Origin of the sequence: Methylobacterium sp. J-070, from assembly GCF_022829385.1 — a bacterium.
Taxonomy (GTDB): Bacteria; Pseudomonadota; Alphaproteobacteria; order Rhizobiales; family Beijerinckiaceae; genus Methylobacterium.
Window position 1 is genome coordinate 1 of the sequence record NZ_JAKSXX010000144.1, and the last position, 81,807, is coordinate 81,807.

An 81,807-nucleotide genomic window follows, 5' to 3' on the forward strand; every position below is an offset into this window, starting at 1 on the left:
ATCCTGATCGGCCTCGTGGTCGAGAACCTGATCTTCCAGACCATCGAGCGCCGCACCGTCCAGCGCTGGGGCATGCAGGCCTGAGCCGCACCCGGCCGACACCCCGAACGCCCAAGCACCCGGCGTCGGGGGCGGCCGCGCCTCCAGGTCATGTATATGACACATGAATGTTGACAGCCTGTCCCCGGGGCGTATCCTCGACGCGACGCCGACGGACCCGCAAGGGCCCGCAAGATCGGCGCGCGGACAGGTGAGGAACCCATGACGGCACGGAGCATCATCCGGCTCGTCGGGACGGTCGCGGCCCTGTGCGGGGCGCTGAGCGCCGCCCGGGCGGAAGTCTCGACCGTGCGGCTCGCGAAGCAGTTCGGGGTCTCCTACCTGCCGCTGACCGTGATGGAGGAGGAGGGCCTCCTCGAGAAGCAGGCCAAGCAGCGCGGCCTCGCCGTCAAGGCCGAGTGGCTGCGCTTCACCGGCGGCTCGGGGATGAACGAGGCTCTGCTCTCCGGCAACCTCGATCTCGCCTCCGGCGGCGTCGGCCCGTTCCTGACGATCTGGGGCCGGACGCAGGGCAACATCAAGGTCAAGGGCGTGGCGGCGCTGAACGCGATGCCGCTCTGGCTGGTGACCACCAATCCCGCGGTCAATTCGATCAGGGATTTCGGCCCGCAGGACAAGATCGCGCTGCCCACCGCCAAGACCTCGATCCAGGCGATCACCCTGCAGATGGCCGCCGAGCAGGCGTTCGGACCCGGCCAGCAGGGGAAGCTCGACGCGCTCACCGTCTCCATGGGGCATCCGGACGCGCAGACCGCCCTGATGGGCGGCCGCTCCGAGATCACCGCGCATTTCGGCTCGCCGCCCTTCCAAGAGATGGAACTGAAGGACCCCCGGGCCCGCAAGGTGCTCGACAGCTACGACGTGATGGGCGGCCCCCACACCTTCAACCTCGTCTGGGCGTCCAGCCGCTTCGTCACCGCCAACCCGACGGTCGTGGCGGCCTTCCGGGCGGCGCTGGAGGAGAGCCTGACGCTGATCCGCGACGACCCGGCCCGGGCCGCCTCGCTCTGGATCAAGGCGGAGGGGTCGAAGATCTCGCAGGACGAGGCCGTCGCCCTCATCCGCGCGCCGCAGAACGCCTGGACGACCAAGCCCCAGCGCATGCTCGCCTACCTCGCCTACATGAACCGCGCCGGGCTGGTCTCCGCCACCGCCGCCAGCGAGGACGAGCTGTTCTTCCCGGCGCCCGCCGACGCCGGCGGCCCGAAGGAGGCCACCCGGTGACGGCCGCCGTGGAGCCGGGGGCGACCGCGGCGCTGCAGGTCCGGATCCGGCGGGGCGAGGCGGTCGCGGCGTTCACGGTGCCGCGCCGGGCCAACCAGACGGTGCTCGACGTCGTCACCGAGATCCAGCGCGACCAGGATCCGACGCTGGCCTACCGCTTCGCCTGCCGGGTCGGCATGTGCGGCTCCTGCGGCATGACGGTGAACGGGCGCCCGCGCTGGACCTGCCGCACCCGCGTGGCCGCCGTGGCGCCGGACGGGGACCTCCTGCTGGAGCCCCTGCGCAACCTGCCGGTGGTGAAGGATCTCGCCGTCGACATGGAGCCCTTCTTCGAGAAGTGGCGCCGCGCCCACGGCTATTTCGAACCCGGCGAGAACCCGCCCGACGACTTCGCGGTCGTGCAGCCGGATTCGGCCGAGCGCCGGGAGGTCGATGCCGGCATCGAGTGCATCAATTGCGGCGTCTGCTACGCGGCCTGCGACCTCGTCACCTGGAATCCCGACTATCTCGGGCCGGCGGCCCTCAACCGGGCCTGGACGCTGGTCAACGACGTCCGCGACCGGGACCGGGACGGGCGGCTCGCCGCGGTGGCGGGGGATGCCGGCTGCCATTCCTGCCACAGCCACATGAGCTGCACCGAGCATTGCCCGAAGGGCCTGAGCCCGACCTTCGCCATCGCGGGCCTCAAGCGCGAGACCGGCAAGGCGGCGCTGCGCCGGCTGTGGAAGCGCGGATGAGCCCGCTCCTGTACCTCGCCCAGCGCGGCACCGCGGCGATCCTGGCCGTCACCGTCGCGGTCCATCTCGGCACGATCCTCTACGCGGTGCGCGGCGGGCTCACCGCGGGCGAGATCCTCGGGCGGACGCAGGGCAATCCGGCGTTCCTGCTGTTCTACGCGGTCTTCGTGCTGGCGGCCGCGATCCACGCGCCGATCGGCCTGCGCAGCGTCCTGCGCGAATGGACCGGCTGGCGCGGGCGCTCCCTCGATCTCGCCATGATCGGGCTCTCGGCGCTGCTCGCCGGGCTCGGCCTGCGGGCGGCGCTGGCGGTGTACTGGGCATGAGGGCGCCTGCGAGGAGACCCAGCCGGACCGGCATGACCCGCGCGTCCCTCCGCCGGCCGGGCTTCGCCGCCGCGCTGATCCACCGGCTCTCGGGGATAGCCCTGGCGCTGTTCCTGCCGATGCACTTCATCGCGCTCGGCACCGCGCTCCAGGGCGCCGACCGGCTCGAGAGCTTCCTCGGCCTCACCCAGAACGGCTTCGTCCGCACCGCCGAATGGGGCCTCGTCTGCGCGCTCGCCGTCCACATGGCGCTCGGCCTGCGCGTGCTCGCCATCGAGTGGCTGCGCTACCGCGAGCGCACCGCCCTCGTCGTCTCCGGCTGCCTCGCGACCGCCTTCGCGATCGGCCTCCTGTTCCTCCTCGGCGGGGCCTGACCCCCCGCCCCTCGTCAGCGGAGACCCGCCATGGATCTCGACATCCGCGAATTCGAGGAGGTCTGCCGCGACCTCTATGTCCGCGCCCTGAAGATCCTGCCCCCCGACATCAAGGCGGGCTTCGCCGACCTCCAGCGCACCGAGACCGACGCCACCGGCCGGGCCATCCTCGACACGATGGTGGAGAACGTCGCGGTCGCGGAGCGCACCAACAACATCCTCTGCCAGGACACCGGCATCCCGATCTACAACGTCGTCATCGGCGCCGACGTGCGCTTCGACGGCGCCGCCCTGAAGGCCGCGATCCGGCGCGGCTGCGCGCGGGCGACGACGGAGTTCTCCTTACGCTCCTCCGTGGTCCATCCGATCAGCCGCACGAACGAGCAGACCTCCTGCGGCATCCGGGTGCCGATCATCCATGTCGACTTCGACGACCGGCCCGAGACGGTGGCGGTGGAGATGATCCCGAAGGGGTCCGGCTCGGAGAACGGCTCGTTCCTGCAGATGCTGCTGCCCTCGGACGGGATCGGCGCCGCCAAGCGCTTCGTCATCGACCGGGTGATCGAGCTCGGCGGCCGGGTCTGCCCGCCGACCATCGTGGGCGTCGGGCTCGGGGGCACCTCGGACCTGTGCATGCACCTCGCCAAGGTGGCGGCGACCCGGCCGCTGCGCTCGGTCTGCGCCGACCCGGAGGGCGCGCGGATCGAGGCCGAGCTGTCGCGGGCGGTCAACGAGCTCGGCATCGGCCCGCAGGGGCTCGGGGGACGGTCGACGAGCTTCGCCGTCCATGTCGAACTCGCCGCGACCCACATCACCCAGAACCCGGTCGCCGTGAACATCCAGTGCCACTCGGCCCGCCGCGCCCGCGCGACGATCACGCCGGGCGGCATCACGTTCGCCTGAGGAGCAGCCCGTGGCCCACCACGTCCTCGACATGCCGGCCGGCGAGGCCGAGATCCGGGCGCTCCGGATCGGCGACACCGTCACCCTGCGGCGCTGGCTGTTCGGCATCCGCGACGCGACCCTGATCCACATGTTCGACCGGGGCCGCCGCACCCGGCTCGATCTCGCCGGCCACGCGGTGATCCACACGGCGCCCAACGTCCACCGGGTGGCCCCCTCCCCCGAGGCGCCGGTGGGCTACGCGCCGTTCTGCATCGGCACCACCACGTCGATGCGCATGGAGCGCTTCACCGACGCCCTGATGGAGCGCGAGGGCGTGCGCCTCGTCGTCGGCAAGGGCGGCATGGGCCCGGCGACCCTCGACGCCTTCGCCCGGCGCGGCGGCGCCTACCTGGCGATCGTCGGCGGCGCGGCGGCGCTGGAGACCACCTGGATCGAGCGGATCGTCGACGTCGATCTCGACGACCTCCACCCCGAGAGCCTGTGGCAGTTCGCGATCCGCGATTTCGGCCCGCTGCTGGTCGGCATGGATTCGCACGGCGGCTCGCTCTTCGCCGACGTCCAGCGCGACGTAGCGGCCCGGCGCGACGCCGTCATCGCCTCCATCGAGGACGCCCGATGAGCCCGGCCCAGGTCGAGACCGACATCCTGATCCTCGGCTCCGGCGGGGCCGGGCTGTTCGCGGCGCTCCACGCCAAGAAGGCTGCGCCCGACCTCGACGTCACCATCGCCGTGAAGGGGCTGCTGGGCAAATGCGGCTGCACCCGCATGGTCCAGGGCGGCTACAACGTGGCGCTGGCGCCGGGGGACTCGGTCGAGCGGCACTTCATGGACACGATCGAGGGCGGCAAGTGGCTGAACGACCAGGCGCTCGCCTGGACGCTGGTCACCGAGGCGCAGGTGCGGATCCGCGAGCTGGAGACCGAGCTCGGCTGCTTCTTCGACCGCAACCCGGACGGCAGCGTCCACCAGAAGGCGTTTGCCGGCCAGACCTTCGACCGGACGGTGCACAAGGGCGACCTCACCGGCATCGAGATCATCAACCGCCTGTCCGAGCAGGTCTGGCGCCGGGACGTGCGCCGGCTGGAGGACCACCGGGCCCTGGAGCTGATCCCGGCCCGGGACGGCTCGGGGCTCGCCGGCGTGCTGATGCTCGACATGCGCACGGGGGAGCCGAAGCTGGTGCGGGCGAAGGCGGTGCTGCTCGCCACCGGCGGCGGACCGACCATGTACAAATACCACACGCCCTCGGGCGACAAGTCCTGCGACGGCCTCGCCATGGCTTTGCGCGCCGGGCTCCCGTTGCGCGACATGGAGATGGTGCAGTTCCACCCGACCGGGCTGCTCGCCGGCGCCGGCACCCGCATGACCGGGACGGTGCTGGAGGAGGGCCTGCGCGGCGCCGGCGGCTGGCTCCTCGATTCCACCGGCGAGCGCTTCATGGAGGCCTACGATCCGCGGGGCGAGCGGGCGACCCGGGACGTGGTCAGCCGCTCGATCATGCGCCGGCTGCGCGAGGGCTTCGCCACGCCGAGCGGGGGCGTCCACATCCAGATGAGCCATCTCGGCCCCGAGGACGTGCGCCGCCGGTTCAAGGGCATGGTCGAGCGCTGCGCCGATTGCGGCTTCGACCTCGCCGGCGGCCGCGTCGAGGTCATCCCCACCGCCCACTACATGATGGGCGGCCTCCAGTTCGCGGTCGACTGCACCACCGCGCTGCCGCGCCTCTTTGCGGCCGGCGAGGACACCGGCGGCGTCCACGGGGCGAACCGGCTGGGCGGCAACGGGGTGGCGAATTCCACGGTGTTCGGCGGCCTCGCCGGCCAGTCCATGGCCCGGGCCGTGCGGCGCGAGGGCCGCCTCGCCGAGCCCGATCCCGCCGCCGTCGAGGCCGGCCTCGCCCGGGCCTACGGCCCCCTCGGCCGGCCCTCGGCCGCGCTCCCCGAGATCCGCGAGGCGCTCTACGAGACCATGTGGGCGGATGTCGGCATCCTGCGGGACGAAGCCGGCCTCAACCGGGCGCTCGCCACCCTCGACGGCCTCGCCCAGGCGGTCGCCCGGGCCGGCGCCCCGGACGGCGACCGCCGCTACGCGCTCACCTGGATGGACCGGCTGAACCTCGAGAACCTCGTGCTGGTCTCGCAGACGGTCGCCCGGGCGGCGCTCGCCCGGACCGACAGCCGCGGCGCGCATTTCCGCGAGGATTTTCCGGAAGCCTCGGATCTCGCGACCTCGCACTACACCGTGGTGCGCCAGCGGGACGGCGCCCTCGACCTCGCGCTGGAGCCGGTCCGCTTCACCCACGTGCGGCCGGGGGGCTCGCTCCTCGACGCCGCCGCCTGAAGAAAGCCCGTCCATGCAGACCCTGCGCGGTGCCGACATCGTCGCCCGGACCCTGGAGGCGCTCGGCGTCACCCGGATCTTCACCCTGTCGGGCAACCACATCATGCCGGTCTTCGACGCCCTGCTGGAGACCGGGATCGCCCTCGTCCACACCCGCCACGAGGCGGCCTGCGTCCACATGGCCGACGCCTGGGCCCGCCTCACCGGGGAGGTCGGCGTCGCCCTGGTCACCGGCGGCCAGGGCCACACCAACGGCGCGGCGGCGCTCACCACCGCGCAGGCGGCGGAGTCGCCCGTGCTGCTGCTCTCCGGCCATGCCGGCCTGTCCGAACTCGGGCGCGGCGCCTTCCAGGAGCTGGCCCAGGCCGACATCGCCCGGCCGATGACCAAGGCCGCCTGGACCGCCGGCTCGGTGGCGGCCCTCGCCCCCGACCTCGCCCGGGCGTTCCGGATCGCCCGGGAGGGGCGGCCCGGCCCGGTCCATCTCAGCCTGCCGGTGGACCTGCTGGAGAAGGCCGTCCCCGCCGCCGCCGTGCGGATCCCGGACCGGGCGGCGGCCGAGATCCGCTCCGCGGCCCCCGCGCCGGAGTTGATCGCCGACCTCCTCGCCGCCCTCGACGGGGCGGAGCGCCCCCTCGTCGTGTGCGGCCCGGCCCTGTGCGACGCCGCCGGCCGGGCCGCCATGGCGGCCCTGGAAGAGACCCTCGGCCTGCCGGTCGTCAGCATGGAGAGCCCGCGGGGGATCGCCGATCCGGCGCTCGGCGCCTTCGCGGAGATCCTGGCCCGCACCGACCTCCTCGTCCTGCTGGGCAAGCCCCTCGACTTCACCCTGCGCTTCGGTGCGGCGCCCGCCCTCGCGCCGGACGCCCGCTTCGCGGTGATCGATCCGGATCCGGCGCTCCTCGCCCGCGCCCCGGCCGACCGCCTCGCCGTCTCGGGCCTCGCCGATCCGCGGCCGGTCCTGGCGGCGCTGACGGCCCGGGGCGCCGGCCGTCCCCGTCGGGACGCCTGGCACCGGGAGGCGCGGGCAGCGCTCGCCCACCGGCCCCCCGGCTGGGCCGCGCTGCGCGGCGGCGCGGGGCGCCTGCATCCGGTGGAGCTGTGCCGCGCGGTCGACGCCTTCCTGGAGAACCACCCGGACGGCACGCTGATCTGCGACGGCGGCGAGATCGGCCAGTGGCCGCAGGCCCTGGTCCGCACCGGCCGCCGGCTGATCAACGGCGTCTCGGGCACGATCGGCGCGTCGATCCCCTTCGCGATCGCCGCCGCCCTGGAGCGCCCCGGCGCCCCCGTGGTCGCGGTGCTGGGGGACGGCACCTTCGGCTTCCACATGGCCGAGTTCGACACGGCGGTGCGCTACGGCATCCCGTTCATCGCGGTGGTGGGCAACGACGCGCGCTGGAACGCCGAGCACCAGATCCAGCTGCGCAGCTACGGCCCCGACCGGACCCGCCACTGCGACCTGCTGCCGACCCGCTACGACGCGGTGGTCCAGGCGCTCGGCGGCTTCGGGGCTCTGGTGACCGAGGCCGCCGACCTCCCGGCCGCCCTGGAGGCGGCCCATGCCAGCGGCCTGCCCGCCTGCCTCAACGTGATGATCGCGAGCGTGCCGGCGCCGGTGATCCGGCGACCCGGCTGAAGGGGTGGTTCAGGGCACGGCATGACCGTGGCGCCGCCTTTGCCGCACGGGAGCGGGGGCGGGTCGCGCGCCCCAAACCCGCCGGCGCGACAGGCGCGGACCGTGTTTTCAGGGAGGGGGATCATGCGCAGACGCGACGTTCTGGCGGGGGCCGCGGCCCTCGCGATGAGCCCCGGTCCGGTCCGGGCGGAGGTCGGCGCGGTGGCCATTGCCCGCCAGCCGAGCCTCGGGCACCTGCCGCTGATGCTGATGGAGGAGCAGGGCCTGCTCCAGAAGGCGGCGGCCGCCCGCGGCGTGGCGGGGCTCCAGGCGCGCTATCTCACCCTCGCGGGCGGGGCCGCGATGAACGACGCCCTGCTGTCCGGGCAGATCCAGTTCGCGGCGGGCGGCGTGCCGCCCCTCGTGCTGCTCTGGTCGAAGACGGAGGGCACCGCGATGGCCGTGAAGGGCGTGGCGGCGATGAACAGCATGCCGCTCCTGTTGAACACCAGCAATCCGAAGGTGCGCAGGCTCGCCGACTTCACCGACCGGGACAGGATCGCGCTCCCCGCCGTCAAGGTCTCGGTCCAGGCGATGGTCCTGCAGATGGCGGCCGAGACGGAACTCGGCGCCGGCCACCGCAACGACCTCGACCGGCTCACCGTCACCCTGTCGCATCCCGACGGGATGGCGGCGCTCCTCGGGGGCAGCGAAGTCACGGGGCATTTCACCGCCGCGCCGATCCAGGAGCTGGAGCTGCGCCGGCCCGGCATCCGCACGGTGCTCAACAGCTTCGACGTGCTGGGGGAACCCTCGACCTTCAACGTGGTCTGGGCCTTTGCGGCCTTCGCGACGGCCAACCCCGCGATCTTCGCGGCCTTCACGGCCGCCCTGGACGAGGCGCTCTCGGCGATTGCGGCCGATCCGGCGGAGGCGGCGCGCACCTACGTGCGGCTTGCCCGCGACGGAAGCGATAGCGGCCTCATCACCGAGATCCTGAACGACCCGCAGGTCTCCTTCACGGCGACGCCCCGGGCGGTCGGCACGGTCGCGGACTTCATGGCCCGCACCGGCACGATCCGCCGCCGGCCGGAGAGCTGGAAGGACCTGTTCTTCCCGGGCGTCCATGTCCGGGACGGCAGCTGAGCCGAAAGGCCGGCCGGGCTCAGCCCTGCATTAGGCCGGGCAGCGCCAGCGCGGTGGTGGTCAGCCCGATCGCGGCGAGCAGCGCCAGGACGAGGGTGCGGAAGCGGCGCTGGTCGATCCGGGCGAACAGCGCGAGCCCGGCCAGCACGCTCACCAGCACCACCGGCAGCGCCAGGGCGAGATCGCCGACGAGTTCGGGCGGGACCGGGTCGAGGCAGACGAGGATCGCCAGGGCCCAGACCTGCATCACCAGGGTGAAGGACTGGTAGACCGCCCTCTGGGTGCGCGGCTCCCAGCCGCGCACGAGGCTCCAGGCCGTCGGCAGGGCTCCGGACAGGCCCGCGATGCCGCCCAGCACGCCGCCGAGGAAGCCGATCGCGCCGTCGCTCCAGCGATTGCCGAACCCCACACGGTAATCGGCGCGCAGCAGGGCGATCCCGCCGCTGTAGAGGACCAGGAAGGCCCCGATGGCGACCTTGATGAAGCGCGGATCGAGGTCGTGCAGCAGGTGGATGCCGATCGGCGCGCCGACGAGGCCCGGCAGGATCATCGCGAAGGCGGTGCCCCGCGGCGGCCAGGTCCGCAGCCGCAGGATCGAGATCGCCTGCGAGAGGATGCTGCAGACGAGCACCAGGGCGGTCGCCTCGACGGGCGTGCGGATCGACAGCAGCGTGCCGGAGGCGATCAGCGCGAAGGCGAAGCCCGTCAGCCCCGAGACCAGACCGGCGCAGCCGACGCAGAGGATGAGGAGGAGCGTGTCGTTCACCGCGGGCGCCCGCCCCGGCCCGTGCCATACCCGTGCGCGCCCGCCATCCCCATCCCCCCGGCCAGTGCCCCACCGGGGACGGGCTTTGTTTTGAATGTATCTTATATAAGACCCGGTCCGTAGGGCAAGGCGTAGGACGGCCCCGTGGGCATCGCATGAGCCTTTTCGGGCCTGCTCGGACGGACGTTCGCCGGCTGCTTCGGTCGTTTGATGTGATTGGTCGTCCGGATCGAGCACGCGCCCTCCCCCCTTCTGCGGGGGAGGGTGAGGCGCGGGTGGGATCGCGCCGTGAACCAAGGAATTCACCCCCGCGCCATCCGATCCGCCGTTGACGCCCGGAGCCTTATTGATCTTATATAAGACCAGTCGCCGCCCAGAAGCCGACGACCACCGTCAGGAGGACCGCATGAGCAGCCACGCCGCGTCCGGCGAGGGGCACCGCAAGCCGCATCTTCTCGCCCATTCCCCCCAGGACAACGTCGCCGTCGCGGTGATCGAGGGCCTGAGCGCGAACACCGACGCCTTCGGGGTGATCACCGAGAACGACACCACCTTCGCGGTCCATGTCCGCCACGACATCCCGATCGGCCACAAGGTCGCGCTCACCGACCTGAAGGCCGGCGACACGGCGATCAAGTACGGCCAGGACATCGGCAAGGTCATCAAGGACGTCGCCAAGGGCGAGCACGTCCACGTCCACAACGTCAAGACGAAGCGCTGGTGAGGTGACGATGTTCAAGGAAGCCGCTCCGCTCGAGCACGAGATCGCCACCCCCTTCGTGGGCGGGGCCCCCGACCAGTTCGCCACCCGGGCGCTCGCGACCAAGCGCGCCTCGGAAAACCACACCGCCGCCACCTTCATGGGCTGGCGCCGGGAGAACGGCCGGGTCGGCGTGCGCAACCACGTCGTGCTCCTGCCGCTGGACGATCTCTCCAACGCCGCCTGCGAGGCGGTGGCCAACAATGTGAAGGGCACGATGGCGCTGCCCCACGCCTACGGCCGGCTGCAGTTCGGCGAGGATCTGGACCTCCACTTCCGCACCCTGATCGGCATCGGCTCGAACCCGAACGTCGCCGCCGTCGTGGTGATCGGCATCGAGGACCAGTGGACCAACCGCGTGGTCGAGGGCATCGCCAAGACCGGCAAGCCGGTCGTCGGCTTCGGCATCGAGGGCCACGGCGACATCGCGATCGTCGCCAAGGCGAGCTACCAGGCCAAGCGCTTCGTGCAGTGGGCCACCGAGCTCCAGCGCGAGGAATGCCCGATCGCCGACCTGTGGGTCTCGACCAAGTGCGGCGAGTCGGACACCACCACCGGCCTCGCCTCCTGCCCCACCGTCGGCAACATGTACGACAAGCTGATCCCGCACGGGATCTACGGCGTGTTCGGCGAGACCTCGGAGATCACCGGCGCCGAGCACCTCTGCCGCGAGCGGGCGATCAGCCCGGACATCGCCGACAAGTGGTACACCATGTGGAAGGCCTACCAGGACGACGTGATCGAGGCCCACAAGACCGACGATCTCTCGGACTCGCAGCCGACCAAGGGCAACATCGCGGGCGGCCTCACCACCATCGAGGAGAAGGCCCTCGGCAACCTCGAGAAGATCGGCCACGAATGCCGGTTCATCGACGCGCTGCAGCCCGCCGAGGCCCCCGCCAAGGGGCCGGGCCTCTACTTCATGGACACGTCCTCGGCGGCGGCCGAGTGCGTGACCCTGATGGCGGCGGCGGGCTACGTGGTCCACACCTTCCCCACCGGCCAGGGCAACGTCATCGGCAACCCGATCCTGCCGGTGATCAAGATCACCGGCAATCCCCGGACCGTGCGCACCATGGGCGAGCATATCGACGTGGACGTCTCGGGGGTGCTCAGCCGCGAGATGACGATCCCGCAGGCCGGCGACGCGCTGATCGACATGGTGGTGCGCACCGCCAACGGCCGGCTCACGGCGGCCGAGTCCCTCGGCCACCGGGAATTCGTCATGACGAAGCTCTACCGCAGCGCCTGACGCACAGGTCCGGCGCCCGCATGACGGGCGCCGGACCGCCGGGGAACGAGGACAGGCCATGCCCAAGGTCGTCATCAGCGAGTTCATGGACGAGGCCGCGATCGCCGCGCACCTGTCCGGCTTCGACGTGCTGTACGATCCCGACCTCGTCGACCGGCCCGAGGCGCTGGCCGCCGCGGTGGCGCAGGCCGACGCCCTGATCGTGCGCAACCGGACGCAGGTCCGCGGCCCCCTGCTCGCCGGCGCGCCGGATCTGCGGGTGGTCGGCCGCCTCGGCGTCGGCCTCGACAACATCGACGTGGCGGCCTGCCGGGACCGGGGCATCGCGGTCTGCCCGGCGACCGGCGCCAACGACGTTGCGGTGGCCGAGTACGTCGTGGCCACCGCGCTGCTGCTGCTGCGCGGCGCCTACGGGGCGACGGCCGGCGTCGCCGCCGGCACCTGGCCGCGCAACGCCATGATGGGCCGCGAGATCGGCGGCAAGCGCCTCGGCCTCGTAGGGTTCGGGTCCATCGCCCGAGAGACCGCCCGCCGCGCCGCCGCGCTGGGCATGACGATCGCCGCCCACGACCCGTTCGTCGCCCCCGGGGATCCCGCCTGGACCCAGCCGTTCGGCCCGGTGCAGCGCCTGGACCTGGACGCGCTGCTGGCCGCGAGCGACGTGCTCTCGCTGCACGTGCCGCTGACCGAGGCGACGCGCGGCCTGATCGACGCGGGCGCCCTCGCCCGGATGCCCCGCGGCGCGATCCTGATCAACGCCGCCCGGGGCGGGATCGTGGACGAGGCGGCGGTCGCGGACGCCCTGCGCGCGGGCCATCTCGGCGGCGCGGCGCTCGACGTGTTCGACCGCGAGCCCCTCGACGCGCAGGCCGGCGCCCGGTTCGCGGACGTGCCGAACCTGATCCTGACGCCGCACATCGCCGGCGTGACCCAGGAGTCGAACGTGCGCGTCTCGGCCGTCACCGCGCAGGCCGTGCGCCGCCACCTCACGGAGCGCTGAGCCGATGCCGAACCTCACCCTCTCGGAGGCGGAAGCCCTCGTCGCGGCGGCCCTGATCCGCTGCGGCACCGCCGCGGCCGCGGCGGGCAGCGTCGCCCGCGCCCTGGTCGGCGCCGAGGCGGACGGCCTGACGGGCCACGGCCTGTCGCGGGTCGCGCCCTACGGGGCGCAGGTGCGCGCCGGCAAGGTCGCGGGCGACGCCGTCCCCCGGGCGGAGCAGCCGCGGCCGGGGCTGCTCGCGATCGATGCCGCCCACGGCTTCGCCTACCCGGCCCTCGACCTCGCCCTGGAGGCGCTGCCCGGGCTCGCCCGCCGGCAGGGCGTCGCGGCCGCCGGCATCCGCCGCTCGCACCATTGCGGCGCCGCGGGACGGCCGGTGGAGGCGCTCGCCGAGCAGGGCTGCGTCGCGCTGCTCTTCGCCAACACGCCCGCCGCCATGGCGCCCTGGGGCGGGCGGCAGGCGGTGTTCGGCACCAACCCGCTGGCCTTCGCCTGCCCGCTGCCGGGCCGCCCGCCGATCGTGGTCGACCTCGCCCTGTCGAAGGTGGCCCGCGCCAACATCGTCGGGGCGGCCAAGCGGGGCGAGCCGATCCCGGAGGGCTGGGCCCTCGACGCGGACGGGCGCCCGACCACGGACGCCAGGGCCGCCCTCGACGGCACGATGGTTCCGCTGGGCGACGCCAAGGGCACGGCGCTGGCGCTGATGGTCGAGCTGCTCGCCGCCGGGCTCGTCGGCGCGCGCTTCGCCGGAGAGGCCTCGTCCTTCCTCGACGCCGCGGGCGACCCGCCGGGCACGGGTCAGCTGATCCTCGCCCTCGACGCGACGGCGCTCAGCCCGGACGCGCCGGAGCGCTTCGCCGGCCTCGCCGAAGCGATCGAGTCTCAGGACGGCGCCCGGCTGCCGGGCAGCCGCCGGCTGGCCCTGCGCCGCCGCGCCGTCGAGGCGGGGCTCGATCTGGCCGACGCCCGCGTCGCCGAGATCCGGGCGCTGTGAGGCGGATCGCCTGTGCAGCGGTTGAACCCCCGATTGCCCCGCCCGGCGGGCCGACGTAAGCCAGAGGAGGGAGAGGTGCTGGACACAACCTTCGACGTCCTGCCCACCGATGGGGCTCTGCGTCGTCACGCGATGGAACGGTCAGGCGAAGGGCAGGCAGGTTCGGGACGCGCCGGCACGGTCGGCTTCCGTCCCCTCTACCGGCAGGTCTACGACACGCTGCTGAAGCGCCTGGCCGACGCGGTCTGGCAGCCCGGCCAGATCCTGCCGAGCGAGGGGCAGCTCGCCGTGGAGCTGGGGGTCAGCCAGGGAACGGTGCGCAAGGCCCTCGACGCGCTCACCGCCGACAGCCTGCTGGTGCGCCGCCAGGGCCGCGGCACCTTTGTGGCCGACCACGACGACAAGCAGAGCGTCTTCCGCTTCCTGAAGCTGCGGCCGGACGGCGAGGGCAGCGGCATGCCCACGAGCCGGGTGACGGCGATCGCGGAGGCGGCCGCCAGCGCCGACGAGCGCGGGCGGCTCGACCTCGTGCGGTCCGCCCGGGTGGTCCGGATCGAGCGCGTGCGCGCCGTCGACGCGAAGCTGTGCGTGGCCGAGACGATCAGCGTGCCCGCCGGCCTGTTCCCGGGCATCGCCGGGATCGAGCTGCCCAACACCCTCTACAGCCTCTACGCCACCCGCTACGGCATCACGATCGCCACCGCCAACGAGCGCCTGAAGGCCGTGGCGATCGGGGTCCGCGAGGCGGACCTGCTCCGGGTGCCCGTCGGGACCCCGGCCCTCGAGATCGACCGGGTCGCCATCGATCTCGAGGAGCGGCCGGTCGAGTGGCGCCTCTCGACCTGCCTGACGCAGGACATCCACTACCTCTCGGTCCTGCGCTGACCGGGATCCTCTCCGGCGCGGGGTCCGCGCCGGAGCCGACATCCGCCGCGAGAGCCAAACGGGGAGCGCGATGACCGATCGCGGAAAACGGGACTTCATGCGGCTGACCGCGCTCGGCGCGTTCGCCGCCCTGGGCGGCGTGCCGCGCGCCCGGGCGGGCGACATCGCGCGGCTCCCCTTCGGCAACGGCGAGCGGCCGCTGGTGGCCTATCCGGGCAAGCGCCCGCTGCTGCAGATGACCGCGCGCCCGCCGCAGCTGGAGACGCCCTTTGCGGTGTTCGATGAAGGCGCCATCACCCCCAACGACGCGTTCTTCGTCCGCTACCACCTCGCCGACATCCCCCTGGAGATCGACCCCGGGGCGTTCCGGCTGAGCGTCGCCGGCCATGTGGAGCATCCGGTGGCGCTGTCGCTCGCGGAGCTGAAGGCGATGCCGCAGACCGAGATCGTCGCGGTCAACCAGTGCTCGGGCAATTCCCGCGGCTTCTTCGAGCCCCGCATCGCCGGCGGCCAGCTCGCCAACGGCGCCATGGGCTGCGCGCGCTTCACCGGCGTGCCGCTCAGGACCGTCCTCGACAAGGCCGGCGTGAAGGCCGGGGCCGTGCAGGTGGCCTTCGAGGGCCTCGACGGGCCGGTCCTGCCGGAGACGCCCGACTTCGCCAAGGCGCTCACCCTCGATCACGCGGCCGACGGGCAGGTGATGCTGGCCTGGGGCATGAACGGGCAGGACCTGCCCTGGCTCAACGGCTTCCCCCTGCGCTTGGTCGTGCCCGGCTATTACGGCACCTACTGGGTGAAGCACCTCGACGCGGTCACCGTCCTCGACAAGCCCTTCCCGGGCTTCTGGATGACGAGCGCCTACCGCATCCCCGACAATGCCTGCGCCTGCACCGAGCCCGGCCAGGCGCCGGACAAGACCGTGCCGATCGGCCGGCTCAACGTCCGCTCCTTCGTGACCAACCTGACCGACGGCGCAGAGGTGAAGGCCGGCCGCGTCGCCCTGCGCGGCATCGCCTTCGACGGCGGCTCGGGCATCCGGGCGGTGGAGGTCTCGGCCGACGACGGCCGGACCTGGAGCGGGGCCGCGCTCGGCCCGGATCTCGGCCGCTTCGCCTTCCGCACGTGGACCGCCGCGGTCGATCTGGCGCCCGGGGCGCACGCACTCCGGGTCCGGGCGACGGGCAACGACGGCGGCACGCAGCCGATGGAGCCGCGCTGGAACCCGGCCGGGTACATGCGCAACGTCGTCGAGACCACCCGCGTGCGGGCGGCCTGAGGAGGATCGACATGCCCCGCTCACGTCACGCCGCGCCCCTCGCGCTCGCCGCCGTGCTGGCCGCCGGCCTCGCCGCGCCGGCCGCGCGCGCCGCCCCCGACACCTACGCGCTGCCGGAGCCGACGGCCCAGTTCCGTCCCGCGCCGGATGCGGGCCACGCGGCCGGATTCCAGGCCGCGCAGGAGTCTTGCATGACCTGTCACGCGGCCGATTACGTCGCCATGCAGCCGCCGAAGAAGGGGCAGGCGTTCTGGGAGACCGAGGTCGCCAAGATGATCAAGGTCTACCGCGCGCCGATCGACGGGCAGCAGGCCGCGGCCATCGCCGCCTATCTGGGCGCGGCCTACTGAGCGCCGGAACCGGGCAGGAGGAGCCCCACGATGACCGCCAGGACCGTCGGCCGCATCGGGACCGAGGCCGCACCCGCCGGTCGCGGCTGGGCCGGAACGGCCAGCTCGCTCCTGCCGGGCCTGCTCCTGTGCCTGGCGATCACCGTCGTGGCGCAGGGTCTGCAGGCGGGCGAGGAGCACCTGACCGGCCATCCCTACGTCGAGGCCCTGGTGCTGGCGATCCTGCTCGGCACGGCCCTGCGCACCGTCTGGATGCCGGGGGCGCGCTTCAAGGCCGGCATCGCCTTCTCGGCCAAGCAGGTGCTGGAGGTCGCCGTCACCCTGCTCGGCGCCGCGGTGAGCCTGGGCGCCATCGTCGCCTCGGGGCCGGCGCTGCTCACCGGCATCGTCGGGGCGGTGGGGCTCACCATCCTGGCGAGCTGCGCCCTCTGCCGCGCCCTCGGGCTGCCGGTGCGCATGGCGCTGCTGATCGCCTGCGGCAACGCCATCTGCGGCAACTCGGCGATCGCCGCGGTGGCGCCCGTGATCGGGGCGGACAGCCGGGACGTGGCGGCCGCCATCGCCTTCACGGCCGTGCTCGGCGTGCTGATGGTGCTCGGCCTGCCCCTGTTCGTGCCGCTCTTCGGCTTCAGCGACAACCAGTACGGGGTGCTGGCGGGACTGACCGTCTACGCGGTGCCGCAGGTGCTCGCCGCCACGCTCCCGGTGAGTCAGCTCTCGACGCAGGTCGGCACCCTGGTGAAGCTCGTGCGGGTGCTGATGCTGGGACCGGTGGTGCTGGCCCTCTCGCTCCTCGCCCCGCGCCTGCCGGCGGAGGGGGCCACCGGCCAGGCCGCGACGCGCGACGGTGCCCCCCGCCGGCCCGGCTTCTTCAAGCTGGTGCCGTGGTTCATCCTGGGGTTCCTGGCTCTGGCCGGCCTGCGCTCGCTCGGTCTGATCCCGGATGCCTGGATCGCGCCGGCCTCCCGGCTCGCCGGCTTCCTCACCATCGTGTCGATGGCCGCGCTGGGGCTGGGCGTGGACGTGCGCGTGCTGGCCCAGGTCGGCGGCCGGGTGACGCTGGCGGTCACCGCCTCGCTCCTCGTGCTCCTCGCCATCGCCATCCTGCTCATCCGCGGCCTCGGCATCGGCTGAGCGCGCCGGCGCGCCGCAATCGCGACCGCGGCGGTTCGGCCGGTCCCGAGAGCGGCGCAGGTCCGTCCCGACCGGCGCGACATCCGCCTGTCGGCCGGCAGGCGTCGTCCCGCGCGTCCGGGTCCGGGCCGGGCCACGGGACCGCCCGCGCCGGGTCGTCGTGATCCGCGGCTGCCGGACGATCCGGATCCACGCCCGCACCGATGTCCGCGGCCGGCCCGGTATCGCCGCGGCGACCGCCGGATCCGCGTCGCGGAGCGGCTCGGCCCGTCGGCCCATGACGGCGGGTCCGTCCCAGCCGCTCCCATGCATCGCAGGGTCGAGGCGCCGGAACTCTGATCTGAAGTTGCGTCATGGCGCCCAAGCCGGGATCAATATCCAGGGTGTGAAGTCACGAGTTTACATATTCGATTGGTCGAATAATCAGTGTAAATCGCTGGAAGTATATAAAAAGACAATCATTTATCCGGGCATGACGAAAATTCCGACCGAAAATCTTAGGTTATAATACTTACCCAATTTGCCCGAGATCCCAATTTATATTACGTGCGAGTCACGCTCTTCGGAAGCAATGGATGACAATGACCGTCAGCTCGGATGGCGCGGAGCTCGGATCTATCGCTGATGCAAACACTGTTCTCGACTGAAGGCCTCAACCCGCACGTCCGATATGCCCGCTGGCGCGAGACCCTGATGGACCGGGGCGTCCCCCTCGAGCAGGTGCGCACCGACGAGGGTCCCTTCGCGGGCAAGGTGGAGATCGCCAATGTCGGCCCGCTCCTCCTGACCCGCGTCTCGCACGGCGCGCTGCGCAGCGAGGCGACGCCCGATCTGATCCGGCGCAACGGCAAGGAGGGGACCTTCGTGGTGATCTTCAAGCTCGCCGGCGTGTCGAAGCGCAGCCAGGATGACCGCTCCTCCGTGCAGCGCGCCGGCGACTTCGTCCTGCTCGATCATCGCCCCGCCGCACACGAGTCGAGCACCGGCAGCCAGACGCTCTTCATGGAACTGCCGCGCAAGCGCTTGGAGTCCGTGCTCGGCCCGGGCCGGCTGTACACGTCCCTGACGGTGGGCCGGGATCTCGCCTCCACGATGCTGACGACGCAGTTCTTCCACAACCTGATCCGGGTGCACCACCAGCTCGATGCCGACATGGGGGCCCGGATGCTGTCGGCCGGCACCGACCTGATCGTGGCCAGCATCGCCGAGCGGCTGTCGAAGGAGGTGCCGCGACCGCTTCAGGACACCCTGCTGATCCAGCGGGCCAAGGCGTATGTCGAGGCCCACCTGGGCGACCCGAACCTCGACCCGCCGCAACTCGCCGCCGCCGTCGGGGTGTCGCTGCGCCGGCTCCAGGAAGTGTTCCACGAGCGGAGCCAGCATATCTCCGACTGGATCTGGCAGCGTCGGCTGGAGGCGGTGAGCAGGCGCCTGTCGGATCCGGCCAGCGCCCATCTGTCGATCGGCATGCTCGCCTACGAGAGCGGCTTCGCCAGCCAGGCGCATTTCTCGCGCCGCTTCAAGAGCCACCAGGGCATGAGCCCGCGGGAGTATCGCGTCGCAGCCCTCACGGGCGTCCGCGAGGCGCCTCGACGCCTCCGCGCGATCGGCACGGGGCTGGACCTCGCGGGGGAGGCGGTGTGCGGTCGCCGACGGACCGCATGACCGCCGGGCCCGGGCCGCCCTGCTCCGTCGCGGCTTGAGGCGCGTCGGCCGGGGCCGCATCTCCGCAGGCCGAACCGGCAGCGGCTGCGGCGGAAAACGCCCTATCGCCGCTGCGGCACGAGGTCGTTGGCGATGATCTCGCCGAACGGGCCGTCGTTGCGCGCCTGGGTCGCGGCCCGGCCCGTCGTCGCGCGCAGGGGCAGCTTCGGGAAGACCAGCTCGGCGAAGCGGTAGGCCTCCTCCAGGTGCGGGTAGCCCGACAGGATGAAGCGGTCGATGCCGAGATCGATATAGGCCTTCATCCGGTCCGCGACCTGATCGGCCGAGCCGACCAGCGCCGTGCCCGCACCGCCGCGGACGAGGCCGACGCCCGCCCACAGGTTCGGCGACACGACGAGGCGGTCGCGGCGCCCGCCATGCAGCGCCATCATCCGGCTCTGGCCGACCGAGTCCTGGCGCTTGAGCGTCTCCTGCGCCTTCGCGATGGTGGCGTCGTCCACGCGGGAGATCAGGCGCTCGGCCGCGGCCCACGCCTCGGCCTCGGTCTCGCGGGCGATCACGTGCAGGCGGATGCCGTAGGAGAAGGTCTTTCCCTTCCGCGCCGCCGCCGCGCGGGCGGCGGCGATCTTCTCGGCGACCTGCTCCGGCGGCTCGCCCCAGGTCAGGTACACGTCGCAATGCTCGGCCGCGACCGCGATGCCGGCGGGCGACGAGCCGCCGAAATACAGCGGCGGGTAGGGCTTCTGCACCGGCGGGAAGATGAGCCGCCCGTTCTCGGCGCGCAGGTGCCGCCCCTCGAACGTCACCGTCTCGCCGGACATCAGCCCCCGCCAGACGTGCAGGAACTCGTCGGTGACGGCGTAGCGCTCGTCGTGGGCCAGGAACACGCCGTCGCCGGCCAGCTCCACCGGGTCGCCGCCGGTGACGACGTTGATGAGCAGCCGCCCGTCCGAGATCCGGTCGAGGGTGGACGCCATGCGCGCGGCGACCGAGGGCTCCAGCAGGCCGGGCCGCACGGCGACGAGGAAGCGCAGGCGCCGCGTCAGGGGGGCGAGCGCCGAGGCGATCACCCAGGAATCCTCGCACGAGCGCCCGGTGGGCAGGAGCACGCCGTAATAGCCGAGGTCGTCCGCCCCTTGCGCGATCTGCCGGAGGTAATCGAGGGTGACCGCGCGGGCGCCGTCCGCGGCGCCGAGGTAGCGCCCGTCGCCGTGGGTCGGCAGGAACCAGAGGACGTCGGCGCGCCCGTCGTTCGATGCGGTCATGGTGGTCTTCCCTGTCGCTCAGGCGGCCTGAGACTGTCCGAGCAGGCGTTCGAGGATGCGCCCTTCGAGCGCCGCGAGGTCCGGGTCGCCGCGCCGCCGCGGGCGGGGCACGTCCACCCGCAGGTCGAGGGCGACGCGCCCGGCGTCGAGGACGAGGATGCGGTCGGCCAGGGCCACCGCCTCGCCGACATCGTGGGTGACCAGCAGCGCGGTGAAGCCTTGGGCCTGCCAGATGCGCGCGATCAGGTCCTGCATGCCGATCCGGGTCAGCGCGTCCAGCGCCCCGAGCGGCTCGTCGAGGGCGAGCAGGCCCGGCCCGCTGACGAGCGCGCGCGCGAGCGCCACCCGCTGCCGCTGGCCGCCGGACAGGGTCGCGGGCCACGCCCCGGCCTTGTCCGACAGCCCGACCTCGTCGAGCGCGGCGAGCGCCCTGTCCCGCCGCTCGGCGCGCGAACCGAGCCCGGTCAGCCCGACCGCGACGTTGTCGACGACCCGGGCCCAGGGCAGCAGGCGCGGCTCCTGGAACATGATCCGCTTCGGCGGCGTGCCGCGGCGCGCCGCGGTGCCCGGCTTCTTGTCGGCCCCTTCGAGCAGGATCCGCCCGCGCGTCGGCTCCTCCAGGCCGAGGATCAGCCGCAGCAGGGTGCTCTTGCCGCAGCCGGAGCGGCCGACCACCGCGGTGAAGCCGCCGGCCGGCAGGAACAGGTCGAGCCCGTCGAGCACGGGGGCGCCGCCGAAGTCCTTGTGCAGGTCGCGCACCGTGACGCCGATGCCGCGCGCGGTCGGCGCCTGCGGGGCCGGCATCCGCGCGGGACCGCGGTCTTCGCGGCGCTGCGAGACGGCGTCCGGCAGCGTTTCGCGAGGGAGGGCGTCGAGCAGCATCAGGCGCTCCTGTAGGCGGGGTTCCAGGCGAGGCAGGTGCGCTCGACCTGCCGCGTCAGCGCGTCGGCGAGCTTGCCCAGGCCGGCGTAGATCAGGATCGCCAGCACCACGACGTCGACGAGCATGAACTCGCGCGCCTGCATCGCCATGTAGCCGAGGCCCGAGGAGGCCGAGATCGTCTCGGCGACGATCAGCGTCAGCCACATGATCCCGAGGGCGTAGCGCAGGCCCACGAAGATCGACGGCAGCGCGCCGGGCAGGATCACGCGGCGGAAGAGCTCGGCGTTCGACATGCCGTAGACGCGGCCCATCTCGACCAGGGCCGGATCGACCGAGCGGATGCCGTGCAGCGTGTTCGCGTAGATCGGGAAGAACACGCCGAGCGCCACCAGGAAGAGCTTGGCCTCCTCGCCGATGCCGAACCACAGGATCACCAGCGGGATCAGCGACAGGTGGGGCACGTTGCGCACCATCTGCACCGAGGTGTCGGTCAGCCGCTCGGACAGGCGCGACAGGCCGTTGGCGAGCCCCAGCCCGAACCCGATGCCGCCGCCGACCAGGAAGCCCGCCAGCGCGCGCAGCGTGCTGACCCCGAGGTTGACCCAGAGCTCGCCGGTGCGCCCGGCCTCCCAGCCGGCATGGATCACGTCGACGGGCGTCGGCATGAAGCGGTTGGAGACGAGCCCGGTCGAGACCGCGGCCTGCCATCCGGCCAGCACCGCGAACGGGACGAGCCAGGGCAGGCCCGCGTCGCGCAGGCGGTCGAGGGAGCGGGGGCGCATCATCCGGGATCAGACCTTGTCGGGCCGCGTCCAGACCGCATCGGCGACGCGGACGGGTTTCGGGATCAGCTTCAGCGCGTGGAAGCGGTCGGCGATCACCTGCTGCTCGGCCACCAGGCCCGCGCTCATCGGTCCGACGACGTAGTCGGTCCGGTCGACGGCGCGCCGGGTGGCGGGCAGCGGCACGCCGGTGCCCTGCGACAGCAGCGCCGCCACCGCGCCGCGGTTGTCCGTGCACCAGCGCGCGACCGTGCCGAGCGCATCCACCGCCGCGGCGAGAACCGGCGCGCGGGCCTGGGCCAGCTCCCGGCTCGCGAGGAAGAAGTTGTTCTGCTTGGCGATGGCGTCGGCGAGCACCCGCACCCCGTCGCCGACTTCGGCGATCGCGAAGTACGGGTCCCAGATCGTCCAGGCGTCGATGCTGCCGCGCGCGAAGGCGGCGGCCGCGTCGGCGGGCGCCAGGGTCACCGGCTCGATGTCGGCGTAGGTCAGGCCGGCCTTCTCCAGCGCCGCCATGGTGAGGTTATGGGCGCTCGACGCCTTGGCGAAGGCGACGCGCTTGCCCTTCAGGTCGGCCAGCGTCCGGATCTCCGACCCCTTCGGCAGCAGGATCCCCGAGCCCGAACCGCCGCCGTCCTGCGCGGCGGCATAGACGAGGCTGCCGCGCGCGGCCTGGGCGAAGATCGGCGGGGCATCGCCGGTCTGACCGAAGTCGATTCCGTCGAGCGACAGGGCCTCGAGCAGCGGCGGTCCGAACGAGAACTCGACCCAGCGCACCTGGTGGCCGAACCGCTCCACGGCCGCCTCGATCGCCCCCTGCTGCTTGGCGACGACGAGGATGCCGTTCTTCTGGTAGCCGATGCGCAGCACGTTCGCCTCGGCGGCGCGCGCGCCCGCCGTGACCGACGCGGCAAGGGCGGCGGAGAGGAACGCGCGGCGGTCGAGCATGGCGCGCCTCACCCGGCCGCCGTCAGGGCCGCCGGGGCGGACTGCCCGCGGGCGGCCGCCAGCAGGGCGGCGAGCTGGCCGCCGGCCTGGACGACGCGCGCCCGCACCGCCGCGTCCGTCAGCGCGCCGTCGGTGAAGTCGGTCTCGGAGGCGTAGACCGCGGTCGGCACCTGGAGCGCGCCGAAGAAGCCGAACAGCGGGCGGAAGCCGTGCTCGACCACGAGCGCGTGCCGAGCGCCCCCGCCGGTGGCGACGACCGCCACCGGCTTGTTGGCCAGTGCGCCCGGGTCGACGAGGTCGAACAGGTGCTTGAACAGGCCGGTGTAGCTGCCCTTGTACACCGGCGAGCCGACGATCAGCGCGTCGGCGGTCTCGATCGCCTCGATCACCCGGCGGGCCGGCAGCGGAAGCTGGTCGCGGGTCCAGGCCGCGCCGAGGCCGGGCCCGGCATCGACGAGATCGACGACGCGGCCGTCGACGGTCGCGTGTCGGGCGACCTCGCCCAGAACCGCCTCGACGAGCGTCCGGGTCTTGGACGGTCGCTGCACGTTCGCGCTCAGTCCGACGAGTCTCGGGCGGGTCATCGCGGGTCTTTCCGGATTGCGGCTGGCCGATGAAGCGGAGGGGCCCGGCGCCCGTTGCGCTGGACCGTCCGAAACCATGACCGAAAGGTGCTGGTTCGACCGCCGGACGTCAATGAAACGGTCTTCCAAAGGCGCGGCCGTGGCCAGACGATCGTTCTGCCCGGCGGTGAAGACGAAGAATTTACGATGCGCGCCGTGCGGACTTACAAGCATATCGGCGCGTCCGGGCAGTCCGGGTCTCCGGCGGCGGCGCGCCGAATGCGCTGCCGCGTGCCGAGATCTGCGAACACCATCGGGAATCGACGGCCGGACGGGGACGATTCTTGTCCGGGCCGCCCGCGCGACCGGACCGGGACGCTCGTCTCCGAGTCCCGCGCCGACGGTCGGAGCCTCAGCTCTCGGGCCCGGTGCGCTGCTCCGGCGGCGAGCGGCCGGCGACCGGGTGGCGCTCAGCCCCTGACGTTCGCCGGGGCCGGCCCGGGCCCCGCCCCCGCGACGATGGAGAGCGCCCGCGCGCGGCTCCCGCTCGGGCGGACCGGTCCAACCCGGTCGGGAACGGTCCTAGACCGAGGCCGCGGGCGGCCGCCGCCCGGTGCGCGCGGCGAGGATGACGGACCGCAGCTCTGCCGTTCGGACCGGCTTCGACAGGATCGTGACGTCCGGTGAGCCCAGGTCCTCGCGCACCCGCGCCTCGTCGTAACCGCTCATCACCACCGTCGGCACGTCGCGTCCCGCGCGGGTCCGGACCGCCGCGATGCAGTCCGTTCCGGTCACGCCGTTGCCCAGGTCGAAATCGGTGATGAGGAGGTCGAAATCGGCGACCGCTTCGGGGATCGCGGGTTCGGCCTGAACCCGACAGCCCCATCTCCGCAGGAGGTTGGCGGTCGCCAGCCGCACGGCCTCGTCGTCCTCCACCAGCAGCACCCGCAGCCCGCTGATCGTCGCCGTCGGTTCGTGCGCGGGCCGGTCGGCGGCCGGCCTCGGCACCCGGGCGATCGGGAGGTTGCCGAGGGTCACGCAGGTCCCGCGCCCCGGCACCGAGCGCAGATCGACGGCGACGTCCAGGAGATCGCCCAGGCGGCGGACGATCGGCAGGCCCAGGCCGACGCCGTCGATGTCCCGGTCGCCCCGCCGGCGGACTTGGTAGAACTCCTCGAAGACCTTCGCCTGATGTTCGGTCGCGATGCCGGGCCCGCGATCGTAGACCTGGACGGCGAGCCTGCCGCCCCGGCGGCGGCATCCGATCAGGATCGGCCGGCCTGGCGCATACTTGATCGCGTTGCTCACGATGTTCTGCAGCATCGTCGTGAACAGCGCGCGGTCCGTGGTCACGACGGCGTCGCAGGCCAGGCTGCGCAGCTCGGTCCCGCACAGCTGCGCGGCATCGGCGTTCTGGCGCCACACATCCTTGAGGATGTCGTCGATCGCGACCGGCTCGCGGCTGGGCTCGACCTTGCCGCTGTCGAGCGTGGAGATGTCCAGCAGGGACTTGAACAGGCGCGACACGCTCTGCAGGGACCGGTCGATGTTCTCGACCATCCGCAATTCCTCCGCCCCGAGCCTCGCGTCGCGCAGGCACGCGGTGAACAGGCTGATGGCGTGGATCGGCTGGCGAAGGTCGTGGCTCGCCTGCGCCAGGAACCGCGACTTGGACAGGCTCGCCTCCTGCGCGCGCGCATAGGCGCGGCGCAGGTGCTCGAGCAGGCTGTGGATGTAGGCCGGCACCAGGACGGTCGTGCTGACGAGCGTCATCACCATGAACGGGTTCTGGCGCCAATATGCGTTGAAGACCGTCGTCACGGCGATCGAGACAAGCGATGCCAGGGTCGAGATTTTCAGATAGGCGACCCCGAAACGCAGGCCGTTCCCGACGGTGACCCAGATGAGAATGGAATAGAGCGGCGTGAAGGTCGCATCGCCAACCGACATGACGTATGTCAAGCCGCCGATATCGGCGGTGATGGTGATGAGACGTCGCGGAACGTTTTCGCCGGGACGGAGAGATATCCATCTCTCGACGATCAGGGAAAATACCAAATACTGCAGGATGAAGTAAAAGACGCCCGTCTGGTACGGGGCAGCGGCGCCGATCTGGACCTGCGCGGCGCTGTAGAGGATCGCGACGCCGACGATGATGATCCGGACGACGGCCTGGGATTTCTCGGTGTCGAAATCCTCGTCCGGGGTGTTGCGCCGCTCCGGCATCGGCGGCTCAGCCCCGGCCGGCCGCGGCGGCGGCCCGCCCGGCGGGGAAGCCCATCGCCGGGGACATCGGGATCCCGCGCGGTCCGGGCACGCGCTGCGGCCCGATCATCCCCCCAACCCGGCAGACGCCGCCTTCGCGGCGGCGGCCGAGCGGGAGGTGACCTCGAGGGTCCGCAGCAATGCCGACACGTGGATGCGGACGGTGAAGGGAGAGATGTCCAGCTCCCGGGCGATCTCCTTGTTCGTGTACCCCAGGGCGACGAGGCGCAGGACGTCGCGCTGGCGCTGCGTCAGGGACGGCAGGGCACCGCGCTGCGGGACGAGGCCCGATGCGGGGCTGCACCTGATCACGTACTCCCCGTCGCGAATCGCCTCGATCGCGTCGGCGATCTCACGCGCGGGCAGCGATTTGCCGATGAACCCGTCGGCGCCCGCCGCCATCACGGTCCGGATCAGGGTCTCGTCCTCGATCATCGAGACGACGACGATCGAGGCCTTCCGGAACTCGTCGCGCAGCGCGCCGATGGAGGGCCCGGGATCGAGGCCGGGAAACAGCAGGTCGAGGAAGAAGGCGTGCGGCGGCGGCCCGGCGCGCGACAGCGCCAGAACCTGATCCATCGTGGCGGCCTCCAGCACGCGGGCCTGCGTGTAGAGCCGCTCGGCGATGTGCCTCATGCCCTCGCGGAACAGCGGATGGTCATCGGCGATGATGAGTGTGTCTCGCCTCCGGCCGGTCATTCCGCTCCCGTTCGCGGTATCGGCCTCAGCCCCCGCGCCCGGAACCGGGGCCGCATTGCCGGGCAAGACGCCCCGCCGGTCAAGGGACGAGCCGCAGGGCATCGGCATGCATCGGCCGGCTTTTCGGCGCGTACATGGAAGTCAATTCCCATCGAAAGGCAATCTTATGTCGTATCTCATGAGAATAATTATTGGCCTCATACAAAAAGGCAGGGCGTCATGATCGTCCTCATCCTGGGTGCGCGGCGCCGCCTGGCGTCTGGGATCTGGCGGATGTCGACCATAGACCATCAAGCCCGGTCCGGAGGCAAGTTCGCCGGCCGCGCCGCGCCGCGCTGGGCCGCGCCGCGCCGGGTGACCGCACCGCGAAGGCGCCCGCCCCCGCCCCGGGATCGCGACGCTCGGCGGCAGGGTCGGGCGCGCGGGTCCGAGGGCCGGCCCTACGCCGACGGAACGCCGGACCTCATCGCGCGGCCCGTCCGTCCGCCGCGGCGGACCCGGGCAGGGGCGCCGACAGGCGGGTCGGCAGGTCGGTGAGCCGGAGGGACCGGCGCAGGGCCCGGGACAGGGCATCCACCAGCATGGTCAGCAGGGCGGTCGCCGCGATCAGCAGCGCGGCGACGTCGAGGCGCAGTTCGGAGATCGCGGCGTCGACGTAGAAGCCGAGCGTCGCCACGCCGAGGATGCCGAAGATCGCGCTCTCGCGCAGGATCAGCTCCCACCGGTAGAGCAGGTAGGCCAGGAACTGCCCGTAGAGCCGGGGCAGCGTCTCGTAGCTGTACAGGTTCAGGCCGGCCGGGGCATCGGCGCGGTAGGCGAGACCGTCGGCGTGGCGGCCCATCAGGTAGCCGACGATGCCGGCATTGTGGATCGTCAGCGCCAGGATGGCCGGCAGCATCGACGGACCGAGCAGCTGCAGCAGCACGTAGGCGAGCATGTATTCCGGCGTCGCGCGCACGACCACGAGGAGAACGCGCCCGAAGGGCTGCCCGACCGGCCCGGCGAAGCGGCGCGACGCCAGGGGGAACAGGAGCAGCGCGCCGAACGCCGTGGCGACCAGGGCGACCTGGGCGAGCACCAGGGTCTCGACGGCGCCGGGCAGGATCTGCTGCGTCAGGATCGGCCGGAGCCAGAGCCAGAACCGGCCCCAGGTTTCCGGATCGCCGAGCGCGCCGGACCGGAGCGGGGCGGGGACGAGGTCGTGGCCGAGGAGGCGCCCCAGATTGGCGAGCCAGTCGGTCGCCCCGACCGTCCGGGGCAGGGCCAGCACGCTCGCCACGAGCAGGACCGGCAGGGTCGAGAGCCGCATCCACAGGCGGCGGGAGCCGATCAGGGCGTAGAACGTGAGGAGCAGGGCCCCGGCCTCGGCGTAGCGGCCCTGCCGGAAGGCGGATTCGAGGTGGAAGCCCATGGTCGGCAGGCCGATGAAGCCGAGCACCAGGGTCGAGCGCAGGGCGCATTCGAACCGGTAGAGCGTGTAGTGCCGGATCGCGCCGGCGACCTCCGGCAGGCGGGCATACGCGAAGGCCGAGACGGCGCCGGTCCCCTCCGGCAGGACCCGCAGGGCGGACAAATCCGCCTCCTCGATGATCTCGGAATAGACCTTGGCGCAGATGCCCGCGTAGGGCAGCGCGATGGCGAGCACGCCGGTGGTCGCCGACAGCCCGAACACCTGCATCAGCAGCAGGGCCCAGAACAGCTCGTGGACCGCGCGCAGGCCGGCGCAGGCCAGCCGCAGGCTCCGGACCCGGGCGAAGGGGATGGCCAGGACGAAGCCGGCCCCGGCCCCGAGGCTCACCCCGAGGATCGCGAAGGCGACCGTGTAGACGATGCTCCGGACCTCCACCGCGGGGAAGTCCGGATGGATCAGGCCGGCCAGCAGGCGCTCGAGGTCGGCCCAGGGGTGGAGGCTGGTGACGGCGAGGTCGGAGGCGAGGAGCGCCGCCGCCGCGCCGGCGACGAACCAGCGGGTCGCCGCGGCGTAGCCCCAGCCGGGGGACAGGCGGTTCGCGCTCACGCGGCCCGCCCGTAGAACGAGGCGAGGGCCGCCTCGTCCAGGTCGCCGGCGGGGGCGTCGAGGACGATGCGCCCGGCCTCGAGGACGACGATCCGATCCGCGTGGGCGAGGGCCAGGGCGATGTCGTGGAGCGCCAGCACCAGGGTCCGGTGGCGCGCGGCCAGCCGTTCCAGGATCAGGCCGCCCTGGGCGCGGTCGAGGGCCGAGACCGGCTCGTCGCCGATCAGGATCGGGCGGCCGTCGTAGAGCGCGCGCGCCACGGAGACGCGCTGCTGCTGACCGCCCGACAGGGCGCCCGCCTTGGCCCGGAGCGCGTCCGCGAGCCCGACCTCCCCGAGGATCCCGCGCACCTCCGCGAGGTCGGCCCGGGCCGGAAACGCCAGGGTGCGCAGGTTGTGCAGGGTGGAGCGCCGGTCGAGCCGGCCCATGTAGACGTTGTGGAAGACCGACAGCGTCCGCACCAGGGCCGCCGCCTGCGGGATCAGCGCGGCCCGGGGCCGCGCCTGGGCGTGGATGAGCCCGAGCAGGGTGGATTTCCCCGCGCCGGAGCGCCCCAGCAGGGCGACGCGCTCGCCGGCCCGGATGGTCAGGTCCACGCCGAACAGGACCGGGCTGCCGTCATAGGCCGCCCGGGCGTCGGACAGCACGATCTCGGCCTCGGCCTGGGTCACGGCCGCACCCCCGCCTCAGTCCAGCAGGCCGGTGGACCGCGCGACGCGCTCCACCGGCTCGTAGGCGGCGTTGGTCACCGGGATGAACTTCGAGCGGGCGAAGGGCGCGAGGATCGCCGGATCGGTGATGCCGATCAGGGCCGCCTTCAACCGCTCGGTGAAGCCGGCCCCGTAGATCGCGTCGACGTCGCCCCGCACGGTCCACTGGTAATCGGGGAAGGGCGGGCTCTCCCAGATGATGCCGACGGCCTTCGGATCGACCTTGCCGGCCTTGCTGTCGAGGTCCCAGACCGAGTAATCGACCGCCCCGACGGCGAACGCCCCCGACTGGACCAGCTGGATCGTGCGGCTGTGGTCGCCGGAGAAGCCGACGCGGGCGAACACCTCCTCGGGGGTCTTGCCCGGGAACGCCGCGCGGATGAAGTATTCCGGCATCAGCCGCCCCGAGGTCGAGGCCCGCGCGCCGAACGTGAAGGTCTTCCCCGCGATCCCCTTGGGGAAGTCGGCCGACCGCGTCAGGCCCGTGCCGGTGTTGGCGATGAGGTAGGTCCTGAACGCGGCGTCCTCGGCCCCCTGGGCGATCGCCTGGGCCCCGGGCGCGGCCCTGCGCGCCTGCACGCCGGTGAACCCCCCGAACCAGGCGAGCTGGACCTGGCCGTTGGTGAAGGCCGTGACCGCCGCCGGATAGTTCTTCACCGGGATATACGTCACCGGGACGCCGAGCTTGCCTTCGAGATAGGTGGCGACCTTGCCGAAGCGCTCGACGAGGCGGCTCTCGTCCTGGTCGGGGATGCCGGTGAAGACGAAGGCCGGCTTGGCGCTCCCCTGCCCGCCCGCGGATCCGGCCAGCGCGAGGCACCCCAGGCCGACCAGCAGCGACCGGCTCAGCGTCCGTCTCAGCATCAAGCGTCCCTCAACCGGATTTCGCCATGCGACACCGCAGAGCGGGCACCGCTGTCCAATCAACCGACAGTCAAGCGGGCGCAAGGGCGCCGGCCCGGCGGCCCCCCGCCGACGGCAGGGCCCCGCCTCCGGGAGGCGCCGTGTCGCGTCGGTCCGGGACGTCCGATGCGTCCGCCCCGGCGTCCGCGCGATCGGCGTGCCGGCGCCGGTGCGGAGGCCTGCCCCGACCGCCGTGCGGATCCAGGACGACGCGATGTCGGCTATTGACCGGTCGAGCCGAAGCCGGTCTCCGGTTTTCGACCCGCGTTCTGAACCCTGCATCAGAGGATCCGACCATGGATACAATCCCGGTCCGTCTCACCAGCCTCGCCCATGGCGGCGGCTGCGGCTGCAAGCTCGATCCCGCCGTGCTGCGGACGCTGCTCGCCGACCAGCCGGTCCCGGGCCCGTTCGAGCGCCTGCTGGTCGGCAACGAGACCGCCGACGATGCGGCGGTCTGGGCCCTGGACGACGGCACCTGCCTCATCGCCACCACGGACTTCTTCACGCCGATGGTGGACGATCCCCACGATTTCGGCCGGATCGCCGCCACCAACGCGATCTCCGACGTCTACGCCATGGGCGGCAGGCCGATCCTGGCGCTGGCCATCCTGGGCATGCCGGTGGGCAAGATCGCCCCCGAGATCGTCGCCAGGATCCTGAAGGGCGGGGCGGCCACCTGCGCCGAGGCGGGCATCCCCGTCGCGGGCGGCCACTCGATCGACGCCCCGGAGCCGATCTACGGCCTGGCGGTCGTCGGCCTGTGCGACCGCGCCCATGTCCGGCGCAACGCCGATGCCCGGGCCGGCGACGTCGCCATCCTGACCAAGCCCCTGGGCGTCGGCATCTACTCCGCCGCCATCAAGCGGGAGGCCCTCGACGCGGCGGGCTACGCCGACTTCCTCGCCACCACGACGCGCCTCAACAGGATCGGGCCGGATCTCGCGCGGGACGCGGAGGTCCATGCCGTCACCGACGTCACCGGCTTCGGCCTCCTCGGCCACGGCCTCGAACTCGCGCGCGGCGCCGGCCTGACCTTCGTCGTCGCGGGCGACGCGGTCCCGCTCCTGCCCCGGGCCGAGGCGCTCGCGCGGGACGGCTTCGTCACCGGCGCCTCGCACCGCAACTGGGCGAGCTTCGGCGGCCAGGTGGCGCTGCCCGAGGGCCTGCCGGACTGGCGCCGGCACATCCTCACCGATCCCCAGACCTCCGGCGGCCTGCTGGTGACCTGCACGCCCGGGCGGGCCGAGGCGATCCTCGCCCAGTGCCGCGCCGCGGGCTTCGCGCAGGCCGCCATCGTCGGGCGGTTCGAGGCCGGCTCTGCCGGCATCCGGGTCGAGGCCTGACGGGCCCCGATCCGGCACGACCGGGCAATCCCCGGACGGTGGACGCGCGTCGGCGGCCCGAGGGCACGGGGTGAGCCCGGGGCCTTCGCCGCCCCCCGGGGCCGGACCGGCGGCCGCGCGCGAACGGCGGAGCAGGTTGTCGTCGCCACGATCGCCGACCGGACCGTTCGGCGGGACGCCCGGCACGGACGCCGATGTCCGTCGCGCCGGACCTGACGGCGCGTCGTCGATCCCGGATCATGCCCGCACGCGGTCTTTGACGCTCCATCGCTCTCGGGAAGGATCGGCCGTGCCGGCGAATTCTGCAGATATCCGATCGCAGGCCGGATGTTCCCAGTCCGCGCGCCGGGGCCCGGATCGTAGTCTGTCTTTGGCCGCGGATATGCGGCAATTTTTCGATATTGCCTAAGGCGATAATTGATGATCTGGTGTCGAATGCGCCGCTTGCGCAGGCCAGATCTGTTCAGGGCGCGTGCCGGAGAATCGCCGACATGACGCGTCACACCGCCGCCCTCGAAGCCGTCGCGATCCTGTTCGCCGTCGGCTGCACGATGCCGGCCCGGGCCGAGCCCGCGGCGCTGGGCGCCCCGAAGATGGTGATCTACGGCAATTACTGCGGGCCCGGGAACAACGCGCCGCTGCCGCCGGTGGACGCCCTCGACGCGGCCTGCGCCCGTCACGATGCCTGCACCCCCAGCCGGGGCCTGCCGACGCGGGCGTGCAACCTCCGCCTGGCCCGGGAGGCCCAGGACGTCGCCCTCGATCCGACCCAGGCCGACGACCTGCGGGCCCTGGCCGGCGCGGTCGCCGCCTTCGCGGTGGCCACGCCCGCCGAGGGCTCGCCCGACATGGCGCCCGAGCAGGCGCTGATGCTCGGCGCGCAGATGTTCCTCAACGCGCCCCGATGAAGCCGCGGATGGGGCGCCCCTGACGCGTCGGCCGCGCCGTTGCGGAGCGCCCCGGGCCGATTTCATCCGTGTTGCTGGACGTTCGACTTGGAGTATTTGATCGATAGAGTGTCTATCCGCACATGAATTCAGTCTGCGGCGTATATGGTTGCGGTGAGATTCGATTTTCGAATGTGAGGGGCCGCCATGAGATGTCTCCAACTCGCCGCCGTTCTGGTGATGGCCGGCACCGCCGCAAACGCCCAGGGCACGGTCGATTTCGAGATCGACGGGCGGAAGATCCATATCGGGGCCTCGCGCGGCTGCGACGGCCTCTCGTGCGTATCGGTGTCGATCCCCGGCGTGTTCGAGATGGGGCCGAAGCGGCGCCCCCCGGCCCGACCCGGCGTCGCGGATGAGCCGGACGCGGCTGCGGCCCCCTCCGGTTCCCGCGCCCATCCAGCCCCCGACCGCGCCCCCGCCGACAGCGCATCGACGGCCCAGCCCCCCGCCGCCGCCGCCGACGACGACGGTGCGCCCGCTCCCGCCGCCCCGCCAAAATCCCTGTCGGCGGTGCCCCCAGTGTCGACAGTGCCCCCGCTGCCGGCGCCGCGGCAGGAGGCCGATCTGACGCAGGATCCGGTCGGCACGGCGGCGCCGGCCCGGGAACCGGCGTCCCCGTCGCAGCCTCCCCCGGCCCCGGCCCGAGCCGAGACCTCGCCGCTCGGCATGTGGGAGACCGAGGACCGCAAGGGGATGGTGCGCATCGAGGCCTGCGGGCGCAATCTCTGCGGCTACGCGTGGAACGCCCGGTCGAAGGCGAACGGCGAGAAGGTCCTGATCGACCTGAAGGCGCAGAGCTCGTCGCGCTGGAGCGGCCAGATCTACGATCCGAACACCGGCCGCACCTACGACTCCACCGTCACGCTCAAGGAGGGCGGGACGTTGCGGGTCCAGGGCTGCGCGTTCGGCGGGATGTTCTGCGGCGGCCAGACCTGGAACCGGGCCGGATAGCGCCGGCGGAGTCCGTCGGGACGTCGGTCCGGGTATCGGGGGCGCTCTTCGAGGCCCTGCCCGAGATCGTCCAGGGCATCCTTGCGCCGCGCCCCGCCGGGATTACGGTCGCGGCGCCGGGCGGGCGTTGGAGCGTCATCCCGAGAGCCGGCAGCCCCCGCTCGGGTCGAGCCTCGAGGGGCTGCCCGACCCCGTCGCCGCAGGTGGACCGACCGACCATGCCGTGCCGCCCCCTCGTCCTGTTCCCCGATCCCCGCCTCTGCCGTCCCGCCGCCCCGGTCGAGGCGTTCGGCCCGGGCCTGAAGGCGCTTGCCGACGACGTGCGCGACACCCTCCTGGCCGTGAGCGCCCTGGGTCTGACGGCCCCGCATGTCGGCGTGCCGGCGCGCGTCATGGTGGCCCGGATGGCGCCGGAAGCGGATCCGCGCGTCTACGTGAATCCGGTCCTGCTCTGGGCCTCCTCCGACATGGCGCGCCACGACGAGGGCAGCGTCAGCATGCCGGGCGTGCGCGAGCAGATCACCCGGCCCGCCCGGATCCGGTTCGGCTATCGCGACCTCGACGGGCTGGCCCGCGAGGCGGAGGCCGACGGCTTCCAGGCGGCCATCGTCCAGCACGAGATCGATCAGCTCGACGGACTCTTCTGGATCGACCGCCTGTCGCGGCTGAAGCGGGATCGGCTCCTGAAGCGGTTCGACAAGCTGAGGCGCCTGCCCGCCGCGGGGGAACACGCGTGAGCGGCGGCGCGACCGATCCCGTCATGCCGGCGGCCCCTCAGCCCGCGCCGGCCGATCGCGCGACGACGTGGTCGGCGATGGCGCCGGCGGTCGTCAGCCAGATGTCGGCGCGGCGCTCGGCGATGTGCTGGAGCGCCCGGCGCAGGGGCCTCAGCCGGTGCGGGCGCCCGACGATGTAGGGGTGCAGCGCGAGGCCCATGACCAGGGGCGCGGCCTGCGCCTGTTCCAGCATCTCGTCGAAGGCGTCGACGATGGCGTCGGCGAACTGGCGGCCCGTCTCCTTGCGGGCGACGATGGCGGGGATGTCGTTGAGTTCCTGCGGGTAGGGCACCGCGAGGATGCGGCCGCCGCCGCGGGTCGCGAACCACGTCGGCTGGTCGTCGTGGTCCCAGTCGAGCAGGTAGCGGTAGCCGGCCTCGGCCAGGAGATCGGGCGTCACCCGCGACTGCGAGATCCAGGGACCGAGCCAGCCGGCCGGCGGGCGCCCTTCCCGCGCCGCGATCACCGCCGTCGTCTCGGCGATCAGCGCCCGTTCCGCGGCCTCGTCGAGCACGCCCTGCCGCTCCGCATTGGTCCGCCCGTGCGCGACGATCTCGTCGCCGCGGGCGCGGAACGCCTCGATCAGCCCGGGGCAGTCCCGGTAGAGGTTGCTGTTGACGAGCACGCTCGCCGGCATCGCCAGCCCGTCCAGCAGCGCGGCGATCCGCCAGGCGCCGACCCGGTTGCCCCAGTCCCGCCAGGCATAGTTGAGCACGTCGGGCTGCGGCCCGCCCGGCGCCAGCTCGGCGCCCAACCCTTCGCCGAACGCGAAGGTCTCGAGGTTCAACCCGATATAGACCGCGAGGCGCTTGCCCTCCGGCCAGTCGAAGACCGGCCGCTCCGGCAGGGCGCTGTAGGCGTAGCGGCCGTGTCCCGAATCCGTGTCCATGCCGTGTCCCCGTTCCGCGGCACCGAGATAGGGCGCCTCCGGTCCGTTGTCGCCGTCGGGGCCGGCAGCGCCCGCGACCCCCTGCCCGCTCGCGCGTCCCCGGAGGCGCCGGCGGGCTCAGAGGCCGGGGCTCAGCGGGCGGCGTCGAAGGCGGCGAGGAACGCCGTCAGGTTCTCCGGCAGGGCCGCGCAGAGGTAGCCGCCCTCCTGGACGAGGGCGGTCGGCAGCCCGGCCCGGGCGATCCGTTCCGCCGCGGCGGCGAAGCCCGCGCGGGTCACCCGCAGGGCGCCGATCGGGTCGTCCGCGGCGGCGTCGAGGCCGAGCGCCACCACGAGCCCGCGGGGCCTGTGGGCGGCGACCTCCGCGAGCCCCGCCTCGACGGCGGCGAGCCAGGGCGCGTCGCCCGAACCCGGCGGCAGCGGCAGATTGCGGTTGAAGCCCGCCCCCGGCCCCTCCCCCGTCTCGTCCGCATAGCCGGCATAGAACGGGAAGTAGTCCGACGGGTCCGCGTGCACCGAGACGGTGAGCACGTCGGCGCGGGCATAGAAGATCCCCTGGGTGCCGTTGCCGTGATGGACGTCGATGTCGAGGATCGCCACCGGGCCGCCGGTGGCGTCGCGCATCCGCGCCGCCGCGATGGCGCTGTTGTTGAGGAAGCAGAAGCCGCCGGCGGAGGCCGCATAGGCGTGGTGGCCGGGCGGGCGGCACAGGGCGTAGGCGTGGCCCGCCGCCAGCGCCGCCTCGGCCGCCGCGACGGCGCATTGCGCCGACCCGTAGACCGCCGGCCACGTGCCGGCCCGGATCGGCGTCGAGGTGTCGGCCATGTAGAGGCCGGCGAGGCCCAGCAGGCCCGCGGGCTTCCGGTGCATCTGCGGCCGGGCGAAGACCCCGGTGAGGATCTCGTCGCCGAGGCCCGGCATCTCCGCCCGCCGCGCCCAGGCCCCGGCCAGGAACGCCACGTAGTCGGGATCGTGCACCGCCCGGATCGGGTCGGGGCCGTGATCGCCGGGGACGGCGAGGTCGTGGCCGGCGGTCGCGGCGGCGTCGTGCAGGATCGCGTAGCGCGCGGCCTGCTCGGGATGCGGGATCGGCGTGCCGCGCCGCCAGTAATGCTCGGGATCGTGCCGGGCCGCGTCGGGCGTGTGGAAGATGCGCATCCCGGGAGGTTAGGCCCCCGCGGGACGCGCGTCATCCGTCCGGGCCGCCGCGGGCGGGGGGCGGGGCCGCCCGCGCGCGATTCGGCCGGGCCGTCCGCCGCGCCCGTCGGCGCGGGCGCCCGCCGCGCCGTTTGGGACGGGTTCCGGCCGGGTCTGCGTCGGTGACCCGTCGGGCTCGGCCTCCGGTCCGCCCTCACCGGCGATGAGGGTGTGGGGATCGCGGACCCGCCACCCCGTCGGAGCGGGGGCCGCGTCGGCGATCTCGCGCAGCAGGGTCGGAACCCGCGCCCAGGGCTCGGTCACCGGCCGGATCGCGGCCCGCGCGCGGCCGCCGGCGACGCGGATGTCCGGCCAGCGCGCGCAGAAGGCCGCGACGCAGGCCGGGTCGAAATGGCGGCCGCTGTCGGCGCGGATGCAGTCCAGCGCCGCCTCGAAGGACATCGCCGCCTTGTAGGGCCGCGCCGTGGTCAGGGCGTCGAACACGTCCGCCACCGCGACGATCCGGGCCGCCAGGGGGATCGCGGCGCCGGCGAGCCCCTTCGGATAGCCGCCGCCGTCCCAGCGCTCGTGGTGCGACTCGGCGATCTCGGCGGCGAGGCAGATCAGCTCGGAGGCGCTGCCGCCCAGGATGCGCCGGCCGATGGTCGCGTGCGTCTTGATGACGTCGAACTCGTCCCGGTCGAGCCGGTCGGGCTTCAGCAGGATGCCGTCCGGGATGCCGACCTTGCCGACGTCGTGCAGCGGCGCCGCGAGGTAGAGGTTGCGGCACATCTCCGGGGGGAGGCCGAGCCCCTCGGCCACGATCTGGCTGTAGCGGGCCACCCGCCACGTGTGGTCGCCGGTCTCGTTGTCGCGGTACTCGACGGCCAGCGCCAGGCGGAAGATGATCTCCTCCTCGCGCTCGCGCATGTGGCGCAGGGCCGCCTCCACCTCGCCGTCGAGCCAGGCCGCCTGCTCGGCCAGGCGCCGCACCGCCTTGGCGAGCCGGATCACGTTGCGCAGCCGCACGGTCAACTCGACGCCCTGCACCGAGCGGTCGAGGAAATCGGTCGCCCCGGCCTCCAGGGCGGCGAGCCGCACGGCGTCCGAGACGTCGTCGGTGATCATCACGATGGGCACCTGGGCGTAGTGCGGGATGGTCCGTATGCACCGGATGAAGGCGATCCCGTCCATGGCGCGCATGTGGCAGTCGACCAGGACGAAGTCGAAGGCCCGCATCTGCGCCTCGACGAGGGCGGCGGCCGGATCGGCGTGATCGGTCACGCTCACGCCGGGCTTGGCCTCCAGCAGCCGGCGCAGCCGCAGGCGCATGGTGTCGCTGTCGTCGACCAGGAGCGCGTCCATCATGGGCTGTCGCGTCCTTCGGCGGCCGCAGACGGATGCCGCCGCGCGGATCGGCCGAACCGCCGGCCGTCCGGATGTCCGGACGCGGAACCTCGCGACCGAGCCAGGATCGGCGCGGCGACGGCTCGGGCTTGAAAATTCGTCATTGCGGCGAAGGATTCCATCGGCTGGATCAAATGTTGGGTCGCGGCAGGTTAATAGACAGTGAATGATATTCGTAGTCCTCTGAAATGAAATCGGATTTATTCGACACAAAAGAGGCGTATATTCTGACAAAATAACTGAAACGCGGGGAGGAGCGATGTCGATCGCGAGGATATAATATTCGAATAGTGATAATTATACAGTCGAATTGACGGTGCCCTTATGAACAGGATCGACGGAGGGATGCGGGTCGCGCCGGCATCGACGCGGCGCCCCCGGCCCGCTGACAGGGGGGCGGGCCGGCGCTACCGTCCGCCGCGGCCGGCGTCCGACCGCCGGGGGCGGCCTGTCGGGAGACGCGCGGGCGATGATGCGGTTCGATCTCGTCGATCTCGGCCTGTTCCGGCACGTGGTCGAGGCCGGTTCGATCACCCACGGGGCGGCGCGGGCGAACCTCGCCCTGGCGGCGGCCTCGACGCGGATCCGGTTCATGGAGGAATCCCTCGGCGCGCCGCTGCTGACCCGGGGCCGCCAGGGCGTCGACCCGACCCCGGCCGGGCGCGCGCTCCTCGTCCACGCCCGGGAGGTCCTGGCCGGGGTGGAGCGGCTGCGCGAGGAGATGTCGGCCTTCTCGGGCGGGGCGTTCGGCCAGATCCGGGTGCTGGCCAACACCAACGCGCTCACCGAATTCCTGCCGGACGCGCTCTCGGCCTTCCTGGCCGGCCATCCCGGAATCGGCGTCGAAGTCGACGAGCGCACCTCCGAGGAGATCGTCGGGCTGGTGGCCGAGGGGGCGGCCGATCTCGGCATCCTGTCCGGAACCGTGGATACCGGCGCGCTCCAGACCTTCCCGTTCCGGGAGGACCGGTTCGTGCTGGTGGCGGCCCGGGACCATCCCCTGGCGGCGCGTCCCGCGATCCCCTTCGCCGAGGTGCTGGGTCACGACCTCGTCGGCCTCGACCGGCGCAGCGCCATCAGCCGGTTCCTCGTGGCCCAGGCGGTGCGGGCGGGACGGCCGATGCGCCTGCGGGTGCAGCTGCGGGGCTTCGACGCGGTCTGCCGGCTGGTCGAGGCCCGGGTCGGCCTCGCGGTCCTGCCCGAGAGCGCGGCCGCCCGGGCCGCGCAGGGGCTCGCCATCGCGGTGGTGCCGCTCTCGGATGCCTGGGCGCGGCGCGACCTGACCCTGTGCCTGCGCGACCTCGACGGGCTGCCGCCGTTCATCCGGGCCTTCGTGGCGCAGCTGCGCGGATAGGATCCCCCAGCCCGGCTTCCCGGCGCCCGGCGCATTGCCCCGGGCCGCCCATGGTTTAGCCTCCGGGCCGATTCCATCGGGGTAGAGGGGCCTGGGCATGCCGATCGAGACCGTGGAGGCCGCCGGCCGGCGCCGGGGCGCCGATCTCCTGGTGGAGGTGCTGCGCTCGGAGGGCGTGCGCTACATCTTCGGCAATCCCGGCACCACCGAGCTGCCGCTCATCGACGCGCTCACCGAGGCGCCGGATGTCAGCTACATCCTCGCCCTGCAGGAGGCGACCGCGGTGGCGATGGCCGACGGCTACGCGCAGGGCGCGCGCCGGCCCGCCTTCCTCAACCTGCACACGGCGGGCGGCCTCGGCCACGCCATGGGCGGGCTGGTGAACTCCCAGGTCTCGGGCACGCCGCTCGTGGTCACGGCCGGGCAGCAGGATCTCCGCCACGCGCTCACCGACCCGCTGCTGATGGGCGACCTCGTCGCCATCGCCGACCCGGTGATGAAGTGGGCCCGGGAGGTGACGAGCCCGGACCAGATCCCGATCCTGCTGCGCCGGGCCTTCCACGATGCGGGTGCCGCCCCGTCCGGCCCGGTCTTCCTGTCCCTGCCCATGGACGTGATGGAGGCCATGACCGCCGTGCCGGCGGGCGAGACCTCGACCATCGACCAGCGGGCGGTGGCGGGTTCCCTCGACCGGCTGGCGGAGAGGCTCGCCGCCATCGCGCCGGGCCGGCTGGCCCTGATCGCCGGGGACGAGATCGAGGCCTCCGACGCCTCCGTTCAGGCTGTGGCGCTGGCCGACCTGCTGGCGGCGCCGGTCTACGGCTCGTCCTGGCCGGCCCACATCCCCTTCCCCACCGCGCACCCGCTCTGGGCCGGCAACCTGCCGACCCGGGCCGATTCCATCGCCGAGATCCTCGGGCGCTACGACGCGGTGTTCGCGCTGGGCGGCAAGTCGCTGATCACGGTGCTCTACTCGGAGGTCTCGGCGGTGCCGCCGGGGACGCAGGTGTTCCAGCTCTCGGCGGACGTGCGCGACCTCGGGCGCACCTATGCCACCAGCCTGTCGACGGTGGGGGATATCCGCGCCTCGCTGGACGCCCTGCTGCCGCTCCTGGCGCCGCGCCTCGCCGACCGGGCCGAGGCCTTCGCGGACCTGCGCGGCCGGGCCGTGACCGCCCGGGCCGAGCGCCGGGCGCGGCTCGCCGCCGCGGCGGACGCGGCCTTCGAGGATCCGGTGATCGCCCCGCTGGTGGCCGCCCGCGAGGTCGCCCGCGCGGTCGGGGCCGAGACCACCATCGTGGACGAGGCCCCCGCGACGCTGACCCACCTGCGCACCTTCCTCGACAGCCCCTCGGCGCATCAATACGCGGCGATGCGCGGCGGCGTCCTCGGCTGGGGCATGCCGGCCGCGGTCGGCTTCTCCCTGGGCCTCGACCGCGCGCCCGTGGTCTGCGTGGTGGGGGACGGGGCGGCGCTGTACTCGCCCCAGGCGCTCTGGACCGCCGCGCACGAGAAGCTGCCCGTGACCTTCGTGGTGATCAACAACGCCGAGTACAACATCCTCAAGACCTTCATGAAGGGCCAGTCGCACTACGCCTCGGTGCGCGCCAACCGCTTCATCGCCATGGACCTCACCGACCCGCGGATCGACTTCCTGGCCCTGGCGGCCTCCATGGGGGTTCCGGCGCGGCGCGTGACCCGGGCCGCCGACATCGCCCCGGCGATCGAGGCGGGGATCCGCTCGGGGGGCGCCAATCTGGTGGAGGTGGTGGTGCGGGCGACGTGAGCGGGGCTCCCGGGCCGGCCGAGCTGCCCGTGGCGCCGCCGTAGTTTTCGAACCATCTCGGTCGTCCGGCTCCGCTGCGGCAAGTGCTCGAATGCGGACACTGCAGAGTCCACAGCAAATGAATTGTGGATATCCGGAAAACGTCAACCGTCTGCGATCAATCGATCGATCGTTCCACATGTGATAAAAGGCAGCCGGGGCGCGCCGTGTGGATATTAACGTATTGGGTTCGAGGATCATTCAGGGCACGGCGCAGCGGATCCTCGACCTCGTTGCCTAAGCAGACATGTCCGAGATCGTAGAGACATTGATGCTCAACATCGTAGGCTCGCACTGAGACGAGCGGGTTGGCTCGCACGATGGGCGCCACTTCGTTGACGGCTTCGCTGCGGGGACAAACCCCTTCGTGCAGAAAAATCGGGCTCGGTGTCCAGTAGATGCCGAGAGGCCGCGGCAGATTGTAGGATCCCAGCAGCATCGTCTCTCCGGGCCGAGCCAATCGGAGGCAGTGCCGACACGGAAAACTACCGCTCGCGGTCGCTACGAACCGACGGACTCGGTTTCCTCGATCGTCCAGCAAGGTGCGACGGAAGCGGTCTGCCGTCTCCGTCGCGATCGGGACACATCGGAAATTCGTCATGGGCGCACCTCCTGAACATGCCGATACGCGCGTCGCCGCGCGTCGCACTCCGTTTCTTGCCGGCTCATCGAAGGACCCGGCCACGGCCGCCCTACGTCGCCGCGTCAATGCGCATCGTGGAAGATGATCCCCACGGCGTGTCGACGACCCGAGCGGAGCTCACTGACCCCGTGCCGCATCATCACGCGGTAGTCGCCCTTGGATCCGCGTTGCGGCCGGCTGTTAACGGCGAACACCACCGCGTCGCCCTTGGTCAGCGGCACGACGGCCGCACGCGACTGCATGCGCGGACGCTGCTCCGTCAGCACGAACGCGCCGCCCTCGAATGCCGCGTCCGGTTCGGACAGCAGCGTGGCCACCTGGAGCGGGAAGACATGCTCCCCGTAGAGGTCCTGGTGGAGGCAGTTGTAGTCCCCCGAAACGTATTGCAGCAGCAGCGGTGTCGGCCGGCGCTGTCCGGCGGCGTGGCAGCGCTCCAGGAACGCCGCGTGGGTCGCGGGGAAGCGGACGTCCAGTCCCATCCGGCCGTGCCACGCATTGGCGATCGGAGCGAGCTTCGCGTAGAGGCCCGTGCGCAGGTCCTGAACGATGTCGGGCAGCGGATAGGAGAAGTAGCGATATTCGCCCTTCCCGAACCCGTGGCGCGCCATGACGACGTGACTGCGGAACGCCGGCGTGTCGCCGTACAGGCCGGAGATCGCGTCGCACTGGTCGGGTGCCAGGAGCTTTGGCAACACGCCCCAGCCCTGCCGGTCGAGGTCGCCGGCGATCATCGCCCAGTCCAACGCCTCGATGCGGGTCGTGGTCATGCCGCCGTCTCCAGGCTGAGCAGCTGACGCTTGCGATGGACGCCCCAGCGGTAGCCCGAGATCGATCCGTCCGCCTTCAGCACGCGGTGGCACGGTACGACGACGGCAAGGCGGTTGGCGGCGCAGGCGGCGCCGACCTCTTGCGCCGTCATGCCGATCGCGATCGCCTTCGCGATGGCGCCGTACGAGCGCGTCTCGCCGACCGGTATGGCGCGCAGCGCCGCCCATACGGCGCGTTCGCCGGCTTCACCGCGGAGGTCCAGGTCGAACCGTGGCGCGTCGGTCGGCGCGTCGATGTGGCGGGCGACGGCATCGAGCACCGGGTCGCCGATTGCGTCCTCGACGAGGACGGCACCCGGCAGCGCGTCGCGAAGCTGCTGCAGGAGTTCGCCGCGCGCATGTCCGAGCATCACGGCGGCGACACCGCGGCCGCCGACGGCGATCCCTGCCAGCCCGGTCATGGTCGGGCGGTACCCGTAGCGGAGGGTTTCGGCCGCGAACGGCCGACTGCTCTCGGTCATGTCGGTTGCTCCATCTGTCACGGACGAAGATGGGCGATGGAGGAACGTCCTGCGCTCCGAACCCTGCTCTCCAATCGAAGAAAGGGCGGGAGCTCAGGCTCGGGCGACCGCCTGCTCGCGGTCGAGGAGCGCGCGCTTGCGCTCGACACCCCAGGCGTAGCCTGAAAGGGCGCCGTCGGTGCGCACGACGCGATGGCACGGGATCACGACCGCCAGCGCGTTGGCTGCACACGCGCCCGCGACCGCCCGGGTCGCGCTCGGGAGTCCGATGCGGTCGGCGACTTCGGCGTAGGACACGGTTTCGCCGAGCGGGATGTCGCGCAGCGCCTGCCAGACCCGCTGCTGGAACGCGGTGCCGCGCACGTCGAGCGGCAGGTCCAGACCGACCTGCGGCGCCTCGACGAGGCCGACCACCTTGGCCACGACGGCCTCGTAGTCGGCGTCGGCACCGATCAGTTTCGCTCTGGGAAAGCGGTCTTGGAGACCCCGCGCCAGGGCATCGGGATCGTCGCCGAGCAGGACGGCGGCGACACCCCTGGTGCTGGAGGCGACCAGGATCGAGCCGAGTGTCGTCTCGCCGACGGCGAAGCGGATCTCCTCCGTCGCCCCTCCCTTGCGGAAGCTCGACGGTGTCATCCCGAGCATCGCGTTGGATGCCGCGTAGAAGCGGCCGCTCGAATTGAACCCGGCGTCGTAGATCGCCTCGGTGACGCTGCTCTCGCCGGCCAGCGCCGCGCGCACGCGCTTCGCCCGCTGCGCGACCGCGTAGCCCTTCGGCGTCAGGCCGGTATGCGCCTTGAAGATGCGATGGACGTAGCCGGGGCTCAGGGCGAGAGCCGCGGCGAGGTCGGTCAGCGACGGAGGCGTCTCGCTGTCCTCGATGAGCCGGCACGCCCTGGTGATGAGCGCGGCGTTCGCCACCGCGGCGGCCGGGCCGTCGGGCTTGCATCGCTTGCAGGGCCGGAAGCCGGTGCGCCGCGCGTCCTCGAGGGTCGCGTGGATGGTGACGTTCCTGGGGTTGCAGCCGCGCGAGGGGCAGGACGGCCGGCAATAGACGCCCGTCGTGCTGACCGCGTACCAGAACTGGTCGTCGGCTGTCTTGTCGCGGGCGACGATGCGCGCCCAGCGGGGATCGGCAAGGATCGCTTCCGCGTGATTGTCCCGGCGGTTCATTGGCGTCGGTCCTCAGCCGATGGGCTCGGTGACCCCGCGGGCCCGCTCCACGTCGGGCATGCGGTAGTGCTTCTCCTCGATCTCCGCGAGGCGGGACGGAACGATCTCGGTCCCGGACACGCCGTAGAGCTTCTGGAAGTTCATGATCAGCGGCTGCCATTTAGCCGGATCAATACGATTCTCGTGCCCGTCCATGAGCAAGCCCGGATGCACGTGGACGCGGGTGATGCGCACCTCGAAGGCCGAGATCAGGCCCGCAACCTGGGGGTCGTCGTCCATCATCCCGTGTTGGGCCGAGACGACGGCTTCGAGTTGGATCGGGCATTCCAGGGCGCGTGGCGCGGTCACGGTCTGCGATGGGACGGGCGTCAGGCCGGCCACCGCGAACTTGGACGGCTCATACGCGTAGCCCAGCCGCTGCTTCAACGCGGGGATTGTCTGGGTCCCCGTCAGTCGCGCCAGCCTGTTCACGGCATCGGCCTGCATCGGCGACGGCAGATTGAGCACGCACTGCCCCGTGCGGATCATGTTCTGCGGCGTCTTGGACGCGGTCTGGAGACCGAGCATGCACCGCCAGCCGATCCACCACGCGGCCGACATCGGCGCGAGATTGGCTGTGCCGTCCTCGTTCTGCGTGCTGATCAGAACGACGGGGGTCCCGAAATAGAGGATCGACGGCTCGATCGTGACATGGGGATCGCTCATGCGGGGCTCCGTGGTTCGGCGAGGAACCGCTCATGCCGCCGTGCGGCTTTGGATGAACTCCGCTTCTTGCCTTGGAAACGGCCAGCGCGAACTCTGCGTCAACCCTTCGCGGTCTCCCCGGCGTGCTCCGAAGCGGACCGACCGGGAACCACCCAGGGCAGCCCCGCGCCGGCCGTCCCGACGGCGCGCAGGCTACCCGTCCGCGAGCCCCGGCACCGGCACCCCGAAGGCCGCCGCCAGCAGCACCATGTTGAGCCCGAGCACCACCGCCGCCCCCGCCACCGCGGCCGCCTGGGTCAGGGGCCCGTTGGCGAAGGGTCCCATCACGCTGCGGCGCCGGGTGAACACCACCAGCGCCACCATCGGCACCGGCAGGGCCAGCGATAGCACCACCTGGGACAGGACCAGCGCCCGGGTCGGGTCGACCCCGATCGCCACCACCACGAAGGCCGGCAGCATCGTCACCAGCCGTCGGATCAGGAGCGGGATGCGCCAGCCGGTAAAGCCCTGCATCACCATCTGCCCGGCCAGCGTCCCCACCACCGAGGACGAGATCCCGGAGGCGAGCAGCGACACCAGGAAGGCCGCCCCGGCCGCGGGGCCGAGCAGCGGCGTCAGGGTGCGGTAGGCCTCGCCGATTTCGGCGACCTCGCTGTGGCCGAGATGGAACGCCGCCGCCGCCATGATCACCATCGCGATGTTGACGAGGCCCGCCAGCAGCAGCGCCACCACCACCTCGCGGTTCGAGTAGCGCACCAGCAGGCGCCGGTCGGCCTCGGTGCGGGGGCTGCCCCGCCCCTGGGTCAGGCCCGAATGCAGGAACAGCGCGTGCGGCATCACGGTGGCGCCGATGATCCCCACCGCGATGGTCAGCGCCTGCGCGTCCGGAATTCTTGGGGTGACGAGGCCCCGGGCCGCCGCGCCCCAGGCCACCGGCGCCACCAGGAGCTCGACCGCGTAGCAGAGGCCGATCGTGCCGACCATGGCGCCGATGGCGATCTCGAGCGGCCTGAAACCCTCGTGCTCCAAAAGCAGGATCGCGTAGGTGATCACCGCCGTGACCGCCATGCCGGCCATCAGCGGCATGCCGGTGAGCAGCGACAGGCCGATGGCGCCGCCTAGGAACTCCGCGAGGTCGGTGGCCATCGCGGCGATCTCGCTGATGCCCCAGAGGGCGAGGCGCACCGGGCGCGATGTCGCGTCCCGGCAATGCTCGGCGAGGTTCTTGCCGGTCACGATGCCGAGCTTGGCCGAGAGCGCCTGGAACAGCATCGCGGTGAGGTTGGCGAGCAGCACCACCCAGAGCAGCCCGTAGCCGTAGCGGGCGCCGGCCTGGATGTTGGTGGCGAAGTTGCCGGGGTCCGTGTAGGCGATCGACGCCGTCACGGCGGGGCCGGCGAACAGCAGGAAGCGGCCCCGTCCGCCCATCCGCCCGTCGAGGACATCGCGGATGGCCGCCTCCGTCCGCCGGCTCATCCCCCCGGGCGCGGCGCGTCCCGGGACCGTCGCGGCGTTCGGCGCCACCATGGGCAATCCACTCCTCAAAGATATAGCGGAGGCTATATTCAGCGTTGCGGCGGCGGGATTCAAGGGGCGGGAGTCGACCTTGTGGGACTCCCCTGCCGGTGCCGGTTCTTGCTAGACAGGGGCGGGGCGGCGCGCGCGTGCCGAGAGGGAGAGCCAATGCAGGAACCGTCCGAGCAGGGCACGCCCGAGACCGAGCTGATCGACCCCGAGCGGCATGTGGAGAGTTTCCGCCAGGCGCGCGAGGCAAGGCGCTCGGAGCTTGTCGAGGATTACGTCGAGCTGATCGACGACCTGATCGGCGACGGCGGCGAGGCCCGGCAGGTCGACATCGCCGCCCGTCTCGGCGTGGCGCAGCCGACCGTCGCCAAGATGCTCAAGCGGCTGTGCGAGGACGGTTTCGTCCAGCAACGGCCCTATCGCGGCGCGTTCCTGACCGAGGCCGGCCGCCGGCTCGCCGCCCAGGCGCGCGAGCGCCACCGCATCGTCGAGCGCTTCCTGCGTGCGCTGGGGGTGAGCCCCGAGACCGCCCGGCGGGACGCGGAGGGGATCGAGCACCACGTCAGCGCCGAGACGCTCGAGGCGTTCCGCGCCTTCGCGGCACGGCATGGGGGGGCGTGACCCGCGACGATCCGTGTTGCGATCGCGGGACGGACCATTATCGTGTGCGCCATGTGAGCCCAGCTTCCAAAAACGCGCGTCCCGCCCGCCGGCGCCGAATCGGACGGGCGGGTCCGCGAACTCGATCGCGTCCGGGTCCTGCGGGCGGTGACGGGCGACGACGACCTGACGGTGCCAGCCGGCGCGACCGGCACCGTCGTGGCGGTCTACGCCGACGGTGCGGCATTCGAGGTCGAGTTCACGGACCCCATCGACACGCTGGCAACGGTCGAGGCCGACACCGTGTGCCTTGTCGAGCGGGCGGTCAGGTGAACATCGGCGAAGAGGATTGGCCCTCTCGCTTTCACATCGCCCCGGCCAAGATCACGGCTTACCTTCACAATCCCGACCACCGGGACGGCGCCGCGAAATGCCGCTTCCTCGCCGCGTTCGGCTTCACGCCGCGCAACCCGGACGACCTCAGGGACGCATTGCTCGGGCACTGTCGCCGAACGCATTTCCAGGGCGTCCTTCCCGGCTATCAGGCCGTCAAGCTCTGTTTCGAGGGGCCGCTCGCAGCGCTGATCGGAATCGACCCTCAGGTCAGGACCGTCTGGCAGGTCGATGAGGGCGACCCGTCCCGGACGGCCCGGTTCATCACCCTGAAGCCGCTTCCGCGCGCCCGTCCCTGAAGCAGCCGCCTCACCCCGTCGGCGCCGCCACCTTCTGGCGCAGCCCCAGGATCACCGCCCGGAGCATCTCGGCCCCGGCCTCGCCGGCATCCGGCAGCGTGCCGGTGCGGGAGGCGTAGATCCGCTCGTGCACGAAGGCGAGCTTGGCGATCACCGTCGGCGTCAGCTTGAACGGGTAGAGCGCCGGCTGGCCCATGCTGTGGGACAGGGAGTTGATCGCGTAGGTCAGCGGCAGCCACGCCTCGATCAGCCGGTCGAGGTCCTGGGTGTCGTAGGGGTCGAAGTCGATCACCGTCGGCACCTGCGTGGCGTTGCGCAGGCGCGGGCGCACGTGCAGCTCGAAGGTCGAGGCGGTCTCCACCGTGTCGACGATGTGCAGGTAATGCGCGAAGGTCTCGGCGAAGTCCTCCCACGGGTGGGCGGTGGCGTAGGCCGAGACGTAGGCCTCGTCCCAGTCGGCCGGCGCGCCGCGCGCGTAGTGGTCCTGCAGGGCCTGGACGTAGTTCCGGCTCTCGTCCCCGAACAGCGCCCGGAACGCCCCCATGGTCGGGCCGTTCATCACCAGCAGGTACCAGAAGTAATGCCCGATCTCGTGCCGGAAATGGCCGAGCAGGGTGCGGTAATGCTCGCCGAACAGGATCCGGCGGCGCTCCCGCTCGACGTCGTCAGCCTCGGCGATGTTCATGGTGATCAGGCCGTTGATATGGCCCGTGAGCACCGGCGTTCCGCCGGAAAAGCTCTCGGACGGATCGACCAGGAAGTCGAAGGCCAGCCCGTCCGTGTACTGGGCGCGGGTCGCCAGCGGCAGCTCCAGGCGCAGCAGCGAGTAGAACAGCCGGTGCTTGGCGGCCTCGATCTGGCGCCAGCGGGTGAGGTTCCACGGCCGGGACAGGTCCGGCACCACGCGGTTGTGGCGGCAGGCGGTGCAGTGGATGTCGGGGCTGCCCTCCGGCACCAGCCAATTGCAGGCCTCCGAGAGGGCGTTGTTGCACAGGCGGTAGCGCCCGCCGGGATCCGCGTAGGCGTGGAAGACCTGGGCCCCGCCCATGAGCGGGTGGGCCGAGAGCCCCTGCGGCTCCAGGGCCGAGACCTCGTGGACCGCGCAGACATAGCCCAGGCGCCGGGCGCAGCTCTCGCAGACGGTCGCCTCGAAGGTGACCGGCTGGTCGCAGGCCTGGCACTGGAAGATCTTCATCGGGCGGTCCCGGGCCGGCGGCCGGCCCACTGCCGGTCAAGCGGGGCCGGCCGGCAAAGTTCCTGCCACGCCCCCGGGGCGCCGGATTCCGGTCGGGATCCGCGAGGTCTCCGGGTCCGGCTCCGGCCCGGGACGGCCCCGCCATCATCCCGGGGCCCTGCCCGCGGCCGCCGCCCGCATTCCCGGCCCGCATTCCCGGCCCGCGCCCCCGCCGCACAGAAATTGCTTCCGGCACGATCTGTGTCGCATAACCGCCCGGTGGGCGCCGGCGCCCAGGGACCGGCGACGAGACCGCGTTCGATCCTTTCGACGGAGCTATCGTGTCGATCAAAGCCGCCCTGCACCACGTCACCCACTACCGCTACGACCGGCCGATCAGCCTGGGTCCCCAGGTGATCCGCCTGCGCCCGGCCCCGCATGCGCGCACCAAGGTGCCGGCCTACGCGCTGAAGGTGACCCCCGCCGAACACTTCCTCAACTGGCAGCAGGATCCCAGCGGCAACTGGCTCGCCCGCCTGGTCTTCCCGGAGAAGACCGACGAATTGAGGATCGAGGTCGATCTCACCGCCGACATGGCGGTGATCAACCCGTTCGACTTCTTCGTCGACGAGGACGCGCAGAGGTTCCCGTTCGCCTACCCGACCGACCTCGCGGAGGAGCTGGCCCCCTACCGCGTCGCCGTCGACGCGGACGGCCCCGAGATGGAGGCGCTCCTCGCCCGGCTTCCCGAGGAGCCCAACACCGTCCAGTTCCTGGTGGCGCTCAACGCCCTGATCGCCGGCGAGACCGCCTACGGCGTGCGCATGGAGCCGGGCGTCCAGACCCCCGCCGAGACCCTGCGGCTCAAGAGCGGCTCCTGCCGGGATTCGGCCTGGCTGCTGGTTCAGGTGCTGCGCCGGATCGGCCTCGCCGCCCGGTTCGTCTCCGGCTACCTGATCCAGCTCGTGCCCGACACCACCGCGGTCGACGGGCCCACCGGCGCGTCGGCGGACTTCACCGACCTGCACGCCTGGGCCGAGGTCTACCTGCCGGGCGCCGGCTGGGTCGGCTTCGACGCGACCTCGGGGCTGCTCACCGGCGAGGGCCACATCCCGCTCGCCGCCACGCCGCACTACCACTCGGCCGCGCCGATCGCGGGCGCCGTCGAGCCGGCCAGGACCACGTTCGAATACGCCATGACCGTCACCCGCGTCGCCGAGACGCCGCGGATCACCAAGCCCTATTCCGAGGCGGTCTGGTCCGCCATGGATGCCCTGGGCGAGCGGATCGACGCCGACCTGGCGGCCCAGGACGTGCGGCTGACCATGGGCGGCGAGCCGACCTTCGTGTCGGTGGACGATTTCGAATCGCCTGAATGGAACATCGCCGCGGTCGGCCCGACCAAGCGCAGCCGCGCCGACCAGCTGATCCGGCGCCTGCGCGACCGGTTCGGCCCGGGCGGGCTGCTGCATTACGGCCAGGGCAAGTGGTATCCCGGCGAGAGCCTGCCGCGCTGGGCCTTCGCGCTGTACTGGCGCAAGGACGGCAAGCCGATCTGGAAGGACCCGGCCCTGATCGGCCCCGAGGCGGCCGCCGGGGAGGCGGGCACCGCCACCATCGCGCATGCCAGGGCGCTCGCCGACGCCCTGGCCCGCCGCCTCGGCCTGTCGGACTACGTGATCCCGGCCTTCGAGGACGGCGAGCTCTGGGAGAAGAAGGCCGCCGAACTCCCGGTCAACGTCACGCCGGCGGAGGCCCGGTCCGGCTCGGTGGAGTTCGACGCCCGGATCAGGCGGGTCTACGCGCGCGGGCTCGGGGAGGCGGCGGGCTACGTCCTGCCGCTGGCGAGCCTGCCCACCGGCAGGAACGGCGATGCCGACCGGGTCTGGATCTCGGAGGCGTGGGAGTTCCGGCGCGGCCACGCCTTCCTGGTGCCGGGCGACTCGCCCCTCGGCTTCCGGCTGCCCCTGTCGTCCCTGCCCTACGTGCCGCCGGAGCACTATCCCTACTACCAGCCGCAGGACCCCCTGGAACCCCGCGGGCCGCTCCCCGACGACCCGATCGGCAAGGGCGGCAAGGCCGTCGTCAACGGGGCCGGCATCACCGGCGTCGCGGTGCGCACCGCGCTGGCGATCGAGCCCCGGGACGGGGTCGTGCGGGTGTTCATGCCGCCGACCCAGCGCGCCGACGAGTATCTCGAACTCGCCGGCCATCTCGAGGCGGCGGCCGCCGCGCTGACGCTGCCGATCCAGATCGAGGGCTACGAGCCGCCCTACGATCCCCGCATCGGGGTGATCAAGGTCACCCCCGATCCGGGCGTGATCGAGGTCAACGTCCACCCGGCCGCGTCCTGGCGCGAGGCGGTGGCGATCACCACCGACCTCTACGCCGAGGCGCGGCAGACCCGGCTCGGCGCCGAGAAGTTCATGGTCGACGGGCGCCATACCGGCACCGGCGGCGGCAACCACGTGGTCATGGGCGGCGTCACGCCGGACGATTCCCCGTTCCTGCGCCGGCCCGACCTGCTCAAGAGCCTGGTGCTCTACTGGCAGCGCCACCCGGCGCTCTCGTACCTGTTCTCGGGCCTCTATATCGGCCCGACCAGCCAGGCCCCGCGCATGGACGAGGCCCGCCACGACGGGCTCTACGAGCTGGAGATCGCCCTGGCGCAGATCCCGGCGCCCGATGCGCCCAACATCCCGCGCTGGCTGATCGACCGGGTGTTCCGCAACATCCTGGTGGACGTCACCGGCAACACCCACCGCTCCGAGATCTGCATCGACAAGCTGTACTCGCCGGACGGCCCGACCGGGCGCCTCGGCCTGCTGGAATTCCGGGCCTTCGAGATGCCGCCGGATTCCCGCATGAGCCTCGCGCAGCAATTGCTGCTGCGCGCCCTGGTGGCGTGGCTCTGGCGCGAGCCGCAGACCGGGGGTTGTGTCCGCTGGGGCACGAACCTCCACGATCGCTTCATGCTGCCGCATTTCCTCTGGGCCGACTTCCTCGGGGTGCTGGAGGATCTGCGGGCGGCGGGCTACGGTTTCGATCCGGTCGCCTTCGAGGCCCAGGCCCTGTTCCGCTTCCCGGTCTTCGGCACGGTCGAGCAGGGCGGGGTCCGGATGGAGCTGCGCCAGGCGCTGGAGCCCTGGCACGTGATGGGCGAGGAAGGGACCAGCGGGGGCACCGTGCGCTTCGTCGACAGCTCGGTCGAGCGGCTGCAAGTCAAGGTCGAGGGCCTCGTGCCCGAGCGGCACGTCATCGCGTGCAACGGCCGCCGGCTGCCCATGACCGGCACCGGCCGCGGCGGCGAGGCCGTGGCGGGCCTGCGCTTCAAGGCGTGGCAGCCGGCCTCCTCCCTGCACCCGACGATCCCCGCCCACGCGCCGCTGACCTTCGACATCCTCGACGCCTGGAGCGGGCGCTCGCTCGGCGGCTGCCGCTACCACGTCGCCCATCCGGGCGGCCGCAACTACGAGACCCACCCGGTCAACGCCTACGAGGCGGAGGGGCGCCGCCTCGCCCGGTTCCAGCCGCACGGCCACACGCCCGGACGGGTCGACATGCCCCGGGCGGAGCCGAGCGCCGAGTTCCCGCTCACCCTCGACCTGCGCACCCCGGCGCCGCAATGACCGGGGGCCCGTGATGGAGGGGGCGCTCGCCGCCCGGGCCGAGATGGGGGAGAGCCCGCGGGCGCGCGTCGCGCGCTGGACCGCGGGCTACCGCCCGGCGCCCGGCCGTCCGGACGAGTTCCTCGGTCCGGACGGCGCCCCGCGCGGGGCGTGGCCGCGCCTCCTGGACCGTCTCGGCGCCCTCACCGAGCCGGAGATCACGGCCCGCTTCGTCGCGGCGGAGCGGCACATCCGGGACGCCGGCATCTCCTTCCGCATCGCCGGCGACCAGCGCGAGCACCCCTGGCCGCTCGGCTGCCTGCCCCTGGTGATCGAGGGGGCCGAGTGGCAGGCGCTCAGCGCCGGGATCGTGCAGCGCGCGGAGCTGATGGAGGCGATCCTCGCCGACGCCTACGGTCCGGGCCGGATGGTCGCGGAGGGGCTGCTGCCCGCCGCGATCATCGCCGGCACCCCCGAGTTCCTGCACCCGCTCCACGGCGTCGTGCCCCCCGGGGGGCATTACCTGAAGCTCTACGCCGCCGATCTCTGCCGGGGCCCGGACGGGCGCTGGCAGGTGCTGGCCGACCGGACGCAGGCGCCCTCGGGCCTCGGCTGGGCGCTGGAGAACCGGATGGTCCTGGCCCGGACCTTCCCGGACTTCTTCCAGGACCTCCACGTCGAGCGCCTGCCGGCCTTCTTCCAGGCGTTCCGCGACGGGCTGGCGCTGGGGGCCGAGCGCGCGGACCCGCGGATCTGCCTGCTGACCTCGGGCCCCTACAGCAGCACCTATGTCGAGCAGGCGGCCCTCGCCCGCTATCTCGGCCTGATGCTGGTGGAGGGCGACGACCTGGTGATGCGGGACGGGCGGCTGCACGTGCGCACCGTCTCGGGGCTGAAGCGCGCCGACGCCCTGTGGCGGCGGATCGACGCCGACTTCCTCGATCCCCTCGAACTCAACGCGGCCTCGCGGCTCGGCGTGCCCGGCATCCTCGACGCCTTGCGCAACGGCTCGGTGGTGATGGCCAACATGCCGGGCGCGGGGCTCGTCGAATCCGCCGCGCTCGCCCCCTATCTCGACGGCCTCAGCCGCCGGCTGCTGGGCGAGCCCCTGCGGCTCGGCCATCCGCGGACGTGGTGGTGCGGCGACCTCGAGGGGCTCGCCCATGCTCAGGCCAACCTCGACAGCCTGATCCTGCGCCCGGCCGCCACGCCCCAGCGCGGGGCCGGGCGCGACGCGATCCTGGCGGGTCCGGTGCTGGCGGCCGAGCGCGCGCGCGTCCTGGCGGCCCTGCGCGACCGGCCCTTCGACTACGTCGCCCAGGAGGCCGCGCCGCTCTCGACCATGCCGGGCTGGGAGCGCGGCGAGGCCGGCCTCTCCCTGGTGCCCCGCCCCTTCGTGGTCCGGGTCTTCGCCACCCGGACGCCGCTCGGCTGGCAGGTGATGCCGGGCGGCTTCTGCCGGGTCTCGGAGCGGGAGGATCTCGACCCGATCGAGATGCGGCTCGGCATCCGCTCCGCCGACGTCTGGGTGCTCTCGGAGAAGCCCGTCGCCGCCCCGGTGATCGGCTCGCACGCGGCCCCGCGGGTGCGGCGGGTCGGCGGCCACCTGCCCTCCCGGGCGGCCGACGGCCTGTTCTGGCTCGGCCGCTACCTGGAGCGCGCCGAGGCGGTGATCCGGCTGGTGCTGGCCCATCTGCGCAGCGTCGGCGACGCGGTCGGGGCCGACATCTCGGGCGCCCTCGACACGCCGGCGGCCCTGGCGCTCCGCACCCTCCTGCACGAGTGGGGCGCCACCGGTGCCGCCGGCATGCCCACCGCTCGCCTCGCCCAGGAGGCGCTCGCCGGGAGCGAGCGGCCGGGCTCGGCCCGGGCCCACATCGATGCGGCCCGGCGCAACGCCGCCGCGCTGCGCGCCCGCCTCTCCGGCGAGGCCTGGCGGGTGCTCGCCGACCTGAACGAGTTCCTGGCGCTCGACCCCGATCGGGCGCTGACCGAGTCGCAGCTCGCGGGCCGCGCCGAGCGGGCGCTGAGCCACCTCGCGGCCCTCTCCGGCCTGACGCACGAGAACATGAGCCGGGCGGAGGGCTGGCACTTCGTCGAGCTCGGCCGGCGGATCGAGCGGGCGATCAACACCTGCACCTTCGCGCTGGCCCTGGCCAACGACGAGGCGACCCCGGGCTGCCTCGGGGTGATGCTGTCGCTGTGCGACTCGCAGATCAGCTACGGGCGGCGCTACCTGCAGGGGGCCGCCCTCGACCCCGTGCGCGACATGGTCCTGCTCGATCCCTACAACCCGCGCTCGATCGCCTTCCAGGCGGAGGCGATCGCCCGCCACCTCGCCGACCTGCCGGCGCTGGCGGCCGACGGCATCCCCGAGCCCCATTGCCGCCTCGCCGCCCGGATCCTGGCGGAGCTGCGCAGCGGCGAGGCCGCCGACTTCGACGCCGTGCGCCTCACCGCCCTGGAGACGGATCTGGAGCGTCTCGCCGACGGCATCGCGGCCCGCTACTTCCCGACGGGGCCGCACGCGCTGCGCCCGGAAAAGCTGACGGGGCTCGCGTGATCTACACGCTGCGCCACCGCACCACCTACCGCTACGGCAAGCCGGTCCGCTTCGCCCGCTGCGCCCTGCGGCTCAAGCCGCAGGATGGCGAGGGTCAGAGCGTGCTGGCGAGCGCCGTCACCGTCGACCCGAGCCCCGCCACCGCGGTGATGCGGCGCGACTATTTCGGGATCGACGCGGTGGCGATCACCCTCGACCTCCCCCACACCACCTTCAGCGTCGAGGCGCTCTCCACCGTGCGGGTCGAGCGCCCGGCCCCGCCGCCGCTGGAGACCGGGACGGCCTGGGAGCGGGTCCGCGATGCCGTGGTGGCCGGGCGCGAGCTCCACGGCCGCGCGCCGGTGCATTTCCTGTATCCGAGCGGCCGGGTTCCGCTGCTGCCCGAGGTCACCGACTACGCGCGCCCGAGCTTCTCCGCCGGCCGGAGCGCCTACGGGGCGGCCCACGACCTGATGCTGCGCATCGGCCAGGATTTCCGCTTCGACGCCAAGGCCACCCATGTCTACACGCCGCTCGCCGAGTCCTTCGCGCTCCGGGCCGGGGTCTGCCAGGACTTCGCCCACGTGATGATCGCGGCCCTGCGCGGCATGGGCCTGCCGGCCGCCTATGTCAGCGGCTACCTGCGCACCGTGCCGCCGCCGGGCCGGCCGCGCCTGCGCGGGGCGGATGCGAGCCACGCCTGGGTGGCGGTCTGGTGCGGCGAGGGCTGGCTCGGCCTCGACCCGACCAACGGCGTGGCGGTGCGGGACGACCACATCGTGGTGGCCCGCGGCCGCGACTACGGCGACGTGGCGCCGGTCGACGGCATCGTCAGCGGCTCGGGCAAGCAGCGCCTCAAGGTCGAGGTGGATGTCATTCCGGATACCGAGACGCAGGATCTCGCCCTGGTGGGGTGAGCCGCGTCCGGCCGCCAAGACGGGAATGACCGGGTCCCTGCTCGAGTCGCTTTGACGGATTTCGACCCGCCTTCTTACATGTGACATGTAACCGGATGCGGGACTCAGATGGGCACGCCGGTCGTCGAGAGGGTTCGGAAGCGTCGAAAGGCGTTGCGCGCGGCCGGGCTTCGTCCGGTGCAGATCTGGGTTCCGGATTCGAGTCAGCCAGGTTTCGCCGAGGAATGCCGGCGCCGGTCTTTGCTGGTGGCGGAGGCCGATGCGGCCGATGATGAGCTAAACGCCTTCCTCGACGCCGATCTCGACGATCCAGCCGAGCCGTGAGGCGCGGCGATCTCGTCACCGTCGCCATGGCGGGCGATTTCGGAAAGCCGCGTCGGGCACTCGTGATCCAGGCTGACACCTTCGTGCAGACCGACTCGGTGACGGTCCTGCCGCTCTCATCGACGCAAGTGGATGCACCGCTGATCCGGCTGCCCGTGCAGCCGACACCGCGAAACGGCTTGAAAAGGCCGTCTCAGGTCCAGATCGACAAGGTCATGACGGTGAGGCGGGCGAACGTCGGGCCACCGATCGGGCGGCTCGATGACGCGACCCTGGCGGCCGTGACACGGTTACTCGCGCTGTTCCTCGGCGTCGCGTAGCGTCGGCGGCTGCCGGACCCGGCCCTCACCACATCGTCTTGGCCGCCCGCTCCGGCCACTCCGCGTCGTAGCGCTCGCCGCCGACCGCGCCGGCGGTGAGCGCCGCCAGGATCGCCCCGGGGGTCGGCAGGGTCGCCGGATCGACGCGGGATTCCGGATCCCACAGCCGGGCCCGGATGATCGCCCGGGCGCACTGGAAGTAGATCGCCGCGACGGTGATCACGAGGGCGGTGCGCGGCGCGTGGCCGTCGACCCGGAACGAGTCCAGCAGATCCGGATCGGCCGAGATCACCGCCTGTCCGTTCACCCGCAGCGTCGTGCCCGAGCCGGGGATCAGGAACAGCAGCGCCACCCGCGGGTCGCGCACGACGTTGCGCAGGGAATCGATCCGGTTGTTGCCGCGCCGGTCGGGCAGGATCAGCGTGCGCGGGTCGGCGACCCGCACGAAGCCCGGCTGATCCCCGCGGGGGCTGCAATCGAGCCCTTCGGGGCCGCTGGTCGCCAGGACCGCGAAGGGGGCGGCTTCGATCAGCGCCGCGTAGTCCGGCGTGACCGAATCCGCCACCTTGACCGTGGAGGCGGGCGCCAGGGGCGCGTGGTAGATCGCCTCCAGCGCGGCGAGGCTGTCGACGATCATGGCGCCCTCACGCGTCCCCGTCCTTGCCGGCCGAGAAGGCTTCGTGCTCGGCCACCAGGGCGCCCGACAGGGCCGCCGCGATCAGGCTGCGGGTCTCCGCGACCCCGTAGAGGGCTACGAACGAGCCGAAACGCGGCCCCCGCGCCTCGCCGAACAGCACGTTGTACAGGCTGGTGAACCAAGCCTGCGACACGCCGGGCCGCCCGTCCGGGCTCTTGGCCTTGCCGGACGTATCGGGGAAGTGGCGCCGCCCGACCTCATAGACCGCCGCCTGCAGGGCCTCCGGATCGGTGGAGCCTTCATGCCCCGCCAGCGTCTCCGAAAGGTCCTCGAGGGCCGCCCGCTCCTCGGGCGTGGGCGCCCGGTAGGTCTTGGCCGGGCGCACGAAATCCGAAAAATACTTCAGCGCGTGCTCGACCAGCCGGTCGAGGCCCGGATGGGTCTCCGGCCCGGTCTGCGGCGCGTAGCGGCGGATGAAGCCCCACAGCACCGCCGGATCCTCGGTGTTGGCCACCGCGGCGAGGTTGAGCAGCATTGCGAAGGTGAGGCTCGCGCCCTCGACCCGCTCGGGCTCCGGCGGATCGCCGGCATGCAGGTGCCAGACCGGGTTGCCGAGGCGCAGCTTGGCGTCCTGGCCGGCGTAGCGGTCGAGGAAGCCGATATACTCGTCCACGTGCCGGGGGATCACGTCGAAGAACAGGCGCTTGGCCTCGCGCGGCTTGTTGTACATGAACAGGGCGAGCGAATCTGGCGTGCCGTACTTGAGCCAGGCATCGATGGTCAGGCCGTTGCCCTTCGACTTCGAGATCTTCTGGCCCTTCTCATCGAGGAACAGCTCGTAGTTGAATCCCTCCGGCGGCTCGCCGCCGAGGGCCCGGGCGATCTTGGCCGAGAGCTTGACCGAATCGATCAGGTCCTTGCCGGCCATCTCATAGTCGACGCCCAGCGCCACCCAGCGCATCGCCCAGTCGGGCTTCCACTGCAGCTTGGCATGGCCGCCGGTCACCGGGGTCTCGTAGCGCTCGCCCGTTTCGGGATCGCGCCACACGATGGTGCCGCTGCCGGCCCTCACCTCGTCGATCGGCACCTGCATCACGTGGCCGGTGACCGGATGGAGCGGCAGGAACGGCGAGTAGCTCGCCGAGCGCTCGGCGCGCAGCGACGGCAGCATGATCTCCATCACGGCGTCGTAGCGCTCCAGCACGCGCAGCAGCGTCGCGTCGAACATTCCCGCGCGGTAGCACGCGGTCGCCGAGCGGAACTCGTAGGCGAACCCGAAGGCGTCGAGGAAGCGGCGCAGCTCGGCGTTGTTGTGCGCCCCGAAGCTGTCATGGGTGCCGAACGGGTCCGGCACCTGGGTCAAGGGCTGGTTGAGATGGGCGGTGAGCATCTCGCGGTTCGGGACGTTGTCGGGCACCTTGCGCAGCCCGTCCATGTCGTCCGAGAAGGCGATCAGCCGGGTCGGCACGGCGTCCCGGGTGAGCACCCGGAAGGCGTGGCGCACCATGGAGGTGCGGGCGACCTCCCCGAACGTGCCGATATGCGGCAGGCCCGAGGGCCCGTAGCCGGTCTCGAACAGGATCTCGGTCTTGCCGGTCTTCTCCAGCCGCGCCACGAGCTTGCGCGCCTCCTCGAAGGGCCAGGCGGCGGCGGTGGCGGCGGCCTCGATCAGGTCGGGGTCGAGAATCAGGGCTGGTGCGGCGGGCATGTCTTCGGGGGTAAGCGCAATTTGGGAGGGCGCACCCTAGAGCGGTTCGCAACGGAGCGGAACGCCCGACGGTGCATTCGGGTCGCCCGGCGGGTCTTGGTAGTGGCCGAAGCATCCCGAGCGTTCAGGGACGCGGCTTCCGCGCGGCATGCCGGACACCCAAGATGACGATCTCGTCCGCGGCGACGCGATAGGTGATCGCGTAGGGGTATGGGAGAACCATAAGCGCCGGACCTCGGGTCGAGCGGTCAAGGCGCCCGCGAAGGGATAGCGTCGCAGGAGGTCCATGGCGGCCTCAAGGCTTCGCAGCACGTTGCGCGCACCCTGCGGGTTTCGACGACCGATATAGGCGAGCGTACCGTCGAGCTGGGCTGCGGCGGGTCGGGTCAGGCGCAGCCTCACAGGCCATGCTTGGTCCAGATGGCGCGCACCTCCTCATCGGTGGCGAATTCGCCGCGCGCTGCCGCGGCCTCGGATTCGTCGAGTTCCGCCTCCTCCTCGGGGGTGAAGTGGTAGACGGGCGCATCGTCGCTCAGAACGGCCAGCATGAGGCGAGCGATCTCGTCCTGCCTGTCCGGGGCGAGGTCCCGCGCCCTGGCCACGGCCAAATCGAGAACTGCCGTCATGGTTCGATCCTGTCGGGGCGGCGGGGCTTCGACGCAGGATCCCCGATCCCATCCCCGGTGAAAGCCCCTGTCGAGCCCGGTCAGAACGGGCTCACCGGGAAGAACCGCAGGTACAATTCGGTATACTTCCCGTCGTCCCAGACCCGCTGCAGCGCGTCGTCGAGCGCCCGGGAGAGGGCGGCATCCTCCTGGCGGGTGACCAGGCCGATTCCCTCCCCGAAATAGCGGTTCTCCAGATAGTCGCCGCCGATGAGCGCGCAGCACGTCTCGGCGTCCTGGCCGCCGACATAGAGGGCGAGGTTCAGGCCGTCGGCGAAGAGGTAGTCGATCTCGCCGCGCTTGAGCGCCCCCTCGGCCGCCATGAGGTCGGTGAAGTCCTTCGGGACGGCTTTCGGGAAGAACGCCTTGAGGTAGGCGGCATGCGCGCTGTTGCCGAGCACACCGACGCTGCGGCCCTCCAGCGCCGCCGCCGAGGGCACCGGAAGGCCCTTGTCGGTGCGTGCCGCGAAGCGCGCCGGCCAGCGGAAATACGGCCGGGTCGCCAGGAATTTCTCCCGCAGGCTCGCGGTCAGGGGAATCGCCGCGGCAACCACGTCGCCCTGCTTGCTGTCGAGGGCGTCGAGCAGGGTGTCGAAGCGGCGCGCCTGCACGGTGCAGGTGATCGTCAGCTTCTCGCAGACGGCGCGGGCGAGCTCGACCACGAAGCCGGTGGGGTTGCCGTCGGGGCCGGCGAAGTGCAGCGGCGGGAACTCGTCGTCGGTGAGGAATCGGACCGCCCGGCCGGTCTGGGGCGCCTCCACCCGCTCGCCGCGGCTGCGCGGATTCCAGAAATCCGGGACCGTGACGGCCGGTGCGGCGGCCGTTGCCGCGGCCTGGGGCTCGACCTGGGCCGCGGCGGCGCGCGGCTGCAGGCCGCCGCACAGGGCGACGGCGAGCGCGGCCGCCGCGAGCCAGGATGGGACAACGGTCCCACCGTCTCTTGACGATGCGGCGGAGGCGGTGCTCCACTCGGAGCGGGGGGACGGGAACTGGCTCACCCGCCTCCCCTACCACGTCCTGGGGCCACCAGGGGAGCGCGGCGTGTCGGTCCAGCGCCCGCCTGCGGCGCAGGCCGCCCTGCCGCCGGAGATCGCCTTCCTGCGCGGGCAGGGCGTCGACGGCCGCCTGCTGGTCCGGGCCGCCGCGGCGGCCGCCGCCGCCGGGACGGACGCGGCGACCGCCCTGCTGAACGGCGGCCTGATGTCCGAGGGCGCGTACTACCGGGCCCTGGCCCGGGCGCTGGGCGCCCCCTACCTCGACGGGCCGATCGCGTTCGGCCTGGGCCTGACTTTCCCGGGAAGCCTGATCACCGGCCTCGCGCCGCTGGCCCTCGGATCGGTGGCGCCCTGCGTGCTGGCGCCCCGCGGCCGGGCGATCACGGACCTCCTCGACGGCGCTCACCGCAGCACCATGCCGGCGATCACCAGCCCGACCCGTCTGCGCGAGGCGGTCTTCGCCGCGATCCCCGGTCAGGTGGCCGATTACGCGGCGCACGAGTTGCGGCGCCGCAGTCCCGACCGGGCGACGGCGCGCGAACCCGCCGTCTGGTGGCTGCTGCTCCTCGCCCTCGCCCTCGCGGCGGCGCTCTGCCTGTGCGCGGTCCTCCCGGCGCCGCTCGTGCGCGCGATGGCGCTCGCCGGGCAATGCCTGTTCCTGGGGATGACGACCCTCCGGCTGGCGGCTCTGGCCATCCCGGCGCCCGTATCGGCGGAGGAGGCGCCCGTGGCGCCGCTCGCCGACGCGGACCTGCCGGTCTTCACGGTGCTGGTCCCGCTCCACCGCGAGGCGGCGGTGGTACCCCATCTGCTCACGGCGCTGGCGGCCCTCGACTACCCGGCCGCCAAGCTCGACATCAAGCTCCTGCTCGAGGCAGACGACGCGGACACCGCCTCGGTCCTCGCCGGCATCCCCCTGCCGGCCCGGTTCGAGGTCGTCACGGTGCCGCCGGGCGCCCCGCGCACCAAGCCCCGGGCGCTCAACGCCGCCCTGCCGCTCGCCCGCGGGGCCCTGCTCACGGTCTACGACGCCGAGGATATCCCCAATCCCGGCCAGCTGCGGCTGGCGGCCGCGCTGTTCGCACGCCTTCCCGGGAGCACCGCCTGCCTCCAGGGGCGGCTGGTGATCGACAACGCCGACGATTCGCGGCTCGCCCGCGCCTTCGTGTGATGTGCGACTTCAAATGGCACGGCGCGGCGGCGCGGGACTAGGCGGGATCAAGCGGGCAAAAGTGGGCTTGAATCAGCGTTTTACGCCCCGCATGGCTTCACGACCCGAGGCGGAGCCCACCCGCAGGTTCCGATGGCGCGGATCCCGGGCCCGATCCACCCGGCCGGAGTCGGTCCCAGGGGCGGGAGCCCTCCCCCTTCGCAAGGCGGGATGATCGGCGTGGCATGGCCGAAATGACCGTCCGGCGGCCCTAACCGCTTGGTCCGAAACGGGCTGTGTCACCCCGCCTGTCCGTGCGGTGGCTTCGCGGGTGGGACGTCCTGCGCCCCCGGCGGCACCCCCCGCCCCTGCGCGTGCCCGGTATCGTGATAGTACGGCCGCACGTCCCCCGGTTCGGGCCGGCGGCCGCAGCGGCTGCAGCGCAGCCGGGCGGCCACCGTGTCGAAGTCCAGCGCGGGCGCGAGCTTCAGGTAGGCCCAGATCAGGATCGCCCCGATCCGGCAGGCGCGGCAGTAGCTCTGCAGCCCGTGCCAGCCGGCCTTCTCCAGCGCCCCGAGCGTCGGCACGCCCTAGAACGGCAGCTGGTCGAGGAACACCTCCGGCACCTGGCCGACGATGCGCAGCACCACCGGCTCCGGGGCGTCCTGCGTGTCCGGATCGACATCGACCCGGACCGCCACCGCCCCGGCCTTGCCGTGCGCGATGCGCGTGACCCGGCGGAGCGCCTGTATCGCGTCGTCGACGGCCTGGGGCGCCTCCGCCTCCAGCACGCTGCCCTTCAGGCGGAACGCCTGCACGCTGTAGATCGTCCTGGTCTGATGCATCATGTCCAACCCCCCGGTTGCGAGTCGCATGCTGCATCAAGAACAAAACAGGAACAAGACATGTTCCGGTGCGCGGTCCGCCCTGTGAATGTCGAGGATGGCTCGTGAACGCGCGCACAAGCGTCGACGGCGCCCGCCTAGCTGAAGCCCTTCGTCTCCTGGTCCTCCCGGTGGCAGGCGTGGTGGACGAGGCGCGTGTTCTCGGCCGTGTAGCCGAGCACCGGGTCGGTTCGGTCCAACTCCGCGCCCTTCTGCTCCATGGCTTGGCCGCAGAGGCCGCAGAGGCCGCCTTGCGCGCGCCACTTCAGGATCTGGAGCTTCCGCCGCTCGGCCGGCGTTCCGCGCTCCCAGTACATGAGCCGGGTAAAGAGGCGGCGGCGCAGGGCAAACAGCAGGACGGGGTCACCCTCGGCCGCATCCGCGATCATCTGCCGGACCGTGGTCAGGAGGGCGTCGGCCTTCGCGGCTTCCTCTTTCGTCAAACGGCGGCTCGGCATTCAGGCTTCCATGCACTCGGGGCTAAGGGGGCTGTCAGACGGACGGAGCCGTGCGAGGTTCAACCCGGACTCGCCGATCCGCCCGCCGCGACCGGCCCTCACCGTCCCACCCGCGCGATCCCCCGCCGGATCCGCGCCGCCTGCGCCCGGGCGATCTCCGATTGAGCGGCGTCGAGCCCCGCGCAGGCCAGCCGGGCGTTGCTCTCGTCCGAGCCGTCCACCCGGTTCGAGCCGGAGCCGAGGATGACCTGCCGCCACGCGCAGGCGAGGGCGGGGTTGCGCCGGATCCCGCCGCCGCACCCGTCCTGCAGGCAGAAGGCGACGTTGCGCTGGGCCTGGTAGTCGCCGCGATAGGCAAGCGGAACCGCGGCGCGGAACTCCGCCTGGTTGGCCGCGCAGGCGGCGTCCGGCCCGGCGGGGCAGAGCTGCAGATGGTCGCCCGCCGCCTGGCCGGCGGCGGGGCCGGCGAGGAGGGCCAGCAGGCAGGTGCCCCGGCGCAGGGGGCCGGTCACCGCCCCGATCAGATCGCCCGCCCGTACCATGCGACGCGTCCCTGGAAGCTCAGATCCGCCACCGCGTCGCGCCGAATCGTCTCCGACGGGTAGCGGTCGTTGTCCGAGATCAGGATCATACCGCCCCCGGCCAGGAAGTTGACCCGCTTCACCAGCACCAGCCCGTCGACCACGAGGGCGTAGATCTTGCCGTGCACCGGCTCGCCGAAGCCCCGGTCGACCAGCATCAGGTCGCCGTCCTGCAGGGTCGGGTCCATGCTGTCGCCCTGCGCCCGCAGCAGCTCGGCCCGGTCGGGGGCGACGCCGAGGCTGCGCAGCCAGGCCCGGCTGAACAGGAAGTGCGCGTCGGCCGCGGTCTCGGCCGGCAGGCTCGCCCGCCCCTGCCCCGCCGAGGCGCGCACCCCCAGGAACGGCACCCGCACCAGGTCGTCCCCGCCGTGCTCCCCCCGGCCGTTCGCCCGCGCCGGGCGGAGCGCCGGCGCCGCCTCCGCCCCGGTCAGGAGCGCGTCGACGCTGGTGCCGCAGGCCCGGGCGAGGCGGGCCAGCGTCAGCGACGGCGCCTCGCTCTTGGCCGCGAGGTAGCGGTCGAGGCTGCTCAGCGGCACGTCCGCCGCCTCGGAGACGGCGCGGCGGCCCCCGGCCGCGGTGACGGCCTGGTTGAGGCGCTCGGCGACCGCCAGGAGCGTCGGGGGCTCGGCTGCAATCACTTGTGAGGCTTTCCCCAGATGTGGGTTGACCACATCATCTCAGATGTGGTGTTGTCCCGACAAGTCAGGATTCGCCGCGAGGTTAACCGCGCCCCTGCCGGTGGAGAAGGGCATGCCCGCAATCCGAGGTTGGCACCCACAAGACGTCATCGCGGAAATCCGTAAATCCGGAACGAGTCTGGCGGCATTATCGCGCCAAAACGGTTTCAAGGACCGGTCACTGCACTCGGCGCTGCGGAAGCGCTGGCCGCGGGCCAACGCGATCATCGCATCACATCTGAGTGTGAGTCGTCACCAGATCTGGCCGGACTGGTTCGGGCCCGACGACGCGCTGCTCCCCCTCTCCCGCCCCGCCGCCCGGCCGGGGCGGCCATGAAGGTCTGGCTCACCGCCGCCGAGATCGCCCACCTCGGCCTGCCGGGGCTGCCCGGGACCAAGCGCAACGTCAACGCGCTGGCCGCCGCCCAGGGCTGGGCGCGGCGCCCGGGCCTGAGCCGCCCGCGCCGGCAGGCCGGCGGCGGCGTCGAGTATCACGTGGACCTGCTGCCCGCCCCGGCCCGGCAGGCCTATGTCGGCCGGCTGATCGGCGATCCGGCCCCGGCCGCGGCCCCCGCCGAGCCCGAGCCCGCCGGCCCCGTCCTGCGGGCGGACGCCGCCGAGGCCCGGGACGCGCGGCTGGCCATCCTGGCGGCGGCCGAGCGGATCTGCGCCGAGACGGGGCTGCCCCGGCGCCACGCCGACCTGCGCTGCGTGGCCGATTACGGGGCGGGCCGCCTCGGCCTGCCGGACTGGGTCCGCGCCCAGGTCCCGCGGCTCACCCTGCGCAGCCTGCAGCGCTGGCGGGCGGCCCGGACGGCGGGCGCCACCGCCCGGCTCGCGGTGGATCGCGGCGCCGCCCGGCGCGGCACCGGCGTGCTCGCCACCGCGGAGGACGGGGCGGTGCGGGTCGCCATGCTGGCGCTGATCGCCCGGCAGCCGCACCTCTCGGCGGACCATGTCCGCACCCTGCTGCTGGAGCGCTTCGGCGAGACCCTGGCGGTCACCCGGTCGGGCGGCCGGCGGCTCCGGGTGCCGATGCCGCCGGTCCGCACGGTCCAGGCCGCCCTGGCCGCCTGGAGATCCGCCGAGAAGGTGGCGCTCACCGCGCTGACCAACCCGGACGCGTTCAAGAGCCGCTACCGGGCCTCCGGCGCCAACGCGGCCGCCGGCCTCACCCGCCTCAACGAACTCTGGCAGATCGACGCCTCGCCCATGGACGCGCTCTGCGTCGACGGCCGGCACAGCGTCTACGTGGCGATCGACGTGTATTCCCGCCGGCTCGTCCTCTACGTCGCCCGCACCCCGCGGGCCGAGGCGGTGGGCCTGCTCCTGCGCAAGGCGATCCTCGCCTGGGGCGTGCCCGAGCGGGTGAAGACCGACAACGGCAGCGACTTCACCGCGAAGGCCTCCGAGCGCCTGTTCGCGCATCTCGGCATCGAGCGCGCGCTGTCCCCGGCCTTCACCCCGGAGGCCAAGGCCTTCGTCGAGCGGGCGATCGGCACGTTCCAGCGGGATCTCGGGCCGCTGCTGCCGGGCTTCATCGGCCATTCGGTGGCCGACCGGAAGGTGATCGAGGCCCGCCGGGCCTTCGCGGCCCGGCTCGGCCAGTCGGATGCCGACGCCTTCTGCGTGTCGCTGACCGGGCCGGAGCTGCAGGGCTACTGCGACCTCTGGGCGGAGAAGCGCTACCAGCACCGGCCCCATGCCGGCCTCGGGGGCGCCACCCCCTACGCGGTCGCGGCCGCCGCCGCGGGCCGCCTGCGCCGGATCGCCGACGCCCGGGCGCTCGACATGCTGCTCGCCCCCGTGGCGGGCCGCGACGGCCGCCGGGTCGTGGGCAAGCAGGGCGTGCTGGTCGAGGGCAGCCACTACCTCGCCCCCGCCGTGCTCGCCGGCACCGAGGTGCTGGTCCGGATGGACCCCGCCGATCTCGGCCGCGCCTACCTGTTCGCCGTCGCCGGCGGCCAGTTCCTGGGCGAGGCGACCTGCCCGGAGATCCTGGGCGTCGATCCCGTGGCGGCCACGGCCCACGCCAAGGCGGCCCAGAAGGCGCTGATCGACGGGGCGACCGCGGCGATCCGCCGGGAGGCCCGGAAGATCAGGCCCCGGGACATGGCCGACGCGGTCCTCGGCCGCGCCGCCCGTTCGCGCGACAACCTCGTCGCCTTCCCGCGCCCGGCCGACGGCCACGCCACGCCCGCCCTGGACGCGGCGGCGGAGGCCGCAAACCCGGTTCCGCCGCCCGCCCGGCCCCTCGATCCGGCCGCCCACGCCCTGCAGGCAGAGATCGAGGCGGACCTCGCCGGGCCCGCGCCGGCCGCCGCCGTGCGGCGGCTCCGGGTGGTCGACACGCCCCAGGCGCGGTTCCGCCGCGCCCTGGAGCTGCGCGCCCGGATCGACCGGGGCGAGCCGGTGGCGACCGCCGACGCCCTCTGGCTCGGGGGCTACGAGGCCGGCCCCGAGCACCGTGCCTTCCGGGACCTCTACGAGGATTTTGGGGAGGCGGCGTTGCGCTGATCGCGGCCGGAAAGAACCCGGCGCGGACCGGGGGATGTCGTCGAGACGGGGGTCACCATGAGTACGAGTCCAGGGGACGAGAAGACCCGCAGCCACGCCGCGCTGCAGAACGTGCGGATGATGATGGCCCTGGTGCGCAAGCTCCAGGGGCGCCGGCCGCACCTGCCGAACATCGGGGTAATGCACGGGCCCTCCGGCTACGGGAAGAGCCAGGCGGCGATCTACGCCCAGAACAAGTCCAACGCCGTCCGGGTCGAGGTCGGCGACAGCTGGACCCGCCGGACGCTGATGAAGGCGATCCTGGTGGAACTCGGGGTCACGCCCCGGGGCACGGTGGCCGACATGGTCGAGCGCGCCGTGGAGCTGCTCGGCGAGGAGATCGACCGGCCGCTGATGATCGACGAGGCCGACAAGCTCGTCGACAAGGGCATGATCGAGCTGGTCCGCGAGATCGCGGAATGCAGCCAGGCGCCGGTGATCCTGATCGGCGAGGAGGCGCTGCCGTCCAAGCTCGTGAAGGTCGAGCGCGTCCACAACCGGGTGCTCGACTGGGCGCCGGCCGAGCCCTGCGACCGGGAGGACACCCGCAAGCTCGCCGACCTCTACACCCCGCACCTGACCCTCTCGGACGGGCTCCTCGACCGGGTCTGCGAGCGCAGCGAGGGCCGGGCCCGGCGCATCGTCACCAACCTCGACCACATCGCCGAATGGGCCCGCCACCACGGCGCCCAGGCGGTGGACGAGGGCTACGACGGCCGGTTCTTCACCGGCGAGGCCCCGAAGGTCCGCGCCCCCGCCCGCCTGCTACGGAGGGTGGCATGAAGCGGCTCCGCAATCCGCGGGCCGGCGGCCCCACGGCCTACTGGGCGGCGATGCGCGGCCTGACCGCCGGCGCCGGCCGCTTCACCATGCGCGACGTCTTCGCCCGGTGCGGCGCGCAGAGCCTGAACACCGTGAAATGCTACGTCCGGGCCTGCGTCCGGGCGGGCCACGTCCGCGAGGTCGGCGCCCAGCCCCGGCCGGGCTCCCGCCAGACGCCGGCCAAGCTCTACGCCGTCACGGCGACCGCCCCGACGCCGGCGCCCTTCGAGAAGGCGCGCGCGGCGCGTCGGTTCGGCGCGGCGCAGCTCCAGATGTGGACGGCGATCCGCGCCCTGCCGGCCTTCACCAGCCGGGAGCTGGCCGCCCACGCCTCCACCGACGAGGTCGCGGTCGGCCCGGACCTGGCGCGGATCTTCTGCTGGCACCTGCGCCGGGCGGGCTACCTGCAGGAGCTCGGCCGCAGCGGCCGCTGGCGCGTCCTGCGGCTCAAGCCCGGCATGAACACCGGCCCCCTGCCCCCGGCGATCTCGGGCGGCGGCATGGTCGACCGCAACCCCCGGCCCCGCCGCTCCGGCGCCCGGACCCCGTCATGACCGCGCCCGCGAAGGTCACGGCCACCGAGAAGGCCGCCGCCGCCTGGGGCCCGGCGCTGCCCGACGAGGTGCGGGCCCTGGCGCTCCACGTCGACCGCACCACCGGCGCCGCCGCCGCCAAGGCGATCGGCTACTCGCCCGCGGTGGTCAGCCACATCCTGGCCGCCCGCTACCCGGGCGACCAGCGGGCCGTCTTCGCCCGGATCCGCGGCGCCCTGATGGGCGAGACGGTGCTCTGCCCGGTGCTCGGCGAGATCGGCCGCGACCGCTGCCTGTCGGAGCAGAAGAAGCCCTTCGCCACCTCGAACGCCGCCCGGGCCCGGCTCTACCGCGCCTGCCGGTCGGGCTGCCCGCATTCCTGGTTGAAGGGGGCGTGAATGGCCGATTTCGCCAACCCCGAGCCGGTCCTGCAGGACATCGCCGACTTCTTCGCCGACGCGGCCCGGGAGGGCGGCGTCAGCCTCGATCCGGTCCTGTGCGGCGCCTTCGCGGAGGGCCTGCGCGACGCCGCCGCCTGCCTGCGGACCGTCCTCGACCGCGCCGAGACCGCCGGCCTGCTGGAGCGGCTCAGGCCCCCCGCAACCGGGTCGCTCGAGGCCGGGCCCCCGCCCCGGCGCACCCGGGCCGAGCGGCTCGGCCTCGCCCGCCTCGCCGTCGCCCTCGACCCCGAGGGCCGGGTGCTCGCCTTCCCGGCCCCCAACCCCCTCCCCCGTCCCGCCCACCCGGAGACCCACCATGGCGAAGGCTAAGACCAAGGCCGCCGGCACCAACCTGCCGGTCCCGCAGAGCGACGCCGAGGCGGAGCAGCTCGTCGCCCGGCTCGGTGCCCTGCAGCGCGACCACGCCGCCGAGCGCGCCCACCACGACGCCCAGGTGGCGGCCCTGGAGGCGGCCTTCGGCCTGCGCGCGAAGGTGTTCGCGGAGGTCCAGGGCGTGATCGTCGACGCGCTGAACGTCTGGGCCACGGCCCACCGGGAGCGCCTGACCCAGGGCGGCCGGACCAAGACGGTGCAGCTGCCCACCGGCACGCTCCTGTGGCGGGAGGGCCGCTACGCGGTGCGGCACCGGGGGCTCAGGAACGAGGACGTCGTGGCGGCGATCCGCGCGCGCGTCGCCGCCGCCACCGACCGCTTCGCCGAGGCGATGCGCCGCCGGCGCGCCGCCGAGATCGCCGCGCTCCGGGAGGAGATCGCCGCCCTGGAGGGTTTTTTGCGCACCCGGGTCGAGCCCAACAAGGAGGCGATGCTGGCCGCCCGCGAGCTGGCCGGGACCATCCCGGGCGTCACGGTGCCCCGCGGGCCGGAGGAGTTCGTGGTCGAGCCCCTGGCCTCGCAGATCCCGACGACCCGGGTCCGGGCGGTGGCGTGATGGCCCCGAGCCCCCGCATCGGCCTCACCGGCCGCCAGGCGCGGCTCCTGGCGTTCATCGTCGCGGAGGCGGAGGCCGGCCGGCCGCCGCCGAGTTTTTCCGAGATGGCCGCCCATATGGGCCTGCACTCGAAATCCGGCATCCACCGGCTGCTCACCGCCCTGGAGGAGCGCGGCCACGTGGTCCGGCTGCCGCACCGGACCCGGGCCCTCGCCCTCGCCGGGTCCGAGCCCGGGGACGCGCCGCGCCTGCCCGAACCCGTGGCGGATCGGCTCTCGGCCTATTGCCGGCGCCGCCGGCTCGCCGTCCGGGACGTCCTGGCTGCGGCGGTCGCGTCCTACCTGGAGCGGCACCCGTGAGTGCCGCCCGCCCGGCGCAGATCCGCGCCGTCCACGCCCTGAAGGCCCGCTCCGGCCTGTCGGAGGCCGCCTATCGCGGGATGCTGGCGGCCTACGGCGTCGCCTCGTCGAAGGACCTCGACCCGGACGACGCCGACCGGCTCATCGCCCGGCTGTCGGCGCTCGTGGCGGGGCCGTCCGGCGCGGCGCCGATCCGAGCCGCCACCGGCCCGTATGCGAAAAAGCTCCAGGCGCTCTGGATCGCCCTCTACAACCTGGGCGAGGTCGCCGACCGGGGCGACGGCGCGCTCCACGCCTTCCTGGAGCGGCAGACCGGCCTGCCGCACACCCGCTTCCTGCGGGAGGCGGACGCGGCCCGGGCGGCGATCGAGCCGCTCAAGGCCTGGCTGATCCGGGCGGGCGTGGCCTGGCCGGCGCGCAGCGGCGACCGCGCGGCCGACCGGCTCGCCGCCAAGCGGGCGGTGCTGCGGGCGCAGTGGCTGCGCCTGATCGCATTGGGGGCCGTGCGCCCCTTCGGCGACCCGCAGGCCTGCGACGGGCTCGCCGACTACGTCTCGGCCAAGCTCCGGGGCGGCCCGCGCCGGCTGGCCTCGCTCGCCGATCCGGACCTGACGGCGGCCGACCTCGACCGGGCCGCCGGCCATCTCGGCGCCTGGATCCGCCGTGCTTCGCAAGCCGCGGAGGCGCGCCGTGTCGGGTGAGCGCCGCTACGTCCCGTCGATGCGCCCGGCCCGGCCGGTGCCGATCCACCGCCAGGCCGCCTGCCTGGACCTCGCCGCCCGCGAGCACGGCTTCGGCTACTGGAGCTATCTCGGCCGGTTCGGCGACAACGCCGCGTTCCTGACCAAGGGCTGGCCCGAGGCCTGGGCGTGGCGCGACCTGCCCGAGGCGCTGCTCGACGCCGCCGAGACCCTGGCGCTTGTGGCCGAGCTGGCGGTCCTGCTCGGCGACGAGGCGCTCCGGCGCCGCCTGCGCGCCGCCATCGCCCGGGAGATCGCCAAGGCCGAGAAGGCGGCGGCGGCGGAGACGGCCGGATGAGCCCGGAGAGCCACGGCCTGCCGGGCGTGCTGGGCGAGATCGCCGAGGTGGCGGGCCTCGCCGCCGCCCTCGCGGTGGCCGAGGCGGTGGGAGGCACCCGCGCCTACGTGCCCCGCCGGCCGGGCCCGGACCATTGGCTGGTGCGCGCCGCGGGCCCCGAGGCGGCCGCCGCCATCGCCGACCACCTCACCACCGGCCGCTCGGGCTCGGAGATCGAGTTCCCGATCGGCCCGGCCGGGTCCTACGTGAAGGAGCGCCGGCGCCGGGCGCGGAAGATGCGCGAGCTGACCGCCCAGGGCCTGCCGAACCGGCAGACGGCGCGGCAGGTGGGGGTCACCGAGCGGGCGGTGCGGTTGTTCAAGGCGCGGGTGCGGAGGGATGATTCGCAGGGAGATCTGGGGCTGTAGGGACAAGCGGGCGCACACGGCCGTCCCGTGGACCGGGCAACGCGCCACGGCACGAGCTCGCGTTGAGATGCCAGAGCCACGTAGAGGAAGGGGGCCGTGAAGGCCCCCTTGATCTCTAGATCGTCACGGACATCTCGACTTCTCGACCATCAGGGTCCTGGAAGATCACACGACCACCTTTCTGGTGTTGCCGGATCGCAGCAGAATAGAAAACGATCGCTCGCCTGATCAGATCAGGAGTGCTCGTGTGATGGGTCAAAAGTCGTATATCGTCTAATTTAGCCGCCAGAGTGCTTGGCATCGTGATCTGCATTTTGACGCTCTTCTCGATACTCTTAGGGCGTCCAACGCTTTTACGATCATCAAGACCCCGAGCGACAGCTTCACGCTGTTCCATTGTTGGTTCTCCGTTAGCCCAGGTCGGGCCGAAGCCCTCGCTGTTCGGTCCTCGTGGGGCCGTGCGTCTTCTCATCGGAAATAGGAGCTGCGTCAAGCGATATCCACGCTGAGGTAGAATTTTTTGTGTCAGAAAATCGTCAGAAAGGTGTGGAAGAAGCTTGACGCGCATCGTTTGGTTGAGCATCGTTGCAGGGTGAACACGGGTTCCTGCTCCCCTAGCAAGTGGCCAAGAGCCCTGTTCACAGCCCGATGTCCGGTGCCCTTGCGCAGTTGGACAATTAGAAGACGCGTATTCACGCGAGGAGAGAAGAGATGAACAGGCTATTCACCCATATCGTGTCGGCGGACGACCGACGAGTGGCGCGCATTGATCTCGGATTGATCATGGCTGCCGCCGAGATCCTGGCTGCCGCCGAGATCCTGGCTGCCGGCGAGATCAAGGCCGGCGTCGAGATCAAGGCCGGCGTCGAGATCAAGACCCCGGGCGAGATTGAGGCCGGGTCTGGTCAGGACGCGGCGGTCCAGATCGAGTCGGTTTCTGTTCGCGACGCGGTCGCCCAGATCAAGCCGCCCTTTGCTTGGGACGCGGTCGGCCAGGCCCCGGGCGTCTGCGACGTGCAGCACGGTGTTCCGTTCACCGACGCCCGGTTCGCCGTCAAGCCGAGCAAGGCTCAGACGGCCTTCCGCTTTGCGACATCGCGCCGAGCGCTGACGGTTTCGGGACCCGCGTGGGCCGACCCACAGGGCCGAAAGGTGGCGATAGCCGCCGGACGACTCTTCACCCCAGGAGGACATCGATATGAAAAAGGAGCGCAGTCCCCGTCCTAGGCCTTCAAAGCCTAAAAATCCGATCGACAGGCTAAGACAGAGAGAGCGTAAAGCTCCTTTTCCGTTACCGAAAGATGTAAGTGCTGCGGGCGGCACGAGAAAGCGGGAGAAAGATCAAACTCGTGAGGTGATGGATTACGAGGATCAGAAGAAAATGGCTGGCCTCGAAGATATCGGGGAATTCGGCATCAAGATCATTAATCTGGAGCGGCAGATTGAGATTTTGGTCGAGCGAAGCAGCCACCATCACGATTTGAGGCATGTCATCCTGCATTGGGTTGCAGGTGCGACAGCAGGTGCTGCGGTATTGAGTTTCGAGTCGATCCGGGAGACGATTTTGAGTGGCAGCGGTTATATCCCGGACGCAGTCTTCAAGGCGCTGGAGGCGCTGGTGAGCAGCTCCCTATAAGCAGAGACCTCACAAAACCAACCCATTCAGGAGGGCTTCGCGCGAGCGGGGCCCTTCGCATTGTAAAAGATGTCGCGGCCCTCCTCGGCGACGAGGTCCTTCGCGCTCGCCTGCGCGCGGCGATCGCGCGCGGGATCGCCAAGGCCGAGAAGGTCGCGATCGAAGGGGCAGTCGGATGAGCCCGGAGAGCCACGGTCTGCCCGGCGTGCGGGGCAAGATCGCCGAGGTGGCGGGTCTCGCCGCCGCCCTCGCGGTGGCCGAGGCGGTGGGCGGCACCCGCGCCTACGTGCCCCGCCGGCCGGGCCCGGACCATTGGCTGGTGCGGGCCGCGGGCCGCGAGGCGGCCGCCGCCATCGCCGACCACCTCACCACCGGCCGCTCGGGCTCGGAGATCGAGTTCCCGATCGGCCCGGCCGGGTCCTACGTGAAGGAGCGCCAGCGCCGGGCGCGGAAGATGCGCGAGCTGACCGCCCAGGGCCTGCCGAACCGGCAGACGGCGCGGCAGGTCGGCGTCACCGAGCGGGCGGTGCGGTTGTTCAAGGCGCGGGTGCGGGGACGGGGGGATGATCCGCAGGGGGATCTGGGATTGTAGTGCCGGTCCGATGCTTCATGACCGCCGGCACGGTTTAAGCAGAGTGAGGGACGACGCTGGGCTGGGCCCCCGGGAAAGCGAATGCATACGTGGGCATTCTCGTCTACTTCTTTGCGCCCCAGCACAGATCGTATGGGTCGTCCGGGTTGCAATCCCAGAGGCTTGAGACGGATGCGTTGTTAGGCATCTTCTCGCTCACGAAATCATGAATGGCGTTCAAGGAACTTACATTTGTTCTGTAAGCTAAAGCGCCTCTCGTCATATGAACTGTCAAGTTGATTTTCTTTTGCTTCGACAGCGCAGCAAATTGCTTTCCGAGTCCGGCGGCGTGGATCGAATTCATCAAGTGCGCAGCTGCATTAGGATGAAGAAGCGCGACGCGTTTAATCGGTCTTGCTTTGCTGCCTCCCTCAGAATCACCACTATTTCTCACTTTCTCGGCCATCGAGGCTACTCCTATGGTTGAACAACTTGTGCTCGGAACTGGAACAACTTGAGCAACAATGCCTGATTGACGATTGCCAGCGCTCCTTCTTCTCCCGGCGTTCGAACCGGTGCGGAAGCGAGTGCGTTAACCGCAGGTGTCCCCAAGTCATGAAGAATGCCGCCGCGAATGGCCGCGAGCGGCGCGTTGCTGGGCACGTAGAGCCCTAGGGTCAGTTTGTGCAGATCCTTTCGGATCGATTCCTCGCTGAGCGAAGCATCTGCAACATGTAGACCTCTACCTATTGGCGTAAAAGTTACCTTTGGGGCAATGGAAACGTCGATTGTTGTCGTGAATTCGAGCTGCTCCGCCATCTGCGACGGTCCCTTGGGACTTGACGGGTCGTCACCGTCCTTGCCCGACAAGTTATCAAACAAAGCCATTGCAGTAAATTCGTGAATAACTTCGTCTATGCCGATCCTCCCTGTGATCGGATAGATGATATTTTTGTCTTTTATCTGATAGCCGTAGTTGCAATAATCCGGATCCGTGTTGCTGGCCAAAACACCAAATGTGTCGGTGATCGTGAATATGCGTGTGTTTTGTCTCTGAAGATCGAGCTTGGCACCGAAACCTAGAGATCGGCTAGACTTTGGAAAAATATTGATAAGGTTGAGTGAACCGTCATTGTTGTTGGTTTCAGTCATCTCAAGATTATAATTATACGCAATTCCTGTTCTCCAGATCAGATCGACGACCTTCTGGGCAACGCCGGTTAGCTTGTCCGGTCTAAAACTTCTCATTGCGCCAGGGTCGGTTTTCAGGGCTTCTTTGTATTTATTTCCAAGATTTCTCGAATGCTCGTCAACCTGATGGGCGCCTTTATTTCTTTCATCAGTTAGATAGCCAAGTACCGAGTCGATGACGGCTTCACGGGTCTCACAACGGATCTGGCGCGCAATATGGCGGCCCGTGACGCCAGAATAGTCGTCCGGCAGCGGATGCACGGCGCACCCGCCCAAATAAATCGCTGCAACAATGATCGAACTCGAAGCAATCCCGTGAATTACTTCGCGCAATTTCGCTTTGGTGCGTCGACTCATCTTTCGATCCGGAGTGAATAGGCACGACATCGAGGCGCATATTGGAATTAGAATCATCAGTCGCGGATAGGTTGTCATGGACCGGCTTCCATGTCTGTTGCAATTTTGCTTCGTCTGCGAATACAAATGTCAGTGGGTCGAAATGGGGAGGATATTGTAATGAGCCGACTTGTGAGGCCGGATGTGAACACAAATGGACTTCTGACGTTTCGAACTGGTCCTGTTGCTGTTATGACAAATACAGCTAATGTGCCTGGAACACCGGGAGCGCCGACCACAAATCAATCACAGGTTGTGGACGTGGACAATTACACAACTCGCATCGCGAAATACATTCCGGCCGAGGTGATTTCATTTTATCTGGCGGCGGATAAATCCATTCAGGCGTTACAAACATCTAACGGAGAGAGTGTCTTCGTATCTGCTTCTAAGGCACATCCGGCAATGATATCCGGAATCGTGTTTCTCGCGTGCCTGATCGGATTACCGTTCTATTACCGCGCCGCAGCGGACCGCGGACAGCCGATCGGTGTGAACGTTTGCCTAGCTTTGGCAGCCTTCGTTCTCTGGAGTTACGCAACCGACGGGACGATGTGGAATGCAGTTGGTTGGAATGTATTCGACCCGTCGATCGCAAGCCTTTCGATACTTATATACACATTCTTCATAGGGTTCGTCGTGCCTGGTAAATAAAGGCCGCTGGTGAAGCTCGGAATCGGACAAAAGGCTTAGCTGGGCGCTCCAGGCCATCGGCGAGATACGTCATTGAGCGCGATCATCCGGAACCGCTTCCGGTGCCCGCGCTGCAGCCAATTCCGGGATCGTAGCGGGATCGAGGGCTCAGCCCCTCCCCGGTCTCGCGTCCCATGTCCCCCCGCGCCATCCAATCCCGGCTGATCCGGCTCGGCTACGACTGCGGCCCCGCGGGCGCCGACGGCGTCTGGGGCCGGCGCAGCATCGCGGCGCTCAAGCTGTTCCAGGGCAGCCACGGCCTGGGCCCGGACGGGATCGCCTCCCGGGCGACCCTGGCCCGGCTCTTCCCGGAGGAGCCGGCGCCGGTGCCGCGCCCCGCCTGGTACGCGGAAGCCCAGCGCCTGCAGGGCCTGCGCGAGGCCCCCGGCCCGGCCTCGAACCCCACGATCCTCGCCTGGGCCCGAACCCTCGGCGGCTTCGCAGCCCGGTTCTACCGGGACGACGCTACCCCCTGGTGCGGACTGTTCGCCGCCCATTGCATCGGCGCGACCCTGCCGGACGAGCCCCTGCCGGCCAACCCGCTCTCGGCCCTGGCCTGGGCCGCATTCGGTACGCCCCTGCCCACCGGCCGGGACGGCGCGATCTGCGTCTTCCGCCGCAAGGGCGGCGGCCATGTCGGCTTCTACGCGGGTGAGGATGCAGAGGCGTTCCACGTGCTCGGCGGCAACCAGCGGGACAGCGTCTCAATCGCCCGCGTCGCCAGGGTCCGGCTCGAAGCCATCCGCTGGCCCGCCACCGCCCCGGCCCCGGCCGCGAACGGCGCCCTTGGCGGCGCCCGGATCCTGGCAGCGCGCGGCGCCCTCTCCGCCGACGAGGCGTGAGCCCGGCGCCGCGCGCGCCATCACCACAGAGCGAGGAGCACGATATGGGCAACGACACGACGGCGACCGTCGCCGAGACCAAGCCCTGGTATCTGTCGAAGGGCGTGATCGGCGCGCTGGTCGCCGCCGCCGCGATCGTCGCCGGCTTCTTCGGCGTGAAGATCGACCCGACGACGCAGCAGGTCGTGGCCGACCAGGCCACCGCCGTGATCGCCGCCGGCGTGGCCCTCGGCGGCGCCGTGCTCGCCCTCTACGGGCGGCTCAAGGCGACCAAGCTGATCGGCTGAGACCGTGACGATCCTCGCGCTCGTCCGGCTCGCCCTCCAGCTCGTCACCGCCCTGGTGGCGCGCGCCAACGCCGAGCGCGAGCGCGGCCTCGGGCGCACCGAGGCGATGGCGGCGGCGCTCACCCAGGCCTCCGAGTCCGTGCGGGTCGCCCGGGCGGTGGAGGCGCAGGCCGAGGCCGCCCACCGTGCCGACCGGACCGACGCGGCCTTCGACCCGGACTTCCGGAGACCGGATTGATGCCCCCCTGCCTCGGCTTCCTGGTGTGCTTCGGCGCGCTGCAGGCGACCCCGCCCGCGGCCGCCCCCTACTGCGCCATCGCCCGGCCGATCACCTGGTCGGCCCGGGACACCCGCGCCACCAAGGAACAGGCCGACCGGGAGAACCGGAAGTGGAAGCGGCTCTGCGCCGCGCACGACCCGCGGAAAGCGCCGTAGCCATGGAGTGGGGCAACGCCGTCGAGGGGGCGATCCGGATCATCGACCGGCTCGGCCCGCGCGGGGCGCTGGTCGTCTCGGCCGTGATCGGGCTCGGCCTCGCGGCGGCCCTGCTGGCGCATTTCCGCGGGCTCTACCTGAACCGGCGCGCGGACCGGCAGAGCCTCGACCTGGTCGATCGGCTGATCGCCGAGGTCGACAAGCTCGCCGCCCGGGAGGTGGCGCTCCGCGCCGAGATGGAACGCCAGGAACTCGACCGGGACAGCCAGCGCCTGCGCGCGGTGGAGCTGCAGGCCGATGTCGAGCTGATGCGGGCGCAACTGCGCCGGGCGATCGAGGTGCTGCGGGCGGTGCGCGACGGGCGGCTCCTGCCCTCGGCCATCACCGAGGCCGATCTGGCGGGGCTGGTCCGGTGAGCCCGGGCGCGGCCCTGGCGGCCGATGGGGCAGCCCTCGCGCTGGCCGCCGGCGTCCTGACGCTGGTCCTGGTCGCCGGCCTGCGGATGGCCCGGGCGCCGTCGCAGCCGGCCGCCGCCAGCCTCGACGCCCTCCACCGCCGCCTCGTCTCCGCCGAGGAGAAGCTGGAGACCATGGCCCGCGACCTCGGGGCGCTCGGCGCCGTGGTCCACACCCTCCCGACCCGGGAGAGCATCCACCAGATCGGCCTGTCGCTGGCCGAGAGCCGCGGCAAGATCGAGGGCCTGCAGGACACCCTGCGCGGCCAGACCAGGCAGCTCGACCTGATCGTCGAGTTCCTGATGAAATCCGCCGCCGAGGCCGTGGTCGCCGGCCGGCCTGATCCCGGAGCCCGACCGTGAGCGGCATCGCGCAGGCGATCGACGAGGATGTCCGCCTGATCATCCTCAAGGAGCTGGCCGCCATGCCGGACGGGCGCAGCAACGAGACCATCCTGGCCGAGGCGGTCTATGCCTGCGGCCACAACCGGTCCCGGGACTACCTGCGCACCCAGCTCCACAAGCTGGCGGACCTCGGGGCGACGCGCAACACCAGCATCGGCTCGATCCTGGTGGCGCAGATCACCGAGGCCGGCGTCGACCATTGCCTGCGCCGGACCCGGATCGCGGGCATCCGCCAGCCGCGCCTCGGGGCGTGAGATGCGCGACGGGCCGCCGCTCCACCGGGTGCTCGATGCCGCCGATCGCGCGGAAGCGCGCGCGGACGCCCGGACCGCGCGGATGCGCGGGGCACCCGAGACGGAGCCCCGGCGCGCGGGCCGCGGCCGGCTGTCGAGCGTGGACCAGCTGCCCGAGGAGGCCCAGGAGGACGTCGTCTGGGCGGTGGGCGAACTGAACCGGCGCGAGAAGACCCAGAGCGAGATCCTGTTCGCCCTCAACGACCGGCTGGCCGCCAAGGGCCTCGACCCGATCTCGCGCTCGGCCTTCAACCGCAAGAGCATGAAGCTCGCCGCGATGTCGAACCGGCTCAACGAGGCCCGGCACATCTTCCAGGGGCTGGCGCCGCACTTCACCGCCGACACGGTCGACCGGCACACCATCGTGGTCGGCGAGTTCATCAAGCTCCTGGTGTTCGAGCTGGCGCAGTCCGAGGGCGAGGCGATCGGCACCAGGGGCGCCATGGAACTCGCCCGCGCCCACCTCGCGGTGATCCAGGGGCAGAAGATCTCCGCCGAGCGCCGGGTCGCGCTCCAGCGGGAATTCGCCGCCCGGGCCGAGACGGCGATCGACGCGGTCGCCCGGGAGAAGGGCCTGACCGGCGACACGGTCCGGGGCATCAAGGAGCGGATCCTCGGCCTCAGGCTGCCGAAGCCGGATGCGGCCGCATGAGCGCCCCGGTCCCCGACGACGACCTCCGCGCCGGGCGCGCGATCGGCGAGGCCGAATGGGCCGCGCTCCGCCGGGAGAGCCTGGCCGGGCTGCCGCCGGATCTCGACCCGGCCGATCCGGACGTGCTCCTCGGCTACCAGCGCCGGCTGCTGGAGACGACGGCCGCCCACCCGGTGGTGGTGGTCCCGAAATCCCGGCGCATCGGCGCCACCTGGGGCATCGGCGCCGACGCGGCCCTGACCGCCGGCGCCGCCCGGGACGCCGGCGGCATGGACGTCCTGTACATCGGCTACAACCTCGACATGGCGCGGGAGTTCATCGACGTCTGCGCCCTCTGGGCGGTGGCGTTCTCCCAGGCGGCCGGCGCGGTCGGCGAGTTCCTGTTCGCCGACGTGAACCCGGCCGACCCCGCCGACACCAAGGCGATCCAGGCCTTCCGCATCCGCTTCGCCAGCGGCTTCGAGGTGGTCGCCCTGTCGTCGCGGCCCCGGTCGCTGCGCGGGCGCCAGGGCTGCGTGATCGTCGACGAGGCGGCGTTCCACGACGACCTCGACGGCCTGTTGAAGGCCGCCTTCGCGCTGCTGATCTGGGGCGGCCGGGTGCTGGTGATCTCCTCGCACAACGGCGAGTCCAACCCGTTCAACCGCCTCGTGCAGGACATCCGCGCCGGCCGGCGGCCCTACGCCCTGGTGGAGGTCGACTTCGACCGGGCCCTGGCGGACGGCCTCTACCGCCGGGTCTGCCTGCGCACCGGCCGGGCGTGGTCGCCGGAGGCCGAGGCGGCGTGGCGGGCCGAGATCATCGCGATCTACGGCGACGGCGCCGACGAGGAGCTGTTCTGCATCCCCGCCGAGGGCTCGGGCGTCTGGCTGCTGCCGGCGGTGGTCGAGGCGTGCATGCGCCGGGACGTGCCGGTGCTGCGCTGGGAGATGCCGGCCGCCTTCGCGTTCCGCCCGGAGCCCGAGCGCGAGGCGCTCGCCGCCGCGTGGTGCGAGAGCGTGATCGGCCCGCATCTCGACCGGCTCGACCCGCGCCGCCCCAGCTTCTTCGGCCAGGATTTCGGCCGCGTGGCCGACCTGACGGTGATCTGGCCCCTGCAGCGCGTCGCCGGCCTCTACCGCGACACGCCCTTCGTGGTGGAGCTGCGCAACATCCCCTTCGCCCAGCAGAAGCAGATCCTGTTCTGGGTGGTCGACCGCCTGCCGTGCTTCTGCGGCGGGGCGCTGGACGCCGGCGGCAACGGTGCCGCCCAGGCGGAATACGCCGCCCAACGCTACGGCGAGCACGTCATCGCCCAGGTGAAGTTCTCGATCGACTGGTATCGCGAGGCCATGCCGCGGCTGAAGGACACCCTGGAGAGCCGCGGCATGGCGCTCCCGGCCCATCCGGACGTGCTCGGCGACTTCAAGCTGATCAGGATGATCGACGGCATCGCCCGGGTGCCGCGCACCCGCACGGTCGAGAAGGGCGACGGCGCCGCCGCGGGCAAGACCAAACGCCGGCACGGCGACGCGGCCATCGCCGCCGCGCTCGCGCATTTCGCCTCGCTGATGCCGGTGATCGCCTACGCCTACACCCCGGCCTCCATGACGATCGCGCCGAACGGGGAGACCGTCCCGTTCGGCGGCGCGTTCCCGACCCTCTGGGCCCGGGACGTGTCCGACCTGGAGGCGGGTGACGGCGGGCGGTCGCTATGGTGACCACCCGGCGCTCCCCGATCCTCGGCCCGGACGGCCGGCCCGTCGAGGTGGCCCTGTTCACCGGGGAACTGGCCGAGCCCACCGCCTACGGCGTGCGGGCGCTGCCCTCCCTGACGGTGGCCTCCGGCCTGACCCCCGAGGGCCTCGCGGCGCTCCTGCGCGACGCCGACCGCGGCCATGCCCGCGCCTACCTCACCCTCGCGATCGAGATGCAGGAGCGGTACATGCACTACCGCTCCCAGCTCCAGGTGCGGCGGCTGGCCTTCGACAACATCGCCCCCTCGGTCTCGGCGCCCGCCGGCTGCCCGACGACGATCGTCGACGCGGTGATCGACCTCGTGAACAGCGCCGGCTTCCGCGGCGCCTGCTCCGAACTCCAGGACGCGGTGCCGAAGGGCTATGCCGTCGTCGAGCCGATCTGGGACTATCACCGCGGGATGTTGCGTCCGGTCGCCTACAAGCACCGCGACCCGCGCTTCTTCGTGTTCGACCGGGTCGACCTCACCGGGATGCGGCTCGCCAGCGACACGGATCTCGACGGCACGCCGATCGCCGACGGGGTGTTCCTGCGCCACATGCCGGCGATCGAGACCGGGCTGCCGCTCCGGCGCGGGCTCGCCCGGCCCGTGGCCTGGGCGTTCCTCGTCCAGAGCTTCACCCTGCAGGACTGGAGCGCCTTCGCGGAGATCTACGGCATCCCGTTCCGGGTCGGCCGCTACGGGCCGAACGCCACGGCGGACGACAAGCGCACCCTGCTGCGGGCGGTGCGCAACATCGCCAACGACGGCGCCGCCATCATCCCGATCGGCATGGAGCTGGAGTTCCAGGCGGTCTCGGGCCAGCACGGCGAGGCGGTGTTCGGCGAGCTGATCCGCTACCTCGACATGCAGGTGAGCAAGGTGGTGGTCGGCCAGACCATGACGGCGGACGCCGCCTCGTCGGGCAGCCTCGCCCAGGCCAAGGTCCACAACGAGGTCCGCCTCGACATCAAGCGCGCCGACGGGCAGCAGACCGCCGCCACGGTCAACCGCGACCTGATCCCGTGGTTCGTGGCCTTCAACTTCGGCCCGCAGGACCAATACCCGAGCGTCGAGTTCCCGGTCGCCGAGCCCGAGGACATCAAGGCGGTGTCCGAGGCGGTGGCCCGGCTGGTGCCGCTGGGCCTGCGGGTGTCCCAGCGCCAGATCCGCGACAAGCTCGCCCTGTCCGAGCCCGAGGGCGACGAGGAGCTGCTGCGGCCGGCGCCGGCGCCGGCGCCGGCCCTATCGCCGGGATCATGAGCTTGTAGAGGGAGAAGCCCAGCGTGCCCCAGAGCGGCCACTGCAACGTTTGGCGGAACCGCTCGGGGTCAGCTCCGCCGAGAACGGGGCAGAGGACGCCTAGCATCAGGCGGCCCAGCAGG

General features: G+C 72.0%; 89 protein-coding genes and 2 pseudogenes. 58 read left to right on the forward strand and 33 right to left on the reverse strand.

From position 1 onward, the window contains the following. The first annotated feature begins 261 nt into the window (after nucleotides 1-261). From MKL01_RS14075 to MKL01_RS14115, 9 genes are all read left to right on the forward strand, one after another. Nucleotides 262-1,284 carry an ABC transporter substrate-binding protein gene (locus MKL01_RS14075; protein WP_243905831.1) on the forward strand — a complete coding sequence of 341 codons (1,023 nt, stop codon included), beginning with the start codon at nucleotides 262-264 and terminating at the stop codon, nucleotides 1,282-1,284. Beyond that, nucleotides 1,281-2,021, forward strand: coding sequence for a succinate dehydrogenase/fumarate reductase iron-sulfur subunit (locus MKL01_RS14080; RefSeq protein WP_243905832.1), 741 nt, complete (start codon nucleotides 1,281-1,283; stop codon nucleotides 2,019-2,021). The genes MKL01_RS14075 and MKL01_RS14080 overlap by 4 nt, the downstream gene beginning before the upstream one ends. Then, entirely contained in the window at nucleotides 2,018-2,347 is a 330-nt protein-coding gene (locus MKL01_RS14085) for a succinate dehydrogenase (protein WP_243905833.1), read from the forward strand. The genes MKL01_RS14080 and MKL01_RS14085 overlap by 4 nt, the downstream gene beginning before the upstream one ends. A gap of 32 nt (nucleotides 2,348-2,379) precedes the next feature. Continuing rightward, entirely contained in the window at nucleotides 2,380-2,721 is a 342-nt protein-coding gene (locus tag MKL01_RS14090; protein ID WP_243905834.1) for a succinate dehydrogenase, read from the forward strand. Between the two features lie 30 nt (nucleotides 2,722-2,751). Next, the gene (locus MKL01_RS14095) at nucleotides 2,752-3,624 is read left to right on the forward strand and encodes a fumarate hydratase (RefSeq protein ID WP_243905835.1); all 873 of its coding nucleotides are present in this window, start codon (nucleotides 2,752-2,754) and stop codon (nucleotides 3,622-3,624) included. A 10-nt stretch (nucleotides 3,625-3,634) separates the two neighbouring features. Next, the gene (locus tag MKL01_RS14100; RefSeq protein WP_243905836.1) at nucleotides 3,635-4,246 is read left to right on the forward strand and encodes a fumarate hydratase C-terminal domain-containing protein; all 612 of its coding nucleotides are present in this window, start codon (nucleotides 3,635-3,637) and stop codon (nucleotides 4,244-4,246) included. Next, complete coding sequence (locus tag MKL01_RS14105; protein ID WP_243905837.1) at nucleotides 4,243-5,967, forward strand: L-aspartate oxidase; 1,725 nt, start codon at nucleotides 4,243-4,245, stop codon at nucleotides 5,965-5,967. The genes MKL01_RS14100 and MKL01_RS14105 overlap by 4 nt, the downstream gene beginning before the upstream one ends. A gap of 13 nt (nucleotides 5,968-5,980) precedes the next feature. After that, nucleotides 5,981-7,606, forward strand: a complete 1,626-nt coding sequence (locus MKL01_RS14110) for a thiamine pyrophosphate-binding protein (RefSeq protein ID WP_243905838.1) — start codon at nucleotides 5,981-5,983, stop codon at nucleotides 7,604-7,606. 123 nt (nucleotides 7,607-7,729) lie between these two features. Continuing rightward, nucleotides 7,730-8,731, forward strand: a complete 1,002-nt coding sequence (locus tag MKL01_RS14115; RefSeq protein ID WP_243905839.1) for an ABC transporter substrate-binding protein — start codon at nucleotides 7,730-7,732, stop codon at nucleotides 8,729-8,731. A gap of 19 nt (nucleotides 8,732-8,750) precedes the next feature. On the opposite strand, the gene MKL01_RS14120 is transcribed toward MKL01_RS14115, so the two are convergent. After that, nucleotides 8,751-9,497 (reverse strand): sulfite exporter TauE/SafE family protein, encoded by a 747-nt coding sequence (locus MKL01_RS14120; RefSeq protein ID WP_243905840.1) that lies wholly within the window; start codon nucleotides 9,495-9,497, stop codon nucleotides 8,751-8,753. 406 nt (nucleotides 9,498-9,903) lie between these two features. Here MKL01_RS14120 and MKL01_RS14125 point away from each other — a divergent pair, with 406 nt between their 5' ends. The 9 genes from MKL01_RS14125 (at nucleotide 9,904) to MKL01_RS14165 (ending at nucleotide 18,813) form a co-directional block, all read left to right on the forward strand. Continuing rightward, the gene (locus tag MKL01_RS14125) at nucleotides 9,904-10,221 is read left to right on the forward strand and encodes a UxaA family hydrolase (RefSeq protein WP_243905841.1); all 318 of its coding nucleotides are present in this window, start codon (nucleotides 9,904-9,906) and stop codon (nucleotides 10,219-10,221) included. A gap of 7 nt (nucleotides 10,222-10,228) precedes the next feature. Beyond that, nucleotides 10,229-11,509, forward strand: a complete 1,281-nt coding sequence (locus MKL01_RS14130; RefSeq protein ID WP_279604617.1) for a UxaA family hydrolase — start codon at nucleotides 10,229-10,231, stop codon at nucleotides 11,507-11,509. A 58-nt stretch (nucleotides 11,510-11,567) separates the two neighbouring features. Beyond that, entirely contained in the window at nucleotides 11,568-12,509 is a 942-nt protein-coding gene (locus tag MKL01_RS14135; protein WP_243905842.1) for a hydroxyacid dehydrogenase, read from the forward strand. Nucleotides 12,510-12,513: 4 nt separating this feature from the next. After that, nucleotides 12,514-13,503, forward strand: coding sequence for an Ldh family oxidoreductase (locus MKL01_RS14140; RefSeq protein WP_243905843.1), 990 nt, complete (start codon nucleotides 12,514-12,516; stop codon nucleotides 13,501-13,503). Between the two features lie 75 nt (nucleotides 13,504-13,578). Beyond that, nucleotides 13,579-14,388: a GntR family transcriptional regulator gene (locus MKL01_RS14145; protein WP_243905844.1), complete on the forward strand. Its 810-nt coding sequence runs from the start codon at nucleotides 13,579-13,581 to the stop codon at nucleotides 14,386-14,388. Between the two features lie 70 nt (nucleotides 14,389-14,458). Continuing rightward, nucleotides 14,459-15,664 (forward strand): molybdopterin-dependent oxidoreductase, encoded by a 1,206-nt coding sequence (locus MKL01_RS14150; RefSeq protein ID WP_243905845.1) that lies wholly within the window; start codon nucleotides 14,459-14,461, stop codon nucleotides 15,662-15,664. A gap of 11 nt (nucleotides 15,665-15,675) precedes the next feature. After that, nucleotides 15,676-16,014 carry a cytochrome c gene (locus MKL01_RS14155; RefSeq protein ID WP_243905846.1) on the forward strand — a complete coding sequence of 113 codons (339 nt, stop codon included), beginning with the start codon at nucleotides 15,676-15,678 and terminating at the stop codon, nucleotides 16,012-16,014. A gap of 30 nt (nucleotides 16,015-16,044) precedes the next feature. Continuing rightward, nucleotides 16,045-17,148, forward strand: coding sequence for a YeiH family protein (locus MKL01_RS14160; protein ID WP_243905847.1), 1,104 nt, complete (start codon nucleotides 16,045-16,047; stop codon nucleotides 17,146-17,148). Between the two features lie 624 nt (nucleotides 17,149-17,772). After that, a complete protein-coding gene (locus tag MKL01_RS14165) occupies nucleotides 17,773-18,813 on the forward strand; it encodes a helix-turn-helix domain-containing protein (protein ID WP_243905848.1) in 1,041 nt (346 codons plus the stop codon). A 101-nt stretch (nucleotides 18,814-18,914) separates the two neighbouring features. Here the strand turns inward: MKL01_RS14165 and ssuD are convergent, their stop codons facing one another. From ssuD to MKL01_RS14215, 10 genes are all read right to left on the reverse strand, one after another. After that, a complete protein-coding gene (gene ssuD / locus MKL01_RS14170) occupies nucleotides 18,915-20,078 on the reverse strand; it encodes an FMNH2-dependent alkanesulfonate monooxygenase (RefSeq protein WP_243905849.1) in 1,164 nt (387 codons plus the stop codon). A gap of 18 nt (nucleotides 20,079-20,096) precedes the next feature. After that, complete coding sequence (locus MKL01_RS14175) at nucleotides 20,097-20,960, reverse strand: ABC transporter ATP-binding protein (RefSeq protein WP_409566254.1); 864 nt, start codon at nucleotides 20,958-20,960, stop codon at nucleotides 20,097-20,099. Then, on the reverse strand, nucleotides 20,960-21,742 hold the full coding sequence (locus MKL01_RS14180) for an ABC transporter permease subunit (protein WP_243905916.1): 783 nt from the start codon (nucleotides 21,740-21,742) through the stop codon (nucleotides 20,960-20,962). The genes MKL01_RS14175 and MKL01_RS14180 overlap by 1 nt, the downstream gene beginning before the upstream one ends. Before the next feature lie 9 nt (nucleotides 21,743-21,751). Further along, entirely contained in the window at nucleotides 21,752-22,690 is a 939-nt protein-coding gene (locus MKL01_RS14185) for an aliphatic sulfonate ABC transporter substrate-binding protein (RefSeq protein WP_243905850.1), read from the reverse strand. Nucleotides 22,691-22,698: 8 nt separating this feature from the next. Next, nucleotides 22,699-23,274, reverse strand: coding sequence for an FMN reductase (gene msuE, locus MKL01_RS14190; RefSeq protein WP_243905851.1), 576 nt, complete (start codon nucleotides 23,272-23,274; stop codon nucleotides 22,699-22,701). Nucleotides 23,275-23,835: 561 nt separating this feature from the next. Continuing rightward, a complete protein-coding gene (locus tag MKL01_RS14195) occupies nucleotides 23,836-25,479 on the reverse strand; it encodes a hybrid sensor histidine kinase/response regulator (RefSeq protein ID WP_243905852.1) in 1,644 nt (547 codons plus the stop codon). A gap of 105 nt (nucleotides 25,480-25,584) precedes the next feature. After that, complete coding sequence (locus MKL01_RS14200) at nucleotides 25,585-26,217, reverse strand: LuxR C-terminal-related transcriptional regulator (RefSeq protein ID WP_243905853.1); 633 nt, start codon at nucleotides 26,215-26,217, stop codon at nucleotides 25,585-25,587. A gap of 463 nt (nucleotides 26,218-26,680) precedes the next feature. Beyond that, complete coding sequence (locus tag MKL01_RS14205; protein ID WP_243905854.1) at nucleotides 26,681-28,234, reverse strand: PhnE/PtxC family ABC transporter permease; 1,554 nt, start codon at nucleotides 28,232-28,234, stop codon at nucleotides 26,681-26,683. Next, nucleotides 28,231-28,905, reverse strand: a complete 675-nt coding sequence (locus tag MKL01_RS14210; protein ID WP_243905855.1) for an ATP-binding cassette domain-containing protein — start codon at nucleotides 28,903-28,905, stop codon at nucleotides 28,231-28,233. The genes MKL01_RS14205 and MKL01_RS14210 overlap by 4 nt, the downstream gene beginning before the upstream one ends. Before the next feature lie 15 nt (nucleotides 28,906-28,920). After that, nucleotides 28,921-29,808 (reverse strand): putative selenate ABC transporter substrate-binding protein, encoded by an 888-nt coding sequence (locus MKL01_RS14215; protein ID WP_243905856.1) that lies wholly within the window; start codon nucleotides 29,806-29,808, stop codon nucleotides 28,921-28,923. 335 nt (nucleotides 29,809-30,143) lie between these two features. Between MKL01_RS14215 and selD the strand changes: the two genes are divergently transcribed. From selD to MKL01_RS14235, 4 genes are all read left to right on the forward strand, one after another. Beyond that, nucleotides 30,144-31,193, forward strand: coding sequence for a selenide, water dikinase SelD (gene selD, locus MKL01_RS14220; protein ID WP_243905857.1), 1,050 nt, complete (start codon nucleotides 30,144-30,146; stop codon nucleotides 31,191-31,193). 491 nt (nucleotides 31,194-31,684) lie between these two features. After that, nucleotides 31,685-32,101 (forward strand): hypothetical protein, encoded by a 417-nt coding sequence (locus tag MKL01_RS14225; RefSeq protein ID WP_409566255.1) that lies wholly within the window; start codon nucleotides 31,685-31,687, stop codon nucleotides 32,099-32,101. Nucleotides 32,102-32,287: 186 nt separating this feature from the next. Then, complete coding sequence (locus tag MKL01_RS14230; protein ID WP_243905858.1) at nucleotides 32,288-33,094, forward strand: DUF2147 domain-containing protein; 807 nt, start codon at nucleotides 32,288-32,290, stop codon at nucleotides 33,092-33,094. 218 nt (nucleotides 33,095-33,312) lie between these two features. Beyond that, nucleotides 33,313-33,831 carry a peptide deformylase gene (locus MKL01_RS14235; protein ID WP_243905859.1) on the forward strand — a complete coding sequence of 173 codons (519 nt, stop codon included), beginning with the start codon at nucleotides 33,313-33,315 and terminating at the stop codon, nucleotides 33,829-33,831. Between the two features lie 37 nt (nucleotides 33,832-33,868). On the opposite strand, the gene MKL01_RS14240 is transcribed toward MKL01_RS14235, so the two are convergent. From MKL01_RS14240 to MKL01_RS14250, 3 genes and pseudogenes are all read right to left on the reverse strand, one after another. Next, complete coding sequence (locus MKL01_RS14240; protein WP_243905860.1) at nucleotides 33,869-34,759, reverse strand: polysaccharide deacetylase family protein; 891 nt, start codon at nucleotides 34,757-34,759, stop codon at nucleotides 33,869-33,871. A 131-nt stretch (nucleotides 34,760-34,890) separates the two neighbouring features. After that, nucleotides 34,891-35,916 (reverse strand): histone deacetylase family protein, encoded by a 1,026-nt coding sequence (locus MKL01_RS14245; protein ID WP_243905861.1) that lies wholly within the window; start codon nucleotides 35,914-35,916, stop codon nucleotides 34,891-34,893. Nucleotides 35,917-36,171: 255 nt separating this feature from the next. Next, nucleotides 36,172-37,260, reverse strand: a pseudogene (locus tag MKL01_RS14250) (HD-GYP domain-containing protein); the annotation flags it as partial. Nucleotides 37,261-37,771: 511 nt separating this feature from the next. On the opposite strand from MKL01_RS14250, the gene MKL01_RS14255 reads away from it, so the two are divergent. Further along, complete coding sequence (locus MKL01_RS14255; RefSeq protein WP_243905863.1) at nucleotides 37,772-38,656, forward strand: LysR substrate-binding domain-containing protein; 885 nt, start codon at nucleotides 37,772-37,774, stop codon at nucleotides 38,654-38,656. A 97-nt stretch (nucleotides 38,657-38,753) separates the two neighbouring features. Next, entirely contained in the window at nucleotides 38,754-40,442 is a 1,689-nt protein-coding gene (locus MKL01_RS14260) for a thiamine pyrophosphate-binding protein (RefSeq protein WP_243905864.1), read from the forward strand. 157 nt (nucleotides 40,443-40,599) lie between these two features. Here the strand turns inward: MKL01_RS14260 and MKL01_RS14265 are convergent, their stop codons facing one another. From MKL01_RS14265 to MKL01_RS14290, 6 genes are all read right to left on the reverse strand, one after another. Beyond that, nucleotides 40,600-41,082 (reverse strand): DUF1203 domain-containing protein, encoded by a 483-nt coding sequence (locus tag MKL01_RS14265; RefSeq protein ID WP_279604618.1) that lies wholly within the window; start codon nucleotides 41,080-41,082, stop codon nucleotides 40,600-40,602. Between the two features lie 104 nt (nucleotides 41,083-41,186). After that, the gene (locus MKL01_RS14270; RefSeq protein WP_243905866.1) at nucleotides 41,187-41,891 is read right to left on the reverse strand and encodes a 2OG-Fe(II) oxygenase; all 705 of its coding nucleotides are present in this window, start codon (nucleotides 41,889-41,891) and stop codon (nucleotides 41,187-41,189) included. After that, the gene (locus tag MKL01_RS14275; protein WP_243905867.1) at nucleotides 41,888-42,352 is read right to left on the reverse strand and encodes a methylated-DNA--[protein]-cysteine S-methyltransferase; all 465 of its coding nucleotides are present in this window, start codon (nucleotides 42,350-42,352) and stop codon (nucleotides 41,888-41,890) included. The genes MKL01_RS14270 and MKL01_RS14275 overlap by 4 nt, the downstream gene beginning before the upstream one ends. A gap of 153 nt (nucleotides 42,353-42,505) precedes the next feature. Then, nucleotides 42,506-43,585: a bifunctional DNA-binding transcriptional regulator/O6-methylguanine-DNA methyltransferase Ada gene (gene ada / locus MKL01_RS14280; RefSeq protein WP_243905868.1), complete on the reverse strand. Its 1,080-nt coding sequence runs from the start codon at nucleotides 43,583-43,585 to the stop codon at nucleotides 42,506-42,508. A 12-nt stretch (nucleotides 43,586-43,597) separates the two neighbouring features. Further along, nucleotides 43,598-44,290 (reverse strand): flavin reductase family protein, encoded by a 693-nt coding sequence (locus tag MKL01_RS14285; protein ID WP_243905869.1) that lies wholly within the window; start codon nucleotides 44,288-44,290, stop codon nucleotides 43,598-43,600. 192 nt (nucleotides 44,291-44,482) lie between these two features. Then, entirely contained in the window at nucleotides 44,483-45,817 is a 1,335-nt protein-coding gene (locus tag MKL01_RS14290; protein ID WP_243905870.1) for an Nramp family divalent metal transporter, read from the reverse strand. Nucleotides 45,818-45,973: 156 nt separating this feature from the next. Here MKL01_RS14290 and mntR point away from each other — a divergent pair, with 156 nt between their 5' ends. From mntR to MKL01_RS14305, 3 genes and pseudogenes are all read left to right on the forward strand, one after another. Further along, complete coding sequence (gene mntR / locus MKL01_RS14295; protein WP_243905871.1) at nucleotides 45,974-46,435, forward strand: manganese-binding transcriptional regulator MntR; 462 nt, start codon at nucleotides 45,974-45,976, stop codon at nucleotides 46,433-46,435. Between the two features lie 129 nt (nucleotides 46,436-46,564). Next, nucleotides 46,565-46,747 (forward strand): annotated as a pseudogene (locus tag MKL01_RS14300) (DUF4926 domain-containing protein); the annotation flags it as partial. Further along, on the forward strand, nucleotides 46,744-47,106 hold the full coding sequence (locus MKL01_RS14305) for a DUF6883 domain-containing protein (RefSeq protein WP_243905873.1): 363 nt from the start codon (nucleotides 46,744-46,746) through the stop codon (nucleotides 47,104-47,106). The pseudogene MKL01_RS14300 and the gene MKL01_RS14305, both read left to right, overlap by 4 nt. A 10-nt stretch (nucleotides 47,107-47,116) precedes the next feature. On the opposite strand, the gene MKL01_RS14310 is transcribed toward MKL01_RS14305, so the two are convergent. Further along, complete coding sequence (locus MKL01_RS14310) at nucleotides 47,117-48,301, reverse strand: putative zinc-binding metallopeptidase (protein ID WP_243905874.1); 1,185 nt, start codon at nucleotides 48,299-48,301, stop codon at nucleotides 47,117-47,119. Between the two features lie 320 nt (nucleotides 48,302-48,621). Between MKL01_RS14310 and MKL01_RS14315 the strand changes: the two genes are divergently transcribed. From MKL01_RS14315 to MKL01_RS14335, 5 genes are all read left to right on the forward strand, one after another. After that, entirely contained in the window at nucleotides 48,622-51,909 is a 3,288-nt protein-coding gene (locus tag MKL01_RS14315; protein WP_243905875.1) for a DUF2126 domain-containing protein, read from the forward strand. A gap of 13 nt (nucleotides 51,910-51,922) precedes the next feature. Further along, entirely contained in the window at nucleotides 51,923-54,451 is a 2,529-nt protein-coding gene (locus MKL01_RS14320) for a circularly permuted type 2 ATP-grasp protein (RefSeq protein ID WP_243905918.1), read from the forward strand. Then, nucleotides 54,448-55,347, forward strand: a complete 900-nt coding sequence (locus MKL01_RS14325) for a transglutaminase family protein (RefSeq protein WP_243905876.1) — start codon at nucleotides 54,448-54,450, stop codon at nucleotides 55,345-55,347. The genes MKL01_RS14320 and MKL01_RS14325 overlap by 4 nt, the downstream gene beginning before the upstream one ends. 108 nt (nucleotides 55,348-55,455) lie before the next feature. After that, the gene (locus MKL01_RS14330; RefSeq protein WP_243905877.1) at nucleotides 55,456-55,671 is read left to right on the forward strand and encodes an antitoxin MazE family protein; all 216 of its coding nucleotides are present in this window, start codon (nucleotides 55,456-55,458) and stop codon (nucleotides 55,669-55,671) included. After that, entirely contained in the window at nucleotides 55,668-55,991 is a 324-nt protein-coding gene (locus MKL01_RS14335) for a type II toxin-antitoxin system PemK/MazF family toxin (protein ID WP_243905878.1), read from the forward strand. The genes MKL01_RS14330 and MKL01_RS14335 overlap by 4 nt, the downstream gene beginning before the upstream one ends. Before the next feature lie 25 nt (nucleotides 55,992-56,016). Here the strand turns inward: MKL01_RS14335 and MKL01_RS14340 are convergent, their stop codons facing one another. The 4 genes from MKL01_RS14340 to MKL01_RS14355 form a co-directional block, all read right to left on the reverse strand. Continuing rightward, a complete protein-coding gene (locus MKL01_RS14340; protein ID WP_243905879.1) occupies nucleotides 56,017-56,628 on the reverse strand; it encodes a pyridoxamine 5'-phosphate oxidase family protein in 612 nt (203 codons plus the stop codon). A 7-nt stretch (nucleotides 56,629-56,635) separates the two neighbouring features. Then, nucleotides 56,636-58,336, reverse strand: a complete 1,701-nt coding sequence (locus tag MKL01_RS14345) for a lysine--tRNA ligase (RefSeq protein ID WP_243905880.1) — start codon at nucleotides 58,334-58,336, stop codon at nucleotides 56,636-56,638. A 398-nt stretch (nucleotides 58,337-58,734) separates the two neighbouring features. Next, the gene (locus MKL01_RS14350) at nucleotides 58,735-58,962 is read right to left on the reverse strand and encodes a hypothetical protein (RefSeq protein ID WP_243905881.1); all 228 of its coding nucleotides are present in this window, start codon (nucleotides 58,960-58,962) and stop codon (nucleotides 58,735-58,737) included. An 80-nt stretch (nucleotides 58,963-59,042) separates the two neighbouring features. Next, a complete protein-coding gene (locus MKL01_RS14355) occupies nucleotides 59,043-59,873 on the reverse strand; it encodes a transporter substrate-binding domain-containing protein (RefSeq protein WP_243905919.1) in 831 nt (276 codons plus the stop codon). Between the two features lie 169 nt (nucleotides 59,874-60,042). Between MKL01_RS14355 and MKL01_RS35980 the strand changes: the two genes are divergently transcribed. Beyond that, entirely contained in the window at nucleotides 60,043-61,167 is a 1,125-nt protein-coding gene (locus tag MKL01_RS35980; RefSeq protein WP_243905882.1) for a glycosyltransferase, read from the forward strand. Nucleotides 61,168-61,445: 278 nt separating this feature from the next. Here the strand turns inward: MKL01_RS35980 and MKL01_RS14365 are convergent, their stop codons facing one another. From MKL01_RS14365 to MKL01_RS35985, 5 genes are all read right to left on the reverse strand, one after another. Further along, entirely contained in the window at nucleotides 61,446-61,733 is a 288-nt protein-coding gene (locus MKL01_RS14365; protein ID WP_243905883.1) for a hypothetical protein, read from the reverse strand. Between the two features lie 3 nt (nucleotides 61,734-61,736). After that, the gene (locus MKL01_RS14370; RefSeq protein WP_243905884.1) at nucleotides 61,737-61,994 is read right to left on the reverse strand and encodes a hypothetical protein; all 258 of its coding nucleotides are present in this window, start codon (nucleotides 61,992-61,994) and stop codon (nucleotides 61,737-61,739) included. A 134-nt stretch (nucleotides 61,995-62,128) separates the two neighbouring features. Beyond that, nucleotides 62,129-62,473, reverse strand: a complete 345-nt coding sequence (locus MKL01_RS14375) for a hypothetical protein (protein WP_243905885.1) — start codon at nucleotides 62,471-62,473, stop codon at nucleotides 62,129-62,131. 113 nt (nucleotides 62,474-62,586) lie between these two features. Then, entirely contained in the window at nucleotides 62,587-63,030 is a 444-nt protein-coding gene (locus tag MKL01_RS14380) for a hypothetical protein (protein ID WP_243905886.1), read from the reverse strand. Further along, on the reverse strand, nucleotides 63,009-63,707 hold the full coding sequence (locus MKL01_RS35985) for a helix-turn-helix transcriptional regulator (protein ID WP_243905887.1): 699 nt from the start codon (nucleotides 63,705-63,707) through the stop codon (nucleotides 63,009-63,011). The genes MKL01_RS14380 and MKL01_RS35985 overlap by 22 nt, the downstream gene beginning before the upstream one ends. A 112-nt stretch (nucleotides 63,708-63,819) precedes the next feature. Here MKL01_RS35985 and MKL01_RS36220 point away from each other — a divergent pair, with 112 nt between their 5' ends. Genes MKL01_RS36220 through MKL01_RS14435 form a run of 11 tightly spaced genes read left to right on the forward strand, consistent with a single transcriptional unit; the run spans nucleotide 63,820 to nucleotide 70,850 of the window. Next, nucleotides 63,820-64,083, forward strand: coding sequence for a helix-turn-helix domain-containing protein (locus MKL01_RS36220; protein WP_409566256.1), 264 nt, complete (start codon nucleotides 63,820-63,822; stop codon nucleotides 64,081-64,083). Further along, complete coding sequence (locus MKL01_RS14390) at nucleotides 64,080-66,263, forward strand: DDE-type integrase/transposase/recombinase (RefSeq protein WP_243905888.1); 2,184 nt, start codon at nucleotides 64,080-64,082, stop codon at nucleotides 66,261-66,263. Before MKL01_RS36220 ends, MKL01_RS14390 begins: the two co-directional genes overlap by 4 nt. 57 nt (nucleotides 66,264-66,320) lie before the next feature. Next, on the forward strand, nucleotides 66,321-67,085 hold the full coding sequence (locus MKL01_RS14395; RefSeq protein ID WP_243905889.1) for an AAA family ATPase: 765 nt from the start codon (nucleotides 66,321-66,323) through the stop codon (nucleotides 67,083-67,085). Beyond that, entirely contained in the window at nucleotides 67,082-67,678 is a 597-nt protein-coding gene (locus MKL01_RS14400; protein WP_243905890.1) for a hypothetical protein, read from the forward strand. The genes MKL01_RS14395 and MKL01_RS14400 overlap by 4 nt, the downstream gene beginning before the upstream one ends. After that, nucleotides 67,675-68,055 carry a transcriptional regulator gene (locus tag MKL01_RS14405; protein ID WP_243905891.1) on the forward strand — a complete coding sequence of 127 codons (381 nt, stop codon included), beginning with the start codon at nucleotides 67,675-67,677 and terminating at the stop codon, nucleotides 68,053-68,055. Before MKL01_RS14400 ends, MKL01_RS14405 begins: the two co-directional genes overlap by 4 nt. Beyond that, nucleotides 68,056-68,427, forward strand: a complete 372-nt coding sequence (locus MKL01_RS14410; protein WP_243905892.1) for a hypothetical protein — start codon at nucleotides 68,056-68,058, stop codon at nucleotides 68,425-68,427. It abuts the gene before it with no gap. Beyond that, entirely contained in the window at nucleotides 68,414-69,046 is a 633-nt protein-coding gene (locus tag MKL01_RS14415; RefSeq protein WP_243905893.1) for a host-nuclease inhibitor Gam family protein, read from the forward strand. The genes MKL01_RS14410 and MKL01_RS14415 overlap by 14 nt, the downstream gene beginning before the upstream one ends. Beyond that, nucleotides 69,046-69,405 (forward strand): LexA family protein, encoded by a 360-nt coding sequence (locus MKL01_RS36225; protein ID WP_409566257.1) that lies wholly within the window; start codon nucleotides 69,046-69,048, stop codon nucleotides 69,403-69,405. The genes MKL01_RS14415 and MKL01_RS36225 overlap by 1 nt, the downstream gene beginning before the upstream one ends. After that, nucleotides 69,402-70,106 (forward strand): regulatory protein GemA, encoded by a 705-nt coding sequence (locus tag MKL01_RS14425; RefSeq protein ID WP_243905894.1) that lies wholly within the window; start codon nucleotides 69,402-69,404, stop codon nucleotides 70,104-70,106. The genes MKL01_RS36225 and MKL01_RS14425 overlap by 4 nt, the downstream gene beginning before the upstream one ends. After that, nucleotides 70,096-70,443: a hypothetical protein gene (locus MKL01_RS14430; RefSeq protein ID WP_243905895.1), complete on the forward strand. Its 348-nt coding sequence runs from the start codon at nucleotides 70,096-70,098 to the stop codon at nucleotides 70,441-70,443. The genes MKL01_RS14425 and MKL01_RS14430 overlap by 11 nt, the downstream gene beginning before the upstream one ends. Then, nucleotides 70,440-70,850 carry a hypothetical protein gene (locus tag MKL01_RS14435; protein WP_243905896.1) on the forward strand — a complete coding sequence of 137 codons (411 nt, stop codon included), beginning with the start codon at nucleotides 70,440-70,442 and terminating at the stop codon, nucleotides 70,848-70,850. The genes MKL01_RS14430 and MKL01_RS14435 overlap by 4 nt, the downstream gene beginning before the upstream one ends. Before the next feature lie 115 nt (nucleotides 70,851-70,965). Here the strand turns inward: MKL01_RS14435 and MKL01_RS14440 are convergent, their stop codons facing one another. Next, nucleotides 70,966-71,247, reverse strand: a complete 282-nt coding sequence (locus MKL01_RS14440; protein WP_243905897.1) for a hypothetical protein — start codon at nucleotides 71,245-71,247, stop codon at nucleotides 70,966-70,968. Nucleotides 71,248-71,561: 314 nt separating this feature from the next. Between MKL01_RS14440 and MKL01_RS14445 the strand changes: the two genes are divergently transcribed. The 3 genes from MKL01_RS14445 (at nucleotide 71,562) to MKL01_RS14455 (ending at nucleotide 73,078) form a co-directional block, all read left to right on the forward strand. Beyond that, nucleotides 71,562-72,077, forward strand: a complete 516-nt coding sequence (locus MKL01_RS14445; protein ID WP_243905898.1) for a hypothetical protein — start codon at nucleotides 71,562-71,564, stop codon at nucleotides 72,075-72,077. Continuing rightward, nucleotides 72,049-72,486 (forward strand): hypothetical protein, encoded by a 438-nt coding sequence (locus tag MKL01_RS14450; protein ID WP_243905899.1) that lies wholly within the window; start codon nucleotides 72,049-72,051, stop codon nucleotides 72,484-72,486. Before MKL01_RS14445 ends, MKL01_RS14450 begins: the two co-directional genes overlap by 29 nt. Before the next feature lie 175 nt (nucleotides 72,487-72,661). Beyond that, nucleotides 72,662-73,078 (forward strand): sigma-70 region 4 domain-containing protein, encoded by a 417-nt coding sequence (locus tag MKL01_RS14455; RefSeq protein WP_243905900.1) that lies wholly within the window; start codon nucleotides 72,662-72,664, stop codon nucleotides 73,076-73,078. Nucleotides 73,079-73,181: 103 nt separating this feature from the next. Here MKL01_RS14455 and MKL01_RS14460 read toward each other — a convergent pair whose 3' ends face one another. Together MKL01_RS14460 and MKL01_RS14465 are read right to left on the reverse strand one after the other, a co-directional pair. Next, entirely contained in the window at nucleotides 73,182-73,523 is a 342-nt protein-coding gene (locus tag MKL01_RS14460; protein ID WP_243905901.1) for a hypothetical protein, read from the reverse strand. Nucleotides 73,524-73,534: 11 nt separating this feature from the next. After that, nucleotides 73,535-74,605, reverse strand: a complete 1,071-nt coding sequence (locus MKL01_RS14465; RefSeq protein WP_243905902.1) for a hypothetical protein — start codon at nucleotides 74,603-74,605, stop codon at nucleotides 73,535-73,537. 159 nt (nucleotides 74,606-74,764) lie between these two features. Between MKL01_RS14465 and MKL01_RS14470 the strand changes: the two genes are divergently transcribed. From MKL01_RS14470 to MKL01_RS14520, 11 genes are all read left to right on the forward strand, one after another. Next, complete coding sequence (locus MKL01_RS14470; RefSeq protein WP_243905903.1) at nucleotides 74,765-75,298, forward strand: hypothetical protein; 534 nt, start codon at nucleotides 74,765-74,767, stop codon at nucleotides 75,296-75,298. A 173-nt stretch (nucleotides 75,299-75,471) separates the two neighbouring features. Continuing rightward, nucleotides 75,472-76,179, forward strand: coding sequence for a TIGR02594 family protein (locus tag MKL01_RS14475; protein WP_243905904.1), 708 nt, complete (start codon nucleotides 75,472-75,474; stop codon nucleotides 76,177-76,179). Between the two features lie 44 nt (nucleotides 76,180-76,223). Next, nucleotides 76,224-76,466 (forward strand): hypothetical protein, encoded by a 243-nt coding sequence (locus MKL01_RS14480; RefSeq protein WP_243905905.1) that lies wholly within the window; start codon nucleotides 76,224-76,226, stop codon nucleotides 76,464-76,466. A 4-nt stretch (nucleotides 76,467-76,470) separates the two neighbouring features. Beyond that, nucleotides 76,471-76,704 carry a hypothetical protein gene (locus MKL01_RS14485; RefSeq protein WP_243905906.1) on the forward strand — a complete coding sequence of 78 codons (234 nt, stop codon included), beginning with the start codon at nucleotides 76,471-76,473 and terminating at the stop codon, nucleotides 76,702-76,704. Then, entirely contained in the window at nucleotides 76,704-76,901 is a 198-nt protein-coding gene (locus MKL01_RS14490; protein ID WP_243905907.1) for a hypothetical protein, read from the forward strand. Before MKL01_RS14485 ends, MKL01_RS14490 begins: the two co-directional genes overlap by 1 nt. Nucleotides 76,902-76,903: 2 nt before the next feature. Continuing rightward, nucleotides 76,904-77,317 carry a hypothetical protein gene (locus tag MKL01_RS14495; protein WP_243905908.1) on the forward strand — a complete coding sequence of 138 codons (414 nt, stop codon included), beginning with the start codon at nucleotides 76,904-76,906 and terminating at the stop codon, nucleotides 77,315-77,317. Beyond that, the gene (locus MKL01_RS14500; RefSeq protein ID WP_243905909.1) at nucleotides 77,314-77,718 is read left to right on the forward strand and encodes a hypothetical protein; all 405 of its coding nucleotides are present in this window, start codon (nucleotides 77,314-77,316) and stop codon (nucleotides 77,716-77,718) included. The genes MKL01_RS14495 and MKL01_RS14500 overlap by 4 nt, the downstream gene beginning before the upstream one ends. Further along, nucleotides 77,715-78,014: a hypothetical protein gene (locus tag MKL01_RS14505; RefSeq protein WP_243905910.1), complete on the forward strand. Its 300-nt coding sequence runs from the start codon at nucleotides 77,715-77,717 to the stop codon at nucleotides 78,012-78,014. The genes MKL01_RS14500 and MKL01_RS14505 overlap by 4 nt, the downstream gene beginning before the upstream one ends. Before the next feature lies 1 nt (nucleotide 78,015). Next, the gene (locus MKL01_RS14510) at nucleotides 78,016-78,705 is read left to right on the forward strand and encodes a phage protein Gp27 family protein (protein WP_243905911.1); all 690 of its coding nucleotides are present in this window, start codon (nucleotides 78,016-78,018) and stop codon (nucleotides 78,703-78,705) included. Then, entirely contained in the window at nucleotides 78,702-80,405 is a 1,704-nt protein-coding gene (locus MKL01_RS14515) for a hypothetical protein (RefSeq protein ID WP_243905912.1), read from the forward strand. Before MKL01_RS14510 ends, MKL01_RS14515 begins: the two co-directional genes overlap by 4 nt. Further along, a complete protein-coding gene (locus MKL01_RS14520; RefSeq protein ID WP_243905913.1) occupies nucleotides 80,399-81,685 on the forward strand; it encodes a DUF935 family protein in 1,287 nt (428 codons plus the stop codon). The genes MKL01_RS14515 and MKL01_RS14520 overlap by 7 nt, the downstream gene beginning before the upstream one ends. Nucleotides 81,686-81,807 lie beyond the last annotated feature (122 nt).

Excerpts from the sequence above, each read along its gene's own strand:
- MKL01_RS14075 (WP_243905831.1), top strand. The coding sequence starts at position 262 with ATGACGGCACGGAGCATCATCCGGCTCGTCGGGACGGTCGCGGCCCTG.
- MKL01_RS14085 (WP_243905833.1), top strand. The coding sequence starts at position 2,018 with ATGAGCCCGCTCCTGTACCTCGCCCAGCGCGGCACCGCGGCGATCCTG.
- MKL01_RS14090 (WP_243905834.1), top strand. The coding sequence starts at position 2,380 with ATGACCCGCGCGTCCCTCCGCCGGCCGGGCTTCGCCGCCGCGCTGATC.
- MKL01_RS14095 (WP_243905835.1), top strand. The coding sequence starts at position 2,752 with ATGGATCTCGACATCCGCGAATTCGAGGAGGTCTGCCGCGACCTCTAT.
- MKL01_RS14105 (WP_243905837.1), top strand. The coding sequence starts at position 4,243 with ATGAGCCCGGCCCAGGTCGAGACCGACATCCTGATCCTCGGCTCCGGC.
- MKL01_RS14110 (WP_243905838.1), top strand. The coding sequence starts at position 5,981 with ATGCAGACCCTGCGCGGTGCCGACATCGTCGCCCGGACCCTGGAGGCG.
- MKL01_RS14115 (WP_243905839.1), top strand. The coding sequence starts at position 7,730 with ATGCGCAGACGCGACGTTCTGGCGGGGGCCGCGGCCCTCGCGATGAGC.
- MKL01_RS14125 (WP_243905841.1), top strand. The coding sequence starts at position 9,904 with ATGAGCAGCCACGCCGCGTCCGGCGAGGGGCACCGCAAGCCGCATCTT.
- MKL01_RS14130 (WP_279604617.1), top strand. The coding sequence starts at position 10,229 with ATGTTCAAGGAAGCCGCTCCGCTCGAGCACGAGATCGCCACCCCCTTC.
- MKL01_RS14135 (WP_243905842.1), top strand. The coding sequence starts at position 11,568 with ATGCCCAAGGTCGTCATCAGCGAGTTCATGGACGAGGCCGCGATCGCC.
- MKL01_RS14140 (WP_243905843.1), top strand. The coding sequence starts at position 12,514 with ATGCCGAACCTCACCCTCTCGGAGGCGGAAGCCCTCGTCGCGGCGGCC.
- MKL01_RS14150 (WP_243905845.1), top strand. The coding sequence starts at position 14,459 with ATGACCGATCGCGGAAAACGGGACTTCATGCGGCTGACCGCGCTCGGC.
- MKL01_RS14155 (WP_243905846.1), top strand. The coding sequence starts at position 15,676 with ATGCCCCGCTCACGTCACGCCGCGCCCCTCGCGCTCGCCGCCGTGCTG.
- MKL01_RS14160 (WP_243905847.1), top strand. The coding sequence starts at position 16,045 with ATGACCGCCAGGACCGTCGGCCGCATCGGGACCGAGGCCGCACCCGCC.
- MKL01_RS14165 (WP_243905848.1), top strand. The coding sequence starts at position 17,773 with ATGCAAACACTGTTCTCGACTGAAGGCCTCAACCCGCACGTCCGATAT.
- ssuD (WP_243905849.1), bottom strand. The coding sequence starts at position 20,078 with ATGACCGCATCGAACGACGGGCGCGCCGACGTCCTCTGGTTCCTGCCG.
- MKL01_RS14175 (WP_409566254.1), bottom strand. The coding sequence starts at position 20,960 with ATGCTGCTCGACGCCCTCCCTCGCGAAACGCTGCCGGACGCCGTCTCG.
- MKL01_RS14180 (WP_243905916.1), bottom strand. The coding sequence starts at position 21,742 with ATGCGCCCCCGCTCCCTCGACCGCCTGCGCGACGCGGGCCTGCCCTGG.
- MKL01_RS14185 (WP_243905850.1), bottom strand. The coding sequence starts at position 22,690 with ATGCTCGACCGCCGCGCGTTCCTCTCCGCCGCCCTTGCCGCGTCGGTC.
- msuE (WP_243905851.1), bottom strand. The coding sequence starts at position 23,274 with ATGACCCGCCCGAGACTCGTCGGACTGAGCGCGAACGTGCAGCGACCG.
- MKL01_RS14195 (WP_243905852.1), bottom strand. The coding sequence starts at position 25,479 with ATGCCGGAGCGGCGCAACACCCCGGACGAGGATTTCGACACCGAGAAA.
- MKL01_RS14200 (WP_243905853.1), bottom strand. The coding sequence starts at position 26,217 with ATGACCGGCCGGAGGCGAGACACACTCATCATCGCCGATGACCATCCG.
- MKL01_RS14215 (WP_243905856.1), bottom strand. The coding sequence starts at position 29,808 with ATGCTGAGACGGACGCTGAGCCGGTCGCTGCTGGTCGGCCTGGGGTGC.
- selD (WP_243905857.1), top strand. The coding sequence starts at position 30,144 with ATGGATACAATCCCGGTCCGTCTCACCAGCCTCGCCCATGGCGGCGGC.
- MKL01_RS14225 (WP_409566255.1), top strand. The coding sequence starts at position 31,685 with ATGACGCGTCACACCGCCGCCCTCGAAGCCGTCGCGATCCTGTTCGCC.
- MKL01_RS14230 (WP_243905858.1), top strand. The coding sequence starts at position 32,288 with ATGAGATGTCTCCAACTCGCCGCCGTTCTGGTGATGGCCGGCACCGCC.
- MKL01_RS14235 (WP_243905859.1), top strand. The coding sequence starts at position 33,313 with ATGCCGTGCCGCCCCCTCGTCCTGTTCCCCGATCCCCGCCTCTGCCGT.
- MKL01_RS14240 (WP_243905860.1), bottom strand. The coding sequence starts at position 34,759 with ATGGACACGGATTCGGGACACGGCCGCTACGCCTACAGCGCCCTGCCG.
- MKL01_RS14245 (WP_243905861.1), bottom strand. The coding sequence starts at position 35,916 with ATGCGCATCTTCCACACGCCCGACGCGGCCCGGCACGATCCCGAGCAT.
- MKL01_RS14255 (WP_243905863.1), top strand. The coding sequence starts at position 37,772 with ATGATGCGGTTCGATCTCGTCGATCTCGGCCTGTTCCGGCACGTGGTC.
- MKL01_RS14260 (WP_243905864.1), top strand. The coding sequence starts at position 38,754 with ATGCCGATCGAGACCGTGGAGGCCGCCGGCCGGCGCCGGGGCGCCGAT.
- MKL01_RS14265 (WP_279604618.1), bottom strand. The coding sequence starts at position 41,082 with ATGACGAATTTCCGATGTGTCCCGATCGCGACGGAGACGGCAGACCGC.
- MKL01_RS14270 (WP_243905866.1), bottom strand. The coding sequence starts at position 41,891 with ATGACCACGACCCGCATCGAGGCGTTGGACTGGGCGATGATCGCCGGC.
- MKL01_RS14275 (WP_243905867.1), bottom strand. The coding sequence starts at position 42,352 with ATGACCGGGCTGGCAGGGATCGCCGTCGGCGGCCGCGGTGTCGCCGCC.
- ada (WP_243905868.1), bottom strand. The coding sequence starts at position 43,585 with ATGAACCGCCGGGACAATCACGCGGAAGCGATCCTTGCCGATCCCCGC.
- MKL01_RS14285 (WP_243905869.1), bottom strand. The coding sequence starts at position 44,290 with ATGAGCGATCCCCATGTCACGATCGAGCCGTCGATCCTCTATTTCGGG.
- MKL01_RS14290 (WP_243905870.1), bottom strand. The coding sequence starts at position 45,817 with ATGGTGGCGCCGAACGCCGCGACGGTCCCGGGACGCGCCGCGCCCGGG.
- mntR (WP_243905871.1), top strand. The coding sequence starts at position 45,974 with ATGCAGGAACCGTCCGAGCAGGGCACGCCCGAGACCGAGCTGATCGAC.
- MKL01_RS14310 (WP_243905874.1), bottom strand. The coding sequence starts at position 48,301 with ATGAAGATCTTCCAGTGCCAGGCCTGCGACCAGCCGGTCACCTTCGAG.
- MKL01_RS14320 (WP_243905918.1), top strand. The coding sequence starts at position 51,923 with ATGGAGGGGGCGCTCGCCGCCCGGGCCGAGATGGGGGAGAGCCCGCGG.
- MKL01_RS14330 (WP_243905877.1), top strand. The coding sequence starts at position 55,456 with ATGGGCACGCCGGTCGTCGAGAGGGTTCGGAAGCGTCGAAAGGCGTTG.
- MKL01_RS14340 (WP_243905879.1), bottom strand. The coding sequence starts at position 56,628 with ATGATCGTCGACAGCCTCGCCGCGCTGGAGGCGATCTACCACGCGCCC.
- MKL01_RS14345 (WP_243905880.1), bottom strand. The coding sequence starts at position 58,336 with ATGCCCGCCGCACCAGCCCTGATTCTCGACCCCGACCTGATCGAGGCC.
- MKL01_RS14350 (WP_243905881.1), bottom strand. The coding sequence starts at position 58,962 with ATGACGGCAGTTCTCGATTTGGCCGTGGCCAGGGCGCGGGACCTCGCC.
- MKL01_RS14370 (WP_243905884.1), bottom strand. The coding sequence starts at position 61,994 with ATGATGCATCAGACCAGGACGATCTACAGCGTGCAGGCGTTCCGCCTG.
- MKL01_RS14380 (WP_243905886.1), bottom strand. The coding sequence starts at position 63,030 with ATGGTACGGGCGGGCGATCTGATCGGGGCGGTGACCGGCCCCCTGCGC.
- MKL01_RS36220 (WP_409566256.1), top strand. The coding sequence starts at position 63,820 with ATGCCCGCAATCCGAGGTTGGCACCCACAAGACGTCATCGCGGAAATC.
- MKL01_RS14390 (WP_243905888.1), top strand. The coding sequence starts at position 64,080 with ATGAAGGTCTGGCTCACCGCCGCCGAGATCGCCCACCTCGGCCTGCCG.
- MKL01_RS14395 (WP_243905889.1), top strand. The coding sequence starts at position 66,321 with ATGAGTACGAGTCCAGGGGACGAGAAGACCCGCAGCCACGCCGCGCTG.
- MKL01_RS14400 (WP_243905890.1), top strand. The coding sequence starts at position 67,082 with ATGAAGCGGCTCCGCAATCCGCGGGCCGGCGGCCCCACGGCCTACTGG.
- MKL01_RS14405 (WP_243905891.1), top strand. The coding sequence starts at position 67,675 with ATGACCGCGCCCGCGAAGGTCACGGCCACCGAGAAGGCCGCCGCCGCC.
- MKL01_RS14410 (WP_243905892.1), top strand. The coding sequence starts at position 68,056 with ATGGCCGATTTCGCCAACCCCGAGCCGGTCCTGCAGGACATCGCCGAC.
- MKL01_RS14415 (WP_243905893.1), top strand. The coding sequence starts at position 68,414 with ATGGCGAAGGCTAAGACCAAGGCCGCCGGCACCAACCTGCCGGTCCCG.
- MKL01_RS36225 (WP_409566257.1), top strand. The coding sequence starts at position 69,046 with ATGGCCCCGAGCCCCCGCATCGGCCTCACCGGCCGCCAGGCGCGGCTC.
- MKL01_RS14435 (WP_243905896.1), top strand. The coding sequence starts at position 70,440 with ATGAGCCCGGAGAGCCACGGCCTGCCGGGCGTGCTGGGCGAGATCGCC.
- MKL01_RS14440 (WP_243905897.1), bottom strand. The coding sequence starts at position 71,247 with ATGGAACAGCGTGAAGCTGTCGCTCGGGGTCTTGATGATCGTAAAAGC.
- MKL01_RS14445 (WP_243905898.1), top strand. The coding sequence starts at position 71,562 with ATGAACAGGCTATTCACCCATATCGTGTCGGCGGACGACCGACGAGTG.
- MKL01_RS14450 (WP_243905899.1), top strand. The coding sequence starts at position 72,049 with ATGAAAAAGGAGCGCAGTCCCCGTCCTAGGCCTTCAAAGCCTAAAAAT.
- MKL01_RS14455 (WP_243905900.1), top strand. The coding sequence starts at position 72,662 with ATGAGCCCGGAGAGCCACGGTCTGCCCGGCGTGCGGGGCAAGATCGCC.
- MKL01_RS14460 (WP_243905901.1), bottom strand. The coding sequence starts at position 73,523 with ATGGCCGAGAAAGTGAGAAATAGTGGTGATTCTGAGGGAGGCAGCAAA.
- MKL01_RS14465 (WP_243905902.1), bottom strand. The coding sequence starts at position 74,605 with ATGAGTCGACGCACCAAAGCGAAATTGCGCGAAGTAATTCACGGGATT.
- MKL01_RS14470 (WP_243905903.1), top strand. The coding sequence starts at position 74,765 with ATGAGCCGACTTGTGAGGCCGGATGTGAACACAAATGGACTTCTGACG.
- MKL01_RS14475 (WP_243905904.1), top strand. The coding sequence starts at position 75,472 with ATGTCCCCCCGCGCCATCCAATCCCGGCTGATCCGGCTCGGCTACGAC.
- MKL01_RS14480 (WP_243905905.1), top strand. The coding sequence starts at position 76,224 with ATGGGCAACGACACGACGGCGACCGTCGCCGAGACCAAGCCCTGGTAT.
- MKL01_RS14490 (WP_243905907.1), top strand. The coding sequence starts at position 76,704 with ATGCCCCCCTGCCTCGGCTTCCTGGTGTGCTTCGGCGCGCTGCAGGCG.
- MKL01_RS14495 (WP_243905908.1), top strand. The coding sequence starts at position 76,904 with ATGGAGTGGGGCAACGCCGTCGAGGGGGCGATCCGGATCATCGACCGG.
- MKL01_RS14510 (WP_243905911.1), top strand. The coding sequence starts at position 78,016 with ATGCGCGACGGGCCGCCGCTCCACCGGGTGCTCGATGCCGCCGATCGC.
- MKL01_RS14515 (WP_243905912.1), top strand. The coding sequence starts at position 78,702 with ATGAGCGCCCCGGTCCCCGACGACGACCTCCGCGCCGGGCGCGCGATC.
- MKL01_RS14520 (WP_243905913.1), top strand. The coding sequence starts at position 80,399 with ATGGTGACCACCCGGCGCTCCCCGATCCTCGGCCCGGACGGCCGGCCC.